The organism is Allobosea sp. (assembly GCF_035944895.1).
Classification (GTDB): domain Bacteria; phylum Pseudomonadota; class Alphaproteobacteria; order Rhizobiales; family Beijerinckiaceae; genus Allobosea.
Genome location: NZ_DASZAT010000006.1, coordinates 1 through 111,944 on the forward strand (window position 1 = coordinate 1; position 111,944 = coordinate 111,944).

109 protein-coding genes and 1 tRNA gene (1 of these 110 running past the window's edge) are annotated in these 111,944 nt (G+C 66.5%); 49 read left to right on the top strand and 61 right to left on the bottom strand.

Annotation, left to right across the window (positions count from 1 at the left end):
- Together gltA and gltX are read right to left on the bottom strand one after the other, a co-directional pair.
- The coding region (gene gltA / locus VGV58_RS08580) for a citrate synthase (protein ID WP_326873598.1) at positions 1 to 1,062 on the bottom strand (1,062 nt) is incomplete at its 3' end.
- Between the two features lie 268 nt (positions 1,063 to 1,330).
- Positions 1,331 to 2,749, bottom strand: a complete 1,419-nt coding sequence (gene gltX, locus VGV58_RS08585; RefSeq protein ID WP_326873599.1) for a glutamate--tRNA ligase — start codon at positions 2,747 to 2,749, stop codon at positions 1,331 to 1,333.
- A 211-nt stretch (positions 2,750 to 2,960) separates the two neighbouring features.
- On the opposite strand from gltX, the gene VGV58_RS08590 reads away from it, so the two are divergent.
- Positions 2,961 to 5,180, top strand: a complete 2,220-nt coding sequence (locus VGV58_RS08590; RefSeq protein WP_326873600.1) for a ComEC/Rec2 family competence protein — start codon at positions 2,961 to 2,963, stop codon at positions 5,178 to 5,180.
- Here the strand turns inward: VGV58_RS08590 and lexA are convergent.
- The 10 genes from lexA to VGV58_RS08640 form a co-directional block, all read right to left on the bottom strand.
- Positions 5,174 to 5,908, bottom strand: a complete 735-nt coding sequence (lexA, locus tag VGV58_RS08595) for a transcriptional repressor LexA (RefSeq protein WP_326873601.1) — start codon at positions 5,906 to 5,908, stop codon at positions 5,174 to 5,176. The genes VGV58_RS08590 and lexA overlap by 7 nt on opposite strands.
- Before the next feature lie 103 nt (positions 5,909 to 6,011).
- Positions 6,012 to 7,223, bottom strand: a complete 1,212-nt coding sequence (locus tag VGV58_RS08600; RefSeq protein ID WP_326873602.1) for a molybdopterin molybdotransferase MoeA — start codon at positions 7,221 to 7,223, stop codon at positions 6,012 to 6,014.
- A 2-nt stretch (positions 7,224 to 7,225) separates the two neighbouring features.
- Positions 7,226 to 7,708: a cyclic pyranopterin monophosphate synthase MoaC gene (gene moaC, locus VGV58_RS08605; RefSeq protein WP_326873603.1), complete on the bottom strand. Its 483-nt coding sequence runs from the start codon at positions 7,706 to 7,708 to the stop codon at positions 7,226 to 7,228.
- On the bottom strand, positions 7,705 to 8,517 hold the full coding sequence (gene trpC / locus VGV58_RS08610; RefSeq protein WP_326873604.1) for an indole-3-glycerol phosphate synthase TrpC: 813 nt from the start codon (positions 8,515 to 8,517) through the stop codon (positions 7,705 to 7,707). Before trpC ends, moaC begins: the two co-directional genes overlap by 4 nt.
- 8 nt (positions 8,518 to 8,525) lie before the next feature.
- The gene (gene trpD, locus VGV58_RS08615; RefSeq protein WP_326873605.1) at positions 8,526 to 9,539 is read right to left on the bottom strand and encodes an anthranilate phosphoribosyltransferase; all 1,014 of its coding nucleotides are present in this window, start codon (positions 9,537 to 9,539) and stop codon (positions 8,526 to 8,528) included.
- A 14-nt stretch (positions 9,540 to 9,553) separates the two neighbouring features.
- Positions 9,554 to 10,171, bottom strand: coding sequence for an anthranilate synthase component II (locus VGV58_RS08620; RefSeq protein WP_326873606.1), 618 nt, complete (start codon positions 10,169 to 10,171; stop codon positions 9,554 to 9,556).
- Positions 10,172 to 10,307: 136 nt separating this feature from the next.
- The gene (locus tag VGV58_RS08625) at positions 10,308 to 10,844 is read right to left on the bottom strand and encodes a DUF1579 domain-containing protein (protein ID WP_326873607.1); all 537 of its coding nucleotides are present in this window, start codon (positions 10,842 to 10,844) and stop codon (positions 10,308 to 10,310) included.
- A gap of 54 nt (positions 10,845 to 10,898) precedes the next feature.
- Entirely contained in the window at positions 10,899 to 11,450 is a 552-nt protein-coding gene (locus VGV58_RS08630) for an SRPBCC family protein (RefSeq protein WP_326873608.1), read from the bottom strand.
- Positions 11,451 to 11,479: 29 nt separating this feature from the next.
- Positions 11,480 to 11,896, bottom strand: a complete 417-nt coding sequence (locus VGV58_RS08635; RefSeq protein WP_326873609.1) for a DoxX family protein — start codon at positions 11,894 to 11,896, stop codon at positions 11,480 to 11,482.
- A gap of 102 nt (positions 11,897 to 11,998) precedes the next feature.
- Positions 11,999 to 12,424 carry a VOC family protein gene (locus tag VGV58_RS08640; protein ID WP_326873610.1) on the bottom strand — a complete coding sequence of 142 codons (426 nt, stop codon included), beginning with the start codon at positions 12,422 to 12,424 and terminating at the stop codon, positions 11,999 to 12,001.
- Positions 12,425 to 12,649: 225 nt separating this feature from the next.
- On the opposite strand from VGV58_RS08640, the gene VGV58_RS08645 reads away from it, so the two are divergent.
- Positions 12,650 to 13,177, top strand: coding sequence for a MarR family winged helix-turn-helix transcriptional regulator (locus tag VGV58_RS08645; protein ID WP_326873611.1), 528 nt, complete (start codon positions 12,650 to 12,652; stop codon positions 13,175 to 13,177).
- A gap of 12 nt (positions 13,178 to 13,189) precedes the next feature.
- Here VGV58_RS08645 and VGV58_RS08650 read toward each other — a convergent pair whose 3' ends face one another.
- From VGV58_RS08650 to VGV58_RS08670, 5 genes are all read right to left on the bottom strand, one after another.
- A complete protein-coding gene (locus tag VGV58_RS08650; protein WP_326873612.1) occupies positions 13,190 to 13,972 on the bottom strand; it encodes a DUF899 domain-containing protein in 783 nt (260 codons plus the stop codon).
- Between the two features lie 202 nt (positions 13,973 to 14,174).
- Positions 14,175 to 15,437, bottom strand: coding sequence for an RNA polymerase sigma factor (locus VGV58_RS08655; protein WP_326873613.1), 1,263 nt, complete (start codon positions 15,435 to 15,437; stop codon positions 14,175 to 14,177).
- A gap of 2 nt (positions 15,438 to 15,439) precedes the next feature.
- On the bottom strand, positions 15,440 to 15,805 hold the full coding sequence (locus VGV58_RS08660) for a YciI family protein (protein WP_326873614.1): 366 nt from the start codon (positions 15,803 to 15,805) through the stop codon (positions 15,440 to 15,442).
- A 223-nt stretch (positions 15,806 to 16,028) separates the two neighbouring features.
- Positions 16,029 to 17,063, bottom strand: coding sequence for an aldo/keto reductase (locus VGV58_RS08665; RefSeq protein ID WP_326873615.1), 1,035 nt, complete (start codon positions 17,061 to 17,063; stop codon positions 16,029 to 16,031).
- 34 nt (positions 17,064 to 17,097) lie between these two features.
- Positions 17,098 to 18,288: an MFS transporter gene (locus VGV58_RS08670; protein ID WP_326873616.1), complete on the bottom strand. Its 1,191-nt coding sequence runs from the start codon at positions 18,286 to 18,288 to the stop codon at positions 17,098 to 17,100.
- A 107-nt stretch (positions 18,289 to 18,395) separates the two neighbouring features.
- Between VGV58_RS08670 and VGV58_RS08675 the strand changes: the two genes are divergently transcribed.
- Positions 18,396 to 19,310, top strand: a complete 915-nt coding sequence (locus tag VGV58_RS08675; RefSeq protein ID WP_326873617.1) for a LysR family transcriptional regulator — start codon at positions 18,396 to 18,398, stop codon at positions 19,308 to 19,310.
- Positions 19,311 to 19,322: 12 nt separating this feature from the next.
- Here VGV58_RS08675 and VGV58_RS08680 read toward each other — a convergent pair whose 3' ends face one another.
- From VGV58_RS08680 to VGV58_RS08700, 5 genes are all read right to left on the bottom strand, one after another.
- On the bottom strand, positions 19,323 to 20,117 hold the full coding sequence (locus VGV58_RS08680) for an ABC transporter ATP-binding protein (protein WP_326873618.1): 795 nt from the start codon (positions 20,115 to 20,117) through the stop codon (positions 19,323 to 19,325).
- The gene (locus VGV58_RS08685) at positions 20,114 to 21,037 is read right to left on the bottom strand and encodes an ABC transporter permease (RefSeq protein ID WP_326873619.1); all 924 of its coding nucleotides are present in this window, start codon (positions 21,035 to 21,037) and stop codon (positions 20,114 to 20,116) included. The genes VGV58_RS08680 and VGV58_RS08685 overlap by 4 nt, the downstream gene beginning before the upstream one ends.
- Positions 21,038 to 21,115: 78 nt before the next feature.
- A complete protein-coding gene (locus VGV58_RS08690; protein ID WP_326873620.1) occupies positions 21,116 to 22,090 on the bottom strand; it encodes an ABC transporter substrate-binding protein in 975 nt (324 codons plus the stop codon).
- A gap of 221 nt (positions 22,091 to 22,311) precedes the next feature.
- On the bottom strand, positions 22,312 to 23,826 hold the full coding sequence (gene trpE, locus VGV58_RS08695; protein ID WP_326873621.1) for an anthranilate synthase component I: 1,515 nt from the start codon (positions 23,824 to 23,826) through the stop codon (positions 22,312 to 22,314).
- A gap of 10 nt (positions 23,827 to 23,836) precedes the next feature.
- Positions 23,837 to 25,744: a peptidylprolyl isomerase gene (locus tag VGV58_RS08700; protein WP_326873622.1), complete on the bottom strand. Its 1,908-nt coding sequence runs from the start codon at positions 25,742 to 25,744 to the stop codon at positions 23,837 to 23,839.
- 149 nt (positions 25,745 to 25,893) lie between these two features.
- On the opposite strand from VGV58_RS08700, the gene tpiA reads away from it, so the two are divergent.
- From tpiA to VGV58_RS08715, 3 genes are all read left to right on the top strand, one after another.
- The gene (gene tpiA, locus VGV58_RS08705) at positions 25,894 to 26,655 is read left to right on the top strand and encodes a triose-phosphate isomerase (RefSeq protein WP_326873623.1); all 762 of its coding nucleotides are present in this window, start codon (positions 25,894 to 25,896) and stop codon (positions 26,653 to 26,655) included.
- Positions 26,656 to 26,787: 132 nt separating this feature from the next.
- Entirely contained in the window at positions 26,788 to 27,192 is a 405-nt protein-coding gene (gene secG / locus VGV58_RS08710; protein WP_091828792.1) for a preprotein translocase subunit SecG, read from the top strand.
- A gap of 127 nt (positions 27,193 to 27,319) precedes the next feature.
- Positions 27,320 to 28,948, top strand: coding sequence for a CTP synthase (locus VGV58_RS08715; protein ID WP_326873624.1), 1,629 nt, complete (start codon positions 27,320 to 27,322; stop codon positions 28,946 to 28,948).
- 66 nt (positions 28,949 to 29,014) lie between these two features.
- Here VGV58_RS08715 and VGV58_RS08720 read toward each other — a convergent pair whose 3' ends face one another.
- Positions 29,015 to 29,395: a GFA family protein gene (locus tag VGV58_RS08720; protein WP_326873625.1), complete on the bottom strand. Its 381-nt coding sequence runs from the start codon at positions 29,393 to 29,395 to the stop codon at positions 29,015 to 29,017.
- A gap of 118 nt (positions 29,396 to 29,513) precedes the next feature.
- Here VGV58_RS08720 and VGV58_RS08725 point away from each other — a divergent pair, with 118 nt between their 5' ends.
- The 4 genes from VGV58_RS08725 to VGV58_RS08740 are packed head-to-tail and all read left to right on the top strand — an operon-like array spanning position 29,514 to position 32,626.
- Positions 29,514 to 29,915, top strand: a complete 402-nt coding sequence (locus tag VGV58_RS08725) for a DUF350 domain-containing protein (RefSeq protein ID WP_326873626.1) — start codon at positions 29,514 to 29,516, stop codon at positions 29,913 to 29,915.
- A gap of 9 nt (positions 29,916 to 29,924) precedes the next feature.
- On the top strand, positions 29,925 to 30,557 hold the full coding sequence (locus VGV58_RS08730) for a DUF1190 domain-containing protein (protein WP_326873627.1): 633 nt from the start codon (positions 29,925 to 29,927) through the stop codon (positions 30,555 to 30,557).
- A 3-nt stretch (positions 30,558 to 30,560) separates the two neighbouring features.
- Positions 30,561 to 31,727: a glutathionylspermidine synthase family protein gene (locus VGV58_RS08735; protein ID WP_326873628.1), complete on the top strand. Its 1,167-nt coding sequence runs from the start codon at positions 30,561 to 30,563 to the stop codon at positions 31,725 to 31,727.
- 23 nt (positions 31,728 to 31,750) lie between these two features.
- Entirely contained in the window at positions 31,751 to 32,626 is an 876-nt protein-coding gene (locus VGV58_RS08740; protein ID WP_326873629.1) for a VOC family protein, read from the top strand.
- A 21-nt stretch (positions 32,627 to 32,647) separates the two neighbouring features.
- Here the strand turns inward: VGV58_RS08740 and VGV58_RS08745 are convergent, their stop codons facing one another.
- From VGV58_RS08745 to VGV58_RS08755, 3 genes are all read right to left on the bottom strand, one after another.
- A complete protein-coding gene (locus VGV58_RS08745) occupies positions 32,648 to 32,905 on the bottom strand; it encodes a hypothetical protein (RefSeq protein ID WP_326873630.1) in 258 nt (85 codons plus the stop codon).
- Between the two features lie 127 nt (positions 32,906 to 33,032).
- Positions 33,033 to 35,135, bottom strand: a complete 2,103-nt coding sequence (gene mdoH, locus VGV58_RS08750) for a glucans biosynthesis glucosyltransferase MdoH (protein ID WP_414643938.1) — start codon at positions 35,133 to 35,135, stop codon at positions 33,033 to 33,035.
- A 92-nt stretch (positions 35,136 to 35,227) separates the two neighbouring features.
- Complete coding sequence (locus VGV58_RS08755) at positions 35,228 to 36,760, bottom strand: OpgD/OpgG family glucan biosynthesis protein (RefSeq protein ID WP_326873631.1); 1,533 nt, start codon at positions 36,758 to 36,760, stop codon at positions 35,228 to 35,230.
- A 345-nt stretch (positions 36,761 to 37,105) separates the two neighbouring features.
- Between VGV58_RS08755 and glmU the strand changes: the two genes are divergently transcribed.
- A complete protein-coding gene (glmU, locus tag VGV58_RS08760) occupies positions 37,106 to 38,461 on the top strand; it encodes a bifunctional UDP-N-acetylglucosamine diphosphorylase/glucosamine-1-phosphate N-acetyltransferase GlmU (protein ID WP_326874112.1) in 1,356 nt (451 codons plus the stop codon).
- Between the two features lie 108 nt (positions 38,462 to 38,569).
- Positions 38,570 to 40,396 (top strand): glutamine--fructose-6-phosphate transaminase (isomerizing), encoded by a 1,827-nt coding sequence (glmS, locus tag VGV58_RS08765; RefSeq protein WP_326873632.1) that lies wholly within the window; start codon positions 38,570 to 38,572, stop codon positions 40,394 to 40,396.
- On the opposite strand, the gene VGV58_RS08770 is transcribed toward glmS, so the two are convergent.
- Positions 40,383 to 40,802, bottom strand: a complete 420-nt coding sequence (locus tag VGV58_RS08770; protein WP_326873633.1) for a YbaN family protein — start codon at positions 40,800 to 40,802, stop codon at positions 40,383 to 40,385. The two genes, glmS and VGV58_RS08770, sit on opposite strands and share 14 nt — an antisense overlap.
- Before the next feature lie 100 nt (positions 40,803 to 40,902).
- Here VGV58_RS08770 and VGV58_RS08775 point away from each other — a divergent pair, with 100 nt between their 5' ends.
- Positions 40,903 to 41,595: a DUF502 domain-containing protein gene (locus VGV58_RS08775; RefSeq protein ID WP_326873634.1), complete on the top strand. Its 693-nt coding sequence runs from the start codon at positions 40,903 to 40,905 to the stop codon at positions 41,593 to 41,595.
- A 1-nt stretch (position 41,596) separates the two neighbouring features.
- On the opposite strand, the gene VGV58_RS08780 is transcribed toward VGV58_RS08775, so the two are convergent.
- On the bottom strand, positions 41,597 to 42,430 hold the full coding sequence (locus VGV58_RS08780) for an AraC family transcriptional regulator (protein ID WP_326873635.1): 834 nt from the start codon (positions 42,428 to 42,430) through the stop codon (positions 41,597 to 41,599).
- Between the two features lie 69 nt (positions 42,431 to 42,499).
- Positions 42,500 to 43,393, bottom strand: a complete 894-nt coding sequence (locus VGV58_RS08785) for a LysR family transcriptional regulator (protein WP_326873636.1) — start codon at positions 43,391 to 43,393, stop codon at positions 42,500 to 42,502.
- A 133-nt stretch (positions 43,394 to 43,526) separates the two neighbouring features.
- On the opposite strand from VGV58_RS08785, the gene VGV58_RS08790 reads away from it, so the two are divergent.
- Positions 43,527 to 43,943, top strand: a complete 417-nt coding sequence (locus VGV58_RS08790; protein ID WP_326873637.1) for a RidA family protein — start codon at positions 43,527 to 43,529, stop codon at positions 43,941 to 43,943.
- A gap of 7 nt (positions 43,944 to 43,950) precedes the next feature.
- Here VGV58_RS08790 and recG read toward each other — a convergent pair whose 3' ends face one another.
- Complete coding sequence (gene recG / locus VGV58_RS08795) at positions 43,951 to 46,053, bottom strand: ATP-dependent DNA helicase RecG (protein ID WP_414643939.1); 2,103 nt, start codon at positions 46,051 to 46,053, stop codon at positions 43,951 to 43,953.
- A gap of 137 nt (positions 46,054 to 46,190) precedes the next feature.
- On the opposite strand from recG, the gene VGV58_RS08800 reads away from it, so the two are divergent.
- Together VGV58_RS08800 and mfd are read left to right on the top strand one after the other, a co-directional pair.
- Entirely contained in the window at positions 46,191 to 46,487 is a 297-nt protein-coding gene (locus VGV58_RS08800; protein ID WP_326873639.1) for an FAD assembly factor SdhE, read from the top strand.
- A 179-nt stretch (positions 46,488 to 46,666) separates the two neighbouring features.
- Complete coding sequence (gene mfd / locus VGV58_RS08805) at positions 46,667 to 50,215, top strand: transcription-repair coupling factor (protein ID WP_326873640.1); 3,549 nt, start codon at positions 46,667 to 46,669, stop codon at positions 50,213 to 50,215.
- A 134-nt stretch (positions 50,216 to 50,349) separates the two neighbouring features.
- On the opposite strand, the gene VGV58_RS08810 is transcribed toward mfd, so the two are convergent.
- Positions 50,350 to 51,378, bottom strand: coding sequence for an AMP-binding protein (locus tag VGV58_RS08810; RefSeq protein ID WP_326873641.1), 1,029 nt, complete (start codon positions 51,376 to 51,378; stop codon positions 50,350 to 50,352).
- A 14-nt stretch (positions 51,379 to 51,392) separates the two neighbouring features.
- Positions 51,393 to 53,243 (bottom strand): extracellular solute-binding protein, encoded by a 1,851-nt coding sequence (locus tag VGV58_RS08815; RefSeq protein WP_326873642.1) that lies wholly within the window; start codon positions 53,241 to 53,243, stop codon positions 51,393 to 51,395.
- Positions 53,244 to 53,481: 238 nt separating this feature from the next.
- Between VGV58_RS08815 and VGV58_RS08820 the strand changes: the two genes are divergently transcribed.
- Positions 53,482 to 54,309, top strand: coding sequence for an invasion associated locus B family protein (locus VGV58_RS08820; protein ID WP_326873643.1), 828 nt, complete (start codon positions 53,482 to 53,484; stop codon positions 54,307 to 54,309).
- A 162-nt stretch (positions 54,310 to 54,471) separates the two neighbouring features.
- Here the strand turns inward: VGV58_RS08820 and mazG are convergent, their stop codons facing one another.
- A complete protein-coding gene (gene mazG / locus VGV58_RS08825; protein WP_326873644.1) occupies positions 54,472 to 55,308 on the bottom strand; it encodes a nucleoside triphosphate pyrophosphohydrolase in 837 nt (278 codons plus the stop codon).
- Positions 55,309 to 55,345: 37 nt separating this feature from the next.
- Here mazG and arfB point away from each other — a divergent pair, with 37 nt between their 5' ends.
- Positions 55,346 to 55,765 (top strand): alternative ribosome rescue aminoacyl-tRNA hydrolase ArfB, encoded by a 420-nt coding sequence (gene arfB / locus VGV58_RS08830; protein ID WP_326873645.1) that lies wholly within the window; start codon positions 55,346 to 55,348, stop codon positions 55,763 to 55,765.
- 1 nt (position 55,766) lies between these two features.
- Positions 55,767 to 56,318, top strand: a complete 552-nt coding sequence (locus tag VGV58_RS08835; RefSeq protein ID WP_326873646.1) for a regulatory protein RecX — start codon at positions 55,767 to 55,769, stop codon at positions 56,316 to 56,318.
- 5 nt (positions 56,319 to 56,323) lie between these two features.
- Here the strand turns inward: VGV58_RS08835 and VGV58_RS08840 are convergent, their stop codons facing one another.
- Positions 56,324 to 57,304, bottom strand: a complete 981-nt coding sequence (locus tag VGV58_RS08840; protein ID WP_326873647.1) for a Bug family tripartite tricarboxylate transporter substrate binding protein — start codon at positions 57,302 to 57,304, stop codon at positions 56,324 to 56,326.
- Positions 57,305 to 57,462: 158 nt separating this feature from the next.
- On the opposite strand from VGV58_RS08840, the gene VGV58_RS08845 reads away from it, so the two are divergent.
- Positions 57,463 to 58,971 carry a lyase family protein gene (locus VGV58_RS08845; protein ID WP_326873648.1) on the top strand — a complete coding sequence of 503 codons (1,509 nt, stop codon included), beginning with the start codon at positions 57,463 to 57,465 and terminating at the stop codon, positions 58,969 to 58,971.
- A 174-nt stretch (positions 58,972 to 59,145) separates the two neighbouring features.
- Here VGV58_RS08845 and VGV58_RS08850 read toward each other — a convergent pair whose 3' ends face one another.
- Positions 59,146 to 59,334 (bottom strand): hypothetical protein, encoded by a 189-nt coding sequence (locus VGV58_RS08850; RefSeq protein ID WP_326873649.1) that lies wholly within the window; start codon positions 59,332 to 59,334, stop codon positions 59,146 to 59,148.
- A 44-nt stretch (positions 59,335 to 59,378) separates the two neighbouring features.
- Here VGV58_RS08850 and VGV58_RS08855 point away from each other — a divergent pair, with 44 nt between their 5' ends.
- Positions 59,379 to 59,831, top strand: coding sequence for a VOC family protein (locus VGV58_RS08855; protein WP_326873650.1), 453 nt, complete (start codon positions 59,379 to 59,381; stop codon positions 59,829 to 59,831).
- A gap of 133 nt (positions 59,832 to 59,964) precedes the next feature.
- Entirely contained in the window at positions 59,965 to 61,173 is a 1,209-nt protein-coding gene (locus VGV58_RS08860; protein ID WP_326873651.1) for an MFS transporter, read from the top strand.
- 162 nt (positions 61,174 to 61,335) lie between these two features.
- On the opposite strand, the gene VGV58_RS08865 is transcribed toward VGV58_RS08860, so the two are convergent.
- From VGV58_RS08865 to VGV58_RS08900, 8 genes are all read right to left on the bottom strand, one after another.
- The gene (locus VGV58_RS08865) at positions 61,336 to 61,767 is read right to left on the bottom strand and encodes a hypothetical protein (protein WP_326873652.1); all 432 of its coding nucleotides are present in this window, start codon (positions 61,765 to 61,767) and stop codon (positions 61,336 to 61,338) included.
- 1 nt (position 61,768) lies between these two features.
- On the bottom strand, positions 61,769 to 62,566 hold the full coding sequence (locus tag VGV58_RS08870) for an MBL fold metallo-hydrolase (RefSeq protein WP_326873653.1): 798 nt from the start codon (positions 62,564 to 62,566) through the stop codon (positions 61,769 to 61,771).
- 15 nt (positions 62,567 to 62,581) lie between these two features.
- Positions 62,582 to 63,382, bottom strand: a complete 801-nt coding sequence (locus VGV58_RS08875; RefSeq protein ID WP_326873654.1) for a TatD family hydrolase — start codon at positions 63,380 to 63,382, stop codon at positions 62,582 to 62,584.
- A complete protein-coding gene (metG, locus tag VGV58_RS08880; RefSeq protein ID WP_326873655.1) occupies positions 63,382 to 64,941 on the bottom strand; it encodes a methionine--tRNA ligase in 1,560 nt (519 codons plus the stop codon). Before metG ends, VGV58_RS08875 begins: the two co-directional genes overlap by 1 nt.
- Before the next feature lie 78 nt (positions 64,942 to 65,019).
- Positions 65,020 to 66,090 carry a DNA polymerase III subunit delta' gene (locus tag VGV58_RS08885; protein WP_326873656.1) on the bottom strand — a complete coding sequence of 357 codons (1,071 nt, stop codon included), beginning with the start codon at positions 66,088 to 66,090 and terminating at the stop codon, positions 65,020 to 65,022.
- Positions 66,087 to 66,764 (bottom strand): dTMP kinase, encoded by a 678-nt coding sequence (gene tmk / locus VGV58_RS08890; RefSeq protein ID WP_326873657.1) that lies wholly within the window; start codon positions 66,762 to 66,764, stop codon positions 66,087 to 66,089. Before tmk ends, VGV58_RS08885 begins: the two co-directional genes overlap by 4 nt.
- A 2-nt stretch (positions 66,765 to 66,766) precedes the next feature.
- Entirely contained in the window at positions 66,767 to 67,957 is a 1,191-nt protein-coding gene (locus VGV58_RS08895) for a D-alanyl-D-alanine carboxypeptidase family protein (RefSeq protein WP_326873658.1), read from the bottom strand.
- Positions 67,958 to 68,026: 69 nt separating this feature from the next.
- Positions 68,027 to 69,298, bottom strand: coding sequence for a septal ring lytic transglycosylase RlpA family protein (locus tag VGV58_RS08900; RefSeq protein WP_326873659.1), 1,272 nt, complete (start codon positions 69,296 to 69,298; stop codon positions 68,027 to 68,029).
- Positions 69,299 to 69,611: 313 nt separating this feature from the next.
- On the opposite strand from VGV58_RS08900, the gene VGV58_RS08905 reads away from it, so the two are divergent.
- Positions 69,612 to 69,701: transfer RNA gene (locus VGV58_RS08905), tRNA-Ser, on the top strand.
- Between the two features lie 182 nt (positions 69,702 to 69,883).
- On the opposite strand, the gene VGV58_RS08910 is transcribed toward VGV58_RS08905, so the two are convergent.
- From VGV58_RS08910 to VGV58_RS08960, 11 genes are all read right to left on the bottom strand, one after another.
- Entirely contained in the window at positions 69,884 to 70,180 is a 297-nt protein-coding gene (locus VGV58_RS08910; RefSeq protein ID WP_326873660.1) for a hypothetical protein, read from the bottom strand.
- A 51-nt stretch (positions 70,181 to 70,231) separates the two neighbouring features.
- The gene (locus VGV58_RS08915; protein ID WP_326873661.1) at positions 70,232 to 70,477 is read right to left on the bottom strand and encodes a hypothetical protein; all 246 of its coding nucleotides are present in this window, start codon (positions 70,475 to 70,477) and stop codon (positions 70,232 to 70,234) included.
- A 209-nt stretch (positions 70,478 to 70,686) separates the two neighbouring features.
- Entirely contained in the window at positions 70,687 to 74,868 is a 4,182-nt protein-coding gene (locus VGV58_RS08920) for a phage tail tip lysozyme (RefSeq protein ID WP_326873662.1), read from the bottom strand.
- Positions 74,869 to 74,928: 60 nt separating this feature from the next.
- Entirely contained in the window at positions 74,929 to 77,211 is a 2,283-nt protein-coding gene (locus VGV58_RS08925; RefSeq protein ID WP_326873663.1) for a hypothetical protein, read from the bottom strand.
- A gap of 139 nt (positions 77,212 to 77,350) precedes the next feature.
- Positions 77,351 to 77,503 (bottom strand): hypothetical protein, encoded by a 153-nt coding sequence (locus VGV58_RS08930; RefSeq protein ID WP_326873664.1) that lies wholly within the window; start codon positions 77,501 to 77,503, stop codon positions 77,351 to 77,353.
- Between the two features lie 194 nt (positions 77,504 to 77,697).
- Positions 77,698 to 78,180, bottom strand: coding sequence for a hypothetical protein (locus tag VGV58_RS08935; protein ID WP_326873665.1), 483 nt, complete (start codon positions 78,178 to 78,180; stop codon positions 77,698 to 77,700).
- 78 nt (positions 78,181 to 78,258) lie between these two features.
- A complete protein-coding gene (locus tag VGV58_RS08940) occupies positions 78,259 to 79,587 on the bottom strand; it encodes a hypothetical protein (protein WP_326873666.1) in 1,329 nt (442 codons plus the stop codon).
- A gap of 105 nt (positions 79,588 to 79,692) precedes the next feature.
- Positions 79,693 to 80,013, bottom strand: a complete 321-nt coding sequence (locus tag VGV58_RS08945) for a hypothetical protein (protein WP_326873667.1) — start codon at positions 80,011 to 80,013, stop codon at positions 79,693 to 79,695.
- Positions 80,014 to 80,323: 310 nt separating this feature from the next.
- The gene (locus VGV58_RS08950; protein WP_326873668.1) at positions 80,324 to 80,698 is read right to left on the bottom strand and encodes a hypothetical protein; all 375 of its coding nucleotides are present in this window, start codon (positions 80,696 to 80,698) and stop codon (positions 80,324 to 80,326) included.
- Positions 80,699 to 80,739: 41 nt separating this feature from the next.
- On the bottom strand, positions 80,740 to 81,051 hold the full coding sequence (locus VGV58_RS08955) for a hypothetical protein (protein ID WP_326873669.1): 312 nt from the start codon (positions 81,049 to 81,051) through the stop codon (positions 80,740 to 80,742).
- A gap of 417 nt (positions 81,052 to 81,468) precedes the next feature.
- The gene (locus VGV58_RS08960) at positions 81,469 to 82,035 is read right to left on the bottom strand and encodes a recombinase family protein (protein WP_326873670.1); all 567 of its coding nucleotides are present in this window, start codon (positions 82,033 to 82,035) and stop codon (positions 81,469 to 81,471) included.
- A 214-nt stretch (positions 82,036 to 82,249) separates the two neighbouring features.
- Between VGV58_RS08960 and VGV58_RS08965 the strand changes: the two genes are divergently transcribed.
- Together VGV58_RS08965 and VGV58_RS08970 are read left to right on the top strand one after the other, a co-directional pair.
- On the top strand, positions 82,250 to 82,612 hold the full coding sequence (locus VGV58_RS08965) for a hypothetical protein (RefSeq protein ID WP_326873671.1): 363 nt from the start codon (positions 82,250 to 82,252) through the stop codon (positions 82,610 to 82,612).
- Positions 82,613 to 83,082: 470 nt separating this feature from the next.
- Positions 83,083 to 84,225: a hypothetical protein gene (locus tag VGV58_RS08970; protein ID WP_326873672.1), complete on the top strand. Its 1,143-nt coding sequence runs from the start codon at positions 83,083 to 83,085 to the stop codon at positions 84,223 to 84,225.
- Positions 84,226 to 84,836: 611 nt separating this feature from the next.
- On the opposite strand, the gene VGV58_RS08975 is transcribed toward VGV58_RS08970, so the two are convergent.
- From VGV58_RS08975 to VGV58_RS08990, 4 genes are all read right to left on the bottom strand, one after another.
- On the bottom strand, positions 84,837 to 85,493 hold the full coding sequence (locus VGV58_RS08975; RefSeq protein ID WP_326873673.1) for a hypothetical protein: 657 nt from the start codon (positions 85,491 to 85,493) through the stop codon (positions 84,837 to 84,839).
- Between the two features lie 74 nt (positions 85,494 to 85,567).
- On the bottom strand, positions 85,568 to 86,467 hold the full coding sequence (locus VGV58_RS08980; protein ID WP_326873674.1) for a hypothetical protein: 900 nt from the start codon (positions 86,465 to 86,467) through the stop codon (positions 85,568 to 85,570).
- Between the two features lie 8 nt (positions 86,468 to 86,475).
- On the bottom strand, positions 86,476 to 87,888 hold the full coding sequence (locus VGV58_RS08985; RefSeq protein WP_326873675.1) for a tyrosine-type recombinase/integrase: 1,413 nt from the start codon (positions 87,886 to 87,888) through the stop codon (positions 86,476 to 86,478).
- Positions 87,889 to 88,226: 338 nt separating this feature from the next.
- Positions 88,227 to 88,421, bottom strand: a complete 195-nt coding sequence (locus VGV58_RS08990; protein ID WP_326873676.1) for a hypothetical protein — start codon at positions 88,419 to 88,421, stop codon at positions 88,227 to 88,229.
- 191 nt (positions 88,422 to 88,612) lie between these two features.
- Between VGV58_RS08990 and VGV58_RS08995 the strand changes: the two genes are divergently transcribed.
- From VGV58_RS08995 to VGV58_RS09010, 4 genes are all read left to right on the top strand, one after another.
- On the top strand, positions 88,613 to 88,972 hold the full coding sequence (locus VGV58_RS08995; protein WP_326873677.1) for a carboxymuconolactone decarboxylase family protein: 360 nt from the start codon (positions 88,613 to 88,615) through the stop codon (positions 88,970 to 88,972).
- A 149-nt stretch (positions 88,973 to 89,121) separates the two neighbouring features.
- Entirely contained in the window at positions 89,122 to 89,340 is a 219-nt protein-coding gene (locus VGV58_RS09000) for a DUF2934 domain-containing protein (protein WP_326873678.1), read from the top strand.
- A 141-nt stretch (positions 89,341 to 89,481) separates the two neighbouring features.
- The gene (locus VGV58_RS09005) at positions 89,482 to 89,778 is read left to right on the top strand and encodes a GNAT family N-acetyltransferase (RefSeq protein ID WP_326873679.1); all 297 of its coding nucleotides are present in this window, start codon (positions 89,482 to 89,484) and stop codon (positions 89,776 to 89,778) included.
- A gap of 76 nt (positions 89,779 to 89,854) precedes the next feature.
- Positions 89,855 to 90,283 carry an acyl-CoA thioesterase gene (locus VGV58_RS09010; protein WP_326873680.1) on the top strand — a complete coding sequence of 143 codons (429 nt, stop codon included), beginning with the start codon at positions 89,855 to 89,857 and terminating at the stop codon, positions 90,281 to 90,283.
- A 6-nt stretch (positions 90,284 to 90,289) separates the two neighbouring features.
- On the opposite strand, the gene VGV58_RS09015 is transcribed toward VGV58_RS09010, so the two are convergent.
- The gene (locus tag VGV58_RS09015; protein WP_326873681.1) at positions 90,290 to 90,727 is read right to left on the bottom strand and encodes a GFA family protein; all 438 of its coding nucleotides are present in this window, start codon (positions 90,725 to 90,727) and stop codon (positions 90,290 to 90,292) included.
- Between the two features lie 145 nt (positions 90,728 to 90,872).
- On the opposite strand from VGV58_RS09015, the gene VGV58_RS09020 reads away from it, so the two are divergent.
- The 20 genes from VGV58_RS09020 to rimO all read left to right on the top strand — a co-directional run bounded on the left by VGV58_RS09020 (position 90,873) and on the right by rimO (position 111,119).
- On the top strand, positions 90,873 to 91,034 hold the full coding sequence (locus VGV58_RS09020) for a hypothetical protein (protein WP_326873682.1): 162 nt from the start codon (positions 90,873 to 90,875) through the stop codon (positions 91,032 to 91,034).
- Between the two features lie 282 nt (positions 91,035 to 91,316).
- On the top strand, positions 91,317 to 91,403 hold the full coding sequence (gene kdpF / locus VGV58_RS28850) for a K(+)-transporting ATPase subunit F (RefSeq protein ID WP_091828939.1): 87 nt from the start codon (positions 91,317 to 91,319) through the stop codon (positions 91,401 to 91,403).
- Positions 91,404 to 91,429: 26 nt separating this feature from the next.
- Entirely contained in the window at positions 91,430 to 93,139 is a 1,710-nt protein-coding gene (gene kdpA, locus VGV58_RS09025) for a potassium-transporting ATPase subunit KdpA (RefSeq protein WP_326873683.1), read from the top strand.
- Between the two features lie 21 nt (positions 93,140 to 93,160).
- Positions 93,161 to 95,197 carry a potassium-transporting ATPase subunit KdpB gene (kdpB, locus tag VGV58_RS09030; protein WP_326873684.1) on the top strand — a complete coding sequence of 679 codons (2,037 nt, stop codon included), beginning with the start codon at positions 93,161 to 93,163 and terminating at the stop codon, positions 95,195 to 95,197.
- Positions 95,198 to 95,218: 21 nt separating this feature from the next.
- Entirely contained in the window at positions 95,219 to 95,800 is a 582-nt protein-coding gene (gene kdpC, locus VGV58_RS09035) for a potassium-transporting ATPase subunit KdpC (RefSeq protein WP_326873685.1), read from the top strand.
- Between the two features lie 5 nt (positions 95,801 to 95,805).
- Positions 95,806 to 98,529, top strand: a complete 2,724-nt coding sequence (locus VGV58_RS09040; RefSeq protein ID WP_326873686.1) for a sensor histidine kinase KdpD — start codon at positions 95,806 to 95,808, stop codon at positions 98,527 to 98,529.
- Positions 98,526 to 99,221, top strand: coding sequence for a winged helix-turn-helix domain-containing protein (locus VGV58_RS09045; protein WP_326873687.1), 696 nt, complete (start codon positions 98,526 to 98,528; stop codon positions 99,219 to 99,221). The genes VGV58_RS09040 and VGV58_RS09045 overlap by 4 nt, the downstream gene beginning before the upstream one ends.
- Before the next feature lie 78 nt (positions 99,222 to 99,299).
- On the top strand, positions 99,300 to 99,755 hold the full coding sequence (locus tag VGV58_RS09050; protein WP_326873688.1) for a hypothetical protein: 456 nt from the start codon (positions 99,300 to 99,302) through the stop codon (positions 99,753 to 99,755).
- 174 nt (positions 99,756 to 99,929) lie between these two features.
- Entirely contained in the window at positions 99,930 to 100,283 is a 354-nt protein-coding gene (locus tag VGV58_RS09055) for a DUF2849 domain-containing protein (RefSeq protein ID WP_326873689.1), read from the top strand.
- Positions 100,284 to 100,286: 3 nt separating this feature from the next.
- Positions 100,287 to 101,957, top strand: a complete 1,671-nt coding sequence (locus VGV58_RS09060; protein WP_326873690.1) for a nitrite/sulfite reductase — start codon at positions 100,287 to 100,289, stop codon at positions 101,955 to 101,957.
- A complete protein-coding gene (locus tag VGV58_RS09065; protein ID WP_326873691.1) occupies positions 101,944 to 102,462 on the top strand; it encodes a DUF934 domain-containing protein in 519 nt (172 codons plus the stop codon). The genes VGV58_RS09060 and VGV58_RS09065 overlap by 14 nt, the downstream gene beginning before the upstream one ends.
- A gap of 76 nt (positions 102,463 to 102,538) precedes the next feature.
- Positions 102,539 to 102,715: a hypothetical protein gene (locus VGV58_RS09070; protein WP_326873692.1), complete on the top strand. Its 177-nt coding sequence runs from the start codon at positions 102,539 to 102,541 to the stop codon at positions 102,713 to 102,715.
- Positions 102,712 to 104,169: a siroheme synthase CysG gene (cysG, locus tag VGV58_RS09075; RefSeq protein ID WP_326873693.1), complete on the top strand. Its 1,458-nt coding sequence runs from the start codon at positions 102,712 to 102,714 to the stop codon at positions 104,167 to 104,169. Before VGV58_RS09070 ends, cysG begins: the two co-directional genes overlap by 4 nt.
- Positions 104,170 to 104,342: 173 nt before the next feature.
- Positions 104,343 to 105,380 (top strand): sulfate ABC transporter substrate-binding protein, encoded by a 1,038-nt coding sequence (locus VGV58_RS09080; RefSeq protein ID WP_326873694.1) that lies wholly within the window; start codon positions 104,343 to 104,345, stop codon positions 105,378 to 105,380.
- A 3-nt stretch (positions 105,381 to 105,383) separates the two neighbouring features.
- Positions 105,384 to 106,229 (top strand): sulfate ABC transporter permease subunit CysT, encoded by an 846-nt coding sequence (gene cysT / locus VGV58_RS09085; protein WP_326873695.1) that lies wholly within the window; start codon positions 105,384 to 105,386, stop codon positions 106,227 to 106,229.
- Positions 106,222 to 107,115, top strand: coding sequence for a sulfate ABC transporter permease subunit CysW (gene cysW / locus VGV58_RS09090; RefSeq protein WP_326873696.1), 894 nt, complete (start codon positions 106,222 to 106,224; stop codon positions 107,113 to 107,115). Before cysT ends, cysW begins: the two co-directional genes overlap by 8 nt.
- A 12-nt stretch (positions 107,116 to 107,127) precedes the next feature.
- Complete coding sequence (locus VGV58_RS09095; RefSeq protein WP_326873697.1) at positions 107,128 to 108,174, top strand: sulfate/molybdate ABC transporter ATP-binding protein; 1,047 nt, start codon at positions 107,128 to 107,130, stop codon at positions 108,172 to 108,174.
- A gap of 72 nt (positions 108,175 to 108,246) precedes the next feature.
- Entirely contained in the window at positions 108,247 to 108,684 is a 438-nt protein-coding gene (locus tag VGV58_RS09100; RefSeq protein ID WP_326873698.1) for an OsmC family protein, read from the top strand.
- Complete coding sequence (locus VGV58_RS09105; protein ID WP_326873699.1) at positions 108,681 to 109,538, top strand: sulfurtransferase; 858 nt, start codon at positions 108,681 to 108,683, stop codon at positions 109,536 to 109,538. Before VGV58_RS09100 ends, VGV58_RS09105 begins: the two co-directional genes overlap by 4 nt.
- Positions 109,539 to 109,799: 261 nt before the next feature.
- Complete coding sequence (rimO, locus tag VGV58_RS09110; RefSeq protein ID WP_326873700.1) at positions 109,800 to 111,119, top strand: 30S ribosomal protein S12 methylthiotransferase RimO; 1,320 nt, start codon at positions 109,800 to 109,802, stop codon at positions 111,117 to 111,119.
- A 14-nt stretch (positions 111,120 to 111,133) separates the two neighbouring features.
- Here the strand turns inward: rimO and VGV58_RS09115 are convergent, their stop codons facing one another.
- Both VGV58_RS09115 and VGV58_RS09120 read right to left on the bottom strand, forming a co-directional pair.
- Entirely contained in the window at positions 111,134 to 111,346 is a 213-nt protein-coding gene (locus VGV58_RS09115) for a hypothetical protein (protein ID WP_326873701.1), read from the bottom strand.
- 153 nt (positions 111,347 to 111,499) lie between these two features.
- Positions 111,500 to 111,944: the end of a quinone oxidoreductase family protein gene (locus VGV58_RS09120; RefSeq protein ID WP_326873702.1), read on the bottom strand. The gene runs 527 nt beyond the window's last position; the window shows 445 of its 972 coding nt (coding positions 528-972); its start codon lies off the right edge, out of view; the stop codon is at positions 111,500 to 111,502.

Sequence of the window (111,944 nt, forward strand, 5' to 3'; positions counted from 1 at the left end):
GAAGTACTCGTCGTGCAGGGCGATGCGCTCGAGCTCCATGGCGACGTCGAGCAGCGGATCGTCCTTGACGCCGAGCTCGGCCAGGACCTCATGCGTCGTCTTCTGCATGATCTTGGCGCGCGGATCGTAGTTCTTGTAGACCCGGTGACCGAAGCCCATCAGGCGGAACGGATCGTTCTTGTCCTTGGCCTTGGCGATGTATTTCGGGATGTTGTCGACGCTGCCGATCTCCTCGAGCATTTTCAGCGCCGCCTCGTTGGCGCCGCCATGCGCCGGGCCCCACAGGCAAGCGACGCCGGCGGCGATGCAGGCGAAGGGGTTCGCGCCGGACGAGCCGGCGAGCCGGACCGTCGAGGTCGAAGCGTTCTGCTCATGGTCGGCGTGCAAGGTGAAGATGCGGTCCATCGCGCGCGAGAGAACCGGATTGACCTTGTAGTCCTCGGCCGGCACGGCGAAGCACATGCGCAGGAAGTTCGAGGTGTAGTCCAGCGAGTTGAGCGGGTACACGAAGGGCTGGCCGATCGTGTACTTGTAGGCCATCGCCGCCAGCGTCGGCATCTTCGCGATCATCCGCATCGAAGCGATCATGCGCTGCTGCGGATCGGAGATGTCGGTCGAGTCGTGATAGAAGGCCGACATGGCGCCGACCGAGGCGACCATCACGGCCATCGGGTGCGCATCGCGGCGGAAGCCCTGGAAGAAGCGGGCCATCTGCTCGTGCACCATGGTGTGGCGCGTGACGCGATAGTCGAAGTCAGCCTTCTGCGCCGCCGTCGGCAGCTCGCCGTAAAGCAGGAGATAGCAGGTCTCGAGGAAGTCGCCGTGCTCGGCAAGCTGCTCGATCGGGTAGCCGCGATGGAGCAGGACGCCCTCGTCGCCATCGATATAGGTGATCTGCGACTCGCAGCTGGCGGTCGACGTGAAGCCGGGATCGTAGGTGAACATCCCGGTCTGGCCGTAGAGCTTGCTGATATCGATGACCGACGGCCCGATCGAACCCGCTTTGACCGGCATGTCGACGGTCTTGCCTTCGACAGCCAACTGGCTGGTATTTCCGCTCATGGGTCCGATCCTTTCAGGCTCGTTCTTCAGTCATGTGCCCGGTCGAACGGGGGCACCGGCTGCGTGTCGCGTTCCGGCGTCATCCGAACGTCCCACAATGACGGCTCCATGACGGGAATGTCGGGACGTCCAGGCGGGCAGGGTTCATCGAACTGATTTTGAAGCATTTTTTATGCCGGACCGGCAGCGGGAGCAGCCGGTCCGCAGCGCGTTGCTAGACCAATTCCGCGAGGGGTTCAACCGAGCGGTCATTAGCCTTTCCGACGCATCAGGCCGCGTCGGCGAGGCGCGCAAGCACCTCGTCGCGGCCGAGCACCGCCATCACGTCGAACAGGCCGGGCGATGTGGTCTTGCCGGTCAGCGCTGCGCGCAGGGGCTGCGCCACCTGGCCGAGCTTGACGCCGCTCTCCTCGGCGAAATCGCGGATCGCGCTCTCCAGCGGCGGCGGTGCCCAATCCGAGACCGCCGAGAGCTTTTCCGCCAGTTTCGGCAGGCGCTGGCGCGCTGCCTCGTCGAGCAGGGCCGCTGCCTTGGGCTCCAGGGCCAGCGGGCGCTGGGCATAGAGATAAGAGGCGCTGTCGATCAGCTCGATCAGCGTCTTGGCGCGGTCCTTCAGGCCGGGCATCGCCGCCATCAGCTTGGCCTCCAGCTCCGGAGCAGGCTCCGTGCCGATGCCGCGCGGCGGGCCGATCTCCGACCAGATCGCCTTCAGCGCGGTCATCAATTCGTGATCCTCCGACTGGCGCATATAGAGGCCATTGAGGTTCTCGAGCTTGGCGTAGTCGAAGCGGGCCGGCGAGCGGCCGATCGAGGACAGGTTGAACAGCGAGACCATCTCCTCGGGAGAGAAGATCTCCTGGTCGCCATGGCTCCAGCCGAGACGCAGCAGATAGTTGCGCAGGGCAACCGGCAGATAGCCCATCGAGCGATAGGCATCGATGCCGAGCGCGCCATGCCGCTTCGACAGCTTGGCGCCATCCGCGCCGTGGATCAGCGGGATGTGCGACATGCTGGGAACCGTCCAGCCGAGCGCCCGGTATATCTGCGTCTGGCGGGCGGCATTGGTCAGGTGGTCGTCGCCGCGGATGATATGGGTGACGCCCATGTCGTGATCATCGACGACGACGGCGAGCATGTAGGTCGGGTTGCCGTCCGAGCGCAGCAGCACGAGATCGTCGAGATTCTCGTTCTGCCAGACGACGCGGCCCTGGACCTCGTCCTCGACCACGGTCTCGCCGGTCTGCTCGGCCTTGAGCCGGATCACCGGCTTGACGCCCTCCGGCGCCGTCGCCGGGTCGCGGTCGCGCCAGCGCCCGTCATAGCGCAGCGGCTTGCCCTCGGCGCGCGCCTTCTCGCGCATCTCCTCGAGCTCCTGCGGCGTCGCATAGCAGTAATAGGCCTTGCCGGCGGCGAGCATCTGCTCGGCGACCTCGCGATGGCGGGCGGCGCGCTGGAACTGGTAGACCGTCTGCCCGTCCCAATCGAGGCCGAGCCAGGCGAGGCCGTCGAGGATCGCGGCGATCGCGCCCTCTGTGGAGCGTTCGCGGTCGGTGTCCTCGATGCGCAGCAGCATCTTGCCGCCATGACGGCGGGCATAGAGCCAGTTGAACAGCGCCGTGCGGGCGCCGCCAATGTGCAGGAATCCGGTAGGCGACGGCGCGAAGCGCGTGACGACCGTGTCACTCATGAAAGGAGGCTCCGGCGGAACGGGTAAGCGTGAGGCGAGGGCGACTGGGATACGGGCCTCGGCCGGGGCTGACATCCGGCGCCGTCGCTGTAACATGGCTTGCCGGCTGCCGTTAAGAGCCTCCTGCGGGGAGGGGGCGCGATCCTCGCGTGGCCGCGACGGGGGACGAATGCTCTCCTACGGGCCAGAACAGCGCCGTAGCAGGGTGGGCGTGCTGGCTCTGCCTGCGCGCTTGCGGCGTGCCGCCCATTTTGCCCAGCCATTATCTGCTTTCCTGCCCGATTGGGGCGGGCGCCTCCGCGAGGTGCTCGAAACCGAGATCGAGCGCCGCCGCCTGTTCAATTGGCTGCCGGTCTGCATGGGCGCCGGCGTGCTGTTCTACTTCCTGGCCGATCGCGAGCCTGGTCTGGCCGCGCCTTTGGCTGGACTGATGCTGTCCTCGCTCGCCGCGATGCTGATGCGGCAGCGCCGTGCCGTCATGGCAGCCTGCATTGCGGTCGCGGCGGCGTTTGCCGGCTTTACGGCCGCGACCTGGCGAACGGCAAACATTGCGGCGCCGGCGCTTGCCAGGAACCATGTCGGCAAGCTCACCGGCTTCGTCGAGACGCTGGAGCAGCGCGAGAAGGGCGTACGCATCGTCATCCAGGTCACCGACCTGCCTGGTGTCGAGCCGGCGCAGCGGCCGCGGCGGGTGCGCGTCACCACGCCGGTGACGACGCTGAAGCCCGGCGACCATATCAGCGCGACCGCGCGCCTGTTGCCGCCGCCCGGTCCGGCTCGGCCCGGCGGCTATGATTTCGCCCGCGATGCCTTCTTCCAGGGCATCGGCGCCGTCGGCAACATCGCCGGCAAGATCGTGCTCGCGCCGGCCCCGACCCCGATGCCGCGCCGGCTCGCCCTGGCGGTCGCGATCGATCAGGCCCGCAACGCGCTGACCGAACGCATTGCGACCAGCGGCGGCGGGCAGGCGGGGGCGATGGCGGCCGCCCTCGTCACCGGCAAGCGCGGGCTGATCAGCGAAGCGACCAACAACGACCTGCGCGCCGCCGGCATCTACCACATCGTCTCGATCTCGGGCCTGCATATGGTGCTCGCTGCCGGCACGATCTTCTGGCTGGTGCGGGCCTTGCTCGCGCTGTCGCAGACGGCGGCGCTGCACTGGCCGGTGAAGAAGCTCGCGGCGCTTGCCGCCATGCTCGGCGCCACCGCCTATTGCATCTTCTCCGGCGCCGATGTGGCGACCGAGCGCTCGCTGATCATGACGCTGGTCATGCTCGGGGCGATCCTGGTCGACCGGCCGGCGCTCTCGATGCGCAATCTCGCTCTGTCCGCGATCATCGTGCTGCTGCGCGAGCCGGAAGCGCTGCTCGGGCCGAGCTTCCAGATGTCGTTCGGGGCGGTGGCGGCGCTGATCGCCTTCGCCGAGCGCTGGCAGGAGCGGGCGCCCGATGCCGCGGCGGCTGCATGGCCCTGGCCGCTGCGGCCGCTCTGGCTCTCGGCGGTTGGCATCCTGACCACCACCATGGTAGCGACCGCGGCGACGGCGCCTTACGGCGTCTACCATTTCCAGACCTTCAACCCGTTCGGCCTGCTCGGCAACGCGCTGGCGCTGCCCTTCGTCTCGCTGATCGTGATGCCGGCCGCGGTCTTCGGCGTGCTCGCCTATCCGTTCGGGCTCGACTGGCCGGCCTGGGCGCTGATGGGCTGGGCCTCTGGCTATGTGCTCCAGCTCGCCCATTGGGTCGCCGGCATCGACCGCTCGACCGTGGTGCTGCCGGCTTTCGGCTCGACCGCCCTGATCCTGTTCTCGCTGTCGCTGCTCTGGCTGACCTTGTGGACGACGGCGCTGCGCTTCCTGGCCGCGCTGCCCTTGGTCGGCGGGCTGGCGCTGGCCTCGGCGCCGTCGCGGCCTGACATCCTGATCGAGCGCGACGGCTCCGGAGTACTGGTGCGCGGGTCGGAGGGCAAGATGGTGCTGGCCGGCAAGCCGAGCCGCTTCGTGCTGACGCAATGGCTGCATGCCGATGGCGATTCACGCGCCCCGGACGATGCAGCGTTGCGCAATGGCGCTGCCTGCGATGCGCGCGGTTGCGTCATCCGCCTGCCGGATGGCCGCTCGGTTGCCTATACGCGCGACCGCATCGCCCTGGTCGAGGATTGCCAGCGCGCCGATCTCGTGGTGACGTCGCTCTACTGGACGGCCCCTTGCGCTGCCCGCCTGATCGACCGCAGCGCGCTCATCCGCGACGGCGCGACCGCGTATCACACGGCTCGCGGCGGCTGGCGCGCCTATACGGCCGACGACGTCTCACGCCTGCGTCCATGGACTCGCGCGCGACCGGAACCGAGGCCGGCGCCAGAACCCGCTCCTGCGCCGCCAACTGCAGCTGCAACTTCGGAGCCGGCACAGGACGCCGAGGCGCCTCAGTAGCGCCGCATCAGATTGACCAGGCGACCCTGGATCTTAACCCGGTCGGGCCCGAGCACACGCGTCTCATAGGCGGGGTTGGCGGCTTCGAGCGCGATCGAGGAGCCGCGCTTGCGCAGACGCTTCAGCGTCGCTTCCTCATCGTCGATCAAGGCGACGATGATGTCGCCGGTATTGGCGGTGTCCTGCTTGCGGATCACGACGGTATCGCCGTCGAGGATACCGGCCTCGATCATCGAATCGCCGCGGACTTCGAGGGCGTAATGCTCGCCGCCGCCGAGCATGTCGGCGGGCATCGAGACACTGTGGCTGCGATCCTGTATCGCCGAGATCGGTGTGCCGGCGGCGATGCGGCCCATGACGGGAATGGAAACCGTCGAACGCCCGTTCTCTTCAGCCGGCGGGCGCGGCTTTGCCAGAGTGGCCGCCGGGGCGGAGGCAGGCGGGGTCTGGCCGAGGCCGCCCTGGACGACGGAGGGGCTGAAGCGGCCGCGCTGTGCCTGCGGCCCGCCGATGCCGTCCGGCATCTTGATGACTTCGAGCGCGCGCGCCCGGTTCGGAAGCCGGCGAATGAAGCCGCGTTCCTCAAGCGCCATGATCAAGCGATGGATGCCGGACTTGGAGCGCAGGTCGAGCGCGTCCTTCATCTCGTCGAAGGAGGGCGGCACGCCGGATTCACGCAGGCGCTCATGGATGAAGCGGAGCAGTTCGAACTGTTTGCGTGTCAGCATGGTCGCGCCGCTCGCCTCTCGGGCTAGAATCGAAACAAAGCACGAACACCATAACTGTTCGCCTTGTGTTCCGCAAGGCGCTTCCTCTCCTAAGGTGAATGACTTAGCGCAACCGGATGATGCGGCAGGGATCGCCTGCCTTGGCCGCTTCGGCAAAGGCGGGTCGGATCACCAGGGCCTCCGCCCGCGACAGGTTCGCCAGCATCGAGGAATCCTGCTTGGCGAAGGGCCGGACCCGCTGTTCGCCATCGACCGTCTCGATGGTGGCGCGCAGATAGTCCTGGCGCTCGTCGTTGGCCGGCAGGTCGGCCGCGAGAATGGCGGGCTCGCTGCGGTCGCGCTCGGGATCGGCGATGCCGAGCAGGGCCTCGACCAGCGGCATGGCGAAGAGATGGCCGCAGACGATCGAGGAGACCGGGTTGCCGGGAAGGCCAAGTGCAACCATGGGCCCGAGCCGGCCCATCATCATCGGCTTACCCGGGCGCATCGCGATCTTCCAGAAGCCGAGCGCCATGCCTTGCGCCTTCAGCGCCGCCTGGACGAGATCGTGCTCGCCGACCGAGGCGCCGCCGAGGGTGATCAGAACATCGGCGCCGGCGTTGCGTGCCGCCTCGATCTTGGCGGCCAGGTCGGGGTGGTTGTCGCGGGCGATGCCGAGGTCGAGCGCAGTGCCGCCAACCTGCTCGATCAGAGCGGCGAGGGCGAAGCTGTTCGAGGCGACGATCTGGTCGGGGCCGACAGGCTCGCCCGGCAGGACGAGCTCGTCGCCGGTGGCGAGGATCGCGACCAGCGGCTTGCGGCGGACCGAAAGCGTCGGATGGCCGGCCGCGGCGGCCAGGCCGAGTGCGGCGCTGTCGAGCCGGCGGCCGGCCTTGAGCAGGACCTCGCCGGTCTCGAAATCGAGCCCGGCCGGGCGGATGAACTGGCCTTTGCTCGCCCGCCTGGTGACGCGGATGACCGGACCGCCGACGCCCTCGGCATGCTCCTGGATCAGGATCGCGTCGGCGCCATCGGGGATCGGCGCGCCGGTGAAGATGCGGACTGTTTCGCTTGGGCCGACGGGGCCGGGAAAGCCGCGGCCAGCGGCGGATTCGCCGATGACCTTGAGCTCCTTGCCCGGCTCCAGATCGGCCGCGCGGGCGGCATAGCCGTCCATGGCCGAATTGGCGAAGGGCGGCTGGGTCCGGAGCGCCGCGACATCCGCAGCCAGCACGCGGCCGGCGCATTGCGCCAGCGGCAGCGTCTTGACCTTGGTCGGGCCGGGCACGCTGTCGAGCAGCGCCTTGAGCGCGACCGGGACGGGGGTGAGGCTCATGCCTATGGTCCTGCGATCTCGTAGGTTCCGGACTTGCCGCCGGATTTATGCACGAGTCTGATACCTTCGATATGCATGGCGCGATCGACCGCCTTCACCATGTCGTAGACGGTGAGGCAGGCGACGCTGACGGCAGTCAGCGCTTCCATCTCGACGCCGGTCTTGCCGGTGAGCTTGACCTCGGCGCGGACGCGCACGCCGGGCAGGGCCTCGTCGATCGACAGGTCCACGGAGATCTTGCTCAGGAGCAGCGGGTGGCAGAGCGGGATCAGTTCATGCGCGCGCTTGGCGGCCATGATGCCGGCGAGGCGGGCGGTGCCGAGCACGTCGCCCTTCTTGGCCTCGCCGTCGCGGACGATCGCCAGCGTCCCGGCTTGCATCACCACGTGGCCTTCGGCGATGGCCGTGCGGACGGTCTCGGCCTTGTCGCCGACATCGACCATATGGGCTTCGCCCTTCTGGTCGAGATGGGTGAGGCGGCTCACGCCGCGGCCTCGGCCGTCTTGCCCGTCAGAAGCTCGCGCGTCGCGGCCGTCACGTCGGCCTGGCGCATCAGGCTCTCGCCGACCAGGAAGGTGTTGACGCCGCAGGCCTGCAGGCGGGCGATATCGGCATGAGTGAAGATGCCGCTTTCACCGACCAGCAGGCGGTCCTTCGGCACGCGCGGCGCCAGCCGCTCGGTGACGGCGAGGTTGAGCTCGAAAGAACGCAGGTCGCGGTTGTTGATGCCGACCAGCCTGGTGTCGAGCGTCAGCGCCCTGTCGAGCTCGGCCTCGTCATGGACCTCGGCGAGCGCGGCCATGCCAAGTGCTTTCGCCGTCGCGACGAGTTCGCGCGCGGCGGCATCGTCGAGCGAGGCCATGATGATCAGGATGCAGTCGGCGCCCCAGCTCCGGGCTTCGAAGACCTGGTAGGGCTCGAACATGAAGTCCTTGCGCAGACCCGGCAGGCCGGAGGCGGCGCGGGCTTCGGCGAGGTATTCCGGCCGGCCCTGGAAGGAGGGCGTGTCTGTGAGCACCGAGAGGCAGGCCGCGCCGCCAGCGGCATAGGCTTTTGCCAGCGCTGGCGGGTCGAAATCGGCGCGGATCAGGCCCTTGGAGGGCGAGGCCTTCTTGATCTCGGCGATCAGGGCCGGGCCGCCGGCGCGGTGCTTCGCTTCGAGCGCGCCGATGAAGTCGCGCGGGGCAGCTTGCGCCGCGGCGCGCTTTTCGATCTCGGCCTGCGGCACGGCGGCGCGGGCCGCCGCGATCTCCTCGCGCTTATAGGCCTCGATCCGCTTGAGAATATCGGACATGGATGGCCTCACGCATTGGAGCTGGCGACGAGAGCCGCGAGCGCGGCCTTGGCCTTGCCGTTGTCCAGCACCGCATAGGCCTGCGCCAGCCCCTCGCCGAGCGCTGCGGCCTTGCCGGCGACGACGAGCGCAGCGGCGGCGTTGAAGGCGGCGATGTCGCGGAAGGCGCTTTTTGCGCCGCCGAGCACGTCCTGCAGCGCCTGCGCGTTCTGCGCCGGCTCGCCGCCGCGCAGATCCTCGGGCCTCGCGCGGGAGATCCCGACATCCTCGGGCGCGATGTTGAAGCTCTCGATCTTGCCGTCCTTCAGCGCGATCACGCGGGTCGGGCCTGTCGTGGTGATCTCGTCGAGGCCGTCGGAGCCGTGCACGGCCCAGACCGTCGTCGATCCCAGCGACTGCAGCACCTTGACCATCGGCTCGAGCCAGGTCTCGGAGAAGGCGCCGATGAGCTGCTTCTTCACGCCGGCCGGGTTGGAGAGCGGGCCGACCAGATTGAAGATCGTGCGGGTGCCGAGCTCGGTCCGCACCGGCGCGACATGGCGCATCGAGGCATGGTGGGTCGGCGCGAACATGAAGCCGACGCCAGCCTCGGCGATGCAGCGCTCGGTGCCCGCCGATTCCAGCCCGACCTTGACGCCGAGCGCGGTCAGGACGTCTGCCGCGCCCGAGCGCGAGGATGCCGCGCGGTTGCCATGCTTGGCGACTGGCACGCCGCAGGCCGCGACGATGATCGAGGCCAGGGTCGAGACATTATAGGAGCCCGACGCATCGCCGCCGGTGCCGACGATGTCGATCGCGTCGGCCGGAGCCTCGACAGTGATCATGCGCGAACGCATGGCGGTGACCGCGCCGGCGATCTCCTCGGTGGTCTCGCCGCGCACGCGCAGCGCCATCAGGAAGGCGGCAGCCTGCGCATTCGTGACCTCGCCGGAGAGCATGGATTCGAAGGCGTCACGAGCCTCCTCGCGCGACAGCGAGGCGCCGGTCGCGACCTTGGCGATGAAGGGTTTGAAGTCGTCCATGGGAACTCGATCGATCAGGCTGTCGCGGAAAGGGCGGTTTTTTGAGTCTGGCGCGACCATCGCTCGGCGAGATCGAGGAAATTGCGCAGGATCGTCCCCCCGTGCTCCGAGGCGATGCTCTCGGGGTGGAACTGCACGCCGTGGACCGGCAGGTCGCGATGCGACAGCGCCATGATCATGCCGTCGCCGGATTCGGCCTCGATCGAAAGCTCGGCCGGGCAGCTCTCGCGGCGAACCACAAGCGAATGATAGCGCGTCGCCTCGAGCGGGCCGTTGATGCCATGGAACAGGCCGCGGGCCCGATGGGTGATGGTCGAGACCTTGCCGTGCATCGGCAGGGGCGCGCGCACGACCTCGCCGCCGAAGACCTGGCCGATCGTCTGCAAGCCCAGGCAGACGCCGAAGATCGGCTTCCGGTCAGCGCCCTGGCGGACGAGATCGAGGCAGATGCCGGCTTCGTTCGGGGTGCAGGGGCCGGGCGAGAGCACGATCGCGTCATGGTCGCCGGCGAGAGCGTCATCGACGGAGAGCGTGTCGTTGCGGCGCACATCGACCTCAGCCCCGAGCCCGCCGATCAGGTGGACCAGGTTCCAGGTGAAGCTGTCGTAATTGTCGATCAGCAGGATGCGCATCGCCTCTAGGCCGTCCCCAACCCAGTTTCTTTAGGGCTTGCACATGCCCCCGAACGCGCGTGCGGGTCAAGCGCGAGGGCGCGGAGCTGGTTGCTCTGCGCCCTCGAAAGTCTTCAGCCGTGTCGGCGCCGGGCTGTCATTTCACCCGGCGGTAATGCGCCGTCATGAACTGGACCCACTGGCCATCCTCGCCCTTGGCGCGCGAGGACAGGACATGATGGTCCGGCCCCTTGATCTCGACGATGTCCTGATAGGCCGCCGTCTTGCCGGGCTTGGTGAAATCGGGCCCCTCGGTGTCGAGGGTCAGCACTTTGCCGTCGGCGCTGCGGGTGCCGGAGTAGACCCACTGACCGCTCATCATCGAGCCGACGAAGGAGCCGACATAGCGTTCCTTGAGCGGATCGTAGCCGAGCGTGATCCGGGTCGTCGCCGGGCTGCCGTCTGGCATGGCGCCGGTGCCGTCGCCGACGAGCCAGAGCCCGCCGATGGACGAGTAGGATTGCGTGCCCGAAGACTTCATCGGCGGCTGGTCCGGCCCCATCATGCACTCGGTCTCATAGGTCCATTCGCCGATGAGCTGGTGGAGCCAGTCATGCTCCGCCTGGGGCTTCGACGGCATGCAACCGGACAGGTCGCCGGCCTGCCGCTTGTCGAGTTCTGCTGCGTTGGTCATGGCACTTCCTCCTTTGCTTGGCTTCTCTGGGGTGAACAGTCGAATGCGCTGAGGTCAGGCCGCGGCAGCAACCAGCTGCGGCCGCTCGGTGGCCTGCTTGAGGGCGGCCAGGCCCTTTTCGAAATCGCCGCCGACCATGCGGTCCATGTTGAAGATCGTGCCCATGACCTTGCCCATGAACGGGCAGGCGCCCTGCATGTGCCAGGTCACCAGCGTGCCGCCCTCTGCCGGGGCAAGGGTGAAGGTGATCAGGTTGTGGCAGGCCATCGGCTTGGTCATGTCGAGCGTGACGGCGAGCTTCACCGGCGCCTGGACCTCGACGATCGTAAGCTCGCCGGTGCCGGCCTGCTTGTTGCCGTCGAAGACGTAGACGGCGCCGACGCCGGAGGTCGCGCCCTTGAAGCTGCGCTTCATCGCCGGATCCTTCTTCTCATAGGGCGACCAGGCGCCCCATTCCTGGAAGTCCGCGAGCAAGGCAAAGATGCGCTCGGGCGTCGCCCGGATCGTCGCGGAACGGCTGACCTGGAAAACATCGGGCTTGCGTGCGGCGACAATGAGGAGGCCGGCGACAAGGGCGAGCACGGCGATGGCGATGTATGTGAGCATGGCACTCTCCTGTGTTGGGGGGGTGGGGGTCAGGCGTCGAGACGGACGGGGATCAGGCGGCGCAGCCGTGCATCGCGCAGATAAAGGCCGCCCCAGGCCAAGAGGCCGAGATAGAGGCCGAAGAGGAGATGGCTGAAGAGCGGGCTGCCGACGCGCAGATGCGTCGCCATGGCGCCGCCGAGCAGGCCGGTCAGCAGGATGGCGCCGAGGATCGAGGTGCGTGGCAGCGCGTAGAGCAGCGCTATGACGAGCGTCATCACGCCGAGCCCGCGCGCCAGCTCCGGCGAGCCGGAGTAGCCGAGCTGCTGCATCGTCTCGGTGACGATGGCGAGCGGCGCGAGCTTGATGCCGCCGTCGAAAATCAGGAAGGCGACGACGAGGCCGCTCATGATGCGGCCGGTCCAGAGCTGTCCCGAGGGTGTGTTGGTCGAGGCGTCGGACTGCATGGAAGGCTCCGATTGGGCAAAGCTCCGCCGACCCGGCTGCGAAAGCAGCCGAACGGAAAGCCAATGACGATGTGGATGGCGCCGGCTGCCCGGCGCCGATGCTTACCTGGCGGCCGAGACGAGGGCCCAGAGCACGCCGAACGGATCGCGGTACTGGCCGTAATGCTCGCCCCAGAACATCAGCTCGACCGGGGTGACGACCTCCATGCCGGCCTCGACGCCGCGCTTCCACCAGAAGTCGATATCGTCGACCCGCATGGTCAGGGTGAAGCCCTGCGGCTTCTCCCAACCGTAGCCGTGCTCCGGATAGGGATCGCTCAGCATCAGCGAGCCGTCATTGACATAAAGGTGAACGTGCATGGTCCGGCCCTTCTCGTCGACCGGCATGCGCGCCACTTCCTGCGCGCCAAAGGCCTTCTGGTAGAACTCCGAGGCCTTCACCGCGCCATCGACGCTGAGATAGGCGACGATGCCGCCCAGAGTCGCAGGCTGAGCTTGCGGCTGGATGGCTTCTGCTGGCTGGGACATTGTCGAACTCCGAGGTCGTGTTGGCAGGGTTTCGTCTGAGGTTCGGGGCCGGCGTATCCGGTGATCTGCCACAAGGACGTTGGCGGCCCGGACGTTCCGACAGGGCGAGTGAGTTTTTTTCGCGCTGTCGCTTCGGTAGTTATCTTGTCAGCAAGATAGTTTTGATATTGTCTTGGTGTCAAGATATATTCATGGTGCTCGTCACGAGATTCAGCGGAGGTTGGGATGAGCGTTGAAGCGGGGCAGGGCGGCGACCATATCGATCGCTTGCGCGAGCAGTGGCAGCACGAGCTACCGGAACTGGATACCTCGCCCATGGCGGTGATCGGCCGGGCGCGCCGGATCACCTTGCGGCTGCGGCCTGGGATCGAGGCGGTTTTCGCGAGGCACGGTCTCGATGCCGGCGAGTTCGACGTGATCTCGACCCTGCGACGCTCCGGCGCCCCCTGGCGGCTGACGCCGACCGAACTCTACCGCACGCTGATGATCTCCTCGGGCGGGCTCACGGCTCGCCTCAACCGCCTGGAGGCAGCCGGACTGATCCGGCGGCACGCGGCGGAGGAGGACAAGCGCAGTCTCCTGGTCGAACTGACCGAGGCCGGCCACGCCAAGGCCGAGGTCGCCTTCCGTGAGGACATGGAGCTGGAGAAGCGCCTGCTCGCAGGTTTGAACACACGCGAGCAGGCCGAGCTTGCAGCGCTGCTGCGCAAGCTCGCGCTCAGCCTGGAGAGCGAAGGCGCCAGCGCGAGCTAACGCCCGCGGTGGCTACCCTTGGCCGACCGCTGGAGCATGGCAGCAGGACGTAGCCGGCTCCTCGCGCCAGCGGCCGGTCATGTCGGTCTTGCCGGGGGTGTCGTAGCGATCGTGCGGGCGAACCCAGTCGGTGAGGTTGCCGGCCGGGCCGGTCTCGTTGCGGCCCTTCGGCGTCAGGTCGAGATACATGTAGGTGCCGAGCACCTCCTCGGCGCCGCGGCCGAAGGTCGAATAGGTCTGGTAGATCACTCCGTCCGCATCCTTCTCGAAGACGGTATGGCCGGAGAGGTCCTCCAGCGGCGAGGCGATCGTCTCGAAATTGTAGAAGGCGTTGGCGAGCTGTTCCGGCGTGTAGGAGACGTCGAAATCGTAGTTGAAATCGCTGCCATGGGACGAGACCCAATGGAAGCGCCAGCCCATGCGGCGCTTATAGGCCTCGATCTCGGCGAGCGGCGCGCGCGCCACCGCGACATAGGCGACGTCATGGCGTTCGAGATGCCTGAGCACACCGTCGACATGGTCGGACTCGAAGGAGCAGCCGACGCAGCCTTCCAACTGGCCGGGAGCCAGCATGAAGTGCTTGACGATAAGCTGGCTGCGGCCGCGGAACAGGTCGGCGAGTGTCTGCTTCCCGGCGGGCGTGTCGAAGACGTATTCCTTCTCGATCCGGATGCGCGGCAGGGCGCGGCGCTCGGCGGCGATCGCATCGCGCTGGCGCGTCAGCTCCTTCTCCTTGACGAGCAGGGCCTTGCGGGCGGCGATCCAGTCTTCCTTGCTGACGGTGATATGCGACATGGCCGGTCTCCTCGCTGCACTGGCCGCTTCCGATCCCGAAACTCAGGATCCAGAAGCAAGCGGTTGTGATTGACGAGTTTTCGGCTCTGGCTGCATCAAGCCAGCGTCGTCCGCTCGTCGCCCCTTTGAGGCAAGGACGAACGGGCGGGCGTGGTGCCGACACGGCACCGAAAAAATCTTCAACGCTGCTCTGTCGCGGTCCTCAGCCGGCTGCGACCTGCCCGCTCTCGCGCATCAGCCGGTCGATATGCTGGCGGATATGGGCGGCTTCACTGGCGGAGCCGGCGAGCGAGATGGCGCGGTCGAAGGTGGTGCGGGCCTCGCGGTCGCGGCCGAGCTGCATCAGCAGCCAGCCCTTGAAGCCGAAGAAGTAGAAATAGCCCGAGAGCTGCTGTTCCAGCGGTTCGACCATGGCGAGCGCAGCTTCGGGCCCACGCAGCTTGGCGACGGCGACGGCGCGGTTGAGCGTGATCACCGGCGAGGGCTGGATGTGCTCCAGCGTGGCGTAGAGGATGTCGATCTGGGCCCAGTCGGTCTCGTCCGGCTGCGCCGCGCGGCTGTGAACGCCGGCGATCCCCGCCTGGATCTGGTAGGGACCGGGCCTGCGATGGCGCATCGCCTTGTCGATCAGCGCCAGACCCTCAGCGATCATCTGGCGGTCCCAGAGGCTGCGATCCTGATCGTCGAGCAGGACAATCTGGCCGTCGGCGTCGAGCCGCGCGGCTGTGCGAGCGTGCTGGAGCAGCATGAGTGCCAACAGGCCCATGATCTCGGGCTCGGTCTGGAACAGGCGCAGCAGCAGCCGCGTCAGGCGGATGGCTTCTTCGCTGAACGGCCGGCGACGATCTGCCTCGGCGCCACTGGCCGAATAGCCCTCGTTGAAGACGAGGTAGAGCATTGCCGCCACCGCCGCGAGGCGTTCGGCGCGCTCGACCGGGCCGGGCGTCTCGAACGGCACGTTCGCAGCGGCGACGCGGGCCTTGGCCCGGGTGATGCGCTGCTCCATCGCGCTTTCGCCGACGAGGAAGGCGCGGGCGATCTGCTTGACGCTGAGACCCGAGACGATGCGCAAGGCGAGCGCCACCTGCTGCGTCGCCGGCAAGTCGGGATGGCAGCAGATGAAGAGCAGCCGCAGGATGTCGTCGCGGTAATGGCCGCCGTCGAGCCGCTCGGCGACTTCGCTCTCGGCGTCGCCGAGATCGGAGAGCCTGTCCTCGTCCGGCAGGGCTTCCTGCTTCTTCTGCCGTCTGACCTGGTCGAGCGCGACATTGCGGCCGACGAAGATCAGCCAGGCGGCAGGATCGCGCGGCGGGCCGTTCTGCGGCCAGGTCCGGAGCGCACGGAGGCAGGCCTCCTGATAGGCCTCCTCGGCGATGTCGAGATCGCGGAAATAGCGGAGCAGGGCGCTGATCGCCTGAGGGCGCGCCGAGGTCAGCGCCGCATGGATCCAGGCGATCTCGGCCATGGTCAGACTCCGGCCGGATAGTAGACGGCGAGCGGGCGGACCTCGAAGGCACCGCCCGGATTGGCCTCGCCGAGCTCGCGCGCGATCCCGAGCGCCTCGTCGAGATCGGCGACGTCGACGATGTAGAAGCCGAGGAACTGCTCCTTGGTCTCGGCGAAGGGGCCGTCGATGATCAGCGGCGGATCGCGATCCTTGCGCAGCGTCGTCGCCGCCGTGGTCGGCAGCAGGCGGGCGACCGGGCCGAGCTTGCCTTCCTTGGCGATGCGCTGGCGGATCTTTTCGAGGCGGCCCATGACCTCCTCGTTCTGCTCCTTCGTCCAGGCCGTGACGACCTCTTCGGAATGATAGCAAAGGATGGCGTAGTGCATGCGCGGCGCTCCGGTTCAGGCCAAGGACGATCGGCCGGGCCGGCAGCCGACAATCGCGGAGCAAAAAAATCAAGCTGCGTCGATGTTTCTTCAAACCAGGTCGTCCCGGGCGGGCGAAGCCCGACCCGGGACCCATTCCGGAACCTCTTTCGGAGATGCTCTGGCATGGATCCCGGATCTCCGCTTCGCTGCGTCCGGGATGACCAAGAAAGGGTTTTGAGGCCTAAACGACCGGCGGATTGAGCCGGGCGAAGCCTTCCTGGCGATGATAAGGGAAGGCCGGATAGGGCGGAACGGTGGCGCTTGCCTTGTCGAGCCTTACGATCTGCTCTGGCGTCAGAGCCCAGCCGACGGCGCCGAGATTGTCGCGCAATTGCTGCTCGTTGCGGGCGCCGATGATCACCGAGGCGACGGTCGGGCGCTGCACCAGCCAGTTGATCGCGATCTGCGGAACGGTCTTGCCGGTTTCCTCGGCGAGCGCATCGAGCACGTCGACGATGTCGTAGAGCTTCTCGTCATCGACCGGCGGGCCGAAATCGGCGGTCTGGTGCAGGCGGCTGCCTTCGGGCAGCTTCTGCCCGCGCCTGATCTTGCCGGTGAGGCGGCCCCAGCCGAGCGGGCTCCAGACGAGCGCGCCGACGCCCTGGTCGAGGCCGAGCGGCATCAGGTCGAACTCATAGTCGCGGCCGACCAGAGAATAATAGACTTGATGGGCGACATAGCGCGGGAAGCCGTGCTTCTCGGCGAGCGCCAGCGACTTCATCAATTGCCAGCCGGCGAAGTTGGAGACGCCGACCTGGCGGATCTTGCCGGCACGGACCAGCGCGTCGAGCGTCGAGAGCACCTCCTCGATCGGGGTGAAGGCGTCGAAGGCGTGGAGCTGGAGCAGGTCGATATGATCGCTGCCGAGCCGGCGCAGCGCGGCCTCGGTGCCGTCGATCAGCCGGCTGCGCGATGAGCCGGCCTCATTGGGGCCGTCGCCCATAGGCAAGCTCATCTTGGTCGAGACCAGGACCTTGTCGCGCCGACCCTTGATCGCCGCACCGAGCACCTCCTCGGAGGCGCCGTTCGAATAGACATCGGCGGTGTCGAACAGATTGACGCCTGCTTCCAGGCAGATGTCGACGAGGCGGGTCGCTTCCCTGGCGTCGCTGGTGCCCCAGTTGCTGAAGAGCGGGCCCTGGCCGCCGAAGGTGCCGGCGCCGAAGCTGAGGGCGGGAACCTTGAGGCCGGAGCGGCCGAGATATCTGTAGTCCATGGTCGAATTCCTTGTTCTAAACCTTTGATGACGTTCACTGCTGGCAGGAGGCCGATGCGGTCTGGAGCGCCGTCTGCGGGCGCTTGTCGAGGCGCAGGCTGATCACCGCCAGCACCAGGCTCGCCAGCGGCACCAAGGCAGCGACCCAGGTCACGGCGCCGAGCCCCGGGCCATGCTCGATGGTGACGCCGCCGAGCCAGGCGCCAAAGGCATTGCCGAGGTTGAAGGCGGCGATGTTGAGGCTGGAGGCGAGGTTACGCCCGGCAGGTCCCGCCTTGTCGAGCACGCGCATCTGCAAGGGAGCGACGGTGGCGAAGGCAGCAGCGCCGATCAGGCCGACGAAGACCGTGACCGCGACGGGCGAGCGCAGCGTCGCGGTCATCGCGAAGAGCACGATAGCGAGCGTTGCGGTGGTCGCGAGCAGGGCAACCGGCAGGTTGCGGTCGGCGAGCTTGCCGCCGAGCATGTTGCCGACGATCAGGCCGAGGCCGAAGAGCAGCAAGATCGGCGAGACCGCTTCCTGCGAGAAGCCGGTGATCTCGACCAGGATCGGCTGGATATAGGTGAAGACCGCGAAGACACCGCCGAAGCCGAGCACCGTCATGGCGAGGCCGAGCAGCACCTGCGGGTCGGCGAGGGTGGCGAGTTCCTGACGCAGCGGCGCGACCTCGACCTTGCCCTTGTCGGCCGGGACGAGGCGGGCGAGCACCAGCATGGCGACGACACCGATCACGGCGATGGTCCAGAAGGTGGCGCGCCAGCCAAAATGCAGGCCGAGCCAGGCGCCGGCGGGCACGCCGAGCAGGGTCGCGATGGTGAGGCCGGTGAACATCACGGCGATGGCCGAGGCCTTCTTGTCCTCGGGGACGAGGCTGGTTGCGACGACCGAGCCGACGCCGAAGAAGGTGCCATGCGCCAGCGAGGTGACAATGCGCGCCGCCATCAGAAGCCCGTAGCTCGGCGCGAGCGCACAGGCGATGTTGCCGAGGGTGAAGATCGCCATCAGCAGGATCAGCACCTGCTTGCGCGGCAGCTTGCGGGTGGCGAGGGTCAGGACGGGCGCGCCGACGAAGACGCCGAGCGCATAGCCGGAGATCAGCAGGCCGGTCATCGCGACCGAGACCTGCAGGTCGGCGGCAACCTGCAGCAGCAGGCCCATGATGACGAATTCGGTGGTGCCGATGCCGAAGGCACCGGCAGTGAGGGCATAGACGGCAATGGGCATGGGAGGCTCCGCGCCAGGCGAAAGGGGATGATCCCCAGCCAGATGGTGCAATGCGGTGATTTGAACTAGGATGCCGCTCGTAACATCACTTGTGACTTGAGTTCACCATGGCAGCCTTGCTCAGCAACCGTTCCGGCGAGATGGAAGTGTTCGCGGCCGTGGTCGAGCGCGGCGGTTTCTCCGCCGCGGCCAAGCTGTTCGGGATGACGCCGTCTGCCGTCAGCAAGCTGGTCACGAGATTGGAGGCGCGGCTCGGCGCCAGATTGGTCAATCGCTCGACGCGCAAGCTGCAATTGACGGCGGAAGGGCAGGCTTTCCACCAGCGCTGCGTCACCATCCTCTCCGACATCGCCGAGGCGGAATGCGAGGCGGCGGCGGGCAAGGCGCCGCGCGGGCGGGTGCGGGTCAACGCCAATGTCGCCTTCGGCAATCAGGTTCTGCTGCCGCTGGTGCCGGCTTTCCTGGCCGAGCATCCCGAGCTCTCGGTCGATCTCGTCTTCACCGACCAGGTGGTCGACCTGATCGAGGAGCGGGCGGATATCGCGATCCGGGTTGGACCCGGGCCCTTGCGCGGTAACCAGCTGATGGCGCGCAAGATCGGTGAGAGCGCCGTCGCGGTCGTCGCCTCGCCCGATTATCTCGCCCGCCATGGCGAGCCAAAGACGCCGGCCGAGTTGGTGAAGCACAACTTGATCGGCTTCAATTTCGCTAGGTCGGTCGAGGGCTGGCCGTTTCGCGTCGACGGCACGCTGATCTCGATCGCCGCGGTCGGTAACACCCAGGTTGGCGACGGCGAGATCGCGCGCCAGCTCGCTGTTGCTGGCGTTGGCCTTGCGCGGCTGGGGCGCTTTCATACCCAGGCCGAGGTCGCCGCAGGGCGGCTCGTCACGGTGCTGGAGGACTTCAACGCCGGCGATATCGAGGTCATCCACGCCGTCTATCTCGGGCAGGGCGGCTTCGTGCCGGCGCGGATGCGGGCCTTCATCGATTTCCTGGCACGGAATGTGAAGATCCGGGCCTGACAGCCTGAAGCCTCAACTCAGCAGCAGACTGTCGTCCGAGAGCTCCTCGCCGCGGACCTGCTTGAACAGGCGCAGCAGGTCCGGCACGTCCATCGCCTTGCGGCGCTCACCGGCGATGTCGAAGACGACCTTGCCCTCGTGCAGCATCACGGTGCGGCTGCCATGGTCGAGCGCGTCACGCATCGAATGGGTGACCATCAGCGCGGTCAGCTTCTGCTCGTCGACGATGCGCCGGGTCAGGTCGAGCACGAAGGCGGCGGTGCGCGGGTCGAGCGCGGCGGTGTGCTCGTCGAGCAGCAAAGTCTTGGTTCCCGCCAGCGTCGACATCAGCAGGCTGACGGCCTGGCGCTGCCCGCCGGACAGCAGGCCCATCGAATCGCCGAGGCGATTCTCCAGGCCGAGGCCGAGTACCGCCAGTTTGTCGCGGAACAGGGCGCGGCGCGGGCGGTCGAGCGCCGCGCCGAGGCCGCGGGCGCGGCCGCGCGCCTGGGCCAGCGCCATGTTCTCCTCGATCGTCAGGCGTTCGCAGGTGCCGGCCATCGGATCCTGGAAGACGCGGGCGATCAGGCCGGCGCGCTTGGGTGTCGGCCAGCGCGTCACGTCGATGCCGTCGACCTCGACGGTGCCGCGTTCGGCCCGGGCATCGCCGCTGAGGACGTTGAGCAATGTCGACTTGCCGGCGCCGTTCGAGCCGATGACCGTGATGAACTCGCCATCGGGCACGGAGAGATCGAGACCGCGCAGCGCCCGGTTTTCCAGCGGCGTTCCGCGCCCGAAGGTGACATGGACATCCCGGACGCTGATCATGGCGCGCTCCGCTTGAACAGGCTGCGCAGCGGATTGGCGACGCCGGGCAGCATCAGGGCGATGCCGACCAGCACCGCCGTGACCAGGTTGAGGTCGGAGGCGCGCAGGCCGAGCCAGCCGGCGTTCAGGGCCAGCGCGATGGCAAGGCGGTAAGCGATGGCGCCGATCAAGCAGGAGAACACCGCGACGACGATCGATTTCGTGCGGAAGATCGTCTCGCCGAGGATGACGGCGGCGAGGCCGGCGATGATCGTGCCGGTGCCGATGCTGACATCGGCGAAGCCCGCCGTCTGCGCGAACAGGGCGCCCGCCAAGGCGACGAGGCCGTTCGAGAGGGCGACGCCGACATAGATGTACATGTCGGTGCGGATGCCTTGCGCGCGGGCCATGCGCGGATTGGCGCCGGTGGCGCGCATGGCGAGGCCGAATTCGGTCTTGAGGAAGCGGGCGAGCAAAGCGGCGATCACGGTGACGATGATCAGCAGCGCGAGCACACGCAGGGTCGGGCGGGCGGGCAGTCCAGCGGCGGCGATCAGCGGGTTCAGCCAGGTGAAGAAGTCGATCACCGTCGGCCGGTTCATCAGGGGGATGTTGGGCACGCCCATCACCCGCAGATTGATCGAGAACAGCGCCGTCATCGTCAGGATGCCGGCGAGCAGATGCAGGATCGAAAAGCGGATGTTGAGCCAGGCGGTGACCGTGCCGGCGAGGCAGCCGGCGACGATCGCCGCCAGCGTCGCGAGCACCGGATTGACCCCGCCGGCGATCATCGCCGCCGCGACGGCGGCGCCGAGCGGCAAGGTGCCGTCGACCGTCAGGTCGGGAAAGTCGAGGACGCGGAAGGTGATGTAGACGCCGAGCGCCACCAGAGCGAACACCAGTCCGATCTCGATGGCGCCCAGGGTAGCGATGAGACTCATCGGTCGCCCTGCTAGTTCTGTTCTGGAAAGGGTAGGCGGCCGGACGCGGCGGCGCGGGGACGCCGCCGCGTTTTCAGATCAGTTGATCACCTGCTTGGCACGAGCCTGCACGGCGGCCGGGATCGTCACGCCCATGGCGGCAGCGGCCTTGGCGTTGAGGACGAGGTTGCTGCCGCTGGCGTTCTTGACCGGGATGGTGCCGGGCTTCTCGCCCTTGAGGACGCGCACGACCACCGCGCCGGTTTCGACGCCGACCTGGAAATAGTCGAAGCCGATCGAGGCGACCGAGCCCTTCTGGACCGACTCGGTGTCGCCGGTGAAGACCGGCAGCTTGTTGTCGGTGCCGACAGCCAGCACGGTGCCGAGCGCCGAGATGATGGTGTTGTCGGTCGGCAGATAGATCGCATCGACCTTGCCGACCAGGCTCTGCGCGGCAGCCGAGACATCGGCGGTGCGGCCGGCCGAAGCCTCGACGATCTGCAGGCTGCGGGCTGGAGCCAGCGCCTTGACGGCGTTGAGCAGCGCGACGCTGTTGGCCTCGCCGGGGTTGAAGACGACGCCGATCTTCTTGGCCGAAGGCACCAGCTCCTTGATCAGGTCGAACTGGGCCTCCAGCGGCGAGAAGTCGGAGATGCCGGTGACGTTGCCGCCCGGCGCCTGCTTGTCCTTGACGATCTGGGCGGCGACCGGGTCGGTCACGGCGGTGAAGACCACCGGGATCGTCTGCGTCGCCGTGACCATCGCCTGGGCGGAGGGGGTGGCGATCGCAACGATCACATTCGGGTTCTCGCCGGCGAATTTCTGGGCGATCTGCGCTGCCGTCGCCGGCGAGCCCTGGGCCGATTCATAGCGGAAGGTCAGGTTCGTACCGTCCTTGTAGCCGGCCTCCTCCAGTGCCTTCTTGACGCCGTCGCGGGCGGCATCGAGCGCCGGGTGCTCGACGATGGCGGTGACGGCGACCGTCACCTTCTGGGCCTGCTGCGCGAAGGCGGCCGTGCCGGCCAGAAGCGCCAGAGCGATACCGCTGCTGATCATGGTTGCGCGCAAACGCATGGTTTCCTCTCCATTTGTCACCGAGCCCTGTCTTTCCGCTTCAGGCATTCGTGCCAGCGGGCAGGGTCGGTTCTGATTGCTGAGTGGCCGTCCGAAGCAACCCAAGGGCTAGGGAGTGGCGCTCTCGACTACCGGCAATATGCGCGGGCGAAAACGTGGCGCGCAAGTGAGCAGGCCGCATGCGCCTCCGGGAGTTGCGCATGCGAAAAAGCGCGCCGCGATCACTGCCCCCGCCGGCTGCGCGCGGCGAAGCGCACGGCTTCCTCGGCCGCCTTGAACAGGGCTTTGGCCTTGTTGATGCATTCGAGCTGCTCGGAGGCCGGATTCGAATCGTAGACGATGCCGGCGCCGGCCTGGACCTGCATGCGGCCGTTCTGGACGACCGCGGTGCGCAGGACGATGCAGGTGTCCATCTCGCCATTGGCGCCGAAATAGCCGATGCAGCCGCCATAGGCGCCGCGCCCGTCCTTCTCGAGCTCGTCGATGATCTCCATGGCTCGCACCTTCGGCGCGCCGGAGACGGTGCCGGCCGGGAAGCCGGCGGCGAGGGCCGAGAGCGCATCGTGCTTGCCGGAGATGCGTCCCTCGACGTTCGAGACGATGTGCATCACCTGGCTGTAGCGCTCGATGAAGAAGGAATCGGTGACGTTGACGCTGCCGATCTCGGCGACCCGGCCGACATCATTGCGGCCGAGATCGAGCAGCATCAGATGCTCGGCCCGTTCCTTGGGGTCGGCCAGCAGCTCGTCGGCGAGGGCTTCGTCGGCGGCGGGCGTCGCCCCGCGGGGCCGGGTACCGGCGATCGGGCGGATGGTGACCTTGCCGTCGCGCAGCCGGACTAGGATCTCCGGGCTGGAGCAGACGATCTGGAAGGCCTCGAAATCGAGATAGCAGAGGAAGGGCGCCGGGTTGACCCGCCGCAGGGCACGGTAGAGCGCGAAGGGCGGCAGTTCGAACGGCGCTTCAAAGCGCTGCGACAGCACGACCTGAAAGATGTCACCGGCGCGGACATATTCCTGCGCCGTCGCGACCATGGCGTGGAATTCGGCCTCGCTGGTGTTCGAGGTCGATTCCGGGTGGGGGATCGCCGCGATGTCGATGCCGGCCTCGTCGGGGAGGGGGCCTTCGAGGGCCCGCACTACCGCCTCGAGCCGTTCTTGCGCCCGCTCGTGGGCGGCGCGGGCGGGGACGTTCGCCTGCGGCCGCACCGGCGTCACCACCGTGATCTCGTCACGGATCGAATCGAACACCACCATCAGCGTCGGCCGCGTCAGGATGGCGTCGGGCACGCCGGGGCCTGTCGCCTTCGGCTCCGGCAGGCGCTCCATCAGGCGTACCATGTCGTAGCCGAGATAGCCGAAGACGCCCGCCGCCATCGGCGGCAGGCCGTCGCGATCGGGGATGGCGCTCTCGGCGAGCAAGGCGCGCAGCGAGTCGAAGGCCGGGCGCGGATCGGGGACAAAGTCCTCGTCCTGTACCAGCCGGCGGAGCGAGGCCTGGCCGCGATGGCAGCGCCAGATCAGGTCCGGATCGAGCCCGATCATCGAGTAGCGGCCGCGCACGGCGCCGCCCTCGACCGATTCGAGCAGGAAGGCCGGCCCCTTATAGGCATGGCGCAGCTTCAGGAAGGCGGCGACCGGTGTCTCGCAATCGCCGACCAGCGACAGCGTCAGCAATTGCGGCTCGCCGGCCGCGTAGGCGGCGGCGAAGCGGGCGAAATCGGCTGCCGGATCCATGCGTCCTGCTTCAGTTCTGGCCGCCGGTGGCGTTGCGCAGCGCCGCCTGGTTGACCTGGACGCCGAGATCGTTCTGCAGCTTGCCGACATATTGGGCGAGAAGATCCTCGCTGATGCTCGACGTCAGCAGCTTTACGAAGTTCTCGGCATCCTCTGTGGTGCGGGCATAGGGGCTGACCGTCGCAGCCTTGACCTGGAAGACGACGCGGCCGGTGTTCTCGACCGCAGCCGAGCCAGCCTTGCCGGCCGGCGTGCCGAAGACCAGCGAGACGACATTGCGCGGCAGGGCGTCGCTCTGGTCCTGGCGGCCGAGCGTCGCGTCCTCGAAGGCGAGCCCCTGCGCGAAGGCGATTGCGTCGAGCTTCTCGCCGGCGTCGAGCTTCTGCACGATCTCGCGGGCCTGAGCCGAAAGGCGCGAGGCGATCTCGTCGGAACGCCATTGCTTCTCGGCCTCGGCCTTGACCTCGTCGAAGCCGCGCTCGCGCGGTGGGTCGATCTTGGTCACGTCGAACCAGACATAGCCGCCATTGTTGGGTAGGCGCACGGCTTCGTTGTCGACGCCGATATCCGAGCGGAACAGCGCCTGCAGCGTCGTATCGCCGCCGGGGAGGGAGAGCTCCTGCGTGCCGTCGGGCTTGCCGAGGCTGGCATCGGCCGGGCCGAAATTGCGCAAGGCGAGATTGAATTCCTTGGCGATCTCCGGCAGCGGCCTGGCCGAGGCGCGCTGGTCCTCGACCTTGTCGTGCAGATCGGTCAACTGCTCGGCGGCGCGGCTCGTCGCGACATCGCGGCGGACCTCGTCGGCGACCTCCTCGAAGCTCTTGAGCCGGGCAGCCTCGATGGCCGGGACGCGCAGCAGAACGACGCCGAAGCTGCCTTGTACGGGCTCGCTGACCGCTCCCTGCGCCAAGGCGAAGGCAGCGTCGCGCACGGCCGGATCGAACAGGCCCTCGCGGGTGAAGGTGCCGAGCGTCAGATCGGCCTCGGCGACGTTGCGGCCGGCGCCGATCGCCTCGAAGGTCTCGCCGGCGTCGATCTTCGCCTTGGCGGCCTTTGCCTCCTCCATGGAGGGGAAGCCGATCTGCTGGACGGTGCGGCGCTCGGCCGAGCCGAAGCGCTGGGTCTTCACCTGCTCGTAGCGGGCACGGGCGTCGGCATCGCTGACCTTGCTCGGGTCTGCGAGGCTGGCGGCCGTCAGGACGAGCACATTGGCGGTGCGGTATTCGGGTGCGCGGAAGGCGGCCTTGCGCTCGTCGAAATACTTGCGCAGCACCTCGTCGCTCGGCGCGGCGATCTCGCCCGCGGCGCTGTCGGGCAGGGTGATGTAGGCGATCTCGCGCTGCTCATGGCGCAGGCGATGACCGAGCTCCTGCAGGGCGACCGGGGCCGTGACCGCGCCGACGACCATCTCGGCAATTTCCTGGCGCATCGTCACGGCGCGCTGCTCGCGCACGAATTGCTGCTCGTTCATGCCGATCGCGCGCAGCAGCTCGTTGAAGCGGGCCGGATCGAACTGGCCGGCAGCGTTCTTCATGTTCGGATCGGTGAAGAGGATGTTGCGCACGGTCTCGTCGGAGACGGCAAGACCCATCTTCTGAGCCGTCTGGTCCAGCGTCGCGTCGGTGACGAGGCGCGAGATCACGCGCTGGTCGAGGCCGAGCGCCCGGGCGAGATCTGGGCCGATCTGGCGGCGCTGCTGGCGCTGCAATTGCTGGATCTCGTTCTGATAGGCCGTGCGCACCTGCTCGAGGCCGATTTCGGTCTTGCCGACGACGGCGACGGCGTTGCGGCCATAGCCGCGGAAGATGTCGCCGATGCCCCAGACCGCGAAGGAGATGATCAGGAAGCCGAACATGATCGCGACGACGATCCTGCCGATCAGGCTCTGTCCCGCCTTGCGCAGGCCCTGCATCATCATGGTCCGGTCTTCCCAATTCTCTCGCGGCCGTGCCGCTGCGCGCCGCTTATAGGAAGAGCGGCGCCTTCCGGCAATCGCTGCGACTGGCCTCGATTGCGATCATGTGACGGCGTTGCTAGAGCGCAAGGGACAAGATTTGGAGAGCAGCCGTGACGCGAACGATCAAGCCGCTGGTGGCGGGCAACTGGAAGATGAACGGGCTGAAGGCCGACCTTGCCATCGCAGCCGAGGTCGCCAAGGGCCACGACGCCGCGCTGCGGCGAGCCGTAGACCTCGCCATCTGCCCGCCCACGACCCTGCTGTTCACGCTGACGGCAGCGCTGATCGGCTCGGGCATCGCGACCGGCGGGCAGGATTGCAGCGCCCATGCGAGCGGTGCCTATACCGGCGAGATTTCTGCGCCGATGCTGGTCGATGCCGGCGCGAGCTATGCGATCGTCGGGCATTCCGAGCGTCGTACCTTGCACGGCGAGAGCAATGCGACGGTGAAGGCCAAGGCCGAGGCGGCGCTGGCGGCGGGGCTGACACCGATCGTCTGCGTCGGCGAGACCAGGGACGAGCGCGAGGCCGGCAAGGCGCTGGCGATCGTGAAGAAGCAGCTGCGCGGCTCGGTGCCGGATGGCGCGACGGCGGCCTCGCTGGTCGTCGCCTATGAGCCGGTCTGGGCGATCGGCACCGGCCTGACGCCGACCGCGGCCGACGTCGCCGAGGTGCATGAGGCGATCCGGGCTGAGCTCGGGCGCCTCCTCGGCAAGGCCGCAGCTGCCGGTGTCCGGCTGCTCTATGGCGGTTCGGTCAAGCCCAGCAATGCGGCCGAGCTGATGAACGTCGCCAATGTCGACGGTGCGCTCGTCGGTGGCGCCAGCCTCAAGGCCGAGGATTTCCTGGCGATCGCGCGCGCCTGCGCCTGATCTCCCAAGGATATCAAACAAGGACATCAAAATCGCAGGTGGCATGGGCGGGAAGCCCATGCTATGGGCAGCGCCGATCCGCAGGATGCCGCCATCTTGGCAGGCGCCCGCGCCATACCCATTTCGTGAGCCATGCAGAACGTTCTCATCGTCATTCACCTGTTGATCGTGATCGCGCTGGTCGGCGTGGTGCTGCTGCAGCGCTCCGAAGGCGGTGGCCTCGGCATGGGCTCGGGCGGCGGAGGCGGCGTCGGCGGCTTCATGACCGGCCGCGGCCAGGCCAATGCGCTGACCCGCGCCACGGCGATCCTCGCCGGCCTGTTCTTCATCACCTCGATCGCGCTCGCGGTGATGGCGACGCATGGCCGCACGCAGCGCTCGATCATCGACGGCGCCCCGGCGCCGGCCGGCACGACCGCCCCGGCAGCTCCGAGCGGGCCTTCCGCGCCGAATGCCGGCGGGGTGCTCGACCAGCTCCGGCAGATGCAGAACCAAGGCGGTTCACAGCCGCCGCAGCCGGGAACACCGACGCGGTGACCGGAACGAGACAAGGGCAGGGGCCGGGAAACCGGCCCTTCTCTTTTGTGGACAAGCGCAAGGCGCAGGAACGACCTGCATCGATGTGCTTAGCGAATCGAACTCCAGGCGTTAAAGGTGACCTCCCATGACGCGGTATGTTTTCATCACCGGCGGCGTGGTGTCCTCGCTCGGCAAAGGCCTGGCGGCGGCGGCCCTGGCTGCTCTCCTGCAGGCGCGTGGCCATAAGGTCCGCTTGCGCAAGCTCGACCCCTATCTCAATGTCGATCCGGGCACGATGAGCCCGTATCAGCATGGCGAGGTCTTCGTCACCGACGACGGCGCCGAGACCGATCTCGACCTAGGCCATTACGAGCGCTTCACCGGCCGGCCCTGCAACAAGGGCGACAACATCACCACCGGCCGGATCTACATGGACATCCTGACGCGCGAGCGTCGAGGCGACTATCTCGGCGCCACCATCCAGGTGATCCCGCACGTCACCAACGCCATCAAGGAATTCGTCCTCTCGGGCAATGACGGCTACGACTTCGTGCTGGTCGAGATCGGCGGCACGGTCGGCGACATCGAGAGCCTGCCCTTCCTCGAATCGATCCGCCAGATCAGCCAGCAATTGCCGCGCGGCCAGTGCATCTTCGTGCACCTGACGCTGCTGCCCTACATCCCGACCGCGGGCGAGCTGAAGACCAAGCCGACCCAGCACTCGGTCGCCGAGCTGCGCTCGATCGGCATCCAGCCTGACATCCTGCTCTGCCGCACCGACCGCGAGATCCCGGTCGAGGAGCGGCGCAAGCTCGCGCTGTTCTGCAATGTCCGCGAGACTGCAGTGATCGAGGCCCGTGACGTCGCCTCGATCTACGACGTGCCGCTGTCCTACCATGCCGAGGGGCTCGACACCGAGGTGCTGGCCGCCTTCGGCCTGGACGACAAGACCGCCCCCGACATCAGCAACTGGCGGCGCATCTCGGAGCGGATCAAGAACCCGGAAGGCGAGGTCACTATCGCCATCGTCGGCAAGTACACCGGGATGAAGGACGCCTATAAGTCGCTGATCGAGGCGCTGACCCATGGCGGCATCGCCAACCGGGTCAAGGTCAACCTCGACTGGATCGAATCCGAGGTGTTCGAGAAGGAAGACCCGGCGCCCTTCCTCGAACATGTCCATGGCATCCTCGTCCCCGGCGGCTTTGGCCATCGCGGCGCCGAGGGCAAGATCAAGGCGGCGAGCTTCGCCCGGCAGCGCAAGGTGCCGTATTTCGGCATCTGCTTCGGCATGCAGATGGCGGTGATCGAGGCGGCGCGCTCGCTCGCCGGCGTCAAGGACGCCAACTCGACCGAGTTCGGCCCGACCGAGCAGCCCGTCGTCGGCCTGATGACCGAGTGGATGCGTGGCAACGAGCTGGAGCAGCGCTTCTCGGGCGGCGATCTCGGCGGCACGATGCGGCTGGGCGCCTACCAGTCGAAGCTGTCTGAGGACACCAAGATCGCCAAGATCTATGGCTCGACCGAGATCTCCGAGCGGCATCGCCACCGCTACGAGGTCAATATGGGCTATCGCGAGATGCTCGAGGCCAAGGGCCTGCGCTTCAGCGGCGTCTCTCCCGACGGGCTGCTGCCGGAGACGGTCGAGTACCCCGACCATCCCTGGTTCATCGGCGTGCAGTACCACCCCGAGCTGAAGTCGCGGCCGTTCGAGCCGCATCCGCTCTTCGCCAGCTTCGTCGAGGCGGCGGTGGTGCAGAGCCGCCTGGTCTGATCCTTTATCTCTTGCTCTCTCGCATTTTCTTCAGGCGAACCGGTACCCACTTCGCTTGAAAATGCTCTACTCGACCGGCACCGCGACCCAAGGGTGGCGGTGCTGGGTGTAGACCTGCTTGCCGGGCGCCGGAAAATCCGGGTCGGCGAAGGCGCCGACCGCGACCGCGATCATCTCGGGCTTGCGCAGAGGCTCCCAATAGATCGTGCTGCCGCAGCGCGGGCAGAAGTGCTGCGTGACTTCGAAGCCACTGTCCGCTTGCCGGCGATAAGCTGTCGCTTGCCCGCTGATCTCGACCTCCGAGCGCGGAAAGAAGGCGGCGATGCCGTAGGTGCTGCCGGTGCGGCGCTGGCATTCCCGGCAATGGCAGAGCGAGACGAGCGCCGGCTCACCGCGGCAGATCAGGCTCAGAGCCCCGCAAGAGCATCGGGCATGTCTTTCCTTCATGGAGTCTCTCCGTGACGTCGCCCGCGCGCCCATTGCACAATCCGCGACAGTCTGGCGCAGCGCCGCCGCTGACGTATAGTGACCTGCTTGAGCATCATCGCATGCAAGGGGCTGCAGCATGACGATCTCGATGGCCGGGTTACCGGCGTTCATCCTTTATTTCTGCGTTGGCTTCGCGCTGATCGCCGGCTTTGCAGCCGTCTACATGCGGCTCACCGCCCATGACGAGATCGCGCTGATCCGGGGCGGCAACCTCTCCGCCGCGATCGCCTTCGGCGGCAATCTCATAGGCTTCTCGGTGCCGCTGGAGACGGCGATCGAGCAGGCGGCGAGCATTCCCGACCTGGTGATCTGGGCCGTGATCGCCATGGTCGTCCAGTTCGGCGCCTATGGCTTTGCCCGGCTCGTCATCCCGGACCTCTCGCGCAAGATCGAGGAGGATCGGATTCCCTCGGCGGCGATGCTGGCGGTGATCGCCGTGATCAGCGGCACGCTCGCTGCCGCCAGCATGAGCTTGTAGGAGGCGGCGATGAAGCGCTCGACCCAGATCGGGCTCGCTGCGGCTGGCGTGGTGCTTGTCGCGACCTACTGGTCGCTCTCCGGCGGCGAGACCGACGATTCGCTAGTCTACAGCAATCTCTCCGAGTGCCGGGCTGCCAACCTGCTCGGTTCCAGCCAGTGCGAGCAACGCTTCAACGAGGCCTCCGCCAACCATCTGCGCGACGCCAAGAAATTCACCAGCAGCGCCTCCTGCGAGCAGGAATACGGCGCCAGCGGCTGCCAGAGCGCAGTCTGGAACAATGCCCAGGTCTTCATCCCGGCCCTGGCGGGCATCATGCTGGCGCGGCAGTTCATGTCCGGCGGCGGAGCGGCCCAGCCATTATTGCCGCCGACCAGCGCGGCCTGCCCGCCAGGTACCCGCCAGCCCGGATCCGGCCGGCCGGAATGCGAGCAGCCCGCCCGGAGCTCCTCATCCTCATCGTCCAGTGGCGGCTACTATGGCGGCAGCAGCAGCCGCTCGCGCGCCTATACGACGACCTCCGGCCAGGCGATGGTGGCGCGCAACATCTCGTCGACCGGGATGGCGAGCACACCGAGCGTCGCCTCCCGCGGCGGCTTCGGCTCGAGCTCGCGTTCGTTTTCCTCGTTCTCGTCGTCCTGACCGATGCAGCGGCTTCGCGTAGCACCCCGCAAGGACTGGCAGGCAGAGGTCGAGCGCCTCGGCTTCGCCTATCACACCCTCGACGGCGAGACCTATTGGGACGAAAGCGTCGCCTATGCCTTCTCGCTGAAGGAGATCGAGGAGGACATCGAGGCGCCGACCAGCGAGATCGAGGGGCTCTGCTTCGCCTTCGTCGAGCGCGCCCTCAAGGACGAGGAGATCCTGCGCCGGCTCGCGATCCCCGAGGCGCAATGGGGCCTGATCCGCGACAGCTGGCAGCGCGGCGACCGCAATCTCTATGGCCGGCTCGATCTTGCCTATGATGGCAAGGGTCCGGCCAAGCTGCTCGAATACAATGCCGACACGCCGACCTCGCTGTTTGAGGCTGCCGTGGTGCAATGGGATTGGCTGGAGCAGGCGATGGCGCGCGGGGTGATCTCGCGCGGCTCGGATCAATTCAACTCACTGCACGAACGCCTGATCGCCGCCTTCGGCGGGCTGCGTAATCCGAAGCCGGAGCGCATGCACTTCACCTGCGTGCAGGGGAGCTCCGAGGACAAGGGCACGGTCGATTATCTGATCGATTGCGCCGGCCAGGCCGGAATCGATACCCGTTTCACCTTCATCGAGGAGATCGGCCTGCTCGCCGATGGGCGCTTCTGCGACGGTGCCAGTCTGCCGATCGAGATGCTGTTCAAGCTCTATCCCTGGGAGTGGCTGTTCCGGGAGCAGTACGCCTCAGGGCTCGCCGGCTCGCGCTGCCAGTTCGTCGAACCGCCCTGGAAGGCGCTGATCTCCAGCAAGGGCCTCTTGCCTTATCTCTGGGAGATGGCGCCCGGCCATCCCAATCTGCTGCCGGCCTATTTCGAGGGCGATCCGCGCTGTGCCGAGCTCGGCTCGAGCCACGTCCGCAAGCCACTCTATTCGCGCGAGGGCGCCAATGTGACGCTCATCGAGGGCGGAGCGGTGCGCGACAGCGATGACGGTCCGTACGGCGCCGAGGGCTTCATCCTGCAGGCGACCGCGATGCTGCCGAATTTCGACGGCAATTATCCGGTGCTCGGCTCCTGGCTGGTCGCCTCGCAGCCTTGCGGGCTCGGGGTCCGAGAGGATACGACTCCGATCACCAAGAACACCTCGCGCTTCGTGCCGCACTTCATCGAGCCGTAGCGCCCAAAGCCTACGGTTTGCCCATGCCTGAAACGACCAAGGCCCGCGGTCTCGACCATCTCGTCATCGGCGTCGCCGATCTCGATGCGGCCGGAGCCTTCTATGCCGATCTCGGATTCCGCGTCGGCGCGCGCAACCGCCATCCCTGGGGGACCGAGAACCGGATCGTCCAGTTCCCCGGCGCCTTCCTCGAATTGATCACCGTTGGCGACGCCTCGCAGATTCCGCCGCATGCACCTCGGCATTTCTCCTTCGGCGCCTTCGTGCGCGATGCGCTGGCGCGCGGCGAGGGCATGTCGATGCTGGTGCTGGAGAGCCGCGATTCGACGGGCGACGCCAATGGCTTCCGCGCTGCGGGCGTCGGCGATTTCGAGCCGTTCTTCTTCGAACGGCAGGCGCGCCGGCCGGATGGCAGCGAGGTCCGCGTCGCCTTCTCGCTCGCCTTCGCCGAGAATCAGAAGGCACCCGAATGCGGCTTCTTCGTCTGCCAGCAGCACGAGCCGCAGAATTTCTGGAACCCGGCATTCCAGCAGCACGAGAACGGCGCGAGCGGGCTGTCTGCCGTGTTCCTGGTGGCACGGCAGCCAGCCGCGCAGGCCGTTTTCCTCAACGCCTTCTCCGGCGCCGAGAGCTTCGCCACGCCGGAAGCGGGCCTGCAGCTAACGCTGCCGCGCGGGCGCCTGGAGGTGCTGACGCCGCAGGCGGCCGCGGCGAGGCTCGACGGCGAGAGCCGGCAGGAACAGGCCCGCTTTGCCGGCTTTGCTGTCGCGGTGCCCGAGCTCGAGCCGATTCGGTCGCGGCTCGTCGAGCGCGGTGTCGCGCATCGCATGGATGGCGCACGCATCATCGTGCCGGCGCAGGCCGCTTTCGGCTGCGCCATCCAGTTCGAGATGGGTTGAGCGCCGGGGCGCTTGCTGCAATCAGCGCCGGCCCGGCCGCCCCCTGCGACCCCAGGCGCGCGCTCTGGCGACGCGCATGCGCCACCAGCCGCCGGCTCGCCGGCGATGCGTCAGCCGCCCGACCAGCAGCGTGTAGTCGGCCTCGACATCGGAAGCCTGCGCCAGGGCGCGGTCGAGATCGAGCGGGCCGGCTGCCGTTGCTGCGGACGGCAGGGCGGCAAGCGTTGCCCCGCCGGCGACGGCACCGATCAGACCCAGAAGAAATTGGCGGCGCTGCATGACAGTCTCCTTGCTGGAATGGCAAGGAGAATGCGTGAGCCGATCAGGCTCGTAGTCCTTCAAACGAAGGACAGCTCTCTGGAGCGAGCAGGAAGCCGGTCGCGATTTCGCAGCGAGGCCGCGTTTCCTAACGCCCGGCCGCCTCGGCGCCGGCATGGGCCGGCCCTTCGGGCAGATTGGCCAGCAGGCCGAGCAAGGCGCGGTCGTGCAGCACGACCATGCGTTCCTTCGGCTTCAGCCAGATCACCGCGTCGGCGATCGTCTCGGCATCGATCAGCTTGGCTTGCGCCACGGCGCGGTCGGGCTCGATCTCACCGCGACGGCGCGGCTGGACTTGGGGCAGCATGGCCTCGTGGGTCGCGCGCAGCATCGGATCGGCGTGGAGGGTAGAAAGCCCGTCGGCATCGTCGAAGCCGGCCTGCGAGAATTCTGCCTGGAGCGCGTTGGCCCGCGAGGCGATCGCCGGCGGGTCGCCTTCCTCCGGTGTCATCAAGAGCCCGCGCCGCTTCAGCCAGAGGCCGAGGGCGAGGTTGCCCGAGGCCCAGGAGAGCGGGATCGCCAGCAGCAAGCCGACGATCGTCGGCGACATCCAGGCGAAGAGCGAGGTCGCGATCATGAAGGCCGACAGGCCGGCGACGAGACCGAGCAGCGTATGGGCGCGGTGCCGGCGGACAATGTCCTTGAGCGGGATCGAGCCGTCGTCGCGGCGCTGCGGATTCCAGCCGGTGTCGCGGCCGACCAGAATCTGGAAGACCGAGCCGGACTGGATCACCATCATGATCGGCGCGAAGAAGGCCGAGAACAGGATCTCCAGCAGCGCCGAGAGGATGAGCCGGATGCCGCCGCCGCAGGCGCGCCGGAGCTTGCCGTCGAACAGCGTCAGCAGGAGGCCGAACAGCTTCGGCGCCAGGAGGATCGCCATGGTCAGCCCGAACAGGTTGAGCGCGCGCTCGGGGTCGAAGCGCGGCCAGACCGGGAAGAGCCTGAATTCCTCGGTGAAATATTCGGGCCTGGCGTAGTTGACCTGCAGCACGATCAGGATGCCGACCACGAGCTGCATCAGCCAGAAGGGCGAGGCGAGATAGGCCATCATGCCGGTGGCGAAATGCTGGCGGGTCGAGAGCTTCAGGCCTCTGGCGCCGATGATGCGCGAATGCTGGAGATTGCCCTGGCACCAGCGCCGGTCGCGAGTCGCGATGTCGATCAGCGAGGGCGGGCTCTCCTCATAGGAGCCCGTCAGGTCGGGCAGCATGTAGACCGACCAGCCGGCGCGCCGGATCAGCGCCGCCTCGACGAAGTCGTGGCTGAGGACATGGCCGCCGAAGGGCGGCTTGCCCTTGAGGTCGGGCAGGCCACAATGATCGGCGAAGGCCTTCGTCCGGATGATCGCGTTGTGGCCCCAGTAATTGCCGTCGCGGCCGGACCAGATCGCCAGACCCGTCGCGATCACCGGGCCGTAGACCCGCGCCGCGAACTGCTGCAGCCGCGCGAAGAAGGTGTTGCGGTTGATGATCAGCGGCAGCGACTGGATGATGCCGGCATCGGGATCGGCCTCCATCGCCGCGGCGAGGCGCACGATGCAGGTGCCGGTCATCAGGCTGTCGGCGTCGAGCACGACCATGTGCTCATAGTGGCCACCCCAGCGCGTGACGAAATCGGCGATGTTGCCCGCCTTGCGGTGATGGTTCTTCGGCCGGTGGCGATAGTAGATGCGCGCATCCGGCCCGAGCCGCTGGCGCAGGGCCAGGAAGGCGCGTTCCTCCGCCACCCAGATGTCGGGGTTGGTGGTGTCGGAGACGATGAAATAGTCGAAATGGGCGCCCAGGCCCGTCGCCTCGATCGACTCGCGGATCGCCGCCACCGCGGCGAAGGTCCGCGCCGTCGATTCATTGTAGATCGGCATGACCACGACGGTCTTCTGCGCCAGCGTCTCGGCGCGCGGGCTCTTCACCAGCCGGAAGAGCAGCGCGCAGAAGCCGAGGATCGCGCTGGTGAAAGCAAGCGCGATCCAGGAGAAGTTCACCGTGAAGAGGACGAGCAGCACGTACTGCAGGAAGGTCGTGCGGCTGACCGACACGACATGGTACATCTCCCAGGCGCCGTAGGCGGTCAGCGCCCAGGCGACGCCGAAAACGAAGATCCGGGCGAGCCAGGGTGTCCGCCAGGCTTGCGGCACGGCCGGGTTGCGCCCCTCCGAAGCATTCCAGCTGCGGAAGGACTGCACCGGCATCTCCAGCCGGCTCTCGGGCGGCGTCGCCTCGACCGGGGCGGGATAGCCGGTCGCGACCTCGATCTCGGCCGGGCGGGCAGCTAGGTCCACAGTCACCAGGTCCACCGATTGAGCAGGGTTTCCGAAACCGGCTGGCCGCCGGCGTCGAGCACGAGGCGAAGTTCCGAGAGCGTCTCGCTGCCGGGGTCTACCTCGAAGGCGACGCGCATGGTGCGCCGCTCCGGATAGGGCCAGAGCCGCAGATTCTGGATGGAGCCCGGCGTTGCCGTCACATTGGCGCGGATGGCGGCGACAAGGGCGGCGTCGCCGAGTCTGTCGCCGGTGAAATCGACGAGGAAGCGGCGCCGGCGCGCCTGCGAGCCGCGGCCTTGCCGGATGCGCGTCGCGGTGGCGAGCGGCGGGCGCTCAGGCGGCTGCCAGCACCAGGCCTGCCGATAGGCAACCGTCGTCTCGCTGCCGGCGGCGATCGGCTGGCGTGGGCGCCAATAGGTGATGATGTTGTCGTTGAGCTCGGATTCGCTGGGGATCTCGATCAGCTGGACCGAGCCTGGGCCCCAGTCGCCGAGCGGCTCCATCCAGACACTGGGCCGCAGCTCGAAGCGCTGGTCGTCGTCGACGAAGGCGTTGGGGTCGCGCTCGCGCTGAACCAGGCCGAAGCCGCGCGGATTGGAATCCTGGAAGGACGACACCTGCAGATTGGCGGGGTTGCTGACCGGCCGGTAGATCCATTCGCCGTTGCCGGTGAGCATCTGCACGCCGGAGACCTCGTGGACCGCCGGGCGCAGATCGTCGAAGCCGCGCCGGCTCTGCGGCCCGGAGAGATAGGTGCCCATGACGCAGCCGAAGCCGACATGGTCGAGATTGGCCCGGGCGAAAAGGGTCATCTCGACATCGATGAAGGTGACGTCGCCGGGGCGCAACGTCATGCGAACCGCGCCGGTGACGCTCTCGGAATCGAGCAGCGCGTGGATGATCAGCACGCCGGCGGCGGGGCTGGGCCGCTCGATCCAATAGGCGCGGAAGAACGGAATCTCCTCGCCGCGCGTCTCGCCCGGCCGCAGGATCAGGGCGCGGGCCAGCGCCCCGAAATTCTGGCCGCGAGCCAGCGAACGAAAGAAGGTCGCGCCCTGGAACAGCGCGAGTTCATAGGGGCGCTCCAGACCGGCCGAGACGCGGAAGCCCGAGAACTGCAGATCGGCTCCTGACGATGGAGGCGTCACGCGGCCGTAAGTGAACTTGCCGGGGTCGAAGGCGACCCGCCTGACCACCTCGTCCTCGACCGTGAACAGGCTGACGGGCGACGAGAAGACATAGCCGCGGTGCAGCGGCTCGACGGTGAAGCCGCGATTCTCGCCAGCCCAGATCATGCCCGAGGGTTGCGCCCTGATGCCGACATACTGGTCATAGGGCAGGGTGGCGTAGCCTTCCGGCAGGTCGGTCGCGACCAATGGCACCATCGGCCGGCGCGAGAGCACGCGCGCGGCTTCGACGACGAGCGCGGGATCGAAGCGTTGTCCTTCGGCTATGACCGATTGCACCAGCCCGGCCCATGTCGTCGGGGCCTGCGCCGCCGCAGTGCCGACGGCAAACCGCTGCGCGATGGCGCCGGTTGCTGCGAGGCTCAAAAATCGACGGCGATTCAAGGATTTCGACATGATATCCAACTTGGGCCGGCAAAGCTCTGCCGACTTGCGCTTCTAGAGCATTTCGCGCGGGGCTGAAAAGCGCGGTGCAAGGCCAAAGGCGAAAAAAGGAGCGCCTTGCATGCAGGAATGCCATGCTGAAACCGAAGCCGTGCCAAATGGCTCGTCAGGGGCCGGCGTCTGGGCGCATCGTCCGCTGGTCTTTGCCAAATCCGCTCGCAATCGGCTATCCACCGCCGGTGCGGCATTCGCCTGCGCCCGCGACGACGGCCGGTCGTGGCCGCGCTTCCTCGTTAAAGAGCATGTGACAGGACGATCATGACGGAAATGCAGCCCGCCCGGACCTGTCTCGCCATCGTGCTGGCTGCGGGCGAGGGAACCCGGATGAAATCGGCACGGCCGAAGGTGCTGCACGAGGTGGCCGGCCGCTCGCTGCTCGGCCACGTCCTGACGGCCGTGACGGCTGCCGGCGCCGACGCGCTCGCCGTGGTGATCGGCCCCGACCGGCCGGACGTTGCGGCCGAGGTCAGGAAGCACGCGCCGCATGCCGCGGTCTTCGTCCAGACCGAGCGCAAAGGGACGGCGCATGCGGTGCTGGCGGCTCGTGAAAGCCTGGCGGCCAAGCATGACGATATCCTGGTCGCCTTCGCCGATACGCCGCTGGTGCGGCCCGAGACCTTCGTCGAGCTGCGCAAGGCGCTGCATGGCGGTGTCGGCGTCGCCGCGCTCGGCTTCGAGGCGAAAGATCCAGCCGGCTATGGACGTTTCGTCACGCAGGATGGCGCGCTGCACGCAATCGTCGAGCACAAGGATGCCGACGAGGCGACGCGCGCGATTACCCTCTGCAATGCCGGGCTGATGGCGCTCGATGGCGGCAAGGCGCTCGCCATCCTCGATGCGATCGGCTGCGCCAATGCGCAGAACGAATATTACCTGACCGATGCCGTCGCGGTGGCACGCGCACAAGGGCTGAAGGCGGTCGCCCGGGTCGCGCCCGAGGCCGAGGTGCAGGGGGTCAACGATCGGGCCCAGCTCGCGGCCGTCGAAGCCGATTTCCAGCGCCGCAAGCGGCTGGAGGTGATGCTGTCAGGCGCCACGCTGATCGCGCCCGAGACCGTGTTCTTCAGTCATGACACGCAGATCGGCCGCGACGTCCTGATCGAGCCCAACGTCGTCTTCGGCCCCGGCGTCAAGGTCGCCGACAACGCTGTCATCCACGCCTTCTCGCATCTGGACGGGGCGAGCGTCGGCCAAAGCGTCTCGATCGGCCCCTATGCGCGGCTGCGGCCGGGTGCCGAGCTGGCGAAGGGAGCCCGGGTCGGCAACTTCGTCGAGATCAAGGCCGCCGCGATCGGCGAGGGAGCCAAGGTCAACCACCTGACCTATATCGGCGATGCTGAAATCGGCGCGAACGCCAATATCGGCGCCGGCACGATAACCTGCAACTATGATGGCTTCTTCAAAGCGAAAACGATCATCGGCGAGGGCGCCTTCGTCGGCTCCAATTCGGCGCTGGTCGCGCCGGTGACGATCGGGGCGGGGGCCTATGTCGGCTCGGGCTCGGTCATCACCCGCGACGTCAAGCCGGATGCGCTCGCCGTGGCGCGCGGCCGGCAGATGGAGCGCGAGGGCTGGGCTTCGGCCTTCAAGGCCGCCGCCCAGGCCCGAAAAGCCCGGCAATAGGCGATTTGCAAGGCATTTCGTTCACAGTTCGACATTCAACGTGATTTCGCGTTCGCCGGTTCGCGGATTATGGCGATGCGTATCGACATCAACGGATGAGGCACATCCATGTGCGGAATCGTGGGTATTCTCGGCAAGCAGGCTGTCGCCGGCCAGGTCGTCGAGGCGCTGCGGCGGCTCGAATATCGCGGCTATGATTCAGCCGGCGTCGCGACGCTCGAAGGCGGCCGGCTCAGCCGCCGCCGCGCCGAAGGCAAGCTCAAGAATCTCGAAGTGCGCCTCTCCAACGAGCCGCTCGAGGGCCTGATCGGCATCGGCCACACGCGCTGGGCGACGCATGGCAAGCCGACCGAGAGCAATGCCCATCCGCACGCGACTGAGAAGCTCGCGGTCGTCCACAACGGCATCATCGAGAATTTCCGCGAGCTCAAGGCCGAACTCGAGGCCGACGGCCACGTCTTCGCCAGCGAAACTGATACCGAGGTCATCGCCCATCTCGTCACCCGCGAGCTCGATCGCGGCAAGGATCCGGTCGCGGCGGTCGGAGCGTCGCTGCCGCATCTGCGTGGCGCTTTCGCGCTCGCCTTCCTGTTCGAGGGCCAGGAAGACCTGCTGATCGGCGCCCGCAAGGGCTCGCCGCTCGCGGTCGGCATTGGCGACGGCGAGATGTATCTCGGCTCGGACGCGCTGGCATTGGCGCCTTTCACCAATCTGATCGCCTATCTCGACGAGGGCGACTGGGTGGTGCTGAACCGCCAGGGCGCGACCTTCTACGACGCCGACGGGAGCCAGGTCGAACGCCGTGCCCAGCGCGTCGCGGCCGGCGCCTTCCTGGTCGAGAAGGGCAACCATCATCACTTCATGGCCAAGGAGATCTACGAGCAGCCGGAAGTGGTCGGCCACACGCTGACACATTATGTCGACATGGCGAACGGCGTGACGCGGCTGCCCTTCGAGACTCCATTCGACTGGAAGAGCCTGTCGCGCCTGTCCGTCTCGGCTTGCGGCACCGCCTATTATGCCGGCCTGACCGCCAAGTACTGGTTCGAGAAGCTGGCCCGCCTGCCGGTCGAGATCGATGTCGCCTCGGAGTTCCGCTATCGCGAGGCGCCTCTGCCTGCGAACGGGCTCGCGCTCTTCGTCTCCCAATCGGGCGAGACCGCCGACACGCTTGCCTGCCTGCGCTATGCCCGCCAGGAAAGCCAGCACATCATGTCGGTCGTCAACGTGCCGACCTCGACGATCGCGCGCGAGAGCGACGTCGTCGCCCCGACGCTGGCCGGCCCGGAGATCGGCGTCGCTTCGACCAAGGCCTTCACCTGCCAGTTGACCGCGCTCGCCGGGCTCGCCATCGCCGCCGCCCGCGCCCGTGGCACGCTCTCGGCCGAGCAGGAAGCGCGCTATGTTCAGGAGCTGATCGCGCTGCCCGGCCTGATGGCACAGGCGCTGACGCTGGAGCCCGAGATCGAGAAGCTCGCCCGCAAGCTGTCGCGTGCGCGTGACGTGCTCTATCTCGGCCGCGGCACCGCCTTCCCGCTGGCCCTGGAAGGCGCGCTGAAGCTCAAGGAAATCAGCTACATCCACGCCGAAGGTTATCCGGCGGGCGAGCTCAAGCATGGTCCGATCGCGCTGATCGACGAGGACATGCCGGTCATCGTCATCGCCCCGCACGATGCACTCTTCGAGAAGACGGCTTCAAACATGCAGGAGGTCGCGGCACGCGGCGGTCGGATCATCCTGATCACCGACGCCAAGGGGGCAGCCGAAGCCGGCATCGTGCCGGAGGCGACCATCATCATGCCGGAGATGGACCCGCTGTTCGCGCCGATCGTCTATGCGGTGCCGATCCAGATGATCGCCTATCAGACGGCCGTCTTCATGGGCAAGGACGTCGACCAGCCGCGCAATCTGGCGAAGTCGGTCACCGTCGAGTGATTTCGTCGCCCTCCGGCTCCGGCCGGCTCGCGACATAGGCGCCGGCCGCGATCAGGCCGGCGCCGCTCAGCCAGAGCGCGATCGGCGGCGCATCGGTTGCCGCCACGATGACGAAGCTCAGCAGCATCGAGCCGCAGGCGACATATTTCGTCCTGCGGGCAATCGCGCCGGTTTCCCGCCAGCGCACGACCTGCGGGCCGAGCCAGGGATGGTTGACCAGCCAGCTTTCGAAGCGCGGCGAGGAGCGCGAGAAGCACCACGCCGCTGCGATCAGGAAGACGGTGCCGGGCATCACTGGCAGAATCAGCCCGATAATGCCCATGACCGTGCAAAGCCAGCCCGCGGCGAGATAGAGCGGCCGATGCCAGCGGCGCTGCGGTCTGGACGGTTCGGACACGAGGCTCATCGACGAATCGGGGGGTAGCCAGCGCCGTACGCTCGGCTATCGTCTGATAGTGCGGCGCAATATGGTCAGGCCGCAAGAGCGACGGAGACCCGGATCGCCTATGACTGCCCGCACGCCCGATCCGCGCCTCGTCGTCCAGCCCGACCTGTTGCGACCAACCTTCGGGACCAGGCTCAGGCGCTATTTCCTGACCGGTCTTGTGCTGGCAGCGCCGCTCGCCATCACCGCCTCGGTGACCTGGTGGTTCATCAACCTGGTCGACGGCATGGTGAAGCCGCTGGTGCCGGCCCAGTTCTGGCCCGAAAACCATTTGCCATTTCCGCTGCCCGGCTTCGGCCTGATCATCGCCCTGATCGGCCTGACGGTGATCGGTTTCTTCGCCGCCAACCTGGTCGGGCGCTCGCTGATCGGCGCCGGCGAATCGATACTCAACCGGATGCCGGTGGTGCGCGGCCTCTACAAGGGCGTGAAGCAGATCTTCGAGACGATCTTCTCGCAGTCCGGCACCTCGTTCCGCAAGGTCGGCATGGTGCAGTTCCCGCAGCCGGGCATGTGGTCGATCGTCTTCATCGCCCAGGAGGCGGCGCCCGAGATCGCCGGCAAGCTGCCCGATGGCGACGAGCAGATCGGCGTCTTCCTGCCCTGCACGCCGAACCCGACCACCGGCTTCTTCTTCTATCTGCCGCGGCGCGAGATCGTCGAATTGTCGATCTCGGTCGAGGACGGCGCCAAGCTGATCATGTCCGCCGGGCTGATCCAGCCCGGCCAGCCAATGTCGGATGGGGTGAAATAGCTCAGCCCTTGAGCGGCACCCAGATCTCGACGATGCCGTTACCGGTCGCGCCGTCGAAGCGCTGATCCATGCGTTCGAGCGTCACGCCCATTGCCGGCTCGCGGCCCGATTTCGGCAGCCAGTCGCGCCAGATCGCTTCAAACGTTTGTTTGATGCCGGTGATGTGGCCACTGTGCTCGAACACGGCACAGAGCTGCTCGGGCACGCTCAGTCGGGCGAACTCTTCGGGCAGGTCGCTGAAGGACGAGACTTCCGCGCCGGCGATATAGTCGAAGGTGCCGACATCGTCGCAATTGTAGCTGGCGCCATAGGCGATGAAGCCCTTCTGGCTGGGGATATGGCCGAAATGCGGGGCGATCTTCTGCCAGAGCAGCGGAATGCCTTGCGTGTTGTCGACCGAGAAATGACCGCTGAGGCCGGCGATCAGCATGGGCTTGCCGGTGACGATACGCGGCTCGGCGAGGGGAATGCGGTTTGCAGCGTGCATGGACAGAGGCTCCACGAGAGCAAGGGATGACAGGTCGTGCCTCGATCGCAGCTCTTCCGGCGTGAGGCCGAATTGCTCGCGGAAAGCACGGGTGAAGGCCTCGTGAGAGCCATAGCCCCAGTCGAGCGCGACCTGGAGGATATCGGGGGCGCCGTCCGCCAGCTGGCGCGCCGCTTCCGAGAGCCGGCGCTCGCGCACATAGCGCATCACCGAGCGGCCGGTCGCCACGCCGAAGGCGCGGCTGAGATGGAAGCGAGAGACGCCGCTGACCTCCGCGATCTCGTCGAGCGAGACATCGGAGGCGAAGCGGCTTTCGATGCACCAGAGGGCTTTCTTGATCGGGTCCATGACTCACTCACGAAACGCCGGCACCATGGCGAAGGCGAAGCGGGTCCGCTTGATCGGGATTGCTGCGTGCTATTTTCGTAGCCCCTTCACGACGTCGAGGAAGGCGCGCAGCGCCGGCGGCACCGCCCGGTGTCCGGGATAGTAAACCGCCACCGCTTCCGGAGCCGGCGCCCAGGCCGCTAGAACCTGGCGCAGGCGCCCCTCCGCCAACGCCGCCTCGGCGGCCGGGCTGGCGACATAGCCGATGCCGAGGCACTTGATCGCGGCGTCCACCATCAATTCCTCGTCGTCGAGGATGACCGGCCCGCCGACCTCGATCGTCAGGGCCTTCCCGGCTCGCTCGAACTCCCAGTGATAGAGCTTTCCTCCCGGCACGCGGTGGCCGATGCAGCGATGGTGCACGAGTTCATCGGGCGCTCCCGGTTCGCCGAAGCGTTCGAGATAGGCCGGTGCCGCGACGCAGACGAAGCTGACCGCGTCGACAAAGGGCACGGCGATCATGTCCTTCGGAATCGAGTCGACGAGGCGTACCCCGGCATCGAACCCGGCGGAGACAATGTCGATCAGCTTGCCCTCGACAACGAAGTCGACGACCACATCAGGGAAGCGCTCCGCCATCGCCGGCAGAATGTCGCGCATGAGGATCGTGCCCCCCAGCCGCGGTGCGTTGATCCGCACGGTCCCGGTCACACTGCCGCGGAAGGTGGCGATGCTGTCGAGCGCCTGGTCCAATGTGGCGAGCGCTGGCTGAAGCCGGCCGAGTAATTCGAAGCCGGCTTCGGTCGGCGAGACGCTACGCGTCGTGCGGTTGAGCAGGCGCACGCCCATGCGCTCCTCGAGCGCGCGCATCGCATGGCTGAGCGTGGAGGGCGCGATGCCGAGCTCATCCGCTGCGCGCCGGAAGCTGCGGCGGTTCGCGACGGTCACGAAGGCGGTGAGGTCGTTGAGGGAAGGGCGGATCATTGCTGGGAAATCTGCATGAGCTTGTGTCGATTTCAACGGCTAATGCAAACAATGCTTGCTCGCTATCTCCTGTCGGCAAGGGCGGACCACGCGGCGAGGCTGCCTGCGTTCGTAGCCCATGAAAGGAACCGACATGACCAAACGCGACGCCATTTTTCCCGCTGACCGCCACGCGCTCTACGACGTCCATCAATACTCAGCCGCCATCCGGCATGGCGACCTGCTCTTCATCTCCGGGCAGGTCGGCAGCCGCGAGGACGGTTCGCCCGAACCGGTGTTCGAGGATCAGGTCCGGCGGGCTTTCGCCAATCTGCGCGCCGTGCTGGCGGCGGTAGGCGCGACTTTCGACGACGTGATCGATGTCATCTCGTTCCACACCGACCCCGCGACGCAGTTCGAGAAGATGATGGCCATCCGCGCCGAGGAAATCGGCGAGCCGCCTTATCCGACCTGGACCGCCGTCGGTGTGACCTGGCTCGCCGGCTTCGATTTCGAGCTCAAGGTGATCGCTCGCATTCCGGCGGCGAGCAGCGCAGGCTCACAGGGCTGAGGCAGGCTCAGCCGGCTCGCAGCAGGCGGATCGCGACGTCGCGTTCGAACAGATAGAGCAGCGTCCGGATCGCCTGGCCGCGCGGCGTCTCCAGATGCGGGTCGCGCTCGATCAAGAGGCGGGCGTCGTCCCGGGCAGCCGCCAGCAGATCGCCGTCGATCTCGGGCCGGGCGATGCGCCAGTCGGGCGAGCCGGACTGGCGCGTGCCGAGCACTTCGCCTTCGCCGCGCAGGCGCAGGTCTTCCTCGGCGATGCGGAAGCCGTCCTCGCTTTCGCGCATGATGGTGAGGCGCGCTTCCGCCACCTGCCCGAGTGGGCCCTTGTAGAGCAGGAGGCAGGTCGAGGCGGCGCTGCCTCGGCCGATCCGCCCGCGCAATTGGTGGAGCTGGGCGAGGCCGAAGCGCTCGGCATGCTCGATCACCATCACCGAAGCGTTGGGCACGTCGACGCCGACCTCGATCACCGTGGTCGAGACCAGCACGCGCGTCTGCCCGCCGGAGAAGGCGGCCATGGCGGCATCCTTGTCGCGGCCTGGCATCTGGCCGTGCAGCAGGCCGACCTTGTCGCCGAAGAGGGCCTGCAGCGCCTCGAAGCGCTCCTGCGCCGCAGCGACGTCGAGCGTGTCGGATTCCTGCACAAGCGGACAGACCCAGTAGACCTGCGCGCCGCTCTCCAGCGCCCTCCCGACCGCACCGACGACTTCGTCATAGCGCTCCAGCGAGATCGCTCGCGTGGTGATCGGCTTCCGGCCGGCCGGCTTCTCCGAGAGGATCGAGACGTCCATGTCGCCGAACCAGGTCAGCGCCAGCGTGCGCGGGATCGGCGTCGCGGTCATCACGAGGATGTCGACCGCCTCGCCCTTGGCGCCGAGCAGCAGGCGCTGGTGCACGCCGAAACGGTGCTGCTCGTCGACGACGGCGAGCGCCAAGTCATGGAAGGCGACACCTTCCTGGAACAGCGCATGGGTGCCGACGACGATATCGATCTCGCCATTCGCCAGGCCTTCGAGCACTTGCCGGCGGCCAGCACCCTTTTCGCGGCCGGTGAGCAGAGCGAGCTTGAGGCCGGCCTTGTCGGCGAGCGGCGCGAGCCGCTCGGCATGCTGGCGGGCCAGGATCTCGGTCGGCGCCATCAGCACCGATTGCCTGTTAGCCTCGGCTGCGGCTGCCATCGCCATCAGCGCGACCACGGTCTTTCCCGAGCCGACATCGCCCTGGAGCAGGCGCAGCATGCGCTCCGGCTTTTCCATGTCGTCATGGATGTCGGCGATCGCCTTGCGCTGGCCGTCGGTCAGCGTGAAGGGCAGGGCGGTCTCGATGGCCTGGCGCAAGGCGCCGTCGCCGGCTGTGGCGCGGCCGGCCGCCTTCTTCTGCTGGCGGCGGACGAGGGCCAGCGCGATCTGGCTCGCCAGCAATTCGTCATAGGCGATGCGCCGGCGCACGACCGTTTCGCCAGTCGCCGCCTTGAGATCGACCGGGTGATGCAAGGCATGGATGGCATCGCGGAAGGGCGCGAAGTCGTTGCGGGCAGCGAAGGCCTCGTCCTGCCATTCCGGCAGTTCCGGGCAGCGCTCGGCCGCGCCGGCGGCAATGCGCGCCATGACGCGTCCGCCGATGCCTTCGGTCAGCCCGTAGACCGGCTCGACCGAGGGCATGGTCGCAGCGAGCTTTGGATCGAGGATGCGGTCGGGATGCACCATTTGGCGCATCCCGTCCCAGAGTTCGAGCTTCCCCGAGATGATGCGATAGGCGCCGATCGGCAGGCTCTGCAGGAGATGGCGGACATCGGCGTGGAAGAAGACCAGCGTCACGTCGCCGGTCTCGTCCTCGACGATGATGCGATAGGGCGCCTTGGCCTTGGTCGGCGGTGCAGGGCGGTGCTCGGTGACCTGGGCCGAGAAGGTCGCGACCTCGCCGACCGGCGCCTCGGCGATGCTCTCGCTCGGCCGCCGGTCGATCGCGCCGGTCGGTAGATGGAACATCAGGTCGATGACGCGGGCCGCATGCGTCTCGTCGCCCAGCAGCCTGTCGAGCGCCTTGGCGAGCTTGGGGCCGACGCCGGAGAGCGCGGTGGCGGGGGCGAAGAGCGGATCGAGGACGGATGGGCGCAATGGCTTCACGGCATGTCAGGAGTGCGAGGCTCGCGGCATTCCTGCCGCTGACTTCGCGAGATGGCATCGCTATATAGCTCGCGACGGCAGGCTTCGCGAAGGGGCCGGCCCAATCTCTATTTCCCGCGAGGCCGATGATGAGTGGCTCGACCCGTAGCAGCGCCGATCTCGACCCACGCCGGCGCAAGATCCTGTTCCGCGCCTGGCATCGCGGCATGCGTGAGATGGACCTGATCATGGGCCGCTTCGCCGACGCGCAGATCGGCAATTTGAGCGAAGAGGAACTCGACGAGTTCGAGCGGCTGATCGAGGTGCTCGACCGCGACCTCTTGAGCTGGGTGACGGGGGAAGCGCAGGTGCCGGAGAACTATGACAGCGAGGTCTTCCGGCGGCTGAAGGCCTTCCACCAGCACGACAAGCCCATTCATGTGTGAGGGCTTGGCCTGCTCCCTTCATTGTCATTCCGGGGCTTCGCGCAGCGAAGAACCCGGAATCCACGATCGAGTGAGCAGCTTGCAACCGAACACCGCAGTAGCACCCAGTCGTGGGTTCCGGGTTCGTGCCTGCGGCACGCCCCGGAATGACAAGTGATCGTCAGAACTGAAGCGTCCCGATGAGCATTCCGCCTCCTACCCAGATCGCCAAGCCGCAGCTCGAACGCATCCTCGATGCGCTGAATCGCGGCGACAAGCCGATGCTCGCCGGCGTGCCCGATGGTTTCGACGCCGTCGTGCTCGCCGATCTGACGCGCGCCCGCGCCAAGAAGTCGGAAGGGCCGGCGCTGATCGTCTTTATCGCCCGCGACGGCCAGCGCCTGCAGGTGCTGGAGAACGCGCTGCAGTTCGTCGCGCCCGATCTCGAGGTGATGACCTTCCCGGCCTGGGACTGCCAGCCCTATGACCGCGTTTCACCGGCGCCCTCGATCGTGGCGCACCGGATGACGACTTTGTCGCGCCTCGCCCGGACCAAATCGGGCGACCGGCCGCGCCTGCTGCTGACCACGGTCAACGCCGCGCTCCAGCGCGTGCCGGCCTTCGGCAAGGTCGCGTCGGAGAGCTTCTCGGCCGCGCCGGGCAACATGGTCGACACCGAGGAGCTGGCGCGCTGGCTCGACGTCAACGGCTATCTCAGGACCTCGACCGTGCGCGAAACCGGCGAATTCGCCGTGCGCGGCGGCATCGTCGACCTCTTCCCGCCGGGCATGCCGGCACCGATCCGACTCGACTTCTTTGGCGATACGCTGGAATCGATTCGCACCTTCGATCCGGAGACGCAGCGCACTACCGGGCAATTGCGTGGGCTCGACCTCGTGCCGATGTCCGAGGCGCAGATGACGAGCGACAGCATTCGTCGCTTCCGCCAGTCCTATATTTCGACCTTCGGCACGCCCGGCCGCGACGACACGCTCTATGAGGCGGTCAGCGAGGGGCGGCGCCCGGCCGGGTTGGAGCACTGGCTGCCGCTGCTGGCAGAGAAGCTCGATACGCTCTTCACTTATCTGCCCGATGTCCCGATCGTGCTCGACTATCACGCCGACGATGCGGTCGGCGAACGCATCAGCCTGATCAAGGACTATTACGACGCCCGCAAGAGCGCGCTCGACCAGCCTTCACCGGGCTCCATACCCTACAAGCCGCTTGTGCCGGAGGCGCTCTACCTGACGCCGGCCGACTGGCGCGGCGTCGTTGGCGAAGCCGGCGTCGCCTCGCTGACGCCGTTCCAGCTGCCGGAGAGCGAGGGCAAGCTCATCGTCGATCTCGGCGGCAAGCAGGGCCGTAGCTTCGCGGCCGAGCGCGCCGACAATTCCGGCAGCGTCTTCGATGCGGCGGTGGCGCACGTGAAAGCGCTGGAGGGTGAAGGCCGGCGCGTCATCCTCGCCGCTTGGTCGGAGGGCTCGCGCGAGCGCCTCGCCCATGTGCTGGCCGATCATGGCCTCAAGACCGTGCAGATGACCGGTAGCTTGCGGGCTGCCTTCGACCTCAAGCCCGGCACCACCGCGCTCGCCGTCTGGGGCTTCGAGACCGGCTTCGAAGCCGGCAAGCTCGCGGTCATCGGCGAGCAGGACATTCTCGGCGACCGCCTGGTGCGCCCGCGCAAGAAGGCGCGCCGGCCTCAGGACTTCATCAACGAGCTGTCCTCGCTGACACCGGGCGACATCGTCGTCCATGTCGACCACGGCATTGGCCGCTTCGTCGGCCTGCAGACGATTACCGCGGCCGGGGCGCCGCATGACTGCCTTGAGATCCACTATGCCGGCGACGCCAAGCTGTTCCTGCCGGCGGAGAACATCGAGCTGCTCTCGCGCTACGGCTCGGAAGACACCGAGGTCGTGCTTGACCGGCTCGGTGGCGGCGGCTGGCAGGCGCGCAAGGCCAAGCTGAAGCAGCGCATCCGCGAGATGGCGGGCAAGCTGATCCAGATCGCCGCCGCCCGCGCCCTCAAGGAAGCGCCGCGCCTGATCCCGCAGGACGGGCTCTATGACGAGTTCTGCGCCCGTTTCCCCTATGAGGAGACCGAGGACCAGCAGAACACCATCGACGCCGTGCTCGACGACCTCGCCGCCGGGCGGCCGATGGACCGGCTGGTCTGCGGCGATGTCGGCTTCGGCAAGACGGAAGTGGCGCTGCGGGCCGCCTTTACCGCCGCGCTCGCCGGCAAGCAGGTCGCAGTCGTGGTGCCGACGACGCTGCTTGCCCGCCAGCACTACCGCAATTTCGCCGAGCGCTTTGCCGGGCTGCCGGTCAAGGTCGGCCAGGCCTCGCGTTTCGTCTCGGCGCCCGATCTCAAGGCGGTGAAGCAGGGCATCAATGACGGGACGATGGACATCACCGTCGGCACCCATGCGCTGCTCGGCAAGGGTATCGACTTCAAGGATCTCGGCCTCGTCATCGTCGACGAGGAGCAGCATTTCGGCGTCGCCCATAAGGAGCGGCTGAAGGAGATGCGCGCCGAGGTCCACATGCTGACGCTGACCGCGACGCCGATCCCGCGCACGCTCCAGCTCGCCATGACCGGGGTGCGCGAGCTCTCGATCATCGCGACGCCGCCGGTCGACCGCCTGGCGGTCCGCACCTTCGTCACGCCCTTCGATCCGCTGATCGTGCGCGAGGCTCTGCTGCGCGAGCGCTATCGCGGCGGGCGGTCCTTCTATGTCGTGCCGCGCATCGAGGACATCGCCGACGTCAAGGACTTCCTCGACAAGCAGGTGCCGGAATGCAAGGTCGGCATCGCCCATGGCCAGATGGCGGCGGGCACGCTGGAAGACGTGATGACGGCCTTCTACGAGGGCCAGTACGACATCCTGCTCTCGACCACGATCGTCGAATCCGGGCTCGACATCCCGACCGCCAACACGCTGATCATTCACCGTGCCGACATGTTCGGCCTGGCGCAGCTCTACCAGCTGCGTGGCCGCGTTGGCCGCTCCAAGGTGCGCGCCTATGCGCTCTTCACCGTGCCGGCCAACCGCAAGCTGACCGAGCAGGCCGACCGGCGCCTGAAAGTGCTGCAGTCGCTCGATACGCTCGGCGCCGGTTTCCAGCTCGCCAGCCACGACCTCGACATCAGAGGCGCCGGCAACCTGCTCGGCGACGAGCAGTCAGGCCATATCAAGGAAGTCGGCTACGAACTCTATCAGCAGATGCTGGAAGAGGCGGTGGCGGCGCTCAAGGCCGGCATCGAGATCGAGAGCGATGCGCACTGGTCGCCGACCATTCAGATCGGCGCGCCGGTGATGATCCCCGAGCACTATATCGGCGATCTGACGCTGCGGCTGACGCTCTACAAGCGCCTGTCGACCATGGATGACGACGCCGAATTGCAATCCTTCGGCGCCGAGCTGGTCGATCGCTTCGGCCCGCTGCCGGAGGAGGTCAAGCAGCTGCTGGAGATCGTCGCGATCAAGGCGCTGTGCAAGCGCGCCAATGTCGAGAAGGTCGAGGCCGGGCCGAAGGGCATCATCGTCGCCTTCCGCGACAACGAGTTCGCCAATCCGGAAGGCCTCGTCGGCTACGTCGCCAAGCAGGGCACACTGGCCAAGGTCAGGCCGGACATGCGCGTCGTCTTCATCGACGATTTCGAGACGGCCGAGCAGCGCCTGACCGGCACGCGCCGGCTGCTGACCGATCTCGCGCGCATCGCTGAGCGGAAGAAGGCAGCGTAGGGTTCGACCGATCGTCATTCTCGGGCGAAGCGAAGCGCAGACCAGAGAATCTCCTGACGAGAAGGCGCGAGCTGGTGCCTCATTCGGCCTGAGATGCTCGGGCCAAGCCCGAGCATGACGGCGCTTGGGCCTGCTCAGCCCGGGTTCCTGCGTCTGATCTCGACGCGGTCCGGCTCGTGCGTGATCACGTCGACGATGGCGAGGTCGGGCCGGTCGAGGCGTGGCAGTCCGTCATCCTCGCCGGCGCGGCGGGTGACGACCAGGCTGGTCAGCGCCTTGTGGCCGCCGAGCCGCGAGCGGGCGAGCGCCGGCTCCAGCGCGGCGGGAATGACGAGATGGACCATGCGCCCGCCTTCCAGGCAGGCGCGCAGGTCGTCGAGCACGAACAGACCGAGCGGCAGGAGCTCGACGCCAGTGAGCAGCGCAATGCCGGGGCCGGTCGCGAGTGCGGCGAGATCGCCGCCGACCAGCGTTGTGATGACGCGCGAGGACGCGAGTGGTTTCAGCACGCGCGAGATCTCGAGTGCCTTGGCCAGCACCTCCTTCTCGCTGACCGGGAAGGGCCCGGCCAGGCTGTGGCCGTCGACGACGCGGATCGGCGCCCGGATCGCGGCCGGCGGCAGGGCCGATGGCGTGGCGCCATGGCCGAGCAGCGGCTCCAGCGCCGCGACCCCGTCGGGCACGCGCGCCCCGAAGCCGCCGATGAAGCGCATGCCGAAGGACCGGGCGGCGACGTCCCGCAGCAAATGCAAAGGCTGCAACTCGCCGATCCGCGGCACGCCGAGCGCCATGACGGCGCCGGAGCGCTCGATCAGGGGCAGCAGCTCGGCTTCCTTGGCATGGGCCGGCAGGAGCATCGGCGACAGGCCGGCCCGCAGGCTGGCGAGAATCGAGACCAGCGCCTCAGGGCCGAGCGGCGCCAGGATCGCGACGCAGGCGCCCGGCTGTGGCTTGGCGAGGAGGAGAAGGTTGGCGAGCCGGTCGACGCGACCATCGAGCTCGGCGAAACCGAAAGCATTGGGGCCGAAATCGCTCCAGTCACGCCGGCCCGGCGGGTCGCGGAAGGCCGGTTCATAGCTGCGGCGTGCGGCCAGTGCCTTGAGTAGGCTGTCGAAATCGAGCCCTTCGACCAGCGCGCCGATGGAGATTTCGTCGGAACCCATCCGCATCGCCGGACCTAGTTGGCGGGCGCGGGCGGGGAGGGCGACCGCGCCAGCGTCTCATTGGAGAAGAAGAATTTCGGCCGCCGCTCGGGCAGGGAGATCTCGCGCGCACGCGCCAGCCACGTCTCCGGCAGATAGTAGAGCGGTACGACGTAGAAGCCGGACAGCAGCAAGCGGTCGAGCGTGCGCACCGTCGCGACGAAATCCTCGCGCGCTCGTGCTGCCAGCAGCGCCTGCAACGTCGCGTCGATTGCCGGCGAGCGCACGCCGGCATAGTTGAGCGCGCCCTTGCGCTCGGCATTGGCCGAGCCCCAGCGGCCGATCTGCTCGTTGCCAGGCGAGGCCGAGGCCGGCCAGGTCCACTGGATCATGTCGAAGTCGAAGGTCGAGAGCCGGCGCCAGTACTGGACGTCGTCGATCAACCGGACCGAGACGGCGATGCCAAGGCGGGCGAGCGACGTCGCATAGTTCAGCGCCAGCCGCTCCTGCGGCCGGTTGGTGACGGTGATCTCGAAGCCGAAGGCCTCACCCTTGCCATCCTTGCGCAACTGCCCGTCGTTGAGCCGGTAGCCAGCGGCTTCCAGCAGGTCGAGCGCGCGGCGGGCCTGATCGCGATCGCGGCCGGAACCGTCGGTCGCAGCCGGCGCCCAGGTGCCGGCCAGGATGTCGTCGCGCACGGCGCCCGGAAAAGCCGCGAGCAGCGCCTTCTCACGCTGATCTGCCGGCACGCCAAGGGCCGAGAGCTCGCTGTCGGCGAAGAAGCTGCCGGCGCGGCGATAGACGCCGTGGAACAGGTTGCGATTGGCCCATTCGAAGTCGAACAGCATCGCCAGTGCCTCGCGGACGCGGATGTCGGCGAATTGCGGGCGGCGCGTGTTGAAGACTAGCCCGGTCATGCCCTTGGGCGTCTGGAAGCGGAAGGTGTCACGGACGATCCGGCCATCGCGCACGGCCGGGACGTCATAGCCGGTCATCCAGCGCGTCGGGTCGCTTTCAAGGCGGACATCATAAAGTCCTGCCTTGAAAGCTTCGAACAAGGCGTTGGAATCGCGGTAGAAATCGTAGCGAATCTCGTCGGCGTTGAAGAGGCCGCGAGTGAGGGCATGATCCTCGGCCCAAAAATCCTTGCGGCGCTTCAGCCTGAGCATCTCGCCTGGCTTGACCTCCTCGACGAGGTAGGGGCCGGAGCCGAGCGCCGGCTTGAAGCTCGTGTCGCCGAACTTCTCGGCGTCGGTCGCGTGCTTGGCGAAGATCGGCATCGCGCCGATCACCAGCGGCAATTCACGGTTGGAGCCGTCGCCCAGTTCGAAGACGACGCGATCGGGCGAAGTGGCTTCGACCTTGGTCACCCGTGCCAGGCTCGAGCGATGGAACGGCTTGCCCTTGGTCTTCAGCATCTCGAAGGTGAAGATCACGTCCTCGGCCGTCACCGGCTTGCCATCGGAGAAGCGGGCGCGCGAGTCGATCTGGAAGGCGAGGCGGGTTCGTTCCGAGTTGAGCTCGACCTTGCTCGCCAGCAGGCCATAGGCGGTGAAGGGCTCGTCGGCCGAGCGGAAGAGCAGACTCTGCTGGACATAGCGCGGCACTGCGTCGGGAGCGACGCCGAGCACCACCAGCGGATTGAGGCTGTCGAAGGTGCCCTGCTGGCCGTAGATGATACGCCCGCCCTTCGGCGCCTGCGGATCGGCATAGGGCAGGTGATCGAAGCCCTTGGGCAGTTCGGGCTCGCCATGCATGGCGATGGCGGCATCGTTCTCGGCCGCAGCCGCGCGCGGGCTCCCGATCGGCCCGAAAGCCGCCAGGCCCGCCAGGACGAGACCGAGACACCAAGCGGAACGCGCCGCTGCGCTGAAAGGTCGATGCATGCTCGAAACTGATTCCCTGCCGCAGGATAACATGCGATCAAACTTGTCGCGCCGCGCTCTTCGGGGCTGGAAACCTGCGACGGAACTCGCTAAACGCAGGCCGGGCGTCATCCAAACGCCGCAATCGCGCTTGATGTGCTCACGCCGCCACCGGCTCCGGCACCTTGCTGGTTGAGCCTTGGGTGATGCAGCCGCCGGTTTCGGCGGCGGAACCAGTTTCATGGTCAAGGAAACGCAGATGTCAGCTTCGACCCGCCTGTCCCGGAGCCAGGGCGCCACCGCGAAGAGCACGGTCCGCGGCCTCGCGCTCGTGCTGGGCGCCGCCGTCGCTCTCACCCCGATCGCCGCGAGCGCCCAGCAGCCGCAGCGTCCGGCGAGCCGCCCGGCTGCGCCGGCCCAGCAGCCCGCTCCGGCTCAGCAGCCGGCCCAGGGCCAGGCTGCCCAGACCGGTCCCACCGTCGTCCAGGTCAAGCCCGAGCCGTCCCAGACGAGCTGGACCAAGGTCTGCGGCAAGGACCCGGCCGCCAACAAGGAAATCTGCTACACCACCCGCGACTTCGTCTCGGACCAGGGCCAGCCGGTGCTTGCCGCCGCAGTCTATGACGTCAAGGGCGATGCCAACAAGATCGTGCGCTTCCTGATGCCGCTCGGCCTGCTGCTGCAGCCGGGTATCCGCTTCGGCGTCGACAATGCGCAGCCGACGCCCGGCCGCTACGCGATCTGCTTCCCGAACGGCTGCTTCGCCGAGGCGCAGGTCAAGGATGACTTCATCAACGCGATGAAGAAGGGCACCACCCTCAACATCAGCGTGCAGAACCAGGGCGCGCGCGAGGTCACCTTCGCCATCCCGCTGGCCGATTTCGCCAAGGCCTTCGACGGCGCGCCGATCGACCCGAAGGTTCTGGAAGAGCAGCAGAAGGCGCTGCAGGATGAACTCGCCAAGCGCCAGGAGGAGCTGCGCAAGCGTCTCGGCGGCGCCGAGGCCACGCCTGGCGCGGCGCCGGCTCCCGGTACGCCGGCGGCTCCGGCTCCTGGCGCGACGCCTGCGCCGGCTCCGAAGCCCTGATCGGCCGAACAGGCAAAACGCATATCGACGCCGGGCCTCGTGCCCGGCGTTTTCGTTAGATCGCCGCGCGTCCTACCGGACGCGACGTGGCGATCTACTACTTTGTTTTGGCATCGGATTTATCCGAAAAGTGGAATCCACTTTTCGGTCCGATGCCCTTGCTCAAGAGGTAGCGCGCTCGGCACGCTTGACCTGCTGCCAGAGCTCTTCGAGCTCTTCCAGGGTCGCCTGCCGCGGCTCGCGCCCCTGGCGCTCCAGCGCCGCCTCGATGCCGGCGAAGCGCCGTTCGAACTTGGCGTTGGCGGCGGTCAGGCACGCCTCCGGGTCGGCATCGACATGGCGGGCGAGGTTGGCGACCACGAAGAGTAGGTCGCCGATCTCCTCCTGGATCGCGGCCTTGTCGCCGCCGGCGAGCGCTTCCTCGATCTCGGCGGTCTCCTCGCGGACCTTGTCCAGCACGAGGCGAGCATCGTTCCAGTCGAAGCCGACCGTCGAGGCCTTGGCCTGGAGCTTCCAGGCGCGCGTGAGCGAGGGCAGGGTGGTCGGCACACCGGCGAGCACGCCCCTGGCCTCCGCAGGTTCCGGCAGCCCCGCCTCAGCCCTCGCATGCGCCTTGTCGGCCTTCTCCTGCGCCTTGATCTGACCCCAGAGCGCCTTGACCTCGGCCGGCGACAGGTCGCGCGCGTCGCCGAAGACGTGCGGATGCCGTCGGATCAGCTTGGTGGTGATCGCCTCGACCACATCGGGAAAGGCGAAGCTGTCCTGCTCCTGCGCCATCCGGGCATGAAACACGACCTGCAGCAAGAGGTCGCCGAGCTCGTCCTTGAGGTCGACGAGATCGCCGCGGGCGATGGCGTCGGCAACCTCATGGGCCTCCTCGATCGTGTAGGGCGCGATCGAGGCGAAGTTTTGCTCCAGGTCCCAGGGGCAGCCGGTGCCGGGCGTGCGCAGCGCCGCCATGATCTCGATCAGGCGCTCGATGTCGCGGGACGGCTTCATCGCTGCAATTCTCCGTGGCTTGGGGTAGCGTCCTCCCATGATTCAAGTGACGCCGTCCATCGCGATCGACGAGAGCGAGATTGAGGAGAGCTTCGTGCGCGCCTCCGGTCCAGGCGGGCAGAACGTCAACAAGGTCTCGACCGCGGTCGAGCTGCGGTTCGACGCGCGCCGCTCCGCTTCGTTGCCAAATGATGTCGCACTCCGCCTGATGAAGCTCGCCGGCAGCCGGCTGACGCAGGACGGCGTGATCGTCATCACGGCGCAGGAGCATCGCAGCCAGAGCCGCAACCGCGAGGAGGCACTGGCGCGGCTGGTCGAGCTGATCCGGCAGGCGGAGGTGCGGCCGAAGGTCCGGCGGGCGACCAAGCCGACCAAGGCCTCGAAGGAGCGGCGCCTCGCCTCGAAGGAAAAGCGTTCCTCGGTCAAGTCGACCCGCGGCAAGCCGAGGTTCGACTAGCTTGGCGTCAGGGCGGGGCGGAGAAGCGGCGCCGGGAGAGCGGCCGGCGCCCAAGCGGATCACGGCCGACTATCTGCGGCGCGCGGCCCTGTACTATCTCGAACGCTATTCGGTCCCGGCAGCACAATTGCAGCGCGTCCTGCTGCGCAAGGTCGAGCGCAGCTGCCGGCATCACGGGCAAGACCCCCAGGCATTCCGGACGACGGTCGAGGAGATCGTTGCGTCCTGCGTCGCCTCGGGCCTCGTCGACGACCGGCGCTTTGCCGAAGCGAGGGCGCAGAGCCTGCGCCGCAAGGGGCGCTCGGCGCGGGCCGTGGCGGCAGGGCTCGCTGCCAAGGGGGTCGGGCGCGAGCTCGTCGCCGAGACGGTCGCCGTGGACGAGGGGGTCGAGCTGGAAGCTGCGCGCGTCGCTGCCAAACGAAAACGCCTCGGCCCCTGGAGCCGAGGCGACCGGTCAGAACAGCGCCAGAAGCATATCGCCGCGCTGGCGCGTGCCGGTTTCAGTCTGGCCATCGCCCGCGCCGTGATCGACGACGCAGGCGAGGGCGGGTAGCTCGCTCAATCGGGCTTGACGTTGGCCTCGGCCACGACCTTGCCCCAGCGCGCGACCTCGGCCTTGACGAAGTCGCCGAAAGCCGGTCCGTAGAGGTTCGGGATTTCCGAGCCGTTCTTTTTCCAGGCTTCGGTCACCATGGGCGTAGCCAACGCCTTCTGCAGCTCGGCCGTCATCTTGGCGACGATCTCGGGCGGCGTGTTCTTCGGCGCCCACATCGCATACCAGGTCGAGACCTCGTAACCCGGAACGCCCGCTTCAGCCGCGGTCGGCACATCGGGGAAGGCGCTGGCGCGCTTGGGCGCGGCGACTGCGAGCGCCCGCAGCGTGCCACTGGAGATCTGCGCGGCGGAGGAGCCGAGCCCGTCGAAAGCGAGATCGACCTGACCGGCGACGAGATCCTGCATCAGCGGGCCGGCGCCGCGATAGGGGACATGGGTCAGATTGATCTTGGTGGTGAGCTTGAACAGTTCGCCGGCAAGGTGATGGGTGGTGCCGTTTCCGGCCGAGCCGTAGTTCAGCTTGTCGGGGTTCTTCTTGGCGAAGTCGATCAGTTCGGCCAGCGTTTTGGCCTGGACCTTGCCGGGATGGACGACCACGACCTGCGGCGGCTGGGCGATCACCCCGATCGGGATGAAATCGGTTTGGATGTTGTAGTCGAGCTTCGGGTAGAGCGCCGGCGCGATGGCGTGGTGCGCGGCGCCGATGAAGAAGGTGTAGCCGTCGGAGGCGGCCTTGGAGGCGGCCGAGGCGCCGACGGTGCCGCCGGCGCCGCCGCGATTGTCGATCAGGATGCGCTGGCCGAGCTGCTGCTCGAGCTGGGCGGCGAGGGGGCGGGCGAAGGCATCGGTGCCGCCGCCGGCCGGGAACGGCACGATGAAGCTGACGGGCCGCTGCGGCCAGGCTTGAGCCGTCGCCGGCGCCGCCGGGACAAGCTGAGTGATGGTGGCGAGCGCGAGTGCGCCGAGCCAGCCGGACTTCGACATCGATTTGACCTCCCTGGGAAATTGCGGACTCTTCAAGGTCCTTGTGATGGCGCTTCAGGCGATCGCCGAGCGTTGCATCAGATTAGCGCATCGCGATGTCGGAATGGCAACCCGACCAAGGTCGTGGTGGCGCGGCCGCAGAATCTGGGGAGGTAAGCATGCGCGGATCAGGAGTACTGATCGCAACATTGTCGTTGGTGGCCGGCAGCGCCGGCGCACTGGCACAATCCGCCCAGAAGCGCGACGAGTTCTATTGGCTCGGCCAGATCAACAAGGCGAGCGCGGTCATCAACAGGGAGGAGGGGTTGCTCGATCCGGCTCTGGCGCCCCGCATCGCCGCCGGCCTCGACAAGATGCTCAAGGCGGCCGAGAAACCCGGCGCCAAGCGCCCGACCCTGGTGATCACCTTCGAGCCTCTGCTGATAGAGGCAGCAGGCGTCGAGGCGACGCTGCTGCATGCCGGCCGCTCCAGCCAGGACATGCTCTCAGCCATGCGGGCGGCGATCATGCGCGACGAACTGTTGCGGCTCGCCGGCCAGCTCAACCGGCTGAGCACGACCATGGTCGGCCTCGCCGAGAAGCATGCCGGGACGATCGTGCCGAACTATACCAACGGCGTCGCGGCCCAGCCCAACAGCTACGGGCATTATCTGCTGGGCCATCTCGCGGGGTTGGAACGGGACGCCGAGCGGCTGCGTGAGGCCTATGCCCGACTCGACCGCTCGCCGATGGGCACGACGGTGCTGAATGGCACGAGCTGGCCGCTCAATCGCTCCCGCATGGCTGGCTATCTCGGCTTTTCCGCTACGGTCGACAACGCCTATGACGCCGCCCAGATCACGGCCGCCGAGATGCCGGTAGAGGTGGGGGCGCTCGCCACCAGCATCGCGCTCCATGCCGGCGCCTTTGTCGAGGACGTCATGGTCCAGTACGCGCAGCCGCGGCCCTGGATCCTGCTCGCCGAGGGCGACGGCAACACCTACGTTTCAAGCGCGATGCCGCAGAAGCGCAATCCAGGCCTGCTCAACGGCGTACGCAGCCAGGCCTCGACGGCGATCTCGCTCGGTATCGGACGCACCCTCCAGGCGCACAACATCCCGCCGGGGATGAGCGATCCCAAGAGCGTGCGCGACAATGCGGCGGTGATCTCCGGAACCGGCACGGTGGTGGAGGGCTGGGATCGCATCCTGAAGGCGCTGGTCATCGATCCGCAACGTGCCCTGGACGAGCTCAACAGCGACTGGACGGCTTCGCAGGAACTCGCCGACGTGCTGATGCGCCAGTACAAGCTGCCGTTCCGCGTCGGGCACCATTTCGCCTCGGAGATCGTCGATCATGCCAAGGCGCACGATATCAAGCCGTCGGATTTTCCCTATGCCGAGGCGCAGCGCATCTACCGGAAGACCCTGAAGGAGATGGACGTCGCCGGCGGCGAACTGCCGATGAGCGAAGCGGAATTTCGTGCGACGCTCGATCCGGTCGCGATCGTCCGAAACCGCGCCACGGCCGGCGGGCCGCAGCCGGCGGAGATGGCGCGCATGCTCGCAGGCGCCAGGCAGACGCTCGCTGCGCAGGACAGCTGGATCAAGGAGCGACGCGAGCGGATCGATCAGGCGCTGGCAGGGCTCGACCGCGACTTCGCCAAGCTCGTCGCAAGCGCGAATTGACAGGAGAGGGCTGTCGCGACGATCGGATCGAAGGCGCTGCCAAGGGGCGATGATGTCGACCCTGCGAGCGATATTGGCGAGGAAAGCCCCGTTTTTTTTGCGGATGTCGACCGCAATGAGGTGTCAGGAGCGTTTGCCGGGAAGATTGACATCTGCCGACCATCTACGTTGATATCAACTTATAGAGAGCGTCCCACCCGATCGCGATGCCGGCTTGCCTGAACCTTCTTCGTTAGCGGCGCGTTTGACGATGAGCAGGGCGGAAACGTCGGCTGGCAGTGTGCTGCCCGCATCCGACGGCGCGGCTTCGGCAAGCGACACGGCGGGATCACAAACGATCTTGGCGCGTCTCGACAGGTCCATGCCGCCCGTTTCGTGCCGAACCCCAGACAACAGAGGAGACGACCATGAAGATCGTGACGAGCCTGAGTTTCCGTGGCCAGTGCCGCGAGGCGTTCGAGTTCTACGCCAAGGTGCTGGGTGGCAAGATCACCGCCGCCATGCCGTACAGCGATGCGCCGCCCGACATGGGCATGCCGGACACCGACGGCAAGTACAAGAACTGGCTGATGCATTGCTGGCTCGAGGTCGGTGATCAGGCGCTGATGGGTGCCGACATGGACGTGGCCTGGGCGTCCAATATCGACAAGCCGAAGAACGGCTTCGATGTCACTCTGCACACCAACGAAAAGGCGCAGGGCCAGCGCTGGTTCGAGCAGTTGGCCGACGGGGGCAGGGCGGTGATGCCGTTCAGCGAGACCTTCTGGTCGCCTGGATTCGGCTCCCTGGTCGACAAGTTCGGGATCCCGTGGATGGTCAACACCATCCCGTCGGCGGACTGGAAGCCGCCGCAGGGCTGATCACGCGGCGCGATCGCAAAAAAACATGCAGCGGCCTGTCGGCGCGATCGAGGCCGCTGCGTCCTAGGGGCATCGAGCGCGCGTGAGGCCGCATGGCATCGCCAGCGGAACGCGATACGTCCCGGAGGCTCCTATGAATCAATCCTATCGCTGGGTGATCGTTGCGGCTGGCGGCCTGCTGGGCTGCGTCGCGATCGGCGCCATGTTCTCGTTGCCAGTCTTCCTGCGGCCGATGTCGCAGGATACCGGCTGGTCCGTCACCGGAATCTCCACCGCTATGACGATCGGCTTCCTCGCCATGGCGGGCGCGAGCATGGTCTGGGGCAATCTCTCCGACCGCTATGGGCCGCGCCCGGTGGTGCTGACTGGGTCGATCGTTCTGGCGGCGAGCCTGGCACTCGCCAGCCATGCCGATTCCCTGATCCAGTTCCAGCTGCTCTTCGGCCTTTTGGTAGGCGCGGCGACGGCAGCCGTCTTCGCGCCGATGATGGCTTGCGTCACCGGCTGGTTCGATACCCAGCGCGGTCTTGCGGTCTCGCTCGTCTCGGCCGGCATGGGCATGGCGCCGATGACCATGGCGCCGCTCGCGGCCTGGCTGGTCACCATCCACGACTGGCGCACCTCGATGCAGATCATCGCCGGCATCGCGGCGGTACTGATGATCCCTGCGGCGCTGCTGGTACGTCGACCACCGGCCCTGGAGGCAAGCGCGCAGACACAGGCGACGCAGGAGGCGCAGTCGGAGATGAGCGTCGCCCAGGCCGTGCGCTCGCCGCAGTTCATCACGCTGATGCTGGCGAACTTCTTCTGCTGTGCCACCCATTCCGGCCCGATCTTCCACACGGTGAGCTATGCCGTGACCTGCGGCATCCCGATGCTCGCGGCGGTGTCGATCTATAGTGTCGAGGGGCTGGCCGGCATGTTCGGTAGGCTCGGCTTCGGCGTGGCGGGAGACCGGTTCGGCGCCCAGCGTGTCCTGATCCTCGGGCTGCTGGCCCAGGCCTTCGGCGTACTGGCCTATGCCTTCGTCGGCGAGCTCGGCGGGTTCTATGCCGTGGCGGTGATCGTCGGCTTCATCTATGCCGGCACCATGCCGCTCTACGCCGTGATCATCCGCGAGAATTTCCCGCTGAAGATGATGGGCACGATCATCGGCGGCACGGCGATGGCCGGGAGCCTCGGCATGTCGACCGGCCCGCTGCTCGGCGGCCTGATCTACGATCGGTTCGGCACCTATGCGCCGATGTATGTCGGCTCCTGGATCCTCGGCCTGGCGGCGATGCTGATCCTGTGGACCTTCCGGCCGTTTCCCGAAAAGGGGGAAGAGATGGCCATGGCATGAAGCGCTAGCGTCGTAACGGTACGTTGCGTGGTCAGTTTATCGTTTCGACGCCTGGTGCAGTTGCGCCAGGCGTTGGACGACAGAGTGGAGGGGCTGGAGAGAGATGCTCACCAGGCCAAATCCGATTCGCATAAGACATATTATGGAACTTAAATTGATGATCTAAAGCAACTTGAGTCTGCGCGACAGCGCCCAGCAGGCTGCCGTTGCCGGAAATGTCGCGATCCAGAGCATAAGAAGCATCACCAATGGGCCGGACCACTCCCTGTCCCAGAAGATACCGGCACTCGTGAGAAAGGTCGCCGTAATGAGCAGCGCCAGCGAGACGGCCACCGCCAATGCCGCCGCACACCACGCTTGCCAGAGCGCGACCGAGCCGCGTCGGGATGCAAGCACGGCCATCGACAGGCCACTCAAAAAAGCCGGCACGCCGCCCAATGCATAGGACAAGACGACGAGAATCTTCGTAAGGCCCCAGGGCCAGCCAGATTGGGTGATCACAACGAAGAGCATGTAGATCAATGCTCCGACCAGCGGCCCGAGAACCGTAAAAATGGCGACGATACCGAAGGCGCGCCCGCCTCGCGCGGGCATGTCAGACCGTAACTCTCATACCATCGAACGCCACTTCGATGTTGTCCGGCAAGCGCTTGGACAGGCTGGCATAATCGAGATCGACATGGAGGTTGGTCAGGATCGCGCGACGCGGCTTCAGCTGTGCGATCGCCTCAAGCGACTGCTCCAGATTGAAGTGGCTGGGATGCGGAGATTCACGCAGGCAGTCGAGGACGAGCAGGTCGAGCCCGCTCATCGCCGCCATCGCCTCGGGCGGGATCGCGCTGACATCCGGCGCATAGGCAAAGTCGCCGAAGCGGAAGCCGAGCGCATCATAGTTCGGGCCATGCTCGAGCCGGAACGGCAGTGCCTCGATCGGTCCGCCAGCGCCGTTGATCGTGAGCGGTGCGCCGGCCGCGAGCGGTGCGAGATCGAGGATCGGCGGATAGAGGCTGCCTGGCGGTGTCTCGAACAGATAGCCGAAGCGCTGGCGCAGCGTCACGCTGGTCACGGCGTCGGCATGGACCGGGATGCGCTTGCGCATATGCAGGACAAGCGCACGCAGGTCGTCGATGCCATGGGTGTGGTCGGCATGGTCGTGGCTGAACAGGGTCGCGTCGAGCCGGTTGATCTCAGCCGACAGGAGCTGCTCGCGCAGGTCCGGCGTGGTGTCGATCAGCACGCTCGTCGCGCCGTCCGGGCCGCGGCGCTCGACCAGGATCGAGCAGCGCCGGCGCCGGTTCTTCGGCTCGTTGGGATCGCAGGCACCCCAGCCGGAGCCCGGCCGCGGCACGCCGCCGGATGAGCCGCAGCCGAGGATGGTGACGGTCAGGCTCATGCGGTGCGGCTTGCCTCAGGCTACCTGCGCCACGGGCGCAGCATGGTCCATCTTCCAGTAGCAGCGCCTGGCGTTGTCCGTCGTGATCCGCGCAATCTCGTCGAAGGACACGCCCTTTACTTCCGCGAGAACCTTCGCTGTTTCAACGACATAGGAGGGTTCGTTGCGCTTGCCGCGATAAGGCGTCGGGGCGAGATAGGGCGCGTCGGTCTCGACCAGGAGATGCGCCAGCGGGATGCCACGGGCGATCGCTCGCAGTGCTTCCGAGGTCTTGAAGGTCAGGATGCCGGAGAAGGAGACGTAGAGCCCGAGCTCGACGCCGGTACGGGCCAGCATCTCGCCAGCGGTGAAGCAGTGCAGGATGGCAGGGAAGGCACCCTTCCCCATCTCCTCGCGCAGGATCCTCGCCATGTCCTCGTCGGCCTCGCGCGAATGGATCACCAGCGGCAGCTGGGTCTCGCGCGCTGCAGTGATGTGAGTGCGCAGGCCCTGCTCCTGCGCCTCGCGCGGGCTCTTGTCGTAGTGATAGTCGAGCCCGGCCTCGCCAATGGCGACGCAGCGCGGATGACGCGACAGCGCAACCAGTTGCTCGGCGGTGACGTCGAGTTCCTCATGGGCGCCATGCGGATGCGTGCCGACCGTGCACCAGACGGACGGAAAGCGCTCGGCCAACGCCGCATAGGTCTCAAAACGAGCGACGCGGGTCGAGATCGTCACCATCCGGCCGACGCCGGCCGCTTCGGCGCGGCCGACATAAGACGCGATATCCTCGGCGAAATCCGGGAAATCGAGATGGCAGTGTGTATCGATCAGCATCAGGCGGCCTGCCCGTCTTCCGGCTCGACATAGCGCGGGAAGACCGCGCTCGGGGCCGGCAACGCCGCGCCCGAGGTGAGGCGGCCAGCCTCGCCGAGCGATGCGAAATTGCGCGCTTCGCTGGGAACCGCCAGCAGATCGAGCAGCTTGGCCATCGACTGCGGCATCACCGGCTGGGTCAGGATTGCGACCTGCCGGATCGTCTCGATCGTGACGTAGAGCACCGTATCGCGCCGGGCAGGGTCGCTCTTGGAGAGCTTCCACGGCTCGTTGTTGGCGAAATAGCGGTTGGCCTCGGCGACTACGGCCCAGATGTCCGCCAGTACGACGTGCAGGGCGAAATCCTGCATGGCGGCGCGCGTCTTGCCCAGCAGCCCGTCGGCCTGCGCCAGCATGGCGCGATCGGCTTCGGTCAGCACACCGGCTGGCGGCACCCTGCCCTCGCAGTTCTTGGCGATCATCGACAGCGAGCGCTGCGCCAGATTGCCGAGATCATTGGCGAGGTCGGCGTTGATCCGCCCGACAATGGCCTCGTGGCTGTAATTGCCGTCCTGGCCGAAGGAGACCTCGCGCAGGAAGAAATAGCGGAGCTGGTCGACGCCATAGGCATCTGCCAGCCCGAACGGGTCGACGACGTTGCCGACCGATTTCGACATCTTGGCGCCCTTGTTCAGCAGGAAGCCGTGGCCGAAGACGCGCTTCGGCAGCGGCAGCCCCGCCGACATCAGGAAGGCCGGCCAGTAGACCGTGTGGAAGCGCACGATGTCCTTGCCGATGATATGGACATCAGCCGGCCAATAGTGCCAGCGCGGATCGTTCTCGTCCGGGAAGCCGCAGCCGGTGACGTAGTTGTTGAGCGCGTCGACCCAGACATACATCACATGCTTCGGATCGCCCGGGACAGGCAGCCCCCAGTCGAAGGTGGTGCGGCTGATCGAGAGATCCTCGAGCCCGCTTTGGACGAAGGAGACGATCTCGTTGCGGCGCGTCTCCGGCGAGACGAAGTCCGGCACGTCGCGATAGAGCGCGAGCAGCTTGTCCTGATAGGCCTTCAAACGGAAGAAATAGCTCTCCTCCTCGACCCATTCGACCGGCGTGCCCTGCCCGCCCAAGCGCGTGCCATCGGGCTGGAGTGTGGTTTCCTCCTCGCCATAGAAGGCTTCGTCCCGGACCGAATACCAGCCGGAATATTTGGCGAGGTAGATATCGCCGTTGGCCTCCATCCGGCGCCAGAGCTCCTGCGTCGAGGGCAGGTGGTCGGCGTCGGTGGTGCGGATGAAGCGGTCGAACGAGCAGCCGAGCCGCTGTTCCATCTCCTCGAAGCGCGTGGCGATGCCATCGACGAAATCCTTCGGCGAGAGCCCGTTTTGCGCAGCCGTGCGCTGCACCTTCTGGCCGTGCTCGTCGGTGCCGGTCATGGCGAAGACGTCATAGCCGTCGAGGCGCTTGAAACGGGCGATCGCGTCCGCCGCCACCATCTCATAGGCGTGGCCGATATGCGGCGGGCCGTTGGTGTAGTGGATCGCGGTCGTCAGATAGAACTTCGGGGCCGAGGCCATGGTCTGTCCGGTCGTCAAAAAGTTAGGGCAGGATCTGTGCGAAAACCGGTTTCCACTTTTCGCATCCTGCTCTTGGTTTCAGGCCGCGCGCGAACGGGAAACCGCCTCCGACAGATCGTGAAACAGCGACATGACGAGGGGGCGGCGATCGAGATTATAGGTTTCGACCTCGTTCGCGGCGCGTGCAAGTCTCTCCCACACCTCCGCGAGGGGCGCAAGCCGGGCCGGGCCGGCAGCGGCATGCGCATGGAGGTGCGCGCCGAGCCAGCCCTGCACGGTCTCGATCATGACGGCGAAATCGGCCTCTCCCGCCCTGCCCGCGACATCCTCGCCGAGCGCCAGCAGCGCGGTCAGGTCGATCGAAGGCAGCGCATCAAGCCGCGCCCTCACCGCCTCGACCAGCGCCAGCGTTTCCGGGTCGACATAGGTCAGCGCCCGCTTGACCGAGCCCTCGGACAGAGCGGCGGCGCGGCCGAGGGCCGAGGCGTCATAGGGCAGGCGCATCCGCTCCAGCGCGATCGCGCCGGCCTGGGCGACGTCGTCCTCGCCGAGTGGCTCGAAGGAGAGCAGCCGGCAGCGCGAGCGGATCGTCGGGAGCACGCGGCCGGGCGCATGGGCGACGATCAGGAAGAGGCAGCGCGGCGGCGGCTCCTCGAGCAGCTTCAGCAGGGCGTTGGCGCCCGGCCGGTCGAGATCCTCGGCGGAATCGACGATCGCGACGCGCCAGCCGCCCTCGCCCGCGCTGGAGCCGAAGCGGTCAATGATCCGGCGCACGAGGTCGACCGGGATGTTGCTGGTGAAGCTCTTGCCGTCCGGCTTGGCGATGCGCCGCAGGAGATGGAGGTCAGGATGCGACTGCGCCGCGATCTTGCGCGTGGCGCCGTCCGTGTCCGGCATGGCGAGGTCGCGAGCGGTCTGCGCGCGGCGCAGCGGGTCGCCATCGGCCAGCATGAAACGGGCGGCGCGATAGGCGAAGCTCGCCTTGCCGACACCTTCCGGGCCACCGAGCAGCCAGGCATGGTGCATCCGGCCGGAGCGCAGTGCCGTCAGGAGGGCCTCCTCCTGGCGCTGATGGCCGATGAGCGCCAGCGTCTCGCGCGGATGCGGCGCGTTCGGCAGGCGGTCGGGTTCGTTGCTCGATTCGATCATGCCGGCGCAATCTGCGGCAAGGGCAGTCGGGTGGAAAGCGCTTCCCAGGCGGTATCCGCCAGCGTCTCGGGAGTAAGGCTGGCGTCGAGCACGGCGCAGCGCTCGGGCTCGGCGGCGGCGATGTCGAGAAAGCCCTGGCGCAAGCGGCGGTGGAAACTGATCGTTTCGCTTTCGAAACGGTCGGTCGCCTCCCCAGGCCGGCGACGGCGGGCAGCACGGGCAAGACCGGTCTCCGGCGCAAGGTCGAGGATGAAGGTCAACTCCGGCATCAGGCCGGCGATCGCGACGGCCTCCAGAGCTGCCAGCTTGTCCGTGGCGATCTCGCCCAGAGTGCCCTGGTAGACGCGGGTCGAATCGATGAAGCGGTCGCAGATCACCCAGGCTCCCCGCTTGAGCGCAGGCTTGATGCGGCTGTCGACATGGTCGATGCGGGCTGCCTGGAACATCAGCGCCTCGGCGAAGGCGCCATAGGGCTTGATCCGCCCGGTAAGCAGGGCCTCGCGGATGCGTTCGGCCTTGGGTGAGCCGCCCGGCTCGCGCGTCAGCTCGACGGTAAGCCCATGCACTTCCAACCGCGCCGCGAGCGCCTTGGCGAGGGTCGACTTGCCGGCCCCCTCCCCGCCTTCGAGTGTGATGAAATGCCCGGTCGCGGGCCGCATCTTCGCTTTCGCCACGCTCAGCTCCGCTTCAGGGCCTTGCGAACCCAACCGGTCGCGGCTTCCATCAGCGCATCGAGCGCCCGCTGCTGCAGGCTGCCGGCCGCAACCGACTCGGCAGCATAGAGCGGGATCTCCAGCGTCTTGATCTCGCCGCGCGTGACCAGCAGGCGGCCGATCTCCGTGCCCTCCGCCACCGGTGCCTGGAGGGGGCCGCGATAGACGATCCGAGCGGCGAGGCGCTCGCTGCTGCCGCGGGGCACCAGGAGATTGACCGGCCCTTTCGCTTTCAGCGCGATCCGGCCCTTCTCGCCGCCGAAGACGCTGGCTTCGCCGACGGTCTCGCCCTCGGCGAAGACCTGGCGCTGCTCGAAGGAGCGGAAGCCCCATTCGAGCAGCTTGCGCGCTTCGCTGGCGCGATCACGCGCATTCTTCAGCCCGTTGACCACGACGATCAGCCGCTGGCCCTTCTGCAAGGCCGAGCCGACGAGGCCGTAGCCGGTCTCGTCGATATTGCCGGTCTTGAGGCCGTCGGCGCCAATGTCCATGGCGAGTAGCGGGTTGCGGTTGCTCTGCTTGATCTTGTTCCAGGTGAAGTCGCGCTGGCCGAAGATCCTGTAGAGTTCGGGATAGGTCTTGATGATGTGGTCGGCCAGGAAGGCGAGCTCGCGCGCCGTCACCTTCTGCTGCGGGTCGGCCATGCCGGTGGCGTTGCGGAACTGCGACTTGGTCAGCCCGAGCGCGTGGACGCGCTCGGTCATGATCCTGGCGAAACTGGCTTCATCGCCGGCAATCGCTTCGGCGAGCGCGATTGCGGCGTCGTTGCCTGAGTGCACGATCAGGCCCTGGAGGATGTCGCCGAGTTTCACACGGCTATGGACGATGGCGAACATGGTCGATCCGCCGGACACGCCGCCACCCTTGCGCCAGGCATTCTCCGAGATCGAGATCTCGGTCTCCAGCGTCATCTTGCCGGCCGCGATCTCCTGGAAAGCGACGAGCGCGGTGGCGAGCTTGGCGAGGCTCGCCGGCACCATCAGCTCGTCGGCGGCCTTCTCGTAGAGCACGGCGCCACTACCGGAATCGAGCAGGATCGCGTAGGGCGCGGCCGATTGGAACGCCTGGGCGCGGGCAGCCCCCGGGGCGAGGAGCAGCAGCGCCGCGCAGACGGCGACAACCGTGCTCCAAAGCGGACGGTAGGCGCGCGCCATCCCTGATCGACCTTGCGTCATATCGAGATCAGATGATGCGCCGGTCCGGGCGGTCAAGCCCGGACGAAATCAATTCCGGGCCAGCGGCTGCTGCGACTGCAGTTTCAGCCCGGCGGAAAGCGGATTGCCCCTGGCAGGGCGCGCGGCCGCGGTCTTCTCGGGAGCGGTGACCAGCGCAGCCGTGCGCGGCACCGGCTTCGGCGCGGTCACGACGTTCGGACGCAGCACCGGAACCAGCTTGCCGGCATTGGCGGCGCTACCGAGATCGAAAGGCCGGGACGGCGGCAGGCGGACGCCGTTGACCGGGACGCCCTCGGCGGACGAGGTCGACGCGACGCTGGCGACGATCGGGCTTTGCGCGGCGATGGTGCGCGGCTGCTCGGGGGCGTAGGCCTGCACCACGGGCTGGGCCTCGACGGGAGCCGGAGCGGGCTCCGCCCGCGCGGGTGCCGGCGGAGGCGCCGGCCTTGCAGCTTCGTCGTCGAGATCCGGTCCGGCGGAGCGGCCGAGATCGACCCGCTGCGAAGCGCTCGCGATCATTGTGCGGCTGCTCTGACCCGGGATCGAAGCGGCCGAGCCATCCGTGCGCAGCGAGGCAAGCAGCATGTTGTCGTCGGAGCCGGCCAGCGAGGCCTGGCCGAGATACTCGATCTTGACGCGTGCCGTACCGAGATGGCGGAAGGCAAGCGCGTCTGCGGTCTTCTGCGAGACGTCCATGACGCGGCCGCCATGGAACGGGCCGCGATCGTTGACGCGCACGATGATCGAGCGGCTGTTGGTCATGTTCGTGACGCGGGCATAGGCCGGCAGCGGCATGGTCGGATGCGCGGCGCTGATGCTCATGCGATCATAGACTTCGCCATTGGCGGTACGGCGGCCATGGAAGGCCTCGCCGTACCAGGAGGCGGTGCCGACCGCGGTGTAGCCGACCGGCTTCTCATAAGGGGTATAGCGCTTGCCGGCGACGGTATAGCTGCGGCCGATCAGCTCGCGGCCGCCACCTTTCGGCACCGGCTGGCCATCCTCGACGACGCGGGCGCTGGCCGGGCCGTATTTCGAGGACGGGAAGGCGCCGATTTCCTTCGACTTGCCGCGGCGGGCAACCTGGTTGTTGGCACAGTTGGCGAGGAACAGGCCGGCCAGTACGACGCAGCCGAGACGGGTCGCCGTGGACAGTGAGGACGATGCGCTACGAGGGGTGTCGCCGGACTCGGCCACAGAGGATGTCTCCGCCGCTGCGCTCGTGCCTCGCATCATGCCGTATTCCTGCTCGTCGCGCCGAAAACGCTGCGCCGCCCAAGCCACTGGCGTGGCAAGGTCGCAGTTTTCGACCAATTCCATTAAGGGATCGTTAAGCGGCGGCCGCGCGAACGCATGACCGTCAACGGAAACCCAGCACTGCCCTTGGGCGGGCATAAAGGTGTCGGAAATGCGGCGACTGTCAATCCGCCACCTTTCCATTGCCATTTTTCGGTGGAGCGTGACCCTGCCGCAACGCCCGCGCGGGCTTCATGGCGCGGCTTGACGAGATACGCGGAATTTCATCTCAAGTCCTTGAAAATACGCGTATTATCTGGATCGCGAGCAAAGATTGCCACGATCGCCCCGCATGCGGCTTGCAAAAATCGGCAGGGAACGGCAATGACGGGGCACCGGAAGGGTGGCCGAGTGGTTTAAGGCAGCGGTCTTGAAAACCGCCGTGGGTGCAAGCCCACCGTGGGTTCGAATCCCACCCCTTCCGCCATGTATTTCACCGTGCAAATTTCGCTTTAATATCAAATTGTTAGATAAGTGAAAATTCAAAGTGGACCCAAAATGACCCCAAGGGTGGACCCAGAAATGGACCCGCCAACGAGCGTGCCGAGGCTGCTCAGCTGCAGCTCCGTGTGGAGTGCTGGCGTGGGAATGGTCGGTTTAGCGGCGACCCTAAGGCCGCACACCCGGCGCTTTCGGTCCGTATTTGCGGGCTAATCGCTCCACCTCTTCGGCAGACACGGTGTGCTCCTTAAGAAAGCGGTCGTGCTCCTGCTTGCTCACTAGGACCTTGACGCACGCGAACTGGCCCTTGGGAAAAAACTGGAGGGTGACTTTGGCGCCGTCCCAGCAACTTTCCTCTGTTCCATACATGTAATTGTAAGAAATTGGGCGGTCGTTCATGTTTTTTGGCCGGGTGTGGCCGGTTTCACCCCAGCCCAAGAGCATGAATACAACAACTGGGTCCATTCAGGCCTCCCCACTAGTCGCACTTGGTCGCCGGGAACGTTGAGTCGCCGCTCAAAAATCCTCCAGTCCGTTCCTGCCATAGCCAGCAGGATCGCGCCTAGCATCATCAAGCGCGCCATTCAGTTGGCGGCTGGCCAGCTCCAGCGCGCTGTTGAGCCCCTCCAGTGCCACGTAAACGGTCGAGCCAAGCGGGATATCCCCGCACCACTTCCGCACTTCCCAATGGAACGCCCTAACCTTCTCCTGCATCGCCGCTGCGTCGCTGGGGTAGAGGCTCCGCTTGGATCGCTTGACCATCACTCGTCCCCGCCGCTCACCGGGCGAGCCCCTTGAGAGAACACCCCGCGCAGGAAGCCGCGCGCTTAGCTGCTGCGGCAGCGGGCGGGCAGACAGTGGTCCTTGTCCTGACCACGTTCATCCCGGGGCGATGAGGACGCAGCCGCCTCAAGCGTGAAGCAAAAAAAGGGGGAGGCCCCGGTTGCCCGAAGTCTCCCCCTGAGGGTCCGCTAGAACGCCCTCTCAGGCGCGTCGCGTCGTGGTCGCTTGTCGTATTCGGGGAGGTCCTGAATGAAGGTGTTCATCAGGTGGACGAAGGGCACCCAGTTGCCCCAAGGGAACGCTCTCACAGCGTGCCGGACGTCCTGTTGCGATAGCTGATTGTCGCGGCTCAGTACGTTCCCGAGCACCCCGCCTAGGCCCTTCTGGGCATCATCAAACAGTGTGGTCGTGGGGTTGCTAAGCATGCTGGAAGGCTGCCCGCTCATCCGATAGCCGAAGACCGGATCGACGCCGGCAGCGCCAAGGGCGGTGTCCACCATCGTGGGCATGAAGCTCGACCAGCTCGTCCGCTGGAAGCCGCCCGCAAGGAGGCCCTCCCAGGAGAGCGCCTTGTCCAGCTTCTCTTCACGCCTCGGGTCAGAGGCGAAGCGATAGTGGCTGTAGGCGATGTGCGTGAGGACGCCACCCAAGCCGGTCAGGAGGAAGGTCGATGCCGTCTCCCAATCGCGCATGTGGATGTTGTGCATGAGGTGACGCGACCAAGCTCCCATCACGAAGGACCGGAACTGGAAGATGATCTTGCCCCACCACGTACCCATGACGCGCGACATAGCGCCGGGGTCGTTCCTCAGGATGGCGTATTCTGCCCACCTCGTGGCCCCCATCTGGAAAGCCGCCGCAGCCTCCTGATCCGGCCACTTCTCGATGTTCATACGGGGCAGCTTCCGGCCCTCGACGTCGCCGTCAAGGAAGGTCCGGTTCTCGCGGATCATCTTGAAGATCCGATTGCCCATCTCCCGGTCGATGCCCATGGCCGTCAGCCGGTCCCAGTTCACCGCGTCGCCGTCCGCCATGTGGGCGAACTTGGCGTAGACGCCGCGCGCCGCGAAGCGCTGGAGGCCGGTGTTGATCGGGGCCATCAGCGACATGGCCGTGGTGGCCCGCTTCAGCTTCGCCATGGTGGCATCGTAGCGGTCCCCGAGGGTGTCCCCGAAGCGCCCGTCGATGTGCCCTCCCCCGGCCTCGATCTTGGAATGCAGGCTGCCCCGCACCCAGTCGGTTCCGTAGTTGGTGAGGTACTCGATATCCCGCGCAATCTCGTCTGAGAGTTGCCCGGTGCGCGCATCGCGGAGCATGTGGCGGAACGCCGGCATGGCCGAGAGAGTGGCCTTGAGGCCGACCGAAGAGGCCGCGTGGAAGAACTCGTTGACCTGGGCGAAGCCGACGTTCCCCATCACGCGGATGAAGTTGTAGTCGCGCAGGCGGCGCAGGGCTTGTCCCCACTTCGACTGATCGACCTCGGAGCTGCGCCCGAGCACCTGATTGCGCAGGTGGTCGAGGTTCTGCCGGTCGAGTTCGAGTCCCTTCTCGCGGCCCTCATGCGTCACCTTGCCGGTCTGGAATTGCTCCTCCCAGGTCTGCGCTAGGCGCTGCATCATGCGCTCCCAGTCGGCGTCCTTGGAGAGGCCCGTTACGAGCATCTCTGGCTCGTTGCTGGGGGGCTTCCACTCGCCGCTGATCTCGAAGACCGGCGACCCGTCCTTGGTCTCGTTGACCTTGACCTTGTTGACGGTGCGCTTGCGGCCAGCCGGAGAGTGGACCTTCCAGTCGCCCTTGAGCGAGTTGAGGGCGTTCGCGAGGACGTCGTCCACCTTCGGGCCGGAGACCAGCTTCACGCCGCGCTCGGCGGCATAGTCGGCTGCGACCTCGACCAGATTGCGGATGGCGTCAGGGTCGTTGGTCTTGAGAGCCAGGCCGTCGATCCGCAGGTTGCCCGTGTCGAGCCGGAGATTGAGCTCCCCGGCTGCTGTGAGGATGTCGGGCTGCGAGACGCTCTCCCTGATCTCGACGTCGCCGCGCTTGATCGGGCGGACGTGCATGTCGGTGAAGAGCGGGTTCTTGACGCGGACCTGATGCAGACCGAGGAGGCCCGACATCTGCCGCGAGTAGCCCTCGAACACCGCCAGCGCGTCGTTCTCGAACAGGTCCATCAGCCGAAATTCCAGCGTCTGGCCGTAGCGCGGGTCGGTCCTGTCGGTGACCGTCAGGGGGTCCGTGAAGGTCTCGTCATACAGGGCTCGAGTTTTGCCTCGTGGCGACGCGCCGGCCTTGGGGTCTTGCTTGCCCTTCAGGAGGCCGAGGACGTTCTCGATCTCGTCCGGCTTCAGGGTGCCAAACTCCTCCATCATCTCGCGCAAAGCGTCGAGGTCTTGCCCGCCGACCGCACGGTCCCCCTTCAGGTCCACGTCAGCGGCCAGCTCGCGCAAGCGCTTCACATACCCATCGGCCCACTTGCGGGCGACCTCGTCGTCCACCTTGGGGTGCATGGCCTTGAAGCCCTTGGCGTAGGCCGCCTTGATAGCGGGATCACCGAACAGCTTGGTCTTCTCGGCGATGCGCTGATTGGAGCGCTGGCGCATCAGGTAGTTGGTGCTGTCCAAGGTGCCGCTGAAGCCGGGCAACGGTTCGAGCTGGGAGCCCGAGAGCTTGCCGGGGTTCTGCGCGAGGTCGGCGTACTGCTGGTGCAGCTTGCGGATCGTAGCGGCCATGGCCTTGGCCTGCGCCGAGAACTCCGGGTCACGCGTCGGGTCCGTGTTGCGGATGACGGCAGCAATCTCCTCGCGGAGGGTGCGCTCGGCCGCAGCCTTGTCAGCCCAGCCAATGTCCCGCTCCTTGAGGTAGGACTTGAACGCCGGATGCCAGTCACGGGCCAGCTCGCTCATCGCGCTGTCGTGGGTGCGCTGCTGGTACTCGGTGGCAGCGAAGTCGTTCTTGATCGACTTGTCCTTGTTGCCCACCGCGTCCAGCCCAAGCTTGCCCCCCACGGCCCGCGCAACGGGGCTCTCGGAGGACTTGAGCTGGCCCACCGCATCGAAGCGAAGGGCGGCCATAGCCGTCTCCGGGGCGTCCGCCTTCATCCACGCCTCGACCTCCTGATGCAGGACGTCAGGGCGGGAGAAGCGCGCCGCGCCAACCGAGCCGGAGCCAAGCGCCGTCCCGCCGTTCAGCAGCTCCCCTTCCTCCTGAAGGCTTCGTCCGACGCGTCTGAGGGCGTCAGCTTCGGCCTGCGTGGCGGGGTTCCTGCGGAGAGCGCCGAACGCGCCACCGAGGACCATGCCGGTGCCTGCCGCCCAAAGGAGGTCGCTGGTCTCGGCCGTCTCCTTGGACACGAACCGGGGCAGCTCAAGGGCGACGTTACCGGCCGCTGCGGTGGCACCCGAGGCGAGGATGCGCCCCATGCGACCGAGCTTGGCGACGCCGGCAGCCTCGGGAATGAGGATCGACGCACCGAGACCTACAGGCTCCAGCATCTCGCCCAGGAGAGCGCCTGCGGTGCCCTTCCAGCCTGATGCGGCGATGCGCTGCTGCATCTCTAGCTGGCCGTCGATGCGGCTCCTGATGGTGCGCGCATGGGCCTCTGAGGTGGCATCGTCGAAGGCATCCCAGTACTGCTGGGGAACGCCCTTGGTGACCTCGTTCAAGAGGTCTTGCCGCTTCGACCACCGGAAGTCGGGGTCGGGCTGGTGATCCTCCAGACCTCGGAGCGCCCAGGTCACCGGGCTGGCGTCCTTAACGCTCTCGTAGGCCGAGCCCCAGAAGCCGAGACCCTCGACCTTGCTGGCCGCGTCACGGCGCTCGATATCGGTCACCGGGCTGTTCGGGCGCAGGGCTTCGTCCGTCACCCGGCCCGGCTCGACAGTGGAGCGCACGCTGGGGAGGTCGGCGGCCTTGGAGCCCGAGAACTTGTTGAAGACCTCGACCGCAGTGCGCCTGCGTCCTTCCCAGTTGTGGCCCCCTGCGGGGTTCGCTGCGGACCAGCCCTTGGGGCGCTCAAAGCTGATGAAGGCGAGCGCCGCCTCGTCGGGCGTGCTGGAGGACATCAGCCGCTTGTAGACGCCGCTCTCGGTCGTCTTCAGCTCGTGGTCGAGGAAGTCGAGCTGGGTCTTCAGGGAGTGGACGTCCTCGCCGCGCTCGCGGGCGAAGTTCATCAGGTTCGTCTTGCGGCCCCTGCCGGGCGACGGGTCACGCCAGCCGGCGATGCCGAGGCCGGTGCCGCTATCGTGGACAGCACGGGTGTCGAGGGACGCGCCGCTCTCGTTCTGGAGATTGCCCAGAATACCGGACACGGCCGCATCGGAGTAGCCGAGGCCCTTGAGGTAGCCGTAGGTGTTGAAGGAGGCGTCGCTCATGAGTCCTCTCTGGAAATGGAAAACGGCCCCTAGGGGGTGCCTAGGAGCCGCTGTGGGTGGTCAGTTTCCGCTTCGTGCGGGGTCGGGCGGGATGCCCATGCGAACGTCCCGCGCCCGCTGCTGGGCGGCGTTCCAGTCGTCGCGTTGCGTCTGGATCGTCTTCTCCTGCTCCCGGCGCTTGTCCGCTCGGGTCGTCAGGGCCGCCTTGGCTGCATCTTCGCGGGCTCCCTTGATCTTCATCAGGGTGTCCGTGGTGATCAGCCGGTCGTTCGGGTTGTCGAGGATGTCGCCCGTGTGGGTGTTTCTCAGGACCCACCCTCCGGTTCCACCCGAGACGGGCTCAAGGGTGATGTCATCGGCGTCGAGCTTCTCGCGCTTCCCGTGCTTCCTGACGTAGTCGTCGATGTGGGCCTTGGCCAACTCGGCGAAGTCGGGCGGGACGGCGCGGTCCGAGGTGTCGAGGTAGTGGCCGTTGATCTTCGTGTTGGTGCGCTTGAACTCCTCCACGGCCCGCTTGGTGGCGTCCTTGGGGGACAGGCCAGCGCCCGCGAAGACGAACGCCCGCTTGTGCACCTGCTGCATGATGTGGCCCTTGTTGGTGGCCCCGCTGAACTCTCGATCGACAGACTGTAGGATGTCCTGACGAGTCCCCTCGCCGAGCAGCTCGCGGAACTTCACGGGGTCCTTGATCATCGTGTTGAACTGGAGCGCGGCCTTGGACGGGTCCATGCCAATGTCCTCGACCATCACGCGGACGGTCTCCCAGTTCTCCCGCTCGTCCTTGGACAGGTGAGCGGTGAGCAGCTCCGGCGCTTTGGTTCGCAGCTCGCTGTACCGCTTGTAGCCCTCGGTGAAGGCTCCCGGCAGCTTGTCTCCGGTCGTGGTCACGGCCGAGATGGTCTTGATGCCGCGCGACATCGTTGACTTCCACTCAGGGTGGACGACGCCGTTCTGGCGGAACACGGGAAGCTCGCGCTCGAAGCGCTGGTCGGGGTTCTCCCCGTTGCGCTCGGCGGTCTTGGTGCTGATCTCCAGCCACTGCTCGACCGCCGCCTCCTTGTTCTTCTCGGCGTCGATCTCCTTCGTCGTCCCGTCTTCCTTGTACTGGGTCGTCGGGCCGAGCCGGTGGAGCGTGCCGTCGTTCATCGCACCCACGCGAGCGGCGCGCATCGAGACGTCGCTATCGTCCGCCTTCTGCTTGTTCTGGCGTTCGGTGAAGAGCTTCTGCTGCTCCTCCAAGCGCTTCTCGATGACGGCCTTGTTGCGGGCCTTCAGAGACGACACCGTCTCGGCGCTGATCAGCCCTGGCTTGTACTTGAAAAGCTGCTCGACCTCCTCGTCCTTAAGCGAGCCATCGCGCGACTGGTCATAGAGGCGCATGAGGGTTTCGGAGTTGCCCTCGCGGTTCTTCTCGCGGCGCTTGCTGTCGGCCATCTCCAGCAGCTTCGTGGCCGAGGAGCCGTGCTCCCGATTGGCCGTCAGCGAGAAGCCGTTCGCTCCCTTCGAGTTGACGAGCGCGGTGACCAGCTCGACGTTCCCCTGCTCCGCGTAGCGCTTGGCAATGTTGAGGACCTCGCCCTCCTGCCAGGACGCATCACGGCCGGCGAGCATCTTGTTGCCGGTGATCTCGGCGCGCACCGCAGCAGCGATATCGTCGGGCTTCTTGCCCTCGGATACGCCGTTGGCAATGGTCCGCTCCAGCAGCGCCGAGGTGGCTTGCGCCATCGTTTCCTCAGCACGCTGCACGTTGTGCTTCAGCTGGCCACTGCGGATTGTGTTCATGCCGGGTGTGACGAGCCGCAGGTACTCGTTGGTGAAGCGCTGGCCGGTCGCGCCGTTCTCCTTCAGGCGGGCGTCAACGCGCTCCCTGAGGAAGGCCTCGACGTCCACGCCATCCTTGGCCCCGGTCGCCCACTCCTCCTGCCAACGGACCACGTCGTCCTGCGCCATCTTGGCAGCGAACAACTCCTGCGCCTTCTCGGTCTTGAGAGAGGTGGCCAGCTCCCCGGTCGGGTTGTCACGCAGCTCTGTGCGAACATCCTCGGCCTTCATGGTCGCGAGCTTGGCGTTGACGGCGGCGTGCTTGTCCTTGTCCTCTTCCTTCAGCGTCTCGCCGAGGCGCAGCAGGGCGGGGTTGACGCCCGCCAGAGAGGCAATCAAGCGCTCTGCGTCGTTGTTCTTCGGGAGCGCGGCGGGACGCGTGTAGGTCTCGATGGGCGACGCCGTGGGCTGCAGTCGCTTGTTCTTCGGAACGCCGTCTTCGGTGACCACGACGCGTCCGGTGTTGCGGCCCCCCTCGGGGCGCTCCTGAAGCCCGCTGCGCAGGCCGGGAACGAGTGCCATGTGTGTGTTTCCTTGACATGAGAAGGCCCCGCCCGGAGGTGATCCGAACGGGGCCGCGATGGGGTTTGGAGTTGATCCCGGCCGGGGCGGCGACAGGTCAGCTGGTGGTCGTCCTGCCGGACATTGCAGGCAATTCGGTTCAGGTCCGTTCGACAGCGAGCGCCGCAGGTCCATCCGCCTGCCAACCGAACATGGGCGTCCAAACGATCTGCGCGTAACCCTTGATGCCGGCGATAAAACCGCCCGCGTCGTAGGCGATGAAGAGGCGGCCGAATTTCAGAGCGAGGTCCATGGTGGCGGTAGTCCTAGGATGGCGGAAAGGTGACGGCGAATGCCGCCTCCGGGGCCTGGAGTAGCCGCGACAGGAGTCGTCGCCAATGCGGCCAAACGACTCCTTTTCGAGGCGCGGATATTCCATTAACATACTGAAATACCTACCCATTATCGCGTTTAACGCACCTGTGGGTAGGTTCTCATCTTTGACGCCTACCGTCTGCGCGCGCGCCCACGGCCGAGTAGTCGGAAGGCATCGGAGCGAGCTTCACGCTCTTCCTCTTGAATGGCCAGCCGGCGCTCCAGCTCACGGCCCGAGATGGCTTCCAGCTCTGCAAGAGCCGCGCCGTTGGCTGGAACGAGCTTGGTGTCCAGCACCATCGCGAAGATTTCGGCAATGGCGATGGCGAGACTGTCCCCTCGCTTGGTGCCGGCTTTGGCGATGATGAACGCGGCTTGCGCGTTGGTCAGATGGTATTCCGTAACCAACCGCTGAGCGCCCTTGCCCGCGACGATCATCGCTCCACGGTGGCGCAATGATCCCATGGCTTCCAGCGAAGCAGCGTGCCGCTTGATCAGCTTGCGGATGGTGGTGGGGCGCTCGTAGCCGAGGGCGTTGGCCAGTGCGAGGTCTTGGACGGTCGGCTCGCGGAGGACGAGCGAAGGGGACGCCTCGAAGGCGTGTGAGGTGGTCATGATGCTTTCCTGATGGGCCGGTGCGGCATTGCCGTTGGGCGGGACGGCGGTCACCGAAGCGCCGAACGCTTAAGTGCCTTATGGGTGGAAGGAAGGGGTGGTTGAGGAGTGCGCTGGGCTGGCCGAGGCTGCCCCGGAGTTGCGCTTGATGGCGACAGGGAGGTCCGCGCCTGTGCGTTGGCGACCTATGGCCACCATCACCGTCTGGGCAGTCGCAGCGTCCCCCACAGCCACTACCAATCCATCGTGGAGGTTGAGAGCGACAACGCCCTCCTCCCGTAGCTGATCGAGGACGGCGAGCATGATATCGCTCTCCAGCCTCATCAGCTCGTGGCCCAGCCCACGGCCGAAGCAGGGGCGTAGCGTAGGATGGCGGTCGAGGATGGCTGCTCGCGCTTTTGGCAGCGGCCAGCCGGGAGGCACAATCAGGCCCTCATCTTTCGGCCATGAGCTGCGTTGCCGCTGGTCGAAGAACAGGGTGCTGGTCAACACCTTCACCGCGTCCCGGTGCTCTTCCAAGCCCGGTATGGCGTACAGGTCCCCAGCTGTTGGGCTGATGCCCAGTCGAGCGTACGCGAGACGAACGAACATCGACGAGTAGTCCGCAACGGCGGTCTCCTCCCCGTTGATCCGCAGAGCACAACGGCGCTCCCGCTTAAGGTTCTGCCAGAAGCCCCCGTAGAGCCGACCATTGCCTTGGAGTGGGTCGTCAGAAGGGCCGTTGAAGAGCCTCCGCTGATGCCGGTCGTGGGTGTTGATTGCCCCGAGGCCATCACCGAGGAAGGCGATGTCAGCCTGCGCGATGTGGGCGTTCAGCGCGACCACGACCGCCCGCATATCCCCCGTCTCTTCCGTCTCGGGGTAGTCGAGCAGAGTGCGGGTAGAGCCGGCAGCGGTGTCTCGCCGGGGACGCGCGACAATGGTCTCCTCCTGCGAAAGCCGCCCGAAGTCAGCGGGGCTGACGCGATGGTCTCCGCAAAGCTCTGCGAAGGAAGCAGTTGGGGCGATGCTGGAGGCCTCACCTCGGCGCTTTGACCGCGCGATGGTGATGAGTTTGAGGTTTTCCATCTGGTCTAGCAGCGCCGTCCGTAGCCGCCCTGAAGCGGGGCTTCGGTAGCGTTTTGCCGTCAACGGGGTCTTGCCCAGGACAACGGCCAGTGATCCGGTCTCGCCGGGATCGAGAACAAGCCGGGCGAGATTGGCGACGATGACTCCGATGGTCAGCTCGCGCTCCTGCTCCACATGGCTCCGTCGCCTCCGCACGCGGATGCCACGGGCTTCCTCGTCCCGGTCAAGGCGCGCTGCGACATCGGCCGCCAGATCATGCAGTGCGTCGCCCTGCGGATAGGCCCAAGGATCGAACCAAGGATGACGCTGTGGAGGCATGCGTCTAGTGGCTGCGGCCATGGCTGTTTCCTTGAGTCTGGGGGCGCGCTGGGGGCCGACTACGGCTGAGGCGCTAGGGGGCATGCGGCCAGCGTTCAGCGGCGTTAGAGGAGTCTCTGCGGCTGCCTATACGGCCCCGCGACGGGGGCGGACGAGGTTGTTGCGGCGCAGGTTCAGCGGGTCGCCGTCCTGATGCCGGATGGCTCCCTGCTCAACTCCGAGGATGAGCCGGGAAACCATAACGTTGCGGGCTGTTGGGGCATGCCAAACGCGGACGTAGCGATGGCCGTTGCCGCTGGAGTTGAGGAACCACGAGGCGTTGCCCGTGAGGGCCTGAACGCGCTCGTAGTCGGAGAGGTAGAGGACGGCATAGGCCTGCGCCTTGGCGAACTGAACGCGCGCCAAGGGGTGCCCACGGCTGTCCTCCGTAAGTTCGATCTGGTTCATGTCTGGGTTCGATTGAGGGGCCGCCGAAGCGGACAGTTGGGGGAGCCCTACAAGGGCGCCAGAAAATGGATTGGACCCGCTCGCTGCCGAGCGTTCGTCTTCCTAGTGTGAGGGGCAATCGCCGACACCGTCCGAGCGGGACCGCAAGAGGGCGAACGAACTACAAGAATGCCAAGCGAAAGATACCCGGTCGAAGCCGCGTGCCTGTTTCCTAGGGTGGGCGGTAATCGATTTGGGGCGCTGAGCCGGCTCCAATCGGCCCCTCTTGCCCGGCCTCCGAAATCATGGAACGCCACGCTTCGTGGGGCGCTCAGCGAGCCTTCCGCGCTTCGGTCAGAGGCGGATTGAAAGGGTCAGGCGAAGCAACCGCTTGGCCCTTTCTTCGTCTCGGGTCAGTCACCGCCCGCACCACTTCAACCATGCCCTCGTAGGCGTCAAAGCGGCGGATCACCTCGGCCCTGATCTCCCGGCCCGCCGGGGTCTGCGAGAGGATGCAGGTGAGGAGCGCTTGGTTGCGGTTGAGATGGTACTCGGTGCCCGTCTTGAAGCCGCGCCCACCCGGCATCGGCAGGCTGCATTCAGTGCGTGCAACCTGACCGAAGCTCTCCAGCTCGTCGCGGTGCGTCTCGATGAACTTCCTGATGTTGGTCGGGCGGGCCATGCCCAACTGGGTGGCGAGGTCCACGTCGCGGACGCGGGCTTCATTCTCGACGGTGGACAGCCGCTCTACAGTTGGGCCAGCAGCCGCCTCACGGTCTCCTGCCCGCGCGCCGTCAGCGTCAGGATGTTGATGCGTCGGTCCTCAAAGTCCTCGCGGGCATTGATCAGCCCAAGACCACCACGGTCGGACAGATGATCCACCATGCGCCCCGCTGCGGACTTCGTTACCGGGACGAATTTTGTCACCTCGCGTTGGTAGAGGCTGGGCTTGCTGGCGACGCGGAGGAGGATGAGGGCCACGTTGATCCGCATCTCATCCTCGATCTCGTTCAGCGCTTCGAGGAACTGAATAGCGCGGTGCAGCGCGGGGGTAGGCATGGCGTCGTCCTGAAGGCCAAGGCGGGTCCACTCAGTTGTGAGAAAGTCCCGCCCCTGCCGTCCAATGACAAAAATGACTCGATCAGGGGCGACCGAGTCACGGCGCTGATGGGTGGCCCGGGGCTCAGGAGCACGCTGTTGCTAGTAGCGGCCCCACCGCTTGGAACAAGACTGCTAGGCCCGCGAAGGACGCCCCCGCCGCACTCCACTGAGATTGCGCCTTGAAGGTTGCGCTCATGTCCCAGCCGTCAAGACTGACGCTTGATAAGCTGGGAGGTAGGCCGGCGCGCTCAGCCTCCCGAACGCGGCGTTTTACCGCGTCTTCGGTCGAGACCTTCACCGCTGCGCTGCGAAGCCAGCATAGCGCTGATACAACCGCGAGCGCGATGGAAGCCCACTGCATGAAGCCGGCAATAGTCATTGTGAAGCTCCAGCAGCGCCGGACGTAAGTATGCGGTGAACGCTGCCCTTGCCGATGCCCAAGCGCTTGGCGATGTCGCCCATGCTGGCGCCCTTCGCGGCCATCTCGCGGACCTCGTCTGCCTTCGCCCTGGCTGTCGGAGCCCTGCCCTTGTAACGCCCCTCGGCCTTCGCCTTCGCGATGCCCTCGCGCTGCCGCTCCAGCATCATGTCGCGCTCGAACTCGGCCACGCCGCCCAGCACAGTCAGCATGAGGCGACCTGTCGGGGTCGTGGTGTCGATCCCCATAGCGATGATGCGGAGCGCCACCCCCTTGCTCTCCAGCTTCCCGACAATCTCCCAGAGATGCGAGACTGAGCGTGCCAGCCGGTCGAGCTTGGTTACGACAAGGACGTCGCCCTTACGCGCGAAGGCGATCAGCTCGTCCAGTTTTGGCCTCGCTCCCACCGCGCTCGTCTGCTCGGCCATCACCGTCTCACAACCGAGGGCTTCAAGGTCGCGGACCTGAGCAGCCAAGCCGGCTTCCTGCTCAAGGGTCGAAGTGCGGGCGTATCCGATGAGCATGGTCAGGGTCTCCGTTCCAAAAGGTCTTTGACGAATGAGTCCTGCCGTTCCAAAAGTCAACACCCTATTCTCATGGAACGATCTGGGCGCATGTTGGAACGTTCAGCACGGGCAAGCCCTGCGGAACGGCCCGCGACCGCGCCAATCGATCAGAGACGGTTACAGCGGCGGGTGGTACAGCTGGCGAGGAAGTCAGTCGGGGGGGGGCGGAATAGTGGACTACCAGACGTTCCTTGATGAGTACCGGCGAGGTGCCGTCAAAGCTCACGTAGACAAGTCGAAAGCCGGGTTCATGTATGAGGACCCCTATCTTCTTCCTCGGCGCATCAGAAAACGCCAAGCCAACCTACGGCTTGTAGCCTTCGGTGGGGCTCTCATCGGCTTCGGGAGCATGTTCTGGCTGCCTTGGTGGGCCGGTCTCGCTATCGTGGTGGCCTTCAGTACCTTTTTCCCAAAGGCCCAAAATGCCGCAGCGCAGGGTGTTTTCGAAGCGGTTCTGGAAGACGCGCATATCTACGAAGTGGCCCTAACGCGCGGCGTCTTGTGCGTCGAGCGAGTTAACGAGGCAGCAGAGTAGTAACCGAACGGCTAGTGCGCGACGGTCGAAAGGTTGCCCCCAATGTTTCACGGAAGGGGCGGCACGGGGGGAAGTCGCGCCGGCCTATTTATCGATGGGCTCTCAGATTTTTCTAGCAAAACTAAGCGTTATCCGTTCGGGAACTTCCGCTCAGCCTCCGCTTTCGTCTCAGCGCTGAAAGGGACGCCCACCTCGCTATCGTACGCTTTTGCTTGGTTTCTGGCGGCCTTGGCCTCATCCATTGTGGGGTAAGGGCCACAAACGACCCAGTCGCCCGCCGGGCGCGGTATCGTCTGCCTGAATTTGAACCAGTACGGAGCCATGCAGTTCACTCTGGCAGCGCCTCGGCTGCGGTTCAAGCCCGCTTAGACTGCTCGCAAATCCTCGCCCCTTCGCACCGGCCGATTTACCCTTACAACGAAAAGCGTCAAGTTGCTGCGCTCCTCCACTAAAGAATGCCAGTCCACCTCATGAATATCGCGCTCCTCTTCGACTCTGACGCTCCGAAATATGACGGCTATTACGGCCCTCCTATTCGGGGCACTGTGTTTGGTCTGGGCATCATCCAGAAGTCAAACCGCCACATGAAGGTCTCAGTAGGCGATGTATTGACCTTTAGACACGCTAGGACCATCGAGCAATTGGCAGACCTAATGCGACGGGTCTATTTTTCGGGAACGTGGTCCCTTCTTATCCAAGAACGGCTTCAAGCAACATTCGGCCAGCGAACTGTCTACGCGATTACGTTCGAGAACATGCCGAAGCAGTTGGCGACTGACCTCCATGCCGCTCTTGTGCGTGACGATGCGTATCTCGGGCTGATGCAAGTGGATTTTGCCTATGGCCCTCATCTCGCGTTGATGCGCAACTCAATGATCACGCTTTATCGGGTCGAAGGCTCGACCTGCCGCATCTTCTATTCAATGGGGGAGGAGGATGCCCGAGACGATCAGGAGCCGCTGGAGATGGGCAAGCTCGGGTACACGGACGTAGCATGGGAGGACAAAGGCGCTCACAAGACCATCTTTGACGATTTCGACAGTCTCGAACACTTCAAACGCGTGGCCGCGTTTCGGGAGGCCGTTACGGGTTTCATCGTGGGCGGCGAAGATGAAGCGTACGAACTCGTGATGGTGCTGGAGGACCTGAACCCGCAGCTCTTTAATGTTCTTGGCGCGGCGGTTCGTGCACTCGATCAGGCTGAGACTGAAGAGGATGTAGCACAGGCGGCGGTCTCTGGGCGTCGCTACATGGAAAAGCTCGCTGACGTCCTGTTCCCACCGCGAGATGAACCGTTCAAAGGCAGGAAGGTGGGAAAGCCCGAATACAAGAACAGAATTTGGGCTTACGCCGAACAGAACACAGGGGGCGATGGGAAGCGACTGAAAGTTCTAGGTGCCGAAGTTGACCGGTTGATCGTGGAGTTCAACGCCGGCCTGCACAGCGAACAGCCGAAGCGGCGCATTCAGCAAGCGCTCGCGGATGTTGGGGTCCTCACTGCGGGCCTTCTTGCATTAAATACCTCCGTTGCCCGACAGCCATACCTCGCCCACCAGCGGAAAATTGTTGAGTTCTTCCAGCAAGCCTCAGAGCGTCATCGCGAAAATGATTGACCACGTAGCGCCACGCACTCGGGGAAGGCAGAGGCCTTACGGTCCGGACCCTAGGCCGGCAACTTTACGGCGGCCACACAGGCCCGCTTAGCTGCACCCGAAGCATCGCCCGCATACCGGCTCATGGTAAGCCCCAACGGCAGCTTCTGGCCCGCGAGGCTCGCGTTTCCCACAGCGTGGCCTATGGCTTCGGCGATAGTCCACGGTGTGAAACCCTTTGGCTCTACCCTCCAGTCAGGGCATGTACTACTGCCACAGCACCGAACAGAAGCAGCAATACGAAGGCACCGACGCAGGCCAGAGGCCCCCGAGCGGAGAGCCGGAAACCTGCACAGCGGAACTCAAGTTCTTCCCTCACAGGCCTTACCATCAGCCCTTCTTCCACCTCCTGCCTCCCTTCGCGCGCTCAATCGCGGAGACGACCGATGCACGGCGGGGCGCACCGCCGATGATCGCTAGTAAGGGCTTGGAACTCGACGATGCCAGCAGCGAGAGCGGTACGAAACAGAGCCACCAACAACGCACGGAAGGGCGGCACGGGGGAAAGTCGCGCTGCTGCTTTATCGATGGACTCTCAGATTTTCTCGGTAGAACCAAGCGGAGCGGCGACCCTAGACGCCGAGCAACGCGCGCAGAGCTGCCGCTGCGGCTGACAGCAGGGGAGCTATGGTGGTCTCCGCCAACTTGTCCAGGAACCACATCAGCGAGCCGAGCAGCACAACCCCTAAGGCGCGGGTCGAGCCTGTGCTTGCCTTGATCAGCAGGTTCCCCGCTTGGAACTCCGCGAACCGCCGCTCAAACTCCTCGGCATCCTGAGCAGGAAGCTCGTTGTTGCCCGCAAGCCGTGGCTCTAAATCGACCAATGTCGCGCGCAATGAGGTCGCATGTTCGTTGTCATTGAGGCTGACAATTCGATCCGAGGCCGGGACCAGCATCTCGGCAAGGGACGTCGTGGGCACCTTGGCTGCTTCGTCAAACTGCTCCCACCCCTCCTCGAAGTATTCCTCCGCCTGTTCTACTCCGGCTCCGGTCAGCTGAAGTCTGATCCCTTCATCTGATGCGCCCGACATGAACCTGTGAACCTTGGCCCAGCCGTTCGCTTCAAACTGCTCGACGGCTCGGTCGATCCAGCCGGCCTTCACAGGTAGGCCCACTTCGGCCGCTATTCGGGCGGGGACGACCAGACTGTTGAACCCCTCCTTGTCCAAGGCCTGATGGATGAGTGCCAGCAGGGTCTTTTTGAATTCAGCGAACGACATCTGATCCATGCTGGAGAACCTGTAACCTAGAAGGTGAGAAGAGAGGACAAGCTCCTCAAGCGGAACGGCCTCAGCAGAGCTGATTAGCTGCGTAGCGCCGACGGCTGCCACGCCAGATAGGGGTGACCCTGTTGATCTGAGACGATGTTGGCACCCTTGAGCAGGAATTCGCGGTCGGTAAAGTCCGGCACGTTACCAAAACTCCCGTTGGCGACGTGGGGTGCGATAAGGTGCCAATTGAGGACCGGCTTTTCCCGCTCCAATCTGGCGATAAAGTCTGGGCTGTCAGCATCACGCATATCAAGCAGATAGGTCAGGCGCAGCCCGCCGGCGTCACCAAGAAGGCATGCCTGGGTATTGCCCAGATCAGACCCCACCCAAGCGGCTGCTCGACCTATCTCAAGAATGCCAAGCGATTGCGGGTACAAGGCCTCAACCGTTCCGAAGGCCGCTCGCTGCTTCTCTCCATCGAGAATGACCATCCTGCCGTCTGTGAGCATTTCCCATATCGGCTCACAGTGCGGATAAATATCACCCCGCCAGTAGCGGTCAGCCCACGAGTCACCCGATAAGAGGAAATCTTCGTCAGCGATTACGGGGGCATGTGTGACCCAGTTCGAGTCATGCCTATCCCGCCTCGTGTCGCCGTAGAGGTGGACCTCCGTCAAATTGGAAAGGAAGAACGGCGGACGCGACCATTTCGCAGCGGCATATTCGGCAGATGCGCGGTCGGGAAAGCAGTACGCGCCGATTAACCGCGATATCTTCTCAGGAAAGCGTGTGGCTCTGGTGGCTTCCAAGAACATTTCGACTCGGAAGCGATCATGGCTGACATCCCGGAACAGGCTCGCCATCCGTAGCGAAACGAACCGAGGGTCGGCCTGCTTGGCCACGGGGGCCGTTACGACGACGCCACGCGCCACGCCCCAAGCAGAAACTGGATCGGCGAGATTGAAGAAGACATGGGCATCGGTGGTGAGCATGGCCATCTCTAGGAGGGCAGCTTCACGGCACCCACGCACGCCTTCTTCGCCTCCCCCGAAGCATCGCCCGCATACCGGCTCATGGTAAGCCCCAACGGCAGCTTGATGCCCTCAAGGCTTGCGTTCTCCACAGCGTGGCCGACTACCTCCGCAATCGTCCAGACGCTGTAGCCCTGCGCGCCCTTATCCAACGCATCGGCGGCCTTACGCACGAACCAGCGCCGGAAGGAGTGGAAGTCGATGTTGCTCTGCCGCTGGCCCGGCAACGGCCTCTCGTCCACCTTCAAACGGCGGCGTTCGCGTGTGAAGACTTGAGAGACGGGAGCGCCCCTGCCCCGCTTCGAGTCGGCGTCCTGCTCGGGCAACTCATGAAACAGATAGTCGCCCGGCTTCTTGTCCTTGGTCCGGGTCGCGACGATGCCAGCAAGGAGGGCATGGACAGGGATGGTGCGGCGGAAGCCGGCAGCGGTCTTGGAGTGCGAGACGGTGAAGCCCTCCTCGCCCACGTCCTGCACCCTGAGGCCGGCAATCTCGTCCACCCGCATACCGGTCAGCGCGGCGATTTTACAGAAGTCAGACAGCACGGTAGCCACGGAGCCCTTGAGGACCACTGAGCCGCGCCCCACGCCATTCAGCAGGGTCTGCACCTCAGCGTCCGTGAATGGGCGCTTATTGGCGCTCTGGGGGCCTTCCAGCAGGTCCGCCTCCGACCGAACGGTGCGCTTCTCGATGCTCTGGCCGATCCAAGGATTACCCCCCTGGCCCCAGCGCTTGCACAGATAGGTCCAGTATGACGTGAGGCAGGAAATGGCCCGGTTGGCGCTCTTGTGGTGCGTGTTGGTGACGACCATCCGCTCATGGATGAACTCGCCGGCTAAACGCTTCGTCACGGCTTCGACGGTGACACTATGGCCATTCGCCTCCAGCCAATCGGCTAGCCATCCGACCGACCGGCTGATGTCGTTGGAGTAACCCTTGGCGTAGCGCTTCTCCCGAAAGAACGGCTGCAAGGCGAGCTTCAGCGGCGTCTGCTGCCCGGCTGCGATGGCAGCGAAGGACTGGGCAGGGCGTTGCCCCGCGTCCCGCTTCACGGCATCCAAGCGGGCGTCCAGCGCATAGAGGGCATCCCCGTTGTCGTCGTTGGCCACGGCCTCGCGCCATCTCAAGGCCTCCTCGGTGAAGTCCTGAACGATAACCGGCAGCTTCCCCTTCGGGTTCTTGATGCGGGCCTGAAGGCGCTTGATGACGTCCACCTTCTCCCGCTCGGCCTCCAGCGGGTCAGTCGTGGTCAGAACCTCGCGCAGCTTCGCCGTGCCTACCGCGCCCCTTCGGCTGGGCGGCACAGTGACAGATACGCGGATGCTGCTGCCGTGCCATTCGAGGTTCTTGCCGAGCTTCTTGAGGCGTGGTTTGCGGGCCATGGGTTCACGTTTCCCGGAGCAATGTGGACCCACAAATGAGTCAAAAAAGCCCCCAGAGCAAGCCCCGCTATATCAGCCGCTTAGGCCTTATCAACGACTTATCGGCTGGGTGGCGTAACCTCCCACCCCTTCCGCCATGTATTCCTGGACAATATGCGCCGGCTCTTCGCGTTGCCGCAGGGCTGGGAGCCTGGAAGCACCAGTTTGGTGCCTTCAGACGTGGCGGTGCGGGTGTCGACAGGCGGTCATGTCCGCACCTGACAAAAGGCGGCGCTCTGGCACCGCCTTTCCATTTTGATCTGCCGATGTCGAAGGGCAGATGATCGAGGCTGACCTGCTCAGCAGGCCCGGCATTCGAAGGGCTGCACTTGCGCCCTGCCCTGCTGGATGACGATCCGCTCGGCCGTGCCGCTGGGCTTGACCCGGATCACTCCCTCGTCGTCGCATTCGTCCAGGAAATAGGCGGGAAGTCCGGCGCGCAAGGCCTTCTCGATCGATTGCCGGTGGAATTGCCTCAGCTTCTCTTGGTTCATGGCGAGCTCCGCTTCACAGGAGACGATGGCACCCTCTGACCGGCATTTGGGGGCCGGCTCGCATTCTTCAAGCGCCGACGTGGCAGGAGCCCGCCCGATGCTCCGGCATCTCGCTGGCGCCCGCCCACCCCTCAGCCTAACAATCGTCGCCGGCCGATCACCGGGCCGATCTCACGACGGAGGGTAGCGCCATGCTGGACTGGACCACTTATCGCACCGAGCTGAAGGGCCGCGTCGGGGATTTCGGCAAGGCTGCGCCGGACGCGCTTCGCGGCTATGTCGCTCTGGCCGGTGGGGCGGCCAAGACCACGCATCTCGACGCCCGCACCCGTGAGCTGATCTCGCTCGCCGTCGCCGTCACCACGCGCTGCGACGGCTGCATCACCACCCATGTCGATGCGGCGATCAAGGCCGGGGTCAGCCGCGAGGAGATCGCCGAGGCGCTCGGCGTCGCGATCGCGATGAACGCGGGGGCGGCGCTGGTCTATTCGGCGCGGACGCTCGACTGCTTCGAGCAGATGACGACCCCTGCCCCGGCGGCTGCGGAGTAAGGCCGGCCTCTCTCCAAAGGAGCTCGCGCCTGCCTCCGAAGGGGCTCATGCGAGCGCCACATTGCCGTGACAGATTGAGTGGGAGGCGCGGAACGCTCCATGGCGTTCCGTCGTTTCCTCGTCGACCGCAACGGAACCAGGAGGACGAGATGAGTCATACTGGCAAGGCCGAGCGCGAGATCCGCAAGATCGCCTATGCGCTCTGGATGGAAGAAGGACAGCCGGAAGGCCGCGACCATGATCATTGGGAGGCGGCGAAGGCGATCTGGACCTTCCGCAACCGCAGCGAGGAGGTCGTCGATCATGGCGCGGAGGACGAGCTCAAGGGTGAGCGCGCCCGCCGCCGCGAACAGGAATGGCTGTCCTGACCAGGCTCTGCAGGGCTGAGGTTCGCCCGCAGCCCTGCCATTCGTCCTCCGCATGATCGCAACGGCAGACAAGCGCTCGCGCCACTCCCACATTGTGGTCGAAGCGGCGCCCATCCTTGCGTGTGCCGATGGAGGCGAGCCATGACTCAGCATGTCGAAGCCAGCCGGGCCGAGGTCGTCGAACGGCCCGAGGCCGGGCGTTTCGAACTCGATTTCCCGGGCGGACAGGCTTTTGCCGTTTATCGTCGCGACGGCGACCGGATCGTCGTCACCCATAGCGAGGTTCCGCCGGCCTTCAACGGGCGCGGCATCGGCTCGCAACTGGCGGAGGGCATCTTCAGGATCGCCCGGGCCAGTGGGCGGCGCGTGGTGCCTCGCTGCTCCTTCGTCGCCGCCTGGGCGCATCGTCATCCCGACTATCGCGACGTGCTGGCCTGAAGGGCTCCCGCGCGTCACGGCTTGCCTCGCGCCAGCCGATCGCGTTTGAAGGCTGCGTCACAGAACGGGGCCTGCCATGCCGGACGAACTCGCCATCACCGATTTTCCGCTGCGGGCGAAGGACAAGCTCCGCTATGGCGACACCGACCGACAGGGCCACGTCAACAACGCGGTGTTCTCGACCTTCCTCGAAACCGGCCGCGTCGAGCTGATCTACGGTCACGCCCGCAAGCTGGCCGAGCCGGGAACGGCCTTCGTCCTCGCCCGGCTGGAGCTGGATTTCCGGGCGGAGTTGCTCTGGCCCGGCGAGGTCGAGATCGGCACGCGCATCGCCTCGATCGGTCGCAGTTCCGTCCGGCTCGAGCAGGCGATCTTCCAGGGCGAGCGCTGCGTCGCCAGCGGGCTTTCGGTGATCGTCCAGATGGACGAGGCGACGCGCAAGGCGCGGCCGTTCTCCGAGGCGGTGCGGGAACAACTGGCGCAGCTCGCCGCGCCGGCTGCCTAACCGGCTTCACGCCTCCGGCCAGCCGACCAGCTCGGTCGGCGTCCAGCGCGCCTTGCGGCGTTCGCGCCGCCCCTCCAATGCCTCGCCGCTGAAATCGCGCGGCTCGGCCGGCCTGGTGAAGCGGGTGCGTTCGTCGAGCGTATCGATATTGATCGTGGTCCAGGCCTTGCCTTCCTCGATCATCAGCATGGCGACGTAGACGCCGCAGCGGCGGCAGAGGGCGACCTGCGACGCTTCGAGCCCAAAACGATAGCGCTGGAGCCCAGCGGGCTCGCGCACGATGAGCCGGGCCCGTGCCCCGGGATCGGAGACCGTCCGGGCATTGTGCTTGCGGCAGAAGGAGCATTGGCAAGCACCGACGATCTCCTCCTCGGGCGGGCGCGGCAGCGTCAATTCGAGCCCGATCGCGCCGCAATGACAGGCGCCACTCAAGCGATGCGTCATGCCGTTTCTCCTGGTTGCCCTTTGTCACATCACCGCAATTATTGATGTGCGATGATCTGATCAAAACAAGTGATTTGATACCGCATCGAATCGGGGGAACGGAATCGCTCCCACCGCGTTCGAAGCCAAAATGCGGGAGGACATCATGAACAGCCTTGTTGCGGCGTCGGCGCTGTTCCTGGCCGGCGGCCTGTCTGCGGTGACCATGGGAGCTGCGCCTCTGCACGGCGTTCTCAACGATTTCTTCTGGGCGAGCCTCGCATTATCGGGCTTCCTCGCCATCGTGGGGCTGGAAGCGGCGAGCTGACGCTTCTTTTCCCGATCCTCCGATCTCCTTCTGGTTTCGTCGTGCGGCCGATGCAGCATCGCGCGCCAAGGCTCTCGCGTGGTCCGGCTCGGGCATCTTTACGCCGCCCTTATGCTCCCGCCCGCCCTTCCCGCTCGACCGCTTAGCAGGCCCGGCACCACATCTCCGGTCTGAAACCAGGCTGGAGATCCGTCATGGCCGATATCGTCTTTCTCGCGCTCGGAGCCGGGGCCTTCGCGCTCTTCGGCTGGTACGCAGCGCTGCTGCGCAAGGTCTGATGCCATGGGCCTGACCTTGCTCTATGCCGCCGCCGCCCTCGGGCTCGCGGTCTACATGGTCGCCGCGCTGCTGCGCCCCGACCGCTTCTGAGACAACAAGAAAAAAGGAGACCTCGCATGGATTGGCGGGGCTGGGCAGAGATCGTCTTCACGATCGCGCTGACGGTAGCCGTGGGCTGGCCGCTCGGCATCTACATGGCGCGCGTCTGGGCGCGCGAGCGTACACCGCTCGACCTGGTGCTGAAGCCGGTCGAGGCCGGCTTCTACGCCGCGCTCGGCATCGACAGGAACAAGGGCCAGGGCTGGCTCGGCTATGCCGGCTCCGTGCTCGCCTTCAGCGCGGTCGGCTTCGTGCTGCTCTACGCGCAGCTACGATTGCAGGGGCTCCTCCCACTGAACCCGCAGGGCTTCGACGGCCTGTCGCCGCATCTCGCCTTCAATACGGCCGTCAGCTTCGTGACCAACACGAACTGGCAGTCCTATGGCGGCGAGACGACGCTGAGCGGCCTCAGCCAGATGGCTGGCCTGACCGTGCAGAACTTCGTCTCGGCCGGCGCCGGCCTTGCCGTCGCGGCCGCCGTGGCGCGTGCCTTCGCCGCCGATCGCGGCGAGACGCTCGGCAATTTCTGGGTCGATCTGACCCGCTCCGTCCTCTACGTGCTGCTGCCGGTATCGATCATCACGGCGCTCGCGCTCGTCGCCGCTGGCGTGCCGCAGAGCCTCATCGCCAATGTCATCGCCAAGACGCTGGAAGGCGCTGACCAGATCATCGCCCTCTTCCCGGTCGCCAGCCAGGAAGCGATCAAGCAATGGGGCACCAATGGCGGCGGCCTGTTCAACGTCAACTCGGCGCATCCGCTCGAGAACCCGACGCCGCTGACCAATCTGATCGAAGTCGTCTCGCTCAATGCCCTTGCCTTCGGCACCGTCATCGCCTTCGGGCGTGTTGCCGGCGCCCGCAAGGAGGCCCGCGCGCTGCTCGCCGCGATGGTGATCTTGGTCGGCCTCGGTGCCGCCGCGATCTATTCCTCGGAGACGCTGACGCCGCAGCCCGCAATGGTCGCCGCCGGCATCACCGACGCACCCGCCAACATGGAGGGTAAGGAAGTGCGCTTCGGCGCAGCCGCTTCGTCCGTCTGGGCGGCGCAGACCACCGGCGCCTCGAACGGCTCGGTCAATGCCATGCACGGCTCGTTCATGCCGCTCGGTGGCGGCGTCGCGATGTTCCTGATGCAGCTCGGCGAGATCCTGCCCGGCGGCGTCGGCTCCGGTCTCTATGGCATGGTGGTGATGGCGCTGCTCGCGGTCTTCGTCGCCGGCCTGATGGTCGGGCGCACGCCGGAATATCTCGGCAAGAAGGTCGAGAGCCGTGAGATCAAGTTCGCCATGCTGGCGGTGCTGATCCTGCCGCTGGCCATCCTCGGATTCTCGGCCATCGCCGCCGTGCTGCCGGTCGCGCTCGAGGGCTTGCTGAACAAGGGGCCGCGCGGGCTCTCCGAGATCCTCTATGCCTATTCCTCGGCAGCGGGGAACAACGGTTCGGCCTTCGCCGGCCTTACCGCCAACGCGCCCTGGTGGAACACCACGCTCGGCATCGCCATGCTGCTTGGCCGTTTCGCCTACATGATCCCGGTGATCGCCATGGCCGGCGCCATCGCCGCCAAGCCCAAGCTCGCGCCGACCGCCGGCACGTTGCCGAGCGATAGCCCGCTCTTCGTCGGCCTGCTCATCGGCATCATCCTGATCCTGGGCGGCCTGCAATTCTTCCCCGCGCTCGCGCTCGGGCCGATCGTCGAGCACTTCCAGGTGCTTGCGGCCACTCGCTGAGCCGACAAAGGAACTCTCTCGATGAGTGTCTCACTCGCCAAGTCCAGCGCCTTCAACCAGGCCGTCGTACTGACGGCCCTGAAGAGCGCCCTCGCAAAGCTCGATCCGCGCGAACTGACCGGCAATCCGGTCATCCTCGCCACAGAGGTCGTCGCCGCGCTCGCAACCGTCTCGGCCATCGTCGCAATCGCCAATGGGCAGGCTGCGGCCTTCCCGATCCAGATCGCGATCTGGCTCTGGCTCACCGTGGTCTTCGCCAACTTCGCCGAGGCGATCGCCGAGGGCCGCGGCAAGGCGGCGGCGGATTCGCTGCGCGCCACCCGCGTCACCACCAAGGCCAAGCTGATCATCGATGCCGAGCGCAATGCGATGATCCCGACGCCGGCTCACGAACTCGCACCCGGCGACATCGTCCTTGTCGAGGCTGGCGATGTCATCCCGGCCGATGGCGAGATCATCGAGGGTGTCGCCTCGGTCAACGAGGCCGCGATCACCGGTGAATCCGCCCCGGTGATCCGCGAGAGCGGTGGCGACCGCTCGGCGGTTACCGGCGGCACTACCGTCGTCTCCGACTGGATCAAGGTCCGCGTGACCTCGCGGCCCGGCTCCTCCTTCCTCGATCGCATGATCGCGATGGTCGAGGGCGCCGACCGGAGGAAGACGCCGAACGAGCTGGCGCTCGCGGTGCTGCTCGCCGGCCTGACTCTGGTCTTCCTGATCGCCGTGGTCACCCTCACTGGTCTTGGCGCCTTCTCCGGCGTCTCGCTCGACCCGATGGTGCTCGGTGCGCTCTTCGTCACGCTGATCCCGACCACGATCGGCGGCCTGCTCAGCGCCGTCGGCATCGCCGGCATGGACCGGTTGCTCAAGGTCAACGTGCTGGCGACCTCGGGCCGTGCGGTCGAGGCCGCTGGCGACGTCGATACGCTGCTGCTCGACAAGACCGGCACCATCACCTTCGGTAACCGCATGGCAGTCGAGGTGATCCCGGTTCCGGGCGTGCGTCCGGATGCGGCGCTGCGGGCCGCGTTGATGGCCTCGCTCGCCGACGAGACGCCGGAAGGCCGCTCGATCGTCGAGCTCGCTCGCAACCAGGGTGTCGCCGCCGAAATACCGGCCGGGGCCACCGCGATCCCGTTCAGCGCCACCACGCGTCAGTCTGGCCTCGACCATGACGGCAAATCCTGGCGCAAGGGCGCGGTCGATGCCGTCATCAAGACGCTCGACCTCACTGAGAGCCAGGTGCCGGCGGAGCTGCGCCAGGCGGTCGACGGCATCGCCCGCTCGGGCGGCACGCCGCTCGCCGTCAGCGAGAACGGCGCGCTGGTCGGCGTGATCCATCTCAAGGACGTCGTGAAGCCGGGCGTGAAGGAGCGCTTCGCCGATCTGCGCCGCATGGGCGTACGGACGGTGATGATCACCGGCGACAATCCCGTCACCGCCGCGGCGATCGCCTCGGAAGCCGGTGTCGACGACTTTCTTGCCGAGGCGACCCCTGAGGACAAGCTGCGGATCATCCGCACCGAGCAGGCCAAGGGCCGGCTCGTGGCGATGTGCGGCGACGGCGCCAACGATGCCCCTGCCTTGGCGCAGGCCGATGTCGGTGTCGCCATGCAGACCGGTGCGCAGGCAGCGCGCGAGGCCGGCAATATGGTCGATCTCGACAGCGACCCGACCAAGGTCCTTGAGATCGTCGAGGTCGGCAAGCAGCTGCTGATCACCCGCGGCGCGCTCACCACCTTCTCGATCGCCAACGACGTCGCCAAGTATTTCGCGATCATTCCGGCGCTCTTCGTCGTCTCGCTGCCGGCGCTCGGCGCGCTCAACATCATGGGGCTGGCCAGCCCGCAGAGCGCCATCCTCTCGGCGGTGATCTTCAATGCGCTGGTCATCGTCGCACTGATCCCGCTCGCCCTGCGCGGCGTGCGCTACCGGGCGATCGGCGCGGCCAAGCTGCTCTCGCGCAATCTCACCCTCTACGGCATCGGCGGGATCATCGCGCCCTTCATCGGCATCAAGCTGATCGATCTCGCCCTCGCCGCCCTCAAGCTCGTCTGACGGCCAGATAGGAGCCGTATCATGATTGCCAATCTTCGCCCCGCCATCGTCTCGATGGTCCTCTTCACCGCCCTACTCGGCCTCGCCTACCCGCTGGGGGTCACCGGGCTGGCGCAGGCGCTGTTCCCGGCCCAGGCCGGCGGCTCGCTGATCCGCAACGCCTCCGGCGAGATCGTCGGCTCGCGCTGGATCGGCCAGAACTTCAAGGACGAGGCCTATCTGCGCCCTCGCCCTTCGGCCGCTGGCAAGGACGGCTATGATGCCTCCGGCTCGTCCGGCTCCAATCTCGGGCCTCTGAACGAGGACCTGGCCGCCCGCATCAAGACCGACGCCGAGGCGCTGCGGGCCGAGAGCACGGCGCCGATTCCGGTCGATGCCGTGACCACCTCGGGCTCGGGGCTCGACCCGCATGTCTCGCCGGCCAATGCGGCGCGGCAGGTTCCGCGCATCGCCGCGGCCCGCAAGGTCCCGGCGGCTGAGGTCCAGGCGGTGATCGCCGCCAATACCGAGGGCTCGACCTTCGGCCTGCTCGGCGAGCCGCGCGTCAATGTGCTAGCCGTCAATTTGGCACTCGACGCGCGCTGGCCGCGCGCTCAACGTTAGGTTCGATGGCAACCGACGAATCCCAGTTCCGCGAGGCAGGGCGGCCCGACCCCGACGCCCTGCTGGCTTCAGCCGGCCGCGGCAAGCGCGGCCGGCTGAAGATCTTTCTCGGCATGGCGCCAGGCGTCGGCAAGACCTACGAGATGCTGACGCAAGGCCGGCGCGCCCAGGCAGAGCATGGCGAGGTGCTGGTGGGCGTCGTCGAGACGCATGGTCGGCGCGAGACGGAAGAGCTGCTCGACGGGCTCGAGGTGATGGCGCGCCGGCCGCTCGAGCACCGCGGCCGGCTGATGATGGAGTTCGACCTCGACGCGGCGCTGGCGCTGAAGCCGAGGCTGTTGCTGGTCGACGAATACGCCCATTCCAACGCACCCGGCAGCCGCCACCCCAAGCGCTGGCAGGATGTCGAGGAATTGCTGCAGGCCGGGATTGACGTCTGGACCACGCTGAACGTCCAGCATCTCGAAAGCCTGGTCGACGTGGTCTGGAAGATCACCGGCGTGCGCCAGCGCGAGACGGTGCCGGACAGCGCCCTCAGCCGCGCCGACGAGATCGAGCTGATCGACATCACCCCGACCGAGCTCCGCCAGCGCATGGAGGAGGGCAAGGTCTATGTCCCCGAGACGGCGCGGCTCGCCGCCGGCAACTTCTTCAAGCCCGAGAACCTGACGGCGCTGCGTGAACTGGCGCTGCGCCGGGCCGCCCAGACGGTCGACGACCAGCTCAGCCAGGCGATGAAGCGCGCCGGCGTCGAGGGACCCTGGGCTGCGGGAGAGCGCATCCTCGTGCTAATCGGCCCGGACGCCATGGCCGGCTCGCTGGTCCGGGCCGGACGGCGCCTCTCCGACATGATGATGGATGCGCCCTGGATCGTCGCTCATGTCGAGCGGCCGAGCGGGACCGAGCCGGATGCCGGCCGTGGCGCCCATCTCGCCGAGGCGCTGAAGCTTGCGGAGCAATTGGGCGGCGCCAGCGTCGTGCTGAACGGCGACGACCTCGTCGGCGCCGTACTCGACTATGCCCGCCGCAACAACGTTACCCAGATCGTCGTCGGTAAATCGCATCGCAGGGGCTGGCGCTCCTGGTTCAGGCCGTCTCTCGCGCCCGAATTGCTGAAGGCGCAGAACGGTGCTGCGCTGCATATCATCACCGAGGTCACGACCGGGCCGGCGCGGCCAGCGGTTGCGAGCGCGTCGTCCGCGCGGCTCAACTGGCTCGCCCATCTCGGCGCGGTCGCCATGGTTGGGGTCGTAATCGGCCTCGCCGAGCTCATCGACAAGCGGGTCGAGAACGTCAACCTCGCCATGCTGTTCCTGGTCAGCGTGCTCGGCGCCGGCCTCGCCTTCGGGCTCTGGCCGGCGGTGACCGCGGCGGCACTTGCCGCCTTCGCCTACAACTTCTTCTTTCTGGAGCCGCGCCTCTCCTTCTGGATCGGCCATCCCGGCGATGTCCTGACCTTCATGGTCTTCTTCGCGGTGGCGCTGACGACGGGCGGCCTGACCGGGCGCATTCGCGACCAGGCTAGGGCGACGGCACGGCGCGCCTCGGCGATCACTGCCCTCCTCGCTGCCAGCCGTCGTCTCTCCGCCGCGGCGCGGCGCGAGGACGTCGCCTCGATCCTGGCCGAGCAGGTCTCGGCCGCGACCTCGGGCAAGGTCGTGGTGCTGCTGCCGGTCGATGGTGAGATCGCTCCCGCCGCCGGCGCGCCCGAACTCGAAGTGCTTTCGACCGCCGACATGACCGCGGCCCGCTGGACCTGGAACCGCGGCGAGCCGGCCGGTGCCGGCACCGGCACCTTGCCGAACGTGCCATGGACCTTCCGGCCGCTGCAGGGTGTGCGGGCCCGCTCCGGCGTCGTCGGCTTCGAGCCCAAGGCGCTGGCGACGGCAGAGAACGCCCGCTTCGCAATGGCACTGCTCGATCAGGGCGCGATCGCGATCGAGCGGGCCGAACTCGCCGCCGCCGCCGTCGACGCCGAAGCGCTGCGCCGTAGCGACCGACTGCGCTCGGCCCTGCTCAACTCGGTCAGCCATGATCTGCGCACGCCGCTCGCCACCGTGCTCGGCTCGGCGACGACATTGATCGACTATGGCGAGGGCATGCGGCCGGCCGTGCGCGACGACCTGCTGCTCTCGATCCGAGAGGAGGCCGAGCGGCTGAACCGCTATGTCGGCGACCTGCTCGACATGACCAGGCTCGAAGGCGGGGCGTTGGTGGCGCGGCGTGACTGGACCGATGTGCGCGACGTGATCGCCTCGGCGCTGTCGCGCATCTCGCGCCGGCTCGGACAGCGCCGCGTCCAGCGTGATTTTCCGGCGGAGCTTTCCGTGGTCCGGGCCGATGCAGGCCTGCTCGAACAGGTTCTGGTCAACATCCTCGAAAATGCGATTGCCTATAGCGAGGACGGCGCTCTGATCGAGGCAGCCGCCTATGAGGATCGCGGCAATGTCGTGATCTCGATCGAGGATGAAGGCCGTGGCATCCCGACCGCAGAGCTGGAACGCGTCTTCGAGAAGTTCCGGCGGCTGGAGGAATCGATCGATCGCGGTGGCGAGCGCGGCAAGGGCGCAGGCTTAGGGCTCGCCATCGCCAAGGGCTTCGTCGAGGCCATGGGCGGGCGCATCGCCGCCGCCAGCCCGATCCATGACCGCCCCGACGGCAGCAAGGGCGGCACCCGCATCCTGATCAGCCTGCGCAAGGACGCCGCGGGCGGAGAAAGCAAATCATGACCGCCTTTCGCCCGCGCATCCTCGTCATCGACGATGAGCCGCAGATCCACCGCTTCCTTGGCCCGGCGCTCGACGCTGCCGGCTACGAGCCGATCCGGGCCGACGACGCCACCACCGGCCTGCGCGAGATCGCGCGCAAGCCGCCGGACGCCGTCGTGCTCGATCTCGGCCTGCCCGACATGGACGGCAAGGAGGCGCTCGCCAAGGCGCGGGCCTTCTATGACGGGCCGGTGATCATCCTCTCGGCCCGTGACCGCGAGACCGAGAAGATCGACGCGCTCGATGCCGGCGCCGACGACTATGTCGAGAAACCGTTCGGCGTCGGCGAGTTGCTGGCGCGGCTGCGCGTCGCGTTGCGCCATCGACTGGAGCGTCAGGGCTCGGAGCCGGCGCTGCAGGTCGGCAATGTCGAGATCGACCTCGTCAATCGCCGGATCAGCAAGGGTGGTGCTCCGGTGAAGCTCTCGCCCAAGGAATATGACCTGTTCGCCTGCCTGGCACAGGGCAATGGCAGGGTCCTCACCCATAAGCAGATCCTCACCGCCGTCTGGGGCCCGGCGCATGAGCATGACGTGCAGTACCTGCGCGTCTTCGTCGGCCAGCTCAGGCAGAAGCTCGAGGATGATCCAGCCGAGCCCAAGCTGATCGAGACCGAGCCGGGGGTGGGTTATCGGCTGGGCGGATTGGTCTGAGGCCGGCCATTCCGCTGTCGTCTTGTCACGGCAGTGTCCGGTCCCTAGCGTTTGGCCATGAACCCTTGTGAGGCGACGATGCGGGTCATGATCCTGGGCATGCTGCTTGGTCTTGCCACAACGGGCGAAGCCGCAGCCGAGTGGAAGCCGAGCATCTTCGACGGCGAGAGCAGGCGCGCCATCCAGGGTTGCTCCCCGACGATGACCGACGATGCCTGGTCCTGCGCCTTCATCCGCTGCGAGGCGGACAAGCAACTCGGCCTTTATCTCGACATCCCTGGCATCCTCTCGGAAGGGCCGATCACTCTGGCCGTCGATGGCCGCGATTTCCCGCTCAGTCTCAAGGACACGTCAGGGCCGTTCGGCGGCGCCTATCGCGTGGTCGGTGCGGATGGCGAGATGCTCACGGTGCTATCCAGCGGCCGCTCGCTACGCATCCGCCAGGAAGGCATCAAGAAGGGCTACGACGTGATCCCGCTTAAGGGAGTCGGCCCGGCGTTGCGCAAGCTGGGCCAGTCTTGCGCACCACGCTGACGATTCCGCCGGAGAAAATGCTTCCCCGGATTTCGATAGTCGAATAGCCCGGAAGAGAGATTTCCTCTTTTGGAACGGGAATAAGAAAAATCACACTACCTGACGTGAATTGATGCTCCAGGGCCTGTGCCTTATGTAAAACGTTCGTAATAGCGAACGTAGCGAGCATCATTCATGGCTGCCGCCAAGCGCCCTGCCCTGCCGGTGATCCTGCTGGCCAACCACCTGCTCGACGGCGATGTCGTCTTCGCGGCGGGCGATGCGAATGGCCTGCATTGGTCGCGCGATCCCGGCGCCGCGCTGGTCGGCGACGACGATGCGACCGCCGACCGGCTCGATGCCTTTGCCGCAGCCGAGCTCGGCAACCAGCAGGTCGTCGACGCCTATCTCGTCGATGTCGCGATCGAGGACGGCGTGCCGGTGCCGCGCCATTACCGTGAGCGGATGAAGACGACTGGCCCCAGCATCCGGCGCGACCTCGGCAAGCAGGCCGACCTGCCGCTCGCCCAAGCCTTTCTGAGAGCCTGACGCATGTATCGCTACGACGAATTCGACGAACGCTTTGTGCGCGAGCGCGTAGCGCAGTTCCGCGACCAGGTCGGCCGCCGGATCAGCGGCTCGTTGACCGAGGATGAGTTCAAGCCGCTGCGCCTGAAGAACGGCGTCTATCTGCAGCTGCACGCCTATATGCTGCGGATCGCGGTGCCCTATGGCACGCTATCGTCGAAGCAGATGCGCCAGCTCGCGCTGATCGGCGAGCGCTACGACCGCGGCTACGGCCATTTCACCACGCGCACCAATCTCCAGTTCAACTGGCCGAAGCTGCGCGACATCCCGGACATTCTCGACCTGCTCGCCGATGTCGAGATGCACGCGATCCAGACCTCGGGCAATTGCATCCGCAATGTCACGGCCGACCATTTCGCCGGCGTCGCGCAGGACGAGGTCGAGGATCCGCGCCCGACGGCCGAATTGATCCGGCAATGGTCGAGCCTGCATCCGGAGTTCGACTACCTGCCGCGCAAGTTCAAGATCGCGGTGACCGGCGCCGAGCACGATCGCGCCGTGATCAAGGCGCACGATATCGGGCTGCGCATCCTGCGCCATCCGGATACGCACGAGATCGGCTACGAGGTCATCGTCGGCGGCGGCCTCGGCCGTACCCCGATGATCGGCAAGGTCGTGCGCGAATTCCTGCCCAAGGCCGACCTGCTCGCTTATCTCGAGGCGGTCATGCGGGTCTACAATCTCGAAGGCCGGCGCGACAACAAGTACAAGGCCAGGGTCAAGATCCTCGTCCACGAGATCGGCACCGAGGAATTCTCCCGCCGCGTCGAGGAGGAGTTCGCCCGGCTCGACGGCCCCTCGGTCAATGCCGACCCGGCCGAAGTCGCGCGCATCGCCGCCTATTTCGCACCGCCCACCTATGAAAAGTTGCCGGCAACCAGCGGCGCCTTCGAGGCGGCAAGGGCCGGCAACCCCGATTTCGCCCGCTGGGTCGAGACCAATCTGACTGATCACCGCCAGCCCGGCTATGCCGCATTGACGATCTCGCTGAAGCCGATCGGCGCGCCTCCGGGCGATGCCACCAGTGAGCAGATGCGCGTCGTCGCCGATCTCGCCGACGAGTTCTCGCTGTCGGAGATCCGCGTCACCCACGCCCAGAACCTCGTCCTGCCGCATGTGAAGCTGTCGGACCTGTTCGCGGTCTGGCAGCGCCTTGGCGAGGCTGAGCTGGCGACCGCCAATGCCGGGCTGATCACCGACATCATCGCCTGCCCCGGCCTCGACTATTGCGCATTGGCGACGGCCCGCTCGATCCCGATTGCGCAGGCTCTGGCGCAGCGCTTCGCTGATCCCGTCCGGCAGAAGGAGATCGGTGTCCTCAACATCAAGATCTCCGGCTGCATCAATGCCTGCGGCCACCACCATGTCGGCCATATCGGCATTCTCGGCCTCGAGAAGCGCGGCATCGAATCCTACCAGATCACGCTGGGCGGCGACGCCACCGAGAACGCCGCGATCGGCGAAATCCTCGGTCCCGGCCTTGCCGCCGAGGACGTGCCGGATGCGATCGAGCGCATCGTCTCGGTCTATCTGGCGCAGCGCCAGGCTGGCGAGAGCTTCATCGACAATGTTCGCCGCATCGGCCTCGCGCCGTTCAAGGCGGCTTTTCAGGAGGTCAGCCATGCCGTTGCTTGATCGTCACGGCGCCAAGGCCGAGATCTGGACGCGCAGCAAAGGCGCAGCGATCGACAACATCTCGCATGCGCTCGTGGAGTGGACGGCATTGCCGGAGGCGCTGGCGCAGAAGACGCGCGACCAGCGCATCGGCGTCGTCATCCCCAACACCGTCCGCATTCCCGAGCTGAAGCTGTTGATGCGCCAGCTCTCGCTGATCGCGATCAGCTTCCCCTCCTTCGGCGACGGACGCGGCTTCAGCCTGGCGCGCCTGATCCGCAATCACGGCTTCACCGGCAGCTTACGCGCCAGCGGGCCGCTGATCGTCGACCAGTTCGCCTATGCCCTCGCCTGCGGCTTCGACGAGGTCGAACTGCCCGAGGCGAGCGCCGCGCGCCAGCCGGTCGAGCAATGGGTCAACGCCCTCGGCCAGATCAGCCATGGCTATCAGCGCGGCTATGGCGACAGCGGCAACATCCTCGACCGGCGCCGTTCGGCGCGGCTGAAACATGCAGCGGCGGGCTGAGACGATGCACGGCTCGGCTCAATCCAGCCTGCGGCGGCCGGCCGACCGCCATAGCGACGATGAATGGGAGGAAGCCATGCTGACCGACATCGACCGTGCCATCAGCCAGTCCGCTCCCGCCCCCCGCGAGCGCTGGTTCGATCTTTGCTTCCGGCTTATCATCCTGGTGCTTGCCGGTCTGTGGTTGTTCATGCCACCTGCGGGCGACACCCGGACGCAACCTGATGTGAAGGCCGCAGCGACGCAACGATGAACGCAAGACGCCCTGAAGCCACCGCCCCGCGCCGGATCGACCGGCTCGCCACCCTGCCGCTCTTCCACAAGTTGGAAGGGCGCAAGGTCGTGCTCGCGGGCGCGAGCGAAGGCGCGCTCTGGAAGGCCGAACTTCTCGCGGCTGCCGGTAGCGATCTGCTGATCCTCGCTGGCGATCAGCCTGATGTCTTCGCGGGTCTCGCTGCCGACCCGCCGGCCGGTTCAGTGACGGTGCTGCCGCGCACCTGGCAGGCGGACGATCTCGACGGCGCCGCGCTCGCCATCGCCGACATCGATTCCCTCGACGAAGACAGGGCCTTCGCCGCCGCTGCCCGGCAGAACGGTGTGCCGGTCAATATCGTCGACAAGCCCGAATTCTGCGATTTCGCCTTCGGCTCGCTGGTCAATCGCTCGCCGCTCGTGGTCGCGATCTCGACCGACGGTGCTGCTCCCGTTTTCGGCCAGGCGATCCGCGCCAAGATCGAGGCGCTGCTGCCCTCCGGCCTCAAAGCCTGGGCGCAGGCAGCGCATGACTGGCGTCCGATGGTCAAGGCACGCGAGCTCGCATTTCCGCTCCGCCGCGATTTCTGGGAGCGTTTCACCAGCCGCGCCCTGGCCGAGCCGCAGCGCCAACCGGATATGAACGATCGCAGCGACCTAGCGGCCGTTCTCGACGATATCGAGCGCGGCGGCACGCCGCATGGCCGCGTCACCCTGGTCGGCGCCGGTCCTGGCGATCCGGAATTGCTGACGCTGAAGGCGATCCGGGCGCTGCAGAGCGCAGACATCATCCTCTATGACGACCTCGTCTCGGCCGGTGTGCTCGAGCTCGCCCGGCGCGAGGCCAAGCGCATGCTGGTCGGCAAGCAGGGCTATGGTCCGGCTGTGAAGCAGGACGACATCAACGCGATGCTGGTCTCGCTCGCCGGACAGGGCAAGCATGTCGTCCGCCTGAAGGGCGGCGATCCCGGTATCTTCGGCCGCGCCGGCGAGGAGATCGAAGCCTGCCACCGCGCTGGCATCCCGGTCGCGATCGTACCCGGCATCTCGGCGGCGCAAGGTGCGGCCGCCTCGCTCGGCCTGTCTTTGACCCATCGCGATCACGCCCGCCGCCTGCAGTTCGTCACCGGCCATGCCCGCGACGGCAAGCTGCCGCAGGATCTCGACTGGAAGGCGCTCTCCGACCCGGCCGCGACCACAGCGCTCTACATGGCGCGCGCCACCCTGCCGCTGTTCCGTGAAAAGGCGCTCGCCGCCGGACTCGATCCGGCTACGCCGGCGATCGCCGTGCTCGGCGCCACCACCCCGGCGGAAATGCGCATCGCCAGCTCGATCGCGGGGCTGCCCGAACGGCTCGGCGAGCTGCCGAGCAAGGGACCGGTCCTCGTCCTGATCGGCCATGCCATGGGCGCTGCGCTGCCGGCTGCAGCGAGCGGAAATTTGGCGCACGGCTGAAATGAACCAAACCTCCGGAGATGCGTTTTCTCTCTGGCGCGAAAAGTTTGGAAGGGCTCTACTGCCCCCGCTAGTTGAGCGATGACCGCCAATTCAGTACGTTCTGTTTGTTTTTTAGAACAGTTTTGAGCCGTTTGCGCGGCTTTCCGGACTGTCCGACACGGAGCACTGAGATGACGCGACAGAGACTTCACCGCCTGCTGCAAGCTGGCCTGGCGCTCGGAGCCTTCGCCCTCTGCTTCGGCGTGATCAGCGGTGCGCGCGCCCAGACCGAGTTGCTCAACGTCTCCTATGATCCGACCCGCGAACTCTATCGCGAGATCAACGCGGCCTTCATCGCCGACTGGAACGCCAAGAACGCCAAGAAGATCAGCACGATCCGGCAGTCGCATGGCGGCTCGGGCGCGCAGGCCCGCACCGTGATCGACGGCCTCAATGCCGACGTGCTGACGCTGGCGCTCGCCGGCGACATCGACGCGGTCGCCGAGCGCTCGAAGAAGCTGCCGCTCGACTGGCAGAAGCGCCTGCCGCAGAACTCCTCGCCTTACACCTCGACCATCGTCTTCTTGGTCCGCAAGGGCAACCCGAAGGCGATCAAGGACTGGGGCGACCTGGTGAAGCCGGGCGTCCAGATCATCACGCCGAACCCGAAGACCTCGGGCGGCGCCCGCTGGAACTACCTCGCCGCCTGGGCCTATGCGCAGAAGGCCTTCAACAAGGACGAGGCCAAGGTCCGCGACTATATCGGCAAGCTGCTCGCCAATGTCCCGGTGCTCGACACCGGCGCGCGTGGCGCGACCACGACCTTCACCCAGCGCGGCATCGGCGACGTCTTCCTGTCCTGGGAGAACGAGGCCTTCCTGGCGCTGAAGGAATTCGGCGAGGACAAGTTCGACATCGTCGTGCCCTCGCTCTCGATCCTGGCCGAACCGCCGGTCGCGATCGTCGACGGCAATGTAGACGCCAAGGGCACCCGCGCCGAGGCGCAGGCCTATCTTGAATTCCTCTACACGCCGAAGGGCCAGGCGATCATCGCCAAGAACTACTATCGCCCGCGCAATCCGGAAGCTGCGGACCCGAAGGACATCGCCCGCTTCCCGAAGGTCGAGCTCGTCACGATCGACGAGAACTTCGGCGGCTGGGCCAAGGCGCAACCCACCCATTTCGGTGACGGCGGCACCTTCGACCAGCTCTACAAGCCGGCGCGCTGAGCCATGACGGCGACGGTTTCCCGCTGGCGCGAGCCCAGTATCCTGCCTGGCTTCGGCCTGGCGCTGGGCATCACCGTGACGGCGCTGTCGCTGATCGTGCTGATTCCGCTCGCCGCGCTCTTCATCAAGGCGGCGAGCGCCGGTCCGGCCGACATCTGGGCTGTGGCGACCTCGCCGCGCACGCTTGCCGCGTTGAAACTGTCCTTCTTCGGGGCCTTCTTCGCAGCGACGGTGAATGCGGTCTTCGGGCTGATCCTGGCCTGGGTGCTCGTCCGCTACGACTTTCCGGGCCGGCGTCTGATCGATGCCGCGGTCGACCTGCCTTTCGCGCTGCCGACGGCCGTCGCCGGTATCGCGCTCGCCGCGATCTATGCGCCCAATGGCTGGGTCGGCAGCCTGCTTGCGCCCTACAACATCAAGGTCGCCTATACGCCGCTCGGCGTGATGGTGGCGCTGATCTTCATCGGCCTGCCCTTCGTGGTGCGCACGATCCAGCCGGTGCTGGAAGAGCTGCCGGCCGATATCGAGGAAGCCGCAGCGCTGCTCGGCGCCAGCCGCTGGCGCACCGTCTTCACCGTGCTGCTGCCGCCGGTGCTGCCCGCACTGCTCACCGGCTTCGTCCTCGCCTTCGCACGAGCCGTCGGCGAATACGGCTCGGTGATCTTCATCGCCGGCAATGTGCCGATGGTCTCCGAGATTGCGCCATTGCTGATCGTGATCCGGCTGGAGCAGTTCGACTATGCCGGGGCGGCCGTGGTCGCGACGATCATGCTGCTGCTCTCTTTCTCGCTGATCCTGCTGGTCAACCTGATCCAGGCCAGCGCCCGCCGGAGGTTCGGCGATGTCTGACTCCAGCCTGCCCTATCAGATCGAGGACCTCGCACCCGCCCGCGCCGCCCGGCGCGTCAAGGGCGAATCCCGCATCGTCCAGGTCGTGCTGGTCGCCGTTTCGCTCGCCTTCCTCTGCCTCTTCCTGTTCCTGCCGCTGATCTCGGTCTTCGTCGAAGCCGGGGCGCGTGGCTGGCAGGCCTACCGCGAGGCGATCCTCGAACCCGATGCCTTGGCGGCGATCCGCTTGACCCTGCTCATCGCGGCGATCGCGGTGCCGTTCAACGTGATCATCGGCCTCGCCGCCGCCTGGGCGATCGCCAAGTTCGAGTTCCGGGGAAAAAGCCTGCTGATCAGCTTCATCGACCTGCCCTTCTCGGTCTCGCCGGTGATCTCGGGCCTGGTCTTCGTGCTGCTGTTCGGGGCGCAGGGCTATTTCGGCCCCTGGCTTGCGGCCAACGACCTCAAGATCATCTTCGCCGTGCCCGGCATCCTGCTGGCGACGATCTTCGTCACCTTTCCCTTCGTCGCGCGCGAACTGATCCCGCACATGCAGTCGCTTGGCTCGGCCGACGAGGAGACGGCGCTGACGCTCGGCGCCTCGCCCTGGCGCACCTTCTTCACGGTGACGCTGCCGAACGTGAAATGGAGCCTGTTCTACGGCGTGCTGCTCTGCAATGCCCGCGCCATGGGCGAGTTCGGCGCGGTCGCCGTCGTCTCCGGCAAGATCCGTGGCGTGACCACGACGATGCCGCTGCATGTCGAGATCCTCTACAACGAGTACATGGGCGCTGCCGCCTTCGCCGTCGCCTCGCTGCTGGCGGGCCTCGCCCTCGTCACGCTCGTCCTGAAAACCGTGCTGGAATGGCGCTTCGCCGATGCGATCGCCGCCAGCCGTCGTCACTGAGTGGAAGAGCCCATGTCGGTCGCCGTCACCATCGAAAGCGTCGAGAAGCGCTTCCAGAACTTCCCGGCCCTGCGCGGCGTCTCGCTCGACATCCAGCCGGGTGAACTCGTCGCGCTGCTCGGCCCCTCCGGCTCGGGCAAGACGACGCTGCTGCGCGTCATCGCCGGGCTGGAGCAGGCCGAGCGCGGCCGCGTGCTCTTCGGCGAGACCGATACGCGCGAGCTCTCCTTGCGCGAGCGCCGCATCGGCTTCGTCTTCCAGCACTATGCGCTGTTCAAGACGATGAGCGTCGCCGAGAATATCGCCTTCGGGCTGAAGTCACGTCCGCGCGCCGAGCGGCCCGCTCCTGCCGAGATCAGGAAGCGTGTCTCCGAACTGCTCGAGCTGATCCAGCTGCCGGGCCTCGAGAAGCGCTATCCGAGCCAGCTCTCCGGTGGCCAGCGCCAGCGCATCGCGCTCGCCCGGGCGCTGGCGATCGAGCCGCGCGTGCTCCTGCTCGACGAGCCCTTCGGCGCGCTCGACGCCAAGGTCCGCAAGGATCTGCGCGCCTGGCTTCGCCAGCTCCACCAGCGTACCGGTCACACCACGGTCTTCGTCACGCACGACCAGGAGGAGGCGCTGGAGCTCGCCGACCGGGTCGCGATCCTGCATGACGGCCGGCTCGAGCAGGTCGGCTCGCCCGACGATGTCTACGACCACCCGGCGACGCCCTTCGTCTGCCAGTTCCTCGGCGACGCCAACCATCTGCCGGTCAAGGTCGTCGGCAGCCAGGCGTTCTTCCAGGATCGGCCGGTGCTCGGAGGCCTGCGCCAGAATCAGGGTGGGCCGGCATCGCTCTATGTCCGGCCGCAGCACTTGCGCATCGTCGACGACGCGCCGCTCGCTTTGCCCGGCGTGGTCGAGCATCTCAGGCGCAACGGGCCGCTGCGCCGCGCCGAGGTTGCGGTCGATGGCCTGCCGAAGCGGCTCGACGTCGATCTCGCCAGCCAGGTCGCTCCGGCGATCGGCGAGCGCATCCGCTTACGCATCACGCATGGCAACCTCTTCGCCGCGGCCTGATGCCACCCTCGCCTTCTACGCGCAGTGCGGGTTAGCCTGTCGCCCGACACGTTCTGACGACAGGAGATGGCCATGAAGGCGCGGGCGAAATGGGTCGAAGGCATGGCCTTCATGGGCGAGGCCGGCAGCGGCCATGCCGTGATCATGGACGGCGCGCCTGAATATGGCGGCCGCAATATCGGCATCCGGCCGATGGAGATGCTGCTGATCGGGCTCGCCGGCTGCACCGGCTTCGACGTCGTGCAGATCCTGAAGAAGGGCCGCGAGGCGGTGACCGGCTGCGAGGTCGAGGTCGAGGCCCAGCGTGCGAGCGAGGACCCGAAGGTCTTCACCAAGATCCACATCGCCTATCGCGTCAGCGGTCGTGGCCTGTCGCAGGCCAAGGCCGAACGCGCCGTCACATTGTCGAAGGAAAAATACTGTTCCGCTTCGATCATGCTGGGGGCGACCGCGCAGATGAGCACCTCGCTCGTGGTCATCGACGAACTGCAACAGGAGGCCGCGGAATGACGGATATCCCGACCTCGGGGCTGGTATCCCCCGAAGTCCTGGCCGGAGCGCTGGGCTCGCCCGATCTCGTCATCATCGACATTCGCGCCGCTGCGGAGGGCGGGCGCCAGGCCTTCGAGGCTGGCCATATCCCCGGTGCCGTGCACAGCGACTACGCCGCCGACGGCTGGCGCGCCAAGGTCGGCAATGCGCCCGGCATGCTGCCGCCGCTCGACCATCTCGCCGAGCTGGCGGGCCGGCTCGGCATCACGCCGCCGAGCAAGGTCGTGATCGTGCCAGCGGGGCTCACCGCCAGCGACCTTGCCGCCGCGACGCGCGTCTACTGGACGCTGAAGCTGATCGGCCATGGTCAGCAGGCGATCCTCGACGGCGGCTTCAAGGGCTGGCAAACCGCTCCGGGTCTGCGGATCGAGACCGGGCCGTCCAAGCCGGCATCCGCCTCACCCTACCCGGTCGTGATGCAGCAGAAGCTGCGCAGCACCGCCGACGCCACCCTCGTCGCCTCGCGCAGCAAGCTGGCAACGCTCGTCGATGCCCGCTCGGCCAGCTATTTCGAGGGCAAGGAAAAGGCGGCAGAGGCCACCCGCGCCGGACACATCCCCGGTGCCGTCTCGCGCGACTACGCCGCGGCCTTCGATCCGTCGACCGGGCGGTTCAAGCCGGCGAGCGATCTCGCAGCCCTGTTCGGCCCGGTGTCGAAAGGGCCGGTGATCTCCTACTGCAACACCGGCCACACCGCTTCGCTCAACTGGTTCGTGATGTCGGAGCTGCTCGAGCGCGAGGAGGTCTCGCTCTACGATGGCTCGATGACCGACTGGACGCAGGACCCGGAGCGGCCGGTCACAGCGGGCTGAGGCCAGCGCCGCTTTCGTTCAATCCGCTGCGTCATTCCGGCTGGAGCGCCGGAATCCATCGGAAAGCTTCGGCGTCTTTCGATGGATTCCGGAGCTGCGCGCCTCCGGCGCCTGTCCGGAATGACGATGGTCTTATCGAAAGACGGGTCGGCACCGACCGGCCTCGCATTTGCAAATTTGTCCAAAAAGGATCAAAGGAAGCGCCAACGCGCCGGCCTTGCCGCGCTTTTCCCTTGCTCCGTTTTCAGAGTTCCGCCGCCGATGAACGCCGTCGCGCCGAAAATCTCGTTCGTCTCCCTCGGGTGCCCCAAGGCGCTCGTCGATTCCGAACGCATCATCACCTCGCTGCGCTCGGAGGGCTATGAGCTCAGCAAGAGCCATGCGGGTGCCGACGTCGTCATCGTCAACACCTGCGGCTTCCTCGACAGCGCCAAGCAGGAATCGCTGGAAGCGATCGGCTCGGCCATGGCCGAGAACGGCAAGGTCATCGTCACCGGCTGCATGGGGGCCGAGCCCGAGCAGATCCGCGACGCCTTCCCGAACCTGCTCGCGATCACCGGCCCGCAGGCCTATGAGAGCGTCGTCTCTGCCGTGCACCAGGCGGTGCCGCCCAAGCACGATCCCTTCATCGACCTCGTGCCGGACCAGGGCATCAAGCTGACGCCGCGGCACTACGCTTACTTAAAGATTTCAGAAGGTTGCAACAACCGCTGCAGCTTCTGCATCATTCCGAAACTGCGCGGCGACCTGGTCTCGCGGCCGATCGGCGACGTGCTTCGCGAGGCCGAGAAGCTGGTCAAGGCCGGCGTCAAGGAACTGCTGGTGATCTCGCAGGACACCAGCGCCTATGGGCTCGACATCAAGTACGCGCCGTCGATGTGGAAGGACCGCGAGGTCCGTACCCGCTTCTTCGAGCTGGCGCGCGAGCTCGGCCAGATGGGCGTCTGGGTGCGGATGCACTATGTCTACCCCTACCCGCATGTCGACGAGGTCATCCCGCTGATGGCGGAAGGCAACGTGCTGCCCTATCTCGACATCCCGTTCCAGCACGCCTCCCCCTCGGTGCTGAAGGCGATGCGCCGCCCAGCCCATCACGAGAAGACGCTGGAGCGGATCCGGAAATGGCGCGAGATCTGCCCCGACCTCGCCATCCGCTCGACCTTCATCGTCGGCTTCCCCGGCGAGACGGAAGAAGACGTCGATTTCCTGCTCGACTGGCTGAAGGAAGCCAAGCTCGAGCGCGTCGGCTGCTTCAAATACGAGCCGGTCAAGGGCGCGACCGCCAATGATCTCGGCCTGCCGCTGGTCGACGAAGACGAGAAGGAAGCGCGCTGGCATCGCTTCATGAAGACGCAGGCCGAGGTTTCGGCCCGCATCGTCAAGGGGCGCGTCGGCAAGCGCATTCCGGTGATCATCGACGAGGCCGGCCCGACCGTCGCCAAGGGCCGCTCGAAATGGGACGCGCCGGAGATCGACGGCAATGTCTATGTGTCGAGCCGGCGGCCGCTGCGGCCGGGCGATATCGTCACGGTGAAGATCGAGCGTGCCGACGCCTATGACCTGCACGGCATGGCGGTCTGAGCGGAGCCTGTCTCTCAGGCATGGGCCGCGGCCATCGGGCGCGGCATGCGGCGCGGCTCGGCGACACGGCCGATACGCGGCCGCGAGGACTTCTCGAAGACGATCTGCGCATCGCTGACCTGTGTGACGAGCTGGAGCGTCGGCCGGGCGGCAAGCTGTGCGTTGAGCGCCATCGCGACGATGACGAAGGAGAGGGTGAAGCCGACGCGGCGAAGAAGCGGGGACATGACGTAAGGGACCAATAATCTTGTTGTTGGCCCCGCTTTGCCGGCTCCAGGCGCGCTTTCGCTTTCAGGTTTCGAAACTTTCGATTTTTTCGTTCCGTTACGGAAACGGCCGCCCTTCGGGCGGCCGCATGCAGTGTCGCCGGATCGCTCGTTCTACGGCACGATCACTGTCGAGCCGGTCGTTCCGCGCCCTTCGAGCGCGCGATGCGCATCGGCCGCATCCTTCAAAGCGAAACGCGCATTGATGGCGACGGCGACCTTGCCGGAGCCGACCGCCTCGAACAGGTTCTTCGCCATCGCGACCAGGGTGTCGCGGTTGGCCGTGTGCGTGTTCATCGTCGGGCGGGTGACGTAGAGGGAGCCCTTCGCGGCGAGAATACCGAGATTGAAGGCCTCGACCGCACCCGAGGCGTTGCCGAAGCTCGCCAGCAGGCCGAATGGCCTGAGCGAGTCGAGCGAGCCCATGAAGGTGTCCTTGCCGACGCCGTCATAGACAACATTACAGAGCTTGCCGCCGGTGATCTCCTTGACCCGCGCCGGAACGTCCTCGTCGCGATAGAGGATGACATGGTCGGCCTTGTTCGCCCTGGCGAGCTCG

Coding starts and splice junctions, on each gene's coding strand:
- VGV58_RS09010 (WP_326873680.1), top strand. CDS start 89,855: ATGCCGGACGAACTCGCCATCACCGATTTTCCGCTGCGGGCGAAGGAC.
- VGV58_RS08935 (WP_326873665.1), bottom strand. CDS start 78,180: ATGACCACCTCACACGCCTTCGAGGCGTCCCCTTCGCTCGTCCTCCGC.
- VGV58_RS08910 (WP_326873660.1), bottom strand. CDS start 70,180: ATGGACCCAGTTGTTGTATTCATGCTCTTGGGCTGGGGTGAAACCGGC.
- glmU (WP_326874112.1), top strand. CDS start 37,106: ATGCAGCCCGCCCGGACCTGTCTCGCCATCGTGCTGGCTGCGGGCGAG.
- VGV58_RS09105 (WP_326873699.1), top strand. CDS start 108,681: ATGACGGATATCCCGACCTCGGGGCTGGTATCCCCCGAAGTCCTGGCC.
- VGV58_RS09000 (WP_326873678.1), top strand. CDS start 89,122: ATGAGTCATACTGGCAAGGCCGAGCGCGAGATCCGCAAGATCGCCTAT.
- VGV58_RS08645 (WP_326873611.1), top strand. CDS start 12,650: ATGAGCGTTGAAGCGGGGCAGGGCGGCGACCATATCGATCGCTTGCGC.
- VGV58_RS08990 (WP_326873676.1), bottom strand. CDS start 88,421: ATGAACCAAGAGAAGCTGAGGCAATTCCACCGGCAATCGATCGAGAAG.
- kdpB (WP_326873684.1), top strand. CDS start 93,161: ATGAGTGTCTCACTCGCCAAGTCCAGCGCCTTCAACCAGGCCGTCGTA.
- VGV58_RS08980 (WP_326873674.1), bottom strand. CDS start 86,467: ATGCTCACCACCGATGCCCATGTCTTCTTCAATCTCGCCGATCCAGTT.
- VGV58_RS08620 (WP_326873606.1), bottom strand. CDS start 10,171: ATGCGCATCCTGCTGATCGACAATTACGACAGCTTCACCTGGAACCTG.
- VGV58_RS08975 (WP_326873673.1), bottom strand. CDS start 85,493: ATGGATCAGATGTCGTTCGCTGAATTCAAAAAGACCCTGCTGGCACTC.
- VGV58_RS09070 (WP_326873692.1), top strand. CDS start 102,539: ATGCTGACCGACATCGACCGTGCCATCAGCCAGTCCGCTCCCGCCCCC.
- VGV58_RS09040 (WP_326873686.1), top strand. CDS start 95,806: ATGGCAACCGACGAATCCCAGTTCCGCGAGGCAGGGCGGCCCGACCCC.
- kdpF (WP_091828939.1), top strand. CDS start 91,317: ATGGGCCTGACCTTGCTCTATGCCGCCGCCGCCCTCGGGCTCGCGGTC.
- VGV58_RS09050 (WP_326873688.1), top strand. CDS start 99,300: ATGCGGGTCATGATCCTGGGCATGCTGCTTGGTCTTGCCACAACGGGC.
- VGV58_RS08715 (WP_326873624.1), top strand. CDS start 27,320: ATGACGCGGTATGTTTTCATCACCGGCGGCGTGGTGTCCTCGCTCGGC.
- gltX (WP_326873599.1), bottom strand. CDS start 2,749: ATGAGTGACACGGTCGTCACGCGCTTCGCGCCGTCGCCTACCGGATTC.
- VGV58_RS08925 (WP_326873663.1), bottom strand. CDS start 77,211: ATGGCACTCGTTCCCGGCCTGCGCAGCGGGCTTCAGGAGCGCCCCGAG.
- VGV58_RS08875 (WP_326873654.1), bottom strand. CDS start 63,382: ATGCTGATCGATACACACTGCCATCTCGATTTCCCGGATTTCGCCGAG.
- VGV58_RS08900 (WP_326873659.1), bottom strand. CDS start 69,298: ATGGAATTGGTCGAAAACTGCGACCTTGCCACGCCAGTGGCTTGGGCG.
- VGV58_RS08600 (WP_326873602.1), bottom strand. CDS start 7,223: ATGAGCCTCACCCCCGTCCCGGTCGCGCTCAAGGCGCTGCTCGACAGC.
- VGV58_RS09065 (WP_326873691.1), top strand. CDS start 101,944: ATGCCGTTGCTTGATCGTCACGGCGCCAAGGCCGAGATCTGGACGCGC.
- VGV58_RS08660 (WP_326873614.1), bottom strand. CDS start 15,805: ATGCACTACGCCATCCTTTGCTATCATTCCGAAGAGGTCGTCACGGCC.
- cysT (WP_326873695.1), top strand. CDS start 105,384: ATGACGGCGACGGTTTCCCGCTGGCGCGAGCCCAGTATCCTGCCTGGC.
- trpC (WP_326873604.1), bottom strand. CDS start 8,517: ATGTCCGATATTCTCAAGCGGATCGAGGCCTATAAGCGCGAGGAGATC.
- VGV58_RS08655 (WP_326873613.1), bottom strand. CDS start 15,437: ATGGCCGAGATCGCCTGGATCCATGCGGCGCTGACCTCGGCGCGCCCT.
- VGV58_RS08870 (WP_326873653.1), bottom strand. CDS start 62,566: ATGAGCCTGACCGTCACCATCCTCGGCTGCGGCTCATCCGGCGGCGTG.
- VGV58_RS08740 (WP_326873629.1), top strand. CDS start 31,751: ATGCCTGAAACGACCAAGGCCCGCGGTCTCGACCATCTCGTCATCGGC.
- VGV58_RS08665 (WP_326873615.1), bottom strand. CDS start 17,063: ATGGACTACAGATATCTCGGCCGCTCCGGCCTCAAGGTTCCCGCCCTC.
- arfB (WP_326873645.1), top strand. CDS start 55,346: ATGATTCAAGTGACGCCGTCCATCGCGATCGACGAGAGCGAGATTGAG.
- VGV58_RS09055 (WP_326873689.1), top strand. CDS start 99,930: ATGGCTGCCGCCAAGCGCCCTGCCCTGCCGGTGATCCTGCTGGCCAAC.
- VGV58_RS09020 (WP_326873682.1), top strand. CDS start 90,873: ATGAACAGCCTTGTTGCGGCGTCGGCGCTGTTCCTGGCCGGCGGCCTG.
- kdpA (WP_326873683.1), top strand. CDS start 91,430: ATGGATTGGCGGGGCTGGGCAGAGATCGTCTTCACGATCGCGCTGACG.
- glmS (WP_326873632.1), top strand. CDS start 38,570: ATGTGCGGAATCGTGGGTATTCTCGGCAAGCAGGCTGTCGCCGGCCAG.
- VGV58_RS08785 (WP_326873636.1), bottom strand. CDS start 43,393: ATGATCCGCCCTTCCCTCAACGACCTCACCGCCTTCGTGACCGTCGCG.
- VGV58_RS08995 (WP_326873677.1), top strand. CDS start 88,613: ATGCTGGACTGGACCACTTATCGCACCGAGCTGAAGGGCCGCGTCGGG.
- VGV58_RS08945 (WP_326873667.1), bottom strand. CDS start 80,013: ATGAACCAGATCGAACTTACGGAGGACAGCCGTGGGCACCCCTTGGCG.
- trpD (WP_326873605.1), bottom strand. CDS start 9,539: ATGGACGACTTCAAACCCTTCATCGCCAAGGTCGCGACCGGCGCCTCG.
- VGV58_RS08985 (WP_326873675.1), bottom strand. CDS start 87,888: ATGGCCCGCAAACCACGCCTCAAGAAGCTCGGCAAGAACCTCGAATGG.
- VGV58_RS08700 (WP_326873622.1), bottom strand. CDS start 25,744: ATGATGATGCAGGGCCTGCGCAAGGCGGGACAGAGCCTGATCGGCAGG.
- VGV58_RS08815 (WP_326873642.1), bottom strand. CDS start 53,243: ATGCATCGACCTTTCAGCGCAGCGGCGCGTTCCGCTTGGTGTCTCGGT.
- mdoH (WP_414643938.1), bottom strand. CDS start 35,135: ATGCCGGTGCAGTCCTTCCGCAGCTGGAATGCTTCGGAGGGGCGCAAC.
- VGV58_RS08845 (WP_326873648.1), top strand. CDS start 57,463: ATGCGCGGATCAGGAGTACTGATCGCAACATTGTCGTTGGTGGCCGGC.
- VGV58_RS08920 (WP_326873662.1), bottom strand. CDS start 74,868: ATGAGCGACGCCTCCTTCAACACCTACGGCTACCTCAAGGGCCTCGGC.
- VGV58_RS09005 (WP_326873679.1), top strand. CDS start 89,482: ATGACTCAGCATGTCGAAGCCAGCCGGGCCGAGGTCGTCGAACGGCCC.
- VGV58_RS08810 (WP_326873641.1), bottom strand. CDS start 51,378: ATGGGTTCCGACGAAATCTCCATCGGCGCGCTGGTCGAAGGGCTCGAT.
- VGV58_RS08960 (WP_326873670.1), bottom strand. CDS start 82,035: ATGCTCATCGGATACGCCCGCACTTCGACCCTTGAGCAGGAAGCCGGC.
- VGV58_RS08865 (WP_326873652.1), bottom strand. CDS start 61,767: ATGCCCGCGCGAGGCGGGCGCGCCTTCGGTATCGTCGCCATTTTTACG.
- mfd (WP_326873640.1), top strand. CDS start 46,667: ATGAGCATTCCGCCTCCTACCCAGATCGCCAAGCCGCAGCTCGAACGC.
- VGV58_RS08720 (WP_326873625.1), bottom strand. CDS start 29,395: ATGAAGGAAAGACATGCCCGATGCTCTTGCGGGGCTCTGAGCCTGATC.
- VGV58_RS08745 (WP_326873630.1), bottom strand. CDS start 32,905: ATGCAGCGCCGCCAATTTCTTCTGGGTCTGATCGGTGCCGTCGCCGGC.
- cysW (WP_326873696.1), top strand. CDS start 106,222: ATGTCTGACTCCAGCCTGCCCTATCAGATCGAGGACCTCGCACCCGCC.
- VGV58_RS08625 (WP_326873607.1), bottom strand. CDS start 10,844: ATGACCAACGCAGCAGAACTCGACAAGCGGCAGGCCGGCGACCTGTCC.
- metG (WP_326873655.1), bottom strand. CDS start 64,941: ATGGCCTCGGCCCCGAAGTTCTATCTGACGACCGCGATCCACTACACC.
- VGV58_RS08930 (WP_326873664.1), bottom strand. CDS start 77,503: ATGGACCTCGCTCTGAAATTCGGCCGCCTCTTCATCGCCTACGACGCG.
- VGV58_RS08855 (WP_326873650.1), top strand. CDS start 59,379: ATGAAGATCGTGACGAGCCTGAGTTTCCGTGGCCAGTGCCGCGAGGCG.
- VGV58_RS08970 (WP_326873672.1), top strand. CDS start 83,083: ATGAATATCGCGCTCCTCTTCGACTCTGACGCTCCGAAATATGACGGC.
- VGV58_RS08730 (WP_326873627.1), top strand. CDS start 29,925: ATGAAGCGCTCGACCCAGATCGGGCTCGCTGCGGCTGGCGTGGTGCTT.
- VGV58_RS08895 (WP_326873658.1), bottom strand. CDS start 67,957: ATGGCGCGCGCCTACCGTCCGCTTTGGAGCACGGTTGTCGCCGTCTGC.
- VGV58_RS08775 (WP_326873634.1), top strand. CDS start 40,903: ATGACTGCCCGCACGCCCGATCCGCGCCTCGTCGTCCAGCCCGACCTG.
- secG (WP_091828792.1), top strand. CDS start 26,788: ATGCAGAACGTTCTCATCGTCATTCACCTGTTGATCGTGATCGCGCTG.
- kdpC (WP_326873685.1), top strand. CDS start 95,219: ATGATTGCCAATCTTCGCCCCGCCATCGTCTCGATGGTCCTCTTCACC.
- VGV58_RS08685 (WP_326873619.1), bottom strand. CDS start 21,037: ATGAGTCTCATCGCTACCCTGGGCGCCATCGAGATCGGACTGGTGTTC.
- VGV58_RS08860 (WP_326873651.1), top strand. CDS start 59,965: ATGAATCAATCCTATCGCTGGGTGATCGTTGCGGCTGGCGGCCTGCTG.
- VGV58_RS08675 (WP_326873617.1), top strand. CDS start 18,396: ATGGCAGCCTTGCTCAGCAACCGTTCCGGCGAGATGGAAGTGTTCGCG.
- cysG (WP_326873693.1), top strand. CDS start 102,712: ATGAACGCAAGACGCCCTGAAGCCACCGCCCCGCGCCGGATCGACCGG.
- VGV58_RS08790 (WP_326873637.1), top strand. CDS start 43,527: ATGACCAAACGCGACGCCATTTTTCCCGCTGACCGCCACGCGCTCTAC.
- VGV58_RS08630 (WP_326873608.1), bottom strand. CDS start 11,450: ATGCTCACATACATCGCCATCGCCGTGCTCGCCCTTGTCGCCGGCCTC.
- lexA (WP_326873601.1), bottom strand. CDS start 5,908: ATGCTGACACGCAAACAGTTCGAACTGCTCCGCTTCATCCATGAGCGC.
- VGV58_RS08650 (WP_326873612.1), bottom strand. CDS start 13,972: ATGTCGCATATCACCGTCAGCAAGGAAGACTGGATCGCCGCCCGCAAG.
- VGV58_RS08820 (WP_326873643.1), top strand. CDS start 53,482: ATGTCAGCTTCGACCCGCCTGTCCCGGAGCCAGGGCGCCACCGCGAAG.
- VGV58_RS08800 (WP_326873639.1), top strand. CDS start 46,191: ATGAGTGGCTCGACCCGTAGCAGCGCCGATCTCGACCCACGCCGGCGC.
- VGV58_RS08635 (WP_326873609.1), bottom strand. CDS start 11,896: ATGCAGTCCGACGCCTCGACCAACACACCCTCGGGACAGCTCTGGACC.
- VGV58_RS09095 (WP_326873697.1), top strand. CDS start 107,128: ATGTCGGTCGCCGTCACCATCGAAAGCGTCGAGAAGCGCTTCCAGAAC.
- VGV58_RS08940 (WP_326873666.1), bottom strand. CDS start 79,587: ATGGCCGCAGCCACTAGACGCATGCCTCCACAGCGTCATCCTTGGTTC.
- rimO (WP_326873700.1), top strand. CDS start 109,800: ATGAACGCCGTCGCGCCGAAAATCTCGTTCGTCTCCCTCGGGTGCCCC.
- VGV58_RS08680 (WP_326873618.1), bottom strand. CDS start 20,117: ATGATCAGCGTCCGGGATGTCCATGTCACCTTCGGGCGCGGAACGCCG.
- VGV58_RS08770 (WP_326873633.1), bottom strand. CDS start 40,802: ATGAGCCTCGTGTCCGAACCGTCCAGACCGCAGCGCCGCTGGCATCGG.
- VGV58_RS08840 (WP_326873647.1), bottom strand. CDS start 57,304: ATGTCGAAGTCCGGCTGGCTCGGCGCACTCGCGCTCGCCACCATCACT.
- VGV58_RS08885 (WP_326873656.1), bottom strand. CDS start 66,090: ATGATCGAATCGAGCAACGAACCCGACCGCCTGCCGAACGCGCCGCAT.
- VGV58_RS08725 (WP_326873626.1), top strand. CDS start 29,514: ATGACGATCTCGATGGCCGGGTTACCGGCGTTCATCCTTTATTTCTGC.
- VGV58_RS08780 (WP_326873635.1), bottom strand. CDS start 42,430: ATGGACCCGATCAAGAAAGCCCTCTGGTGCATCGAAAGCCGCTTCGCC.
- VGV58_RS08690 (WP_326873620.1), bottom strand. CDS start 22,090: ATGCGTTTGCGCGCAACCATGATCAGCAGCGGTATCGCTCTGGCGCTT.
- VGV58_RS09045 (WP_326873687.1), top strand. CDS start 98,526: ATGACCGCCTTTCGCCCGCGCATCCTCGTCATCGACGATGAGCCGCAG.
- VGV58_RS08640 (WP_326873610.1), bottom strand. CDS start 12,424: ATGTCCCAGCCAGCAGAAGCCATCCAGCCGCAAGCTCAGCCTGCGACT.
- VGV58_RS08670 (WP_326873616.1), bottom strand. CDS start 18,288: ATGCCCATTGCCGTCTATGCCCTCACTGCCGGTGCCTTCGGCATCGGC.
- VGV58_RS08850 (WP_326873649.1), bottom strand. CDS start 59,334: ATGGACCTGTCGAGACGCGCCAAGATCGTTTGTGATCCCGCCGTGTCG.
- VGV58_RS08735 (WP_326873628.1), top strand. CDS start 30,561: ATGCAGCGGCTTCGCGTAGCACCCCGCAAGGACTGGCAGGCAGAGGTC.
- VGV58_RS09015 (WP_326873681.1), bottom strand. CDS start 90,727: ATGACGCATCGCTTGAGTGGCGCCTGTCATTGCGGCGCGATCGGGCTC.
- VGV58_RS08955 (WP_326873669.1), bottom strand. CDS start 81,051: ATGCCTACCCCCGCGCTGCACCGCGCTATTCAGTTCCTCGAAGCGCTG.
- trpE (WP_326873621.1), bottom strand. CDS start 23,826: ATGGATCCGGCAGCCGATTTCGCCCGCTTCGCCGCCGCCTACGCGGCC.
- VGV58_RS09080 (WP_326873694.1), top strand. CDS start 104,343: ATGACGCGACAGAGACTTCACCGCCTGCTGCAAGCTGGCCTGGCGCTC.
- VGV58_RS09060 (WP_326873690.1), top strand. CDS start 100,287: ATGTATCGCTACGACGAATTCGACGAACGCTTTGTGCGCGAGCGCGTA.
- VGV58_RS09115 (WP_326873701.1), bottom strand. CDS start 111,346: ATGTCCCCGCTTCTTCGCCGCGTCGGCTTCACCCTCTCCTTCGTCATC.
- VGV58_RS08915 (WP_326873661.1), bottom strand. CDS start 70,477: ATGGTCAAGCGATCCAAGCGGAGCCTCTACCCCAGCGACGCAGCGGCG.
- mazG (WP_326873644.1), bottom strand. CDS start 55,308: ATGAAGCCGTCCCGCGACATCGAGCGCCTGATCGAGATCATGGCGGCG.
- VGV58_RS09100 (WP_326873698.1), top strand. CDS start 108,247: ATGAAGGCGCGGGCGAAATGGGTCGAAGGCATGGCCTTCATGGGCGAG.